At 63.2% G+C, this 86,862-nt stretch carries 53 protein-coding genes, 1 other RNA gene and 1 pseudogene; 20 read left to right on the top strand and 35 right to left on the bottom strand.

The window, feature by feature from the left end; translation table 11 throughout:
- Positions 1–147 precede the first annotated feature (147 nt).
- From RIC11_RS14965 to RIC11_RS14920, 10 genes are all read right to left on the bottom strand, one after another.
- Positions 148–843, bottom strand: a complete 696-nt coding sequence (locus tag RIC11_RS14965; RefSeq protein WP_350212690.1) for a hypothetical protein — start codon at positions 841–843, stop codon at positions 148–150.
- A 37-nt stretch (positions 844–880) separates the two neighbouring features.
- On the bottom strand, positions 881–1,663 hold the full coding sequence (drmC, locus tag RIC11_RS14960; protein ID WP_350212688.1) for a DISARM system phospholipase D-like protein DrmC: 783 nt from the start codon (positions 1,661–1,663) through the stop codon (positions 881–883).
- Complete coding sequence (gene drmB, locus RIC11_RS14955; protein WP_350212686.1) at positions 1,656–3,509, bottom strand: DrmB family protein; 1,854 nt, start codon at positions 3,507–3,509, stop codon at positions 1,656–1,658. Before drmB ends, drmC begins: the two co-directional genes overlap by 8 nt.
- Positions 3,506–7,528 carry a DISARM system helicase DrmA gene (gene drmA, locus RIC11_RS14950; RefSeq protein ID WP_350212684.1) on the bottom strand — a complete coding sequence of 1,341 codons (4,023 nt, stop codon included), beginning with the start codon at positions 7,526–7,528 and terminating at the stop codon, positions 3,506–3,508. The genes drmB and drmA overlap by 4 nt, the downstream gene beginning before the upstream one ends.
- Positions 7,528–9,417 (bottom strand): ATP-binding protein, encoded by a 1,890-nt coding sequence (locus RIC11_RS14945; RefSeq protein ID WP_350212682.1) that lies wholly within the window; start codon positions 9,415–9,417, stop codon positions 7,528–7,530. The genes drmA and RIC11_RS14945 overlap by 1 nt, the downstream gene beginning before the upstream one ends.
- The gene (locus RIC11_RS14940) at positions 9,417–13,436 is read right to left on the bottom strand and encodes an Eco57I restriction-modification methylase domain-containing protein (RefSeq protein WP_350212680.1); all 4,020 of its coding nucleotides are present in this window, start codon (positions 13,434–13,436) and stop codon (positions 9,417–9,419) included. Before RIC11_RS14940 ends, RIC11_RS14945 begins: the two co-directional genes overlap by 1 nt.
- A 2-nt stretch (positions 13,437–13,438) precedes the next feature.
- A complete protein-coding gene (gene drmD, locus RIC11_RS14935; protein ID WP_350212678.1) occupies positions 13,439–16,567 on the bottom strand; it encodes a DISARM system SNF2-like helicase DrmD in 3,129 nt (1,042 codons plus the stop codon).
- A complete protein-coding gene (locus RIC11_RS14930) occupies positions 16,557–17,018 on the bottom strand; it encodes a very short patch repair endonuclease (protein WP_350212676.1) in 462 nt (153 codons plus the stop codon). Before RIC11_RS14930 ends, drmD begins: the two co-directional genes overlap by 11 nt.
- Before the next feature lie 33 nt (positions 17,019–17,051).
- A complete protein-coding gene (locus tag RIC11_RS14925; protein ID WP_350212675.1) occupies positions 17,052–18,140 on the bottom strand; it encodes a DNA cytosine methyltransferase in 1,089 nt (362 codons plus the stop codon).
- Between the two features lie 112 nt (positions 18,141–18,252).
- Entirely contained in the window at positions 18,253–18,468 is a 216-nt protein-coding gene (locus tag RIC11_RS14920; protein WP_350212673.1) for a helix-turn-helix domain-containing protein, read from the bottom strand.
- 379 nt (positions 18,469–18,847) lie between these two features.
- Here RIC11_RS14920 and RIC11_RS14915 point away from each other — a divergent pair, with 379 nt between their 5' ends.
- A complete protein-coding gene (locus RIC11_RS14915) occupies positions 18,848–19,675 on the top strand; it encodes an ArdC-like ssDNA-binding domain-containing protein (protein WP_350212671.1) in 828 nt (275 codons plus the stop codon).
- 83 nt (positions 19,676–19,758) lie between these two features.
- Here RIC11_RS14915 and RIC11_RS14910 read toward each other — a convergent pair whose 3' ends face one another.
- From RIC11_RS14910 to RIC11_RS14900, 3 genes are all read right to left on the bottom strand, one after another.
- Positions 19,759–20,325, bottom strand: a complete 567-nt coding sequence (locus RIC11_RS14910; protein ID WP_350212669.1) for a hypothetical protein — start codon at positions 20,323–20,325, stop codon at positions 19,759–19,761.
- Positions 20,326–20,590: 265 nt separating this feature from the next.
- A complete protein-coding gene (locus tag RIC11_RS14905) occupies positions 20,591–21,577 on the bottom strand; it encodes a hypothetical protein (RefSeq protein ID WP_350212667.1) in 987 nt (328 codons plus the stop codon).
- Between the two features lie 336 nt (positions 21,578–21,913).
- Complete coding sequence (locus RIC11_RS14900; protein ID WP_350212665.1) at positions 21,914–22,588, bottom strand: hypothetical protein; 675 nt, start codon at positions 22,586–22,588, stop codon at positions 21,914–21,916.
- 1,867 nt (positions 22,589–24,455) lie between these two features.
- Here RIC11_RS14900 and RIC11_RS14895 point away from each other — a divergent pair.
- Positions 24,456–24,758 carry a hypothetical protein gene (locus RIC11_RS14895; RefSeq protein ID WP_350212663.1) on the top strand — a complete coding sequence of 101 codons (303 nt, stop codon included), beginning with the start codon at positions 24,456–24,458 and terminating at the stop codon, positions 24,756–24,758.
- Between the two features lie 320 nt (positions 24,759–25,078).
- On the opposite strand, the gene RIC11_RS14890 is transcribed toward RIC11_RS14895, so the two are convergent.
- Positions 25,079–26,509 carry a replication initiator protein A gene (locus tag RIC11_RS14890; RefSeq protein WP_350212662.1) on the bottom strand — a complete coding sequence of 477 codons (1,431 nt, stop codon included), beginning with the start codon at positions 26,507–26,509 and terminating at the stop codon, positions 25,079–25,081.
- A 994-nt stretch (positions 26,510–27,503) separates the two neighbouring features.
- Here RIC11_RS14890 and RIC11_RS14885 point away from each other — a divergent pair.
- From RIC11_RS14885 to RIC11_RS14835, 11 genes and pseudogenes are all read left to right on the top strand, one after another.
- On the top strand, positions 27,504–28,190 hold the full coding sequence (locus tag RIC11_RS14885; RefSeq protein ID WP_350212660.1) for an AAA family ATPase: 687 nt from the start codon (positions 27,504–27,506) through the stop codon (positions 28,188–28,190).
- A gap of 80 nt (positions 28,191–28,270) precedes the next feature.
- The gene (locus RIC11_RS14880) at positions 28,271–28,609 is read left to right on the top strand and encodes a hypothetical protein (protein ID WP_350212658.1); all 339 of its coding nucleotides are present in this window, start codon (positions 28,271–28,273) and stop codon (positions 28,607–28,609) included.
- A gap of 1,710 nt (positions 28,610–30,319) precedes the next feature.
- Positions 30,320–31,162, top strand: a complete 843-nt coding sequence (locus tag RIC11_RS14875; RefSeq protein ID WP_350212656.1) for an FCD domain-containing protein — start codon at positions 30,320–30,322, stop codon at positions 31,160–31,162.
- A 589-nt stretch (positions 31,163–31,751) separates the two neighbouring features.
- A complete protein-coding gene (locus RIC11_RS14870) occupies positions 31,752–32,588 on the top strand; it encodes a vWA domain-containing protein (protein WP_350212655.1) in 837 nt (278 codons plus the stop codon).
- A gap of 3 nt (positions 32,589–32,591) precedes the next feature.
- Entirely contained in the window at positions 32,592–33,617 is a 1,026-nt protein-coding gene (locus RIC11_RS14865; protein ID WP_350212653.1) for a protein phosphatase 2C domain-containing protein, read from the top strand.
- Positions 33,554–34,630 carry a protein kinase family protein gene (locus RIC11_RS14860; RefSeq protein ID WP_350212651.1) on the top strand — a complete coding sequence of 359 codons (1,077 nt, stop codon included), beginning with the start codon at positions 33,554–33,556 and terminating at the stop codon, positions 34,628–34,630. Before RIC11_RS14865 ends, RIC11_RS14860 begins: the two co-directional genes overlap by 64 nt.
- A gap of 664 nt (positions 34,631–35,294) precedes the next feature.
- Positions 35,295–35,993, top strand: coding sequence for a hypothetical protein (locus RIC11_RS14855; protein ID WP_350212649.1), 699 nt, complete (start codon positions 35,295–35,297; stop codon positions 35,991–35,993).
- 12 nt (positions 35,994–36,005) lie between these two features.
- Positions 36,006–38,294, top strand: a complete 2,289-nt coding sequence (locus tag RIC11_RS14850; RefSeq protein ID WP_350212647.1) for a type IV secretory system conjugative DNA transfer family protein — start codon at positions 36,006–36,008, stop codon at positions 38,292–38,294.
- Between the two features lie 233 nt (positions 38,295–38,527).
- Positions 38,528–38,938 (top strand): hypothetical protein, encoded by a 411-nt coding sequence (locus RIC11_RS14845; protein ID WP_350212645.1) that lies wholly within the window; start codon positions 38,528–38,530, stop codon positions 38,936–38,938.
- A 507-nt stretch (positions 38,939–39,445) separates the two neighbouring features.
- The gene (locus RIC11_RS14840; RefSeq protein ID WP_350212643.1) at positions 39,446–39,661 is read left to right on the top strand and encodes a helix-turn-helix transcriptional regulator; all 216 of its coding nucleotides are present in this window, start codon (positions 39,446–39,448) and stop codon (positions 39,659–39,661) included.
- Between the two features lie 13 nt (positions 39,662–39,674).
- Positions 39,675–40,727 (top strand): annotated as a pseudogene (locus RIC11_RS14835) (tyrosine-type recombinase/integrase); the annotation flags it as partial.
- Between the two features lie 264 nt (positions 40,728–40,991).
- Here RIC11_RS14835 and ssrA read toward each other — a convergent pair.
- Positions 40,992–41,374: a transfer-messenger RNA gene (ssrA, locus tag RIC11_RS14830) on the bottom strand.
- Positions 41,375–41,874: 500 nt separating this feature from the next.
- Positions 41,875–42,384: a pyridoxamine 5'-phosphate oxidase family protein gene (locus RIC11_RS14825; RefSeq protein ID WP_350212642.1), complete on the bottom strand. Its 510-nt coding sequence runs from the start codon at positions 42,382–42,384 to the stop codon at positions 41,875–41,877.
- A gap of 437 nt (positions 42,385–42,821) precedes the next feature.
- Between RIC11_RS14825 and RIC11_RS14820 the strand changes: the two genes are divergently transcribed.
- Positions 42,822–43,787 carry a formylglycine-generating enzyme family protein gene (locus tag RIC11_RS14820; RefSeq protein ID WP_350212638.1) on the top strand — a complete coding sequence of 322 codons (966 nt, stop codon included), beginning with the start codon at positions 42,822–42,824 and terminating at the stop codon, positions 43,785–43,787.
- 216 nt (positions 43,788–44,003) lie between these two features.
- Positions 44,004–46,472 carry a bifunctional glycoside hydrolase family 9 protein/polysaccharide deacetylase gene (locus tag RIC11_RS14815; protein WP_350212636.1) on the top strand — a complete coding sequence of 823 codons (2,469 nt, stop codon included), beginning with the start codon at positions 44,004–44,006 and terminating at the stop codon, positions 46,470–46,472.
- Between the two features lie 46 nt (positions 46,473–46,518).
- Here the strand turns inward: RIC11_RS14815 and RIC11_RS14810 are convergent, their stop codons facing one another.
- From RIC11_RS14810 to RIC11_RS14795, 4 genes are all read right to left on the bottom strand, one after another.
- Complete coding sequence (locus tag RIC11_RS14810; RefSeq protein ID WP_350212634.1) at positions 46,519–47,616, bottom strand: type III polyketide synthase; 1,098 nt, start codon at positions 47,614–47,616, stop codon at positions 46,519–46,521.
- A 62-nt stretch (positions 47,617–47,678) separates the two neighbouring features.
- On the bottom strand, positions 47,679–48,836 hold the full coding sequence (locus RIC11_RS14805; RefSeq protein WP_350212632.1) for an NAD(P)/FAD-dependent oxidoreductase: 1,158 nt from the start codon (positions 48,834–48,836) through the stop codon (positions 47,679–47,681).
- The gene (locus RIC11_RS14800) at positions 48,833–49,525 is read right to left on the bottom strand and encodes a methyltransferase domain-containing protein (protein WP_350212630.1); all 693 of its coding nucleotides are present in this window, start codon (positions 49,523–49,525) and stop codon (positions 48,833–48,835) included. The genes RIC11_RS14805 and RIC11_RS14800 overlap by 4 nt, the downstream gene beginning before the upstream one ends.
- 62 nt (positions 49,526–49,587) lie before the next feature.
- Positions 49,588–49,743 carry a hypothetical protein gene (locus RIC11_RS14795; protein ID WP_350212628.1) on the bottom strand — a complete coding sequence of 52 codons (156 nt, stop codon included), beginning with the start codon at positions 49,741–49,743 and terminating at the stop codon, positions 49,588–49,590.
- Between the two features lie 328 nt (positions 49,744–50,071).
- Here RIC11_RS14795 and moaA point away from each other — a divergent pair, with 328 nt between their 5' ends.
- The 5 genes from moaA (at position 50,072) to RIC11_RS14770 (ending at position 56,682) form a co-directional block, all read left to right on the top strand.
- Positions 50,072–51,067 (top strand): GTP 3',8-cyclase MoaA, encoded by a 996-nt coding sequence (gene moaA, locus RIC11_RS14790; protein WP_350212626.1) that lies wholly within the window; start codon positions 50,072–50,074, stop codon positions 51,065–51,067.
- 37 nt (positions 51,068–51,104) lie between these two features.
- On the top strand, positions 51,105–51,353 hold the full coding sequence (locus tag RIC11_RS14785) for a MoaD/ThiS family protein (RefSeq protein WP_350212624.1): 249 nt from the start codon (positions 51,105–51,107) through the stop codon (positions 51,351–51,353).
- On the top strand, positions 51,350–51,781 hold the full coding sequence (locus RIC11_RS14780; RefSeq protein WP_350212622.1) for a molybdenum cofactor biosynthesis protein MoaE: 432 nt from the start codon (positions 51,350–51,352) through the stop codon (positions 51,779–51,781). The genes RIC11_RS14785 and RIC11_RS14780 overlap by 4 nt, the downstream gene beginning before the upstream one ends.
- A gap of 313 nt (positions 51,782–52,094) precedes the next feature.
- Positions 52,095–56,126 (top strand): chemotaxis protein CheB, encoded by a 4,032-nt coding sequence (locus tag RIC11_RS14775; RefSeq protein ID WP_350212620.1) that lies wholly within the window; start codon positions 52,095–52,097, stop codon positions 56,124–56,126.
- Positions 56,113–56,682: a hypothetical protein gene (locus RIC11_RS14770; protein WP_350212619.1), complete on the top strand. Its 570-nt coding sequence runs from the start codon at positions 56,113–56,115 to the stop codon at positions 56,680–56,682. Before RIC11_RS14775 ends, RIC11_RS14770 begins: the two co-directional genes overlap by 14 nt.
- Positions 56,683–56,723: 41 nt before the next feature.
- Here the strand turns inward: RIC11_RS14770 and RIC11_RS14765 are convergent, their stop codons facing one another.
- From RIC11_RS14765 to coxB, 15 genes are all read right to left on the bottom strand, one after another.
- Positions 56,724–57,929, bottom strand: coding sequence for a glutamate-cysteine ligase family protein (locus RIC11_RS14765; protein WP_350212617.1), 1,206 nt, complete (start codon positions 57,927–57,929; stop codon positions 56,724–56,726).
- Positions 57,926–58,105, bottom strand: a complete 180-nt coding sequence (locus RIC11_RS14760) for a hypothetical protein (protein WP_350212615.1) — start codon at positions 58,103–58,105, stop codon at positions 57,926–57,928. Before RIC11_RS14760 ends, RIC11_RS14765 begins: the two co-directional genes overlap by 4 nt.
- Positions 58,106–58,182: 77 nt before the next feature.
- Positions 58,183–59,145, bottom strand: a complete 963-nt coding sequence (locus RIC11_RS14755) for an NAD(P)-dependent alcohol dehydrogenase (RefSeq protein WP_350212613.1) — start codon at positions 59,143–59,145, stop codon at positions 58,183–58,185.
- Positions 59,146–59,491: 346 nt separating this feature from the next.
- Positions 59,492–61,171: an L-lactate permease gene (locus RIC11_RS14750; RefSeq protein WP_350212611.1), complete on the bottom strand. Its 1,680-nt coding sequence runs from the start codon at positions 61,169–61,171 to the stop codon at positions 59,492–59,494.
- 57 nt (positions 61,172–61,228) lie between these two features.
- The gene (locus tag RIC11_RS14745; RefSeq protein ID WP_350212609.1) at positions 61,229–62,713 is read right to left on the bottom strand and encodes a BNR-4 repeat-containing protein; all 1,485 of its coding nucleotides are present in this window, start codon (positions 62,711–62,713) and stop codon (positions 61,229–61,231) included.
- Between the two features lie 97 nt (positions 62,714–62,810).
- Positions 62,811–64,130 (bottom strand): Gfo/Idh/MocA family protein, encoded by a 1,320-nt coding sequence (locus tag RIC11_RS14740; RefSeq protein WP_350212608.1) that lies wholly within the window; start codon positions 64,128–64,130, stop codon positions 62,811–62,813.
- Between the two features lie 40 nt (positions 64,131–64,170).
- Positions 64,171–66,579, bottom strand: coding sequence for an alpha-L-rhamnosidase-related protein (locus tag RIC11_RS14735; protein ID WP_350212606.1), 2,409 nt, complete (start codon positions 66,577–66,579; stop codon positions 64,171–64,173).
- A complete protein-coding gene (locus RIC11_RS14730) occupies positions 66,576–69,293 on the bottom strand; it encodes a glycoside hydrolase (protein WP_350212604.1) in 2,718 nt (905 codons plus the stop codon). Before RIC11_RS14730 ends, RIC11_RS14735 begins: the two co-directional genes overlap by 4 nt.
- Positions 69,290–70,147: a phosphoenolpyruvate hydrolase family protein gene (locus tag RIC11_RS14725; RefSeq protein WP_350212602.1), complete on the bottom strand. Its 858-nt coding sequence runs from the start codon at positions 70,145–70,147 to the stop codon at positions 69,290–69,292. Before RIC11_RS14725 ends, RIC11_RS14730 begins: the two co-directional genes overlap by 4 nt.
- A 25-nt stretch (positions 70,148–70,172) precedes the next feature.
- A complete protein-coding gene (locus RIC11_RS14720; RefSeq protein WP_350212601.1) occupies positions 70,173–71,417 on the bottom strand; it encodes a Tm-1-like ATP-binding domain-containing protein in 1,245 nt (414 codons plus the stop codon).
- Entirely contained in the window at positions 71,414–72,049 is a 636-nt protein-coding gene (locus RIC11_RS14715; protein WP_350212599.1) for a hypothetical protein, read from the bottom strand. Before RIC11_RS14715 ends, RIC11_RS14720 begins: the two co-directional genes overlap by 4 nt.
- Positions 72,046–77,616, bottom strand: coding sequence for a CehA/McbA family metallohydrolase (locus RIC11_RS14710; RefSeq protein WP_350212598.1), 5,571 nt, complete (start codon positions 77,614–77,616; stop codon positions 72,046–72,048). The genes RIC11_RS14715 and RIC11_RS14710 overlap by 4 nt, the downstream gene beginning before the upstream one ends.
- A 54-nt stretch (positions 77,617–77,670) precedes the next feature.
- Positions 77,671–79,152 carry a DUF1501 domain-containing protein gene (locus tag RIC11_RS14705; RefSeq protein ID WP_350212596.1) on the bottom strand — a complete coding sequence of 494 codons (1,482 nt, stop codon included), beginning with the start codon at positions 79,150–79,152 and terminating at the stop codon, positions 77,671–77,673.
- Positions 79,149–82,574, bottom strand: coding sequence for a DUF1553 domain-containing protein (locus tag RIC11_RS14700; protein ID WP_350212594.1), 3,426 nt, complete (start codon positions 82,572–82,574; stop codon positions 79,149–79,151). The genes RIC11_RS14705 and RIC11_RS14700 overlap by 4 nt, the downstream gene beginning before the upstream one ends.
- The gene (coxB, locus tag RIC11_RS14695; protein WP_350212592.1) at positions 82,571–86,818 is read right to left on the bottom strand and encodes a cytochrome c oxidase subunit II; all 4,248 of its coding nucleotides are present in this window, start codon (positions 86,816–86,818) and stop codon (positions 82,571–82,573) included. Before coxB ends, RIC11_RS14700 begins: the two co-directional genes overlap by 4 nt.
- Positions 86,819–86,862 lie beyond the last annotated feature (44 nt).

Raw genomic sequence — 86,862 nt, 5'->3', positions numbered from 1 at the left:
GGACGGACTCCCCTGCTTGGAAGCACGCCGCAGCGCGACGGCGTCGGTCTTCCAGCCCCGCCGCACTGCCTTTGGGTCTCATGCACCTTGCTACGGTGCTAGCGACGCCGAGGGTTCGTTCGTCGCGCGAGGGTCAATAGTGCTGAGCTACCACACAATCTCACAGGCGAGATACTCACTCAAGACAATCCGCACTACGATCTCGCCAGGTTGAGCCACGAGGTATCGATAGCGGTCTCGCTGCAGGATACTCCATCCGCTCTCAATATCATATACCTTGTCGCCGCCGACGATGAGATTGATGAACGCCCGGCTGCCGATTTCCGGCCAGCCTGAAGAGTCGGGCGGCGTCTCAAAATGCTCGCGTTGCTCATCCGTAAGAACCTCGAACGGGGCAATGAAGACGTTTGTCGGATCGTCGAGTTGTGGTTCGCTGTACTGGTGCGCAACGTGACCACGAGCAAGTTTGACGACGACGTTTCGCACTCGCTCAGCTTCAGGCTCCCAAATCAATCTGCCCGACTCGTTGGTTTTGCAGCTAGCCGCGATCCGAGCGGCCAGGCCAGACGAATGACGGAGGGAATCAGCGACTTTCTTGCGGCCCACCTTGTCTGGCACGGTTGTTCCGCTGATGACGCAGTCGAGCAGGCAGGCCAGATACTCCTCGTCGATCGCAAATCCGTTGTTGCATTCACTGCATGAAAACACCACCGGCAGATCGTCGGGCAGCGGATCATCGAGGAGCACTTTGGAGGCCGCGTGTTCCCGCGTCGTCGGCGCATCGCCGCAGAACACGCAGAACGCGGCGTGCCGTTGGTCGGCGAAGAGTTGCTTAGGGTCCATCAGTCAACGACACTTGAGAATTGGTCGCGGCGAGTAGTCATTTCTTCCAACGCTCGATCTGTTTCGTCGTAATCAGCGCCATCAAGTGCGAACGCAATCGCTGCGGGGAAGTTCCCCCACGCAACAAGACGCCAAGCTCCATATTGCGCTCGAATGCGGCTGACGTGAGATTCGCGCTGGTGATGAACGCGACTTCCCCGTCTGCGACCGCACACTTGGCGTGGACTGCCGCAGAAAGAGCATCGCCTTGGGGCCGTTTCGTTTCAGAGCCCCAGACATAGATCGTCGCTTCGGGAACCGAGACCGCCATCGTCTGAACGCTGTCGCCTCGAATCGTCCCGCCGTGCTCGGTGGACGACTCCAGGAGCAGGTTCACTTGAACGCCTTTCGCGGTCGCTCTGTTGAGCGCGTCGACGATGGAGGTCGCCTTGTAGAACACATAGCTGACAAGAAAGAGATGCGATTTCGCGATATCGATCACTTCCAGAATGACCTGTTCCGTATTTCGCGTGGGAATGAGACTTGTTTTTGGGCCGGACCAAACCAATTCTACCGAATCGCCCGATGAAACCAACTCCGCCGCCCGAGCCGCTGCATGGAAGGCTGCCGCGATTTCACTTGGCGAAATCTTCGGAAACGCCGACCAGCTTGATCGCAGCGCCTTGATCCGATCTTCATTTGCGTTCGGACCGAAGGCGTGCCGGATGCCCATGAGGTCATCTTGCGAGTCGATATTAGCGATGGCTTCCGCAATCGCATCGACGCGATCCCTATGCAACTCAGCTGCAAGGCCTGCGACGGCCGCCCAAAGGTCATTCATCGCCTGCGGCCTCGTCAGTGAAGAATGCCGCACTAGCGCTATCGAACGTCGGGATCAGCAGCGCTCTATCTAGGTATCTGTTGCCTCGCTCGCATGAGGTTTCTGCCACGAAAGCGCACGCATGACACGAGGCTGCGTGCAGGCTTCGGTCCTGTTCGGGTCTGTGTTCAGAACAAAGTGGGTCAGATGAGCAGATGGTCGCACGATGGAGTGCTTGTTCAATCAACCTGCCAAGATTCTCCGGTTTCCCGAGTTCAATCAACCCGCCGAGCGTTCCGTCAGAATCAGCCGCAGCGGTATAAAGCAATACTCCGGCCATCGGACCGTCGCCATCAAGGTTTGCATAGATTCTTTCGCGGATACTGGCTGCGTTATAACCGCATTCGAGCGATAGTTCGCGGATGAGCAAGTGCGAGAATGTGTGCAACATGGCATAACGAATTCCGGGAAATCCCTTCGACGGGTCAAGTTGTCGTGCATTACGCCAGCCTACGTGCCCCGACCTTAACATGTCGTCTCTCACCACAACTTCAGCTCTCGCTTCCCATTGTGCGACCTCATGTTCAGCAAAGCGCAGAAAAATCCCCTCGCCATGGACTTCAGTCGCAGGAATCCAATCGGGAACTCCTCTACACAGATCCGCCATGGGCGGGCGATCGTCGGGATCATCGGTTTCTTCAGGAGCTTCCACTCGTGTATAGCCAATTAAGGCATTCACTTCACGGAGTCGCTTCAAGAGTAACACTTCAGGGATAAGTGTTTGGTACTTCGACGGTGCGCCCACTCTTTCACTCAGAAAGTGAGGCCAATCCGTTGGTGGATTCGGCTGAGTCAGCACTTTCCACTCGGGTCTTTTGATGTCGTCGGTGCCAACAGCATCGGCCTCGGCTGCACCGGATTTCCGCTTGTCGATCGCGTTCCAAAGGTCTTTCGCACTAAAGCGTTCGATCCCCGGTAATAGGCCGCCATCTTTAAGAGTATCTTTAATGATTTCAACGTGCTCTTCTGACTTCGCCTTCTCGAAGTACTTCCAGCCGTCTCCGACTATTTGGCTCAGTGAGTTTCCAGTATGCGGAATTGCCAATACCGACAAAGTTATCGGAAACCAACTGTTGGTCGCACCAAGGAGGACTGCTCTGGCGGGTTGATCGCAGTTCTCGTTGTACACGTCAAGATGAGGATGCCGTCCGCGACAGGCTGGGATGTTGTCCTTAGCTTTGTCGCCGAATGCATGGACTAGCGATCGTGCAGATCCGCACGTATCGCACTTCACCCACAGATTCTCGGTTTGAAGTGAAGCTCCTCGTTCGAAGAATCGGAGTGTTCCTTTGCAGCTCGACGATCCTGCATGTACGAACCAGTGCCACGGAAAGTCGTCGAGATGGCCATTGCGACATGCAAGCAAGAAGCGGGCGGGAACTGCATCAGAATGAGACCCCTTTTCGCAACTCGTGTGGATGAAATGAGTTTGATCCGGTCGGTAAGGATTCTCTTTGATGGTGAACAATCCCGAATCGAATTCAGCTAATAGGCCGCAGCGCACGCACCGAAGCCATCGTGGAAACGGCCTAACGGGAACACCGATCTTTCCTTCAGGTGTAAACGGACTCGCATTTTCATCTTTGATAATCGGTGGCATACGTAGACGTTCGACCTGCTGGCCAAGGACTCTTCGAACAGCCTCAAGTAGCCTTGCCTCCTCGATGGGAGGACAGCGATCAATCTCCCAGCGATCCAGGCCCATAGTCACTACGGATAGGTTTGGCAAATCGACGAGGGCACCTGGGCCGTATGTCCAAAGGAGTTGGCTCGGTCGAACGTCCCCAACGACAAGTGTGTTACTCAAGCCGCACCTCCCTGACCGTCTTCACCAATTCGTGGACGCCAGGGCGGCCCTTCGGGCAGGCTGTCGACTATCATGATCAGCCGCACACCGGGTTCGACTTCGCGCAAAGACATCGGCACGGTGAAATGATCCCATGCCTGGTGCCCAGGCTTCTTGAGCAGAGCAGCGACATCGTCTTCGCCTATCTTACGCTTCTTGCCAGCCTCGTAGCCGAGTCGACGTCCACCTCGCGTAGCTTCCTTTATCCAATCGTCGCAACGCTCCTCGACCATATCTTCGGTGAGTTGCTGAATCGCCTTCTGGTCCGACACTTGCCAACCACGATTAGAAAGGACTTTCTTTGCTTGCGTTACCTCTGGGCGAGTTGCGCTATCCATGCGTTCCGCACCGAGATTCGGGTTGTAGTCGTCATTGAGTAACCGCAACCAACTCACCATTGTCCCAGTAAGGCCGCGATCCAATGCCCTCGGAGCGAAAGGCGTGACGGACTGTGCTTCTACATGCTTGTAGAACGTAGCGTGGTAGTGCTCAAAAGTCTCGAAGTGGCTCAGGTCGCGTGGTCGGGTCCAAGTCAGTACTGTGCAAACCAGGCCGGGGAACGAGCGACCCACTCGGCTAGTCGCTTGGATATACTCCGCCGTGCTTTTTGGCTGACCATTGACTGCCATCAATCCCAAGCGATTTACATCAACGCCGACCGAAAGCATATTGGTCGCTAGGACAACATCGACGCCTTGGGCCTCTCCCTTTATCCACTTGACAACGTATGCCTTCTTTTCGGAATCCCATTCGCCACTGAATGTGACTTCCAGCTGATCAAGCTTGGCCGGAATGTCCTTGCTGGAAACGCGGGAAGTTAGTTCATCGACGTTCTTTACGCTCCGTTGTGCTAAACCAGGCCGGGCGACCCGACTCATTTGCACACGGTAAGCACGAGTCTGAACATCGTCTTCGGCCAATCGACGCATACCGCCGAGTTCACGCAACGAATTGAAGTATCCCACGGTTGTCATCCACGGATCGGCTGCCGCACCAAATCGCTCGAACAAGGACTGTGCCGCCGTCAGCAAGGCAGTATAGAGTCGAATCAGTACGGCAGGTCGGGCACTGCCTGGAGCACAAATACCCATGTACATTCGCCCCGGCTTTTCTTCGATCGGCCTTTGGCTGGAAAAGAAATTATCTTCGACATCAAGTCCATGAGGTGGAAAAACAGCGACTCGCCTAAGGAAAACGTTGTTAACTTGTTCGGCAGCTTTGCGGACCGTTGCAGTCGATGCAATGACTTTGGGGCGGATAGCCATCCCATCAAGATTCCATGTCGCAAGCTCATCGACTGCTGTTTCATAAAGCCCCACCATTGTTCCCAAAGGCCCGCTAATAAGATGAAACTCGTCCTGGATGATCAAGTCGGGGGGGCGAATCGGGGTGATGTCGATCGGTTTAACTGCTGGCAGCATGCCTCGCTTCTGGTGTTGTCCACTGCATTCCGCCCCTGGCCAGAGCAATCCGTGACGAGGACACTCTTTGGTCGCTCTTCCGAACAGCGTTCGTACCTGCCCCCGCCAAGCCATCATGGCAAATTTATCGACAGTGGCAATCAACATGCTGGGAGGCCGTCGATATAGTTCATCATCAACAACCAGCACCGGAAGACCGTGCTCTTTCGACTTCGCACGACTGAAATCGCAACGTCCCATTTTGTCGCCACAGTAGATCATCGTACGGCCTTCTCCCGAGCCGAATCGCGAAACGTGGATATCGCGTCCCGGAGCTATTTCGGAACCGCACCAGGGACAACTGGTCAGCTGCGCAGGGCTCGAACTCATGGGCCGCTTGCCAGTTCGTTCGGCCTCGATGGAATCATGGCTCTGTTCTGTGTCGTTTGGAGTGACCTTCATGCCGACCCAGAGGCCGAGGCTGAACGGCGTTGTTCCCCATGTCTTCTCGTCCTTCCGTCGAAGCACTTCCATCGCACAAATCAGTGTCGATGCACGTTGGAACTGTTGGAGTGTCAACAATCGAAGTGTATATCGCATGATAACAGCGAGTCCGCGAGTGCCATCAAGACCGCCGAGATTTCCTTGAAGGCGACGCATTGCCATGGTAAACGTCGCAACCCCCAAATAGGCTTCTGTTTTCCCGCCGCCTGTCGGAAACCATAGCAGGTCAGCGAAGGCATCTAGTGGCTTCGTCCGATCTTTGTGTTTGGGATCGACCAAAGCTGGAATCGACAAGAGAATGAAAGCCAACTGGAATGGACGCCATGAACGATTGCGGCGGACATTTAATGATTCGATTTTGACTTCTTCTTTTCTGCGGCGTTGCAGGGCATAGATACTGCGAATGCGTTGAGTCGCCATCGAGCGATTCGCGAAGCGGAACGCCTGCAATGCATTCTGATTCGATTCAATCGCCAATATGCCCTCCCGAAGACGTATCAAAATCTCCCCGCATCGATCCATGGCTTGTGTCGCAGCATCGTCATAACCGACGACATCTGCACCGATTCGTGCACGCTGCTCCGATATCCACGCTTCATAGTCGTTGGTCAAAATCGATAGCGCTTCGACAAGCTTGCCCGGTTCGAGTTCTGCAAGGGTTTCCATGTCGAGGAAACCCTCCTCGACCATGCGTCGCATCGCCGGGCGGTCTTCTGGATTCAGTCCGGGAGTCTCAGTGACGGCCACCTCATATTGCGGCAGAAAGACAGTTCGGATCTCGGTGGCCCTTTCGACATCGGCCACCGAGGGGAGCGCTCGCACAGAGACGCTGTGACCGACAGCGAATTCGACCCGTCTACGGTAAATCATTTCCAGAGATTCCCGCTCTTGGTCGTGTCCATTACTCTCCAGCACCGGACGACGGCGAAAGATAGCTTCGCCCTTGGGAGACCGAACGATTAGTTCAGGCTGGAAAACCCATGCTTGATCTTGATTCGAGTCCGGCATCGGTTGGTTGTTGATCAGAAAGACCGTGACCAAGCGATCCCCTGATGGCAACGGAGGACGAACCGTTCCTTGGATCGCCACTTGCGGACAATTCGCATCCGGGGCAGTTGGCTTAATCAGTCCATCAAACATTGGCAGCGAGATACGACCCCCAGATGGAATGCGTTTCCAGGCTCGCATAGGGTTCCCGTTCTCGTTGAACTGCTCTTCACTTTCCGTGCGTTCGTAACGTCCCCAACGGACTTCGAGTTCGAGCGAATCTACAGCTCCATCGACACAGAAAGTGAATCCGAATGAGGAAGGCACGAACGATTGGTTCTTCGATGCGTCGATCGCTTCGCTATTGTCATCGTCGGGGTCGCTGGCTCCGCCCGTGGTCGGAAACTCTTCTCCTGGCAAGCGGCGTCGTCCGCCTTTACTTCTTCCCTCCCCTACTTCCGCGAATGGTTCCAGGTCCGTCGGCGTACCCTCCGCAGGAGCATCTTGCGAAAGTGGGCCCTTTAAGCCCTCTATGTCGCCATCTTCCCGCGTTTGCGGTGACAGTTTTCCGACAAGATACCGATCGCGTACGCTCATGCCAACGATCTCTTCCTCTGGACCGCAGGCCGGACCGAGCAAATCGTCGATGGTGGCGAGCTGAAGTAATTGGCGGAGGTATGCCTGCTCTTCCGGCATCTTTCCATTGAAGACGGGTAACTCGTCGAATGGGATGCCCGTCGTGCTGCTCAGTATTTGCTCGAACTTAGACCAATCCAAACGGGAAATATTTCGATCAGCAGCCAGTTCGATGCCGAACTCCGTCAACGGCCTTCCCGGTAAAATCGCCGAATGGCCATCGAAGTAAATACAGGTTCCTTCCGCTTCGGCACGGGTGCGATAGACGCGAGCGCTGCCCACGACCTGGAAACCATCGTGGGAAACAAGGCAAACCGCGTCGCCAATCTCGACGCCGCGAAGCAAGCTCGGAGAGCTGTCCAGATATTGCGAAAACAGAGGCCCAGCCTCTACCGACGTTGCTCGAAGCAACCAAGCAGTTGAATTCCTTTGTTCTGGAAGCTTCTGATCCATTACTTCTTCTTCCTAATTGAAACGAGCGTACCTAAACGCTGCTTATTCGCGGCCCTGTTTTTCTTGGCATAACCGAGCTTCTCGCAAATGGCTTCGATCTTTTGACAAAATACATCGGCATTAACCGGCGTCATCCAAAGATCCCCTTTGTCGTCACGATTTGTGCTTTGCCACTGCTTGGAGTCGTCGAGCGGATGTTCCGGCCTGAAAGGATGGAGGTTGAATATCTTGTTGTCGACCTGGGTGATCCATGCCGCTCCGACTTCAGTGATCGCACCCCACGATTGCTTCGTATTTGTACTCGTCAAGAACACCACGAAGATCTTTTGCGTGGAATAGCTGTCTACGAAGAAGTCCCGGAGGTATCCATACACCGGCTCATCCTCGGGTATCCGCGAGAGCTCATCATCGCAGTTCGTGTAGAGAATGTCCTCGGCCGGAACGCCATTGAACAGAAGCATCTGATAGACGATGTCTGCGAACGGCTTGTCGCCATATGTCTGGCTGATCAGAATTCGTTTCTTCAGAGAATCGACTCTCTGTTTTAATCCGATGCTCGGTTGATTTGTGTTGATGACTTCGGATATTACTTGCTGAATCTTCGACTGTGTAGCTCCAGTCAATTTAGCCAGGCGCTTCGCCGTCGTTTCGGCCACTTTACGACGGAACTTATCTGCCTCTGCCCGAAGGGCTGCTTCCATTCGCCGCTGTTCTTCGAGCTTCTTCTTTTTTTTCTGCTCGTTGCCGATGTCGGCGAACAGATCACGCATACGAAGAACATCGTTCAGGAGCGTCTTCCTGACGTAATCCAGAACAGCCTCGTACCTCGGATCATCTGACTTGTAGCCCTGGCGGTTGCTCAAGGCCATATCAGGTAGTTCGGTAAGCTCGAAGAGATCAACGTGAAGTTGCCCGACGACGTAGACTTCGTTTAGTTTATTCTGCCCCACAGACGGCAGGATGTTGAACTCACCCATCTTCTTATTCGCGTAGAGAGAGATGAAGTTGTCGGGGAAGTCGGTTATCTCCGCCTTCCGGCCTCGCGTCGTCTTGTACGCGCCGATCCACCCCTCTATCGTGAGTGAGTATTCGTGCTCCTCATCATGCGTGTCTCTCATCCTGACTGGAATCGTGACAGCTTTTCGTTCTTGTACAAGGTCTTTTCGTCGCTTGGGGTAGTCGCTTTCGACAAGTCCGCTCAGCGACTTGAATTCGTCTCCGAGCGTTATCAGCACGGCAAGCTCCTTCATCACGTTAGCATCGAACGAGTCGATTACAATCTTCTCTTTCTCCCTGAAGACGTGAATCCTGAAATGGCGACCGACCAAAGGGAATATTTTCAGCAGATTTCGTTTGACCGCATCCAGCGATTTATGGAGACGGTATTGCGGCTTCCGCATGACAACTGCCGAGCCGTGCTTCTTGACGTGCTCGAATTTGATCTTCTTGTTCGGAATCGGCTCAAGCAGGTTTCCATGTGGTGGACGGCGGGACAAGACGAACCCGGACAATTCATTGTCCGCTTTCGTCATGATGTCCACGTTCTCGGATACGGAGAGGGCAGCGAGTTTGCCGACCCCTTTTCGGCCCATACGACGGCGCTTGCCAGATCGCGTGAGTGATTCTTGTTCCGTGTCCCGTGTTGCGCCACCGACGTTCAGGTATCTTGCGACATCGCCATCTTCGTAGGACATTCCGTGACCGTCGTCCTCGACCGTGATGTCATCCTTGTTAGAAGTGATATAGACGTTCTTCGCGTCCGCGTCGTACGCATTCGCGATCAGCTCGGCGAGCACGTAATAGATGTTCGTGTATAGGCTCGGCCCAAGCAATTCGAGAATGCGCGGGTCGATCTCCAGCTTGTATTCCTTCGACTTGCCCCGAGCCATCAGGCATCCTCCACTTCGAATAAGTCAGGTTGCTTGCTTCTCTTGCTCGCCTTCTTCTTGCCTGAGGTCTTGCTGTGCAGGCCCTGGCGCACCTCTTCCTCGTATCGCTCGTGATTCAGCCTGAGGAGGCGCTGAAGAACTTCCCGGCGAGCAGGTTCTCCGATGGAGAAGCGGATGCGCTGCTTGGTTTCGTGGAAACCGTGGCCTAGATCAAGGTCGTCCCAACCGTAGGCAGCGGCGACCGCCTGATCCATCTCCACATGCAGTTCCCGGAGCTTCTGGATGTCGACGGATGATTCGTAGCGGTCGTGAAAGCGATTATAGGTTTTCGTCAGCCCTTCCTCGCGAGATAGCATGATCCGACCGCGGTGCTCATAATAGCGCTCTCCGGTAGCTGTCATTGCCTCCGTGGTTGCTGGAAAAGCAAATGTCTCAAAGCAGTCAGTCGGTGTATATCGCACGTCTGTCCGCATGCTGGATGCGTATTCAGTAAGCCATTCCGTGTGAAATGCCGATTGAAGCAAAGCGAACTGTGAGTAGCAGTCCCATGCAAAGACCACAGTGGCATCCGAAAAGACGATTCCGTTTTGAACGAATGCGATCGAGTTGATATTGCTGACTCGCGATCGTACCAAGACCCATTCCATACCAGCAGACGTGGAAGCCAAATCTGGTCGAGAACGCCAGAATTGCCACCATGGAGCTGCTGCTACTTCCCCGCCTTTGGCCGACCTCTCGGATCGCACACGCTCAGAGAGGATCGACAGGCACTCTGGATAGTCTGCGGCTACCGGACCTGTGTAGTTCGGTGGAGCGGTTTGTCGGTTGAGCGGCCAATCAAAAAAGTTGATGACCCATCGATCTGACTGATGAGTTGGAGAAGAATTAAGGTCAGCACCGTTCAGGTACGGTAAAACCACATCTTTGTTGTGCTTGTTTGACAGAAGTGTCCTTGCCTCCTGTTCGTCGAGGAGAAACCCCTTACCAAGAACAACACACCCCTGAAACGCGATTCCCATTGAGTTTTGCAATCGGAACGGCTTGCCAGTAACAGCCCCCGGTTCCGTGAGCATGGAAGTAATGCCACCTACCGATTTGTCATCGAGAATGAAGGTGCCCTTCCAAGGCTTGCGCGTCACCCATACATGCGAGACTTCTACAGTCGCATTTCCGGGCCACTGCCGAGATCGCACCGCTCGTGGAATCGAGGCTCCTGAGGCTAGAAGTGCATCCAACCCTACTTCTCTCGTATCGCCTTGTGCGATTGTATTTGTCGCTAACAGGCCGAATCCACCAAATGGGTTGGAGAGTACGAACGATCTAAGGAAGAAAAAGGCACAAAGATCGGCGTTTGCGCTACAGCCTGAAGACGTGAGCCACAGCAGCACTTGCTCTCCGAGCGTACTACGAATTCTCCGTCCACCAGCAAATGGCGGGTTTCCCACGAACGCGTCGAACCCGCCCCGCTTCACGATTACCTCAGGGAACTCCAACGGCCAGTGGAACATCTTCTGGCCGTGTCGTTCCTGGACGGCGACTTTCTTGAACTCCTCGGTCGGCCCTTTTTCGACGTAGTAGCCAGACTTCACCGCCGCATGGCGGCTTCGTTCTTGCTTGTCTGCATTGCCTTCACCCCAGAATTCGGCGGAAACAAGCAAGTCGGCTGCACATCTTAGCCGGGCGACTTTCTCTTCCGCTTCTTCCAGCAGGCGTTCCTGGGCTTCGACATCGGCGACCGTGTTTGCGGGCGTCCCCTCCAATCGCAATCGCAACGCGATCGCGTCGTCCACGGCGGTATTTAACGGACCTTTGAACAGGACGGGATGCTCTGCATCAGGCTTCAAACTGTAGAAACGCAGTTGTTCCAGGTCATGCAAACCGATGAGAGAATCACCGCAACGCAACGCGTGATCGAGAAAGTTGAAGGGCTTGTTCTTGGCGAGCGTTACCAACCAGATCGAAAGTTTTGCTAACTCGACGGCCAGATGGTTGACATCCACTCCATAAAGGCAAGACTGAGCGACGAGGCGCCGAGCGATGAGCAGTCGATCATCGAGATTCTTCGGTAGCGCCTCGTGCTCATCGGACGAAGTGCGAGCGATGCCATCGATTCCAACAGCTAGCCCCTCCGTTTCTTCGATCGTCCAGGCTTCGACCAGCCTCTGGCTCAAATATCGACACGCTTCGACGAGGAACGCTCCCGATCCGCACGCCATGTCGCAGACATTCAGAGCGAGAATGTCGGCGGAGGATTTCAGCTTCCATTCCTCCTGCGGGTGGCCTTCCGATGGGCCGACGTAAACCAGCGGTTCCAGTGTGTACCGAGCGATCGGCTCGGTAAGTGATCGAGGCGTGTAGTGGGTTCCCGATGAACGGCGATCGGTTCCTTTCACGATGGCAAATGAGGCTTTCTGATAGACCAGCAAACTGCCCCAGCTATCGGAACGAATCAATTCGCCGAACGGGAGCAACCGCCGAGCAAACTGTTCGTCACCATTACAGGATTGAACCAGGGCAACGAACAATGCTGGACTCTCCTCGGCACGGATCGCTTTACGCAATGCGGGCAACGATCGTCCGGTAATCTCCTTCAAGTGATCCAGCAGGAAGGTCTCGTCTTTGGTTGCGAGCGATTCCAATTCGGAAAGAGTGATCTGAGGATTCGGCAGCTTCTTCGTACCGATCAATCCGAGCGTGATTTCAGGAACTCGTGCTGCGGTGAATTCGAGCAATCCCTCGTAAACATGGCCGATCTGTTCGACATCCAAAGCCCGATACGAGAGTAGTAGGGCACCGCCTCGCTGTTCGAGGATTTGCAAGGCGGTCATCAACAGCAGGACTGTCCGATTATCGATTGGAAGTGGAACCGCTGGCTGCTCACGCCACTTCGTTCCTTGTGGACGCCCTTCCAGGAACGGAAATCGGTCCGGGTCGAATAGAGAGCCTCCCAACGCTGGCAGCCGCAAGGCTTCGTGCTCCACACCTCCGTAGATGGCTCGGAAGGTGGCGAGCAGCCGCGACCAGGCATCGTGCCGCCGTTCCAGCACTTCGAGTCCGTACTGGTCCGCATCTTCTCGCAGCTTCGCACGCAGCGTCGAGACCGCATAATGCTGATCGTAAACCGGATCGCCGAGCAAAAGCAGGCCGCGTTCCTCAGCCGACAGGATGAAGACCAGCCGCATCATGACGGTGAGACCCGCTTCGTAAAGTTCGGCAGGTGCGACTTCCTTCAATAATTCCCCGTTCCGATCCTGATCCGCACGACCGAGAGATTGGATGAGCACTTCGACGGCACTACGAACCTGTTCACCGAGTGTGTTGGTGACTTCTTCCTGGAACTCTAGCGAGCGTTCCAGAAGACGCGGCAGCGTGTCTTCCTCCGGGCCGAAACAGCGCCGTACACCCAGGAGCGATTGAAACGCTTTGAGGGTGACCGGTTCTTGCCACCAGAGTCGGGCATACCACGACGCATAGCCCGATGTCTCGCCGATCGGTGCATTGACAAGCATCCATTGCTGGCCGTTGGTGATCAAACCGATACGACATTCGTTGGCACGACAGAGGAGCGTCATCCGTTCGGCGGGAGAAGCGGGCCAACTTTCTTTCGGCAGTGGATTATCCAGATTCGTTCCTGGCGGATGAACGGTAATCAGCAGTCGGAGCGAGCCATCCCCGGAACGAACAGCAAAGTCGGGCGAATACTCGACGCCCTGCTCAGGAGAATGATAAACGACTCGCTCAGGAAGCTGATCTTTGGACGACAGCGATTCGCTTTCATACTCAAGCCCCTCCTGCAAAACCATCCGCACCCATGCGTCGTGGAGTTCATCAAGGTGTGGGTCGTTCTCGTCGATCGCATCCTGCCATTCCTCGTAGGCGGCCCGCAGTCGTTGCCGACGCGGAGTCTCGATCTTGTCCAGTCCCTGTGGGAATGCATCTTCCAGAACTGTTCCCGCCAGAAATGGTCCAGACACATCGACAAGCGAGAGCCATGCAATCGGTTCGGGCGTTCGTGCCATGATCAGCGGCCCTCCATGAAGCTTGCTGGCACGATGAATTCGACCGCGACGGGAAACGTCCGATCGATCGGGTCGGCATATCGACGACGGATGTTCTCGACTTCGCGCTCGCGCTCCTCTGGAATCCGCTGAAGCCTCAAGCGAAGCGATTCAATGTCACGTCGAAGTGCTTCTTGCTGGTCTGTCGGCCAGAGTTCAAGCTGAACGTGTCGATTCGAGTCCTTGAGTTCGCGTTCGATCATCTTCGTCAGGTCATCCAGGACTTGATTCAGATCTGCGACCTCCTGATCCCGACGGCGTTCAATCGCATTGGAAAGGAATTCTCGCCGCTCACGCGAACGCGCCTCGATTGCCTTCATGATCGAAGGCTTCTGGTCGGAAAACCGCTTTTGAAATTCGCTGAACTCATTCGCGGCAGGTTGGGTGGGAGAACTCGCTTCCAATAGTTCTTCCAATCGTCTCAACGTACGAATACGTGAGAAACCACCAAGCTTCAAGTCGCCACCGGCCATAGTCAGTTCTTCGTGCAAGCGATGGTGTCCTCCTCCTGTGATCACCAGACGCGACCAGACGATAACGACGGGATCGTCGATACGGCCTTCAGGCACTACCCGCACGGCGACTCGCTGAAGCTTCTTTCGATCCTCTTGTGCCCAGATCTCCGCACGCAGGAGACGCAATGACATCTGCACGAGTTTGTGCTGGAGATGGGTCAGCACGACATCGTCGCGTCCTTGGGCGAGAGAGTGATCGAAGGTGATCGGGCGGCGCGTTCCGGTATGCGGATGAGCTAGACCATAGGTTGCTTGGTCCCATGATCCAGTTAGGAGTGGCACTCGATAGACGATCTTTCCTTCCTGACCATCAAGGCTGGTAGGTTCGAGAGCGGGCTTGCCAGCGAGCTGCAAGGCTACATCGACAGCACGGACGACCCTATCCGGCGTCAACTGGTAATTCTCGCGTGCTTCCAATAGACGATCATGAAGCTTGGCGATCCGTTCCTGGAGACGTTTTTCGGCAGCTACGAATTTGCGAACGTTAGCTGCCCTGTCCTCGGCTTCTCGGGTATCCATTTCTACGCGGCGTCCAAGCATCGCCTCTTCGATCTGACTGGTAATGACAGCGCCTACGCAGCCGAGATCCTGACGTATCGAGTCGACCTTCTTCACCGCTCGCATCAAGAACTCATGGTCCCCAACCAGATCTCCCGGCTTCACCGCCACAGAAGAGTCGACGGTTCCTGCTCCGACGGGATGCCAGACGAACACCTTCTTCTGCTTCTGGCCATGACGATCGATACGGCCATTGCGTTGCTCCATGACGTTGGGATTCCAAGGAATCTCAATGTGGATCAGATAGTTGCAATAGTTCTGAAGGTCGATCCCCTCGGAAGCCGCATCCGTGGCCAAGAGGATACGAACCGGCGAAATACTGGGATGAGTCTGGAACGCAGCCTTGATCTTCTCACGTTCTTCAGGGTCCGTGCCACCGTGCAGCGCCATCAGCCGTTCCCCGCCCCATCCCGACGTGGCGAGAATCTGCATCAGCCACGAATGCGTCGCACGATACTCCGTGAAGAGAATCACACGCGCATCATTCGGTTGCCCGTCTGTTTTCAAGGATTCATCAAGCCAGGAGAGAATCGCCTCAGCCTTCGAGTCGCTTCGATTCTTCGCTTTATCCGCCCAGGCGGTCATTCTCGCAAGCATGTTGCGTTGGGCATCGGTCAAGGCGGTAGTCAGTTCAGTCGCAGCTTCGATCGCCTCGTCCTGAGCCTCTTCGACCTGTACATCATCGGCGTACTCTTCCTCGCTGCGAAGAATCGCTTTGCGAAGGATGCGTTCTTTCATTTCCGACGGCTTTTGATTTCCTGAACGGTTCGACAGTGATTGTCGATGCTTCGCAAGCGTCGTGGAGAACGCCATCGGCGAAGAGAAAAGTCTCTTCTTGAGCAACTTATGAATGAAGTCGCTACCGAAGGCAGCCTTAGTACCAACAACGGCTTTGGAGCGTTCTGCTGTGTATTCCTTCAGAAGAGCATGAACCTCCCGCTCTTCGTCGGTGTACTCCACAGCCAGCGGCAGCAGTTCCCGCTGCGCGTAAATCGGTTCACCATGCTCATCGACCAAGTCAGTCTTGAGCCTTCGCACCATGACTCGCTGAAGTACTTTCTCCTCAGGCATGACTCCTCGTGCAAATCTCTGGTCGTCGAGGAGTTCCAACAATGAAGTAAACGATTCGGGGTATCCGTTGTGCGGAGTCGCACTGAGGAAAAGGCGATGCTCGAAGTGCGGAGCAATCGTTCGGATCAACTTCGTTCTTTGACTGGGCAGCGCATACCGGCTTGCAGCCGATGGGGCGACATTGTGCGCCTCGTCGATGACAAGAATGTCGAACTTGCGTGGATAGGTCGTATGAAGCGGCACGATGTCCTTGATGAGCCGAAGTCCTTCGCCCGACTTCATCCAGTCCATTGAGGTGATCAGCCGAGGAAAGCTCGACCAAGGATTTGCATGAATACCTCGTTCCCTTCGCAACGCCTTGATGTATTCCGTATCGACGATTCGGAATTCCAGGCCGAATTTCTCGTGCATTTCGTTTCGCCACTTCGTTTGCAGCGATGCGGGACACACGATGAAGACTGTGCGTGCTCGATGTCGTACGATCATCTCCTGGATGACTAGCCCAGCCTCTATGGTCTTTCCGAGGCCGACATCATCGGCGATCAAGAGGTTGACGCGGGCCATATCGATCGCGCGAACCAAAGGATCGAGTTGGAAGTCTTGGATCTCGATACCGCTACGAAAAGGGGACTGAAGCAGTGAGCGGTCGGCATTCGTGGTCGCTCCCCAACGCACTGCATCGAGAAACGCCTCCAGTCGTTCGCAGGGATCAAAGCCGTTGATCTTCGGCAATTCCGCGACATCTAGAATTCGTGCGCCAGGCTCTAACTCCCACACTGCTGCCAGCGACTCGCCCATCGCATCTTCATCGATCGATGCGAGAGTCAATAGATTCTGTCTGGGCGTCTCTTCGCCCAATGCTGGTGACGACGGCTGGATATTCATCACCACCCACTGGCGGCGACGAACCTCGACGAGTTGCCCAAGTTCTGGAAGTTCAGTGAGCATGCTTCGATCCTGCCTTCCGACGACGACTCGTCACAGCCCGTTCCACTCGTCGGACGGTCCCAGGACTTGGAGGTAGACAATCATGTTCCCACGCGCGAATCACCTTCCATCCTGCCGCGCGCAGTTTCTCCGTCTGCCGATGATCTCTCGCCATATTCTCAGCGAGTTTAGGCAACCAATAGGACTGATTGCTCTTCGGATAGGTCGCATGGAGTGGACAACCATGCCAAAAGCATCCGTCGACAAAGACTGCGACTTTCGCCGCGATAAATACAATATCGACTGCTATGCCCTCTATCCTGCGATGCAGGCGAAATCGCAAACCACGCCTGTGAAGCGCAGAACGTAACGCGAGTTCGGCAGGCGTGTCTTTTTGTTTGACACGCTTCATGATTGCGGACCGCGTCAGCGGTGCTTTTGCCTTTACATCATCAGAAATCGCATTCGACAAGTCGCTCTCCAATTGACTGGGTGTACCAACTCATCACCCTGAAACGTGCTCAATGATGGCTTGCCCAAGGGCCTTCGCCAACTTGGGAGGGACGGCGTTGCCGATCATCCGACTAACCGCCCCTCTATTTAACTTCTCGCTTTTCGGCCAGAACTCATACGAACGGGGGAAACTCTGTAACAAAGCTGCTTCTCGCAATGTAATCGCGCGATCCTGTTCAGGATGACCGAAACGGCCATTGCCGATACCTGTGCAGAGAGTAGTCATCGTAGGTGACGGCCTATCCCACCACATTCGACCGTAAATGGAATGGTATCGCCTGCCAGACTGTTTCTTATGGCACTCAAGCACGAGTTTGTCCGGCCAGTCGTGTCTATTGCCACCATCACGACTTGTCGCTTTTATCCGTTTCAGATTCAAGTCGGACAGCAAGGACGCGACGTGCAAGCGGTCATCCGGCCACTCCTCCCCTGAATTCAGCGGAGGAAGTGATCCAATAGTCTTGCGAACAGTCTTCCACTTACTCGTGGAAGTGAGCCTGCCTTCAGGTACTTTCAATTCACCAAGCTTGGAAGCAAGGAGCACTAGCCGCCTTCTGAACTGAGGCACACCATACTCCTCACACTTCACGATCTTCCAGTCGACGTAGTAACCGAGATCCTCCAGTGTTCCGACGAAATTATCGAAAACATCCTGTCCCCTCTCGGCGAGTTCCGGAACATTCTCCATCGTCACCAATTCAGGTTCTATACCGGCCACGAACCTTGCAAAGTTATTAAGTAGGTTCCAACATTGGTGATCGTCGATTGCTTGAGTGAGTTTTGAGAATGGCTGACAAGGAGCACAACCAGCCAACAGGCGGTACTTTCCTTTCGTGAATAGCTTATCGATCGAGGGGTATTTTTTTCTGCCAACATCCCACAAGTAGTACTTTGAGCCGGGATTATTGGAAACAAACGCGTGTGCCGCTTTTTCATCGATATCTATCCCGGCTTCCACTTTGACGCCAGCCTGCATCAGGCCGTGAGTCAATCCTCCGGCGCCGCAAAATAGATCCACCGCGCTGACAGGGCTGAACGCCGTTTTTTTTAAAAGTCTTTGTCGGGTGGAGTAATTAAGCACGTCTAGTCCTCGCCTCAACAGGCAAAATGCCACTGCTTTCGCCAGAAGCAGCACTGCCGATTCTGTACCAATCGTGGATTCCAAGTGTTCTGAGCGCCATCTGCGCAGGTCCTTAGCGAGGCTTCTTGTTCCGCGTGGCACGAACAGACTGATGCACCATTCGGATTAGCTCTTCAAGTTCGTTTCGCTTGTAAAGACGATAGTTGTTTACCGGATGCCGATACTCCGAAATACTTCCAGCTGCTCCCCATGCGCGCACGGTATTGGGAGCGACGTCCAACAGTTTTGCCGCCTGCTTCACCGTCACAAATCCTTCACGTTCAAGCATTGCTCAAATCCCGCATGCGATAGCTAGCTAAACAGCTCAAACCTTACCAAACGGTGCACCTTGCTGCAATCAGCTGGGAATTTGCACGTGAGAAGTTGCGAAGGCTGAGATGAGATTGAGGGCTTTGCCTGCCTGCGGCTTCTTGGATTGTGCCACGGCATCAAGGTCCGTGTGCTTCTGCTCCGCATCCGCCCACTGCTGCTCTGCCGCTCTTCGCTTCGCGAGCCTGTAGCTGAGGCTCCTCCTCAGCTGCGGCCCGATCGGCAGAGGCTCCACCTTGACTTGCCGTGCCTGCGGTCTTTCTGGCCGCCGGCAAGGTCGCTTAGTCCAGTTCATCGCTGCACTGCCGGGTGCAGCGCGAATGTCAAGGAGAAATGCGATGAAGAAAGACGAAGTCAAGAAGTTGATTGAGCAAGGCGTACGCGAATTGAACGACGCTCTCGCCGCGGGCGATAGCCAACAGCTTAAGGAGTTCATGGCCGTGATGGCGAGGTTTCCACGCTATAGCTTCAACAACTGCCTACTGATCGTGATGCAGAAGCCAGACGCTCAGATGGTGCAAGGCTTTCACGCTTGGAAGAAGGCCGGACGCTGGGTCAAGAAGGGCGAGAAAGGCATCGGCATCGTTGCACCAATGGTCTATCGCAACAAGGAGGAGAAAGCGTCGGAGGACGGCGAAGAGCGTATGCTACGTGGCTTCAAGGTCGTGCACGTCTACGACGTAAGCCAGACCGAAGGCAAGGAGATGCCAGAATTCGCCCGCGTGACCGGTGATGCCGGGCACTACATCGATGCGGTCGAACGCGTGATACGGGCCAAGGGCATTGAGCTACTCTACGAGGAGATTGCATCCGGTGCTGACGGAGTATCTCGCAAGGGCAGCATCGTTATCGACCCGAAGCTAGAAGGTGCGGAGCGGTTCGCGGTGCTCACTCATGAGCTTGCTCACGAAATGCTTCACTGGGACAAGGTGAAGCGATTGCTGACGACCAAGACTATCCGCGAGACGGAAGCAGAAGCGGTAGCTCACGTCGTATGTCGTGCCGTAGGGCTAGACTCTACCACGCACAGTGCGGATTACATCCGACTCTACAGCGGCGACTTAGATGTGCTGGCTGGATCACTGGATGGCATCCAGAAGGCTGCTGCACAGATACTGGAGCTGCTGGGTGCAGCGGAAGCCGTAAAGGAAGAAGCTGCGGCGTGACGCTTACGTCAGCGTCGCCTCGGCTAGATGCCGGGGCGATGCTGTTTTTATTTGCAGTCTTCAGCAGATGCTGAGGCTGAAAGCTACAGCCAGTTCTTTGCGTGCAGCGTGTTCCAAGCTGCTTTGACATGAGCGGGTTGCATTAGCTGACGCTTACGGTCATTCCAAGCGTGAACTTGGCCAATGGCAAGCTCAACATCCTCGCGTGCATCGGCACACTCTTTGGTTGCCACCCAATGCACCGTTGCAAGTAGCTCCATGCCGTAGGGAGTCTCAAAGCCTTCGATTAGCGTTGAGACCTCGTCAAAGCGTTCTTGAGCTTGTTCGTCTTTGTGCAGAATAGTCTCTGCCTCATCCGCGGCGTCAGCAAGGAGCTTGATCGGGCTTTCGGGAGAGTTCGTTCCATCTCCATCCCCGTAGCCCTCAATGAAATGGCCATCTATGCGTTCAAGCACTTTTCGTAGATTGTCCGCATAAGGGCCATAGTCATGCTTGGTGAAGTGGAGCCTCAATCCTTGTCCTGCTGCTTGCAGGAAGTAAGCTAGCTTTTGGATCTCAAGCATCGACAAGCGGTACAGGTATCCTGGAACCAAGTAGCGGTTCATCAGGCATAAAAGCGCGGCAGTATCTAGCGTCATTTCGGGACGCATTGTTTGACTGATCCTTGTTTTTGCTGAAGCTCTTTACTCTTTCCGAGCCGTTGCCTCAGGAACCGTCGGTAAGCTCACATCTTCCCGTTTCCGACTAGGGCCGTCAATTTACCCTTTTTCGACAGCTTGAGGCGGCGAATCTGGGCGTTGCCCTTCGGGCCGGGCTCTCTCCGGGCTCCGCTAAACGCTTCGGTCTCATGCGAGACTGCGGTGCACCCTCCACATCCCTAACGCGGGGAAGTTGCAGCCCGCCTACGCGCCGCCTCTAGTCAGCCACGCCTGGCACTAGCGGAATGTCGCCCGGCAGGCCCCATTGTTGCACACACACTTCCTCGCCAGCCGACGTACGGTAGTAGAACTCTCCTGACGACGGGCGCCAAATCGAAAAGTCGAGAATGCCATCGCCGTCGTAATCTGCACGCATCGGGCGGTCACCTGGGAGCCCAAACTGAGTGACTGTGCCCGTATCACAGCTGAACGCGCTTTCAGAGCTGCAAAGATACCAGTTGCCTTCCGCGGGCCGCCAAACGACCAAGTCGCTAACTCCGTCGCCTGTATAATCGCCAGGCATAGGGACATCTCCAGGAAGCCCCCATTGTCGGAAGACTACCTGGCCAGAGAATACCGATGTTCGAATAGCCCACAGGCCGAGAGATGGACGCCAAATGGCTATGTCGTCTCGTCGGTCGCCATCAAAGTCCAATCCAGCGGACTGGGGGTGACGTGACGAGCAATCGTTTTTCGAAATGCCCGCCAACGAACTTGGCTGCTCGATGACTCGTGCTCGATCTAAATAGACGTTCAATGGATCTGAAAAGGCACCGCCGTCCCACAGGAGCACTGCAGCCATGTCCGGCGTGGGCGGAAACGGAACGTTCGTGCGTTCGCTGTCTAAGAATCGCAGTTCAAGGTTGCCACCCAACACTGGACCGTCAGGTGCATTTCTCAGCTCAGAACCATCTGCATAAACAGCAGCCGTCCAGACGTTTTCCTCTGTCTTGAAGAAATACAGTATTAGCAGCCTGACCTGCCGCTGACTGTCTTCGATGCTCAGGTTCACTTTATAGCTGGCGGCGCTGTCGAGCGCATCGAAGCTTTCCGCGAGAAAAGGGAAGCTCGTTGTAGGCGAGGTCGCATCGAGATTGACAGCGACATCGATTCGCTCAGTCCGGCATTGCGCCGTCGCTTCTTGAGCAACAAAGACGAAGAATAGAATGCCGAAGAGGGCAATATTGAATGGACGCGTTTTCATAATCTCCTTCGGTCATAGAATCTAGTTAGTAATGGAAGGGCTCGCTCGCCAAACTTAGAGCGAGGATTGCAAGCGGCCCTCCCTCGAACACAAACCTCCCTTACTATCTTACAGGAATGTCGCTGCTCAGTCCCCAGCTACATAGGTGGGTGAAATCAAGCTTAAGAGAAGCTTGGGCGTTGCCCTTCGGGCCGGGCTTACTCCAGGCTCCGCTAAACGCTTCGGTCTCATGGGAGACTGCAGTGCACCCTCCACATCCCTAACGCGGGGAAGCACGGTCTGTGCTCGGTCAGTATTTCTACCACTACGACAGCAGTTGCCTGCGGGCGTCGCCTGCTACGCGGCTTGCTGCTCCTCATCCGCAGTGACGAACACCCTCCGGACTGGCCGCATTCGCGGCACAATGTCCATCGGTAATGGTCCAACTCCGGCGTGCCTTCGCACGCGGTTCATGGCCTTGATGATCGCCAGGACCTGTCCCCGTACTGGGGCGTAGCCCTGGAACGGGAGCGACTCGACCTCGGCAATGAGCCTTGCCGTGTCGCGGTAGCTAGGCCTTCTCGCCAGGTCCAAGAGGTGCGCCCGGACCGACTGGTAGGTCGGCTTGTCGAGCCTAACGAACACCTTCCACCTCTGGTCCTGGTCGCTGAAGGTATAGCGGATGGAGTATCCCCTCACCTTCAGTGCGGTGCGGCGAATGTCGCAGATGTTTTTCTGGTGGTCCTCGAAGAACTGGTGGCGGCCGTGCGTGGCGATGAGCACGAAGAACTTGCCGTGGCGGAGGTAGTGGATGCCAGCCTGCTCACCCAGTCGCCTGCGGGCACGCTCCCACTTGGGCTTCCCTAGGCCGTATAGCAGGATCAGTTTTCGGTCGACCTCCTCAGGTGACTTTCGTCCCGGCACGTGGCCCGTGACGTAAAAGTAATGCCCGCTTGCGACGTAGCGAACAAGCTGCGCGAGGAAGGCGTCCAGCGACTGGGTTACGCAATTATAGGGTCTGGGTTGCTGCATGGTCGCCTCCGTACTGGCAAGTCGTTCACAGAAAAATGGAGGAGTTTGTTTGCGGCACAATACTCCTCAAAAAGCCGTTCCTATGAGAAACCTCGTAGCGGTGATGCGAAGGCCTCACGCTCCTTGGCTTGCGACTTGCCTGCCAGCGAATGCATCGTGCAATCGTGGCAAGTAAACAATCGTCGCTGCAAGCTGCGCGATATGCCTGCTCCTTCCAGCGGTTGCTTCCAGGAGAATTAGGCAGCTCCTGCTGCCACATTCTTTATTGCAGGTGCACGCGTTGCGTGCTCGACTGCTACGTCCTGGAAACAGCTCAGGAATTCGCTGTTTCGCTTGCTGCAAATTGCACCAAGCGATGTACAAAACCTCTGCCGGTGAACTCCGCCCATACGGGTAGCGTTCACCGTCATCACGTCGCCACAGGCCAGAGGTCTCTCGACCTCTCGCGGGTGGCCACGTCGAAGCTTCTCTCGAAGGCCTCAGCCCCGCCCGGCAATAAGCCGCCAGGCAGGGCTTCAGCACATTGTCGTCGCGAGCTACGTAGCCCGCGTCAGCCCTTTCGTTCTTGGCATGTCGCTTTGGTTACCAGCCAAAGCGCCAAACGGGTCGCGACTGCCTTGCCGCGCAGGTGCCGGGGAGTACTCCCCTCACCTGTCTGGACCTTCGCCCAGAACACCGCCCCGGCTCTCGCCGGGGTCCTACTTAGGCCACACTCCCAGTCCTCAGGTCAGTCAGCATGACTGCTCACTGGCGGGCACCACCCCGCGTTACCTGGGGACCTTCCCCGATTAGTGATAGGTGTCGAATCGACAGTCAGGTCGCTAGACGGTTCTCCCGTCAGGTCGTCAGGGTCTGCCCATGGCTCTCGCCTTGGGCAGCGTTTGCACCAGCTCCGTTGGGAACTGGTGATTTCTCCGGGCCGAACGTGGAAGCACCCGGTTACCCCTCCCTCACGACTTTTCGCAGTTTGGCTTGTGGTCCTCGCAGAATCTGCTTGGACCTCCTCTCTGACGCTTGGCTCCAATATGTGACCAAGCGCCGGGCTTTCCGTTAGCCCGTCGATTCTTACTGGGAAGCCCTTTCGGGCCTTGGAATGGGTTGAGCTATTTCCGCTCCGGCTTTTGGATCACCGGATGCCCGAACGCCGCTTGACGTTCGGTCTGGCACCTTGCGGTGCTCAGAGGTCCCCCACCCAGACACGTTGCACGAAGCTGGTCTCTTGCGAGACCACAGCGAGCGAGTTGTGAACCTCGCTCGCCTAGCTCCTTGCCCCGTGTGCGGGATTTGGCACCATCCATGTGCCTCACCCTAGGGTCAGCTTTGGGGCGCTGACCGACCGTGACCATTTCTGGCCCCGGCTTTCACCTATCACGACTCCTGTGCTGGTTGAGAAACAACATTCAACCGCACCGAAGCGTGTCTCGGTCGCCCCGGTTCTCGGCCATTGCATCGGGTCGAACATTGGGATTGATCTTGAGCATCTTGCCCAAGGATTACTCCAATGAGCCCCCGTCGAGACGGACAAGCAACTCTCGCTGCAATCCGCCTCTACGCGGAAGACGATTTAGGCTACTGGTGAGGCAGCCTCCTCTTAGGCTCGGTTGGTAAGACCGGCTTTACCGAGGTCGTCTCGCACGCGACGACAACGTCATCAACATTTTCCGTCGATCACGATGTATGCGAGCCCTACAAATGCCCGCATGACGAGAACTCTAGCAGCAACTCTTTGGGCTAGTCACGCATTGCGGCGTAAGTGCTTGAAAAATCTCGCTGCCGGATAATACACGACCGAATCGCTAGACAATGCCGGACGCCAAATGCTAAGTACTTGGCTGCTTCATTAACCCCATCGACAGGAGGTATTGTCATGGCTAGCAGCAGCAAGAACGCAGGAAAATCAAACAACTACGTCACCACGATTCGCGAAGGCGCTATCGCAGCGAATATCTTTCGCGGGGTCACGCCCGATGGGCATGCTTATCTCTACTACTCTCTCAGTCGCAGCTGGAAGTCGCCCACTGGGAATCGCGAGGGTTACTCCGATCGCTTCTATGTGCGAAACGGCGATGCGTTGCAGAAAGTCGTGACGAAGGCCTGTCAGTGGATTGAAAAGAATCCGAACGCGGCTGATATGCCCGCGGTTCCCGAACAAGTGCCGACGGCGGCCTAGGTCCCTGTATGGCTCGGTAGAGCCTGCTTGCTTTTTCTTGATGAAAGCAGAAGGGGCGTTCGTCAATTTCCCGTGGAAGGCGAAAGCGGGAATCTGAGGGCGTGTTTTGCTCCATTTGCATAGGCCCATGAGGAACGGAGTGAGGCCTGGGTAGCTCGATGCACAGCCAGTATGGGGCCCCGCGTAGCTTCCTCCCCGCTTTGGAGAACGCTCCGGCAGTAGGCGTGCCTCTCCGCCGCGCCCCGAAGCTTGTGAGGCGCGACGGCAGAGTCACTTCCAAACGGACTGCGTGGTCGGAAGCTACTTGCCCATACTGGCTGCTAACCTGCCTTCGGTGGGCCTGCTCGGTGGAAGTGGTCTTTGAGGATAAGCTGGCGGTACTGCTCGAACACGGGACCGCCAACTTCCTTTAGTCTCTGGTAACCATCTCGCTTCGTCCGGTCCGCCGCAGCAACCGCCTCGGCAAAGTATCGCTCCTGCTGCTGCGAACTGAGATTATCCCAAAAGGCCAAGAACGGAGCTTCTGCCGCCTTGATGTTTTGCAGCTCTCGCTGCTTCACGCGTCGAAGCTCCGCTTCTCGCTTGCGATTAGCGGCCGCGGATGCTTGCCGCTTCTGCTCTAGATCTGCTTTCGATTGAAAGCCTCGGGGCTTCGCGTAGGCCTCGGCACTCTTGATACCCGCCACCAGGAAACCGGCTCCCCTCTCCTCTCCCCGGTCGTTGTGCCAGTCAAAAAGCTCGATTGTGGCCTGAACCCGCTTCGCCGGATGTTCTTTGACAAGCTGCTCCGCAGTGGCCTGGCAAACGCCGCGCCGTGTCAGTTCGGTGCAAAGTGGATCGATGACTTCTTCAGGTCGCTTTGGACTCGGCCGCTTGCGGCTGTCCTTCGTGAACAACACTTCCCATTTTCCGCGAGCTACTTTGGTGAACCGCTTCTCTTCTGGCATCGGACGAAGCTCCCAAAGATGCTCCAGTTCGCGGATGCCCTTCATCAGGGCTCGCTTCGCCTGCGCGGTATTATAGTTGGGGCTTACTCGAACTTTGTTGAATGCCAACTCACCCAGATCCATCACCAGACGATCCGAATGGTAGAATCGCTTGTCTAGGAAGCGGTAAAGCCGTTTCGCCACTGGGTCCTTGAGCCTCAAATAGAAATCCCAGTCGAGCTTTTTGAGATAGCCCGCCTCGAAGCTGCCGAACACGACCTCGTTCCAGACAAGCCATGAATCGGCTTGCGCCGCGGCCTTGTCGACCTCGTCGCGCTCGTAGATGTAGAGGTTGTCGAAAATACCAAAGTCGCGATTGACCCAGCTGCGACGTGCTTTGTCGTAGAACGCCCGGTCGGAGTAGACGGTGAGTCCCTTCCATCGTCGCAACGACGTTGCGAGCCTGCGGTAGTAGCGGGTCTCATCCGGCCAACGCAGCAGCTTGAGCAACTCGTAGCGACTGAAGTGCACCTCACGCTGGTCGAAGTTCTCTAAGCTGGATAGCTGCACGCACGCTAGCAGCACGTCGTCGTCCTTCGACGTGGGCAAACCGAATCGATCAGAGCCGGAGATCGTCAGCTTCCGCGGCAAACGCTTGCGCTTCTCCTCATCCCAGACCGTATCTTCGAACACCACGGTCTTCGTGCCATCCAAGTGCCGGTTGCAGACTGCCGCGAGCGGAAACTCAGCTAGGTTCAGTTCGTCCCGACCTTTCTCGAACGCCTCCAGTCGACGGTGCCGTTTCTGCGAATCGCTTGCTTCCAAAATTCCTCGAATGCCACCCAATCAACAACAACCAGTGTTGTTGTAGTTTGTACTTTATCTACAAGAGTTACCTGAAGCTTTTCCCGAGCATTCCTAGCCAGTTAGGTCGCAAAAAGATGTTTCGTTTCACGGTAAAGTGGCCTGCTTTGGTGTTTCGCTTCACGGTAAACCATGTTTCGTTTCACGGTGCATCGGTGTCTCGATTCACGGTAAAACGTGTTTCATTTCACGGTGCGTCTAGGGTTGCTGACTAACGGTGGTGAAAGCCTCGCCGAAGCGAATGCCTCGCGTGTCTTCAGGGCTGGTGTAGGTTTTGGGCAAAAAGAATTCGTTGACGTAACAAGATGGCGGGGGCTAGAGTCAATGTCACCACAACATTCTCAAGCACCGCGTGATTCGTTTCGCCGGTCTCTGCAAAAAAACCGACTCTGCAAAGTCGGTTTTTTTGTGCCCAAATTTCACCTGCCCTACTTCGCCGCAGACACAAAAAGCCCGCCGCACTTTAAGTGCATTGAACCAAATCCACATTCGCAGTACCGCCCCGATATGACAACTGGGTTTTTGTTCGAGCAAGCAAGCTGGCCAGCAAGCATGCTTGCAAGCAAACAAGCTTACTAGATTGCTGCTGGTCCAGCCTCTCGATCGCAAAGCCTTTTCCTGACCTCCCTTCTCAAGAAGCCCCTACCGCCTGCCAGCCGGTCGGCAAGCAGCGTGGCAATGCGGCAAGCAAGCCCGACGGCATGCAGGCAAGCAAGACATCCTGGTGACAAGCAAGCTTGCCGAACTGTAGCGCTGCTGCGTGGCAGGTAGGCCATGCACGCAGCAAGCCAGCTGGACAGCTTGGCAGCCGCGCAGCTTGTTTGCTGGCCGCACTGTTGCCCGGCAAGGCGGACAGCTTGCTTGCAAGTAAGCATGTTTGCAGGCTGGCAACGCATCTGGCAGGCGTGAAATATTCCTTGCCAGGTTCGATAATCCTCATTTAATCTCGCGGGTAATGATTATCGCACTCGTAAATTCTAAGGGCGGAGTAGGGAAGTCGACGCTTGCTGGGAACTTAGCAGCGTGGCTCTTCGAGCAAGGCCATAGCGTGATCCTTGCGGATTGCGATCCGCAGAAGTCCTCTTCGGAGTGGATCGCCGAAGCAAAGCCAGACGTGCAAACGTTCACTTTCGCCACTTCCGACGAGATTCTCGACAATCTTCCCGTGCTTCGTGAGCAAGCTGACTATGTCGTTTGTGACGGTCCCGGGAGCCAAACCGAGACAAGCCGTGCGCTCCTCATGTGGGCAGACCTGGCGGTCATCCCGTGCAAAGCGAGCATGTTTGAAGCGCGTGCTCTGGCTCTGAACACAGCGTTTGTGCGGCAAGCTCAGGCGATTCGAAGTGGTCAGCCCGATGCCATTGCCGTGCTGACGATGGTCGGGCGGGACTACCGACTTACCAAGGATATGCGGGACGCAGCAGAGGCACTCGACTTGCAGCTAGCGGAAACGCCAATCGCCCTTCGCCAGGCCTACGCCGACGCACCAGGGCAATCGACCGTTGTCTGGAAAATGGGCGCAACGGCACGCGACGCTGCTATTGAGATTGATCAATTGTTTCGTGAACTGCTCCCAGAAGCCTGCACCGAGAACGTTGTTCCGATGCGGCGGGGGAGGGGAAAGAAGCGAGCTAATGGGTAGGGTGTGAGACCATGGCAGAAAGAAGACCTCTAACCGCTGGACTGACGGTAGTCCCTCCTGGTGCAGCAGACGCTGATGCCGTGAAGTCGTTCATTACTCAAGAGCGGAAGGCAGAAGCCAAGCCGGAGCCGAAACCCGAACCTAAGCAAGCGGAAGAAGCAAAGCTGCCGAGTGCTGAGAAGCCTGTCACTTCCTACGCTACAAGCGACGAGTCTCGCTCTTCTAAACGCCGAAAAGGCAAGAGGTCACCAATACCTGTCGGATTGATTCCCGTGACCGTGCGACTAAGACCGGAGATAGCCGCAGCACTCAAGCGGGCATCTTTGGAGCGGCAACTCGCAGGCGAAGAGACCTATACCCAGCAAGACCTCGTCGAGCTTGCGCTAGAGCCGTGGTTGATAGGTGAAGGACATCTTTAGTCGAAAGCGCTACTAGCGGTGACCCACTCAAGTTCATAGCGAGCAGTGCTTACAATGCAGGCTATTCGCTTCTGATTCTGACACCGGAGCGGAGAGCGACTGTCAACATCTACACGCTTTTAGGGCAGTATGTCTTCGTTGTGACAATTGGCCGCATAGCATACCTGTTGGTGGGAGCTTCCAAGTCGGAAGACACCGCTACTAACATCGACGCATAGCATGTAGGAAAGTCGCCAACTCCAGCACGGTAGCTAAGGACTCGCCATCGCTATCACGCCTCAAGGTCCGCTGACGCTCTCCACCTTGACCCGCTTCGCTCAGGCTCGATCGTTAGTCCCGCTCGCGACACTTGGTTCCCGGCAGATGCTAAGCGATTTCTTCGGGAGACCCGCGGCCGCTCGCTCACCGACCTCCCGCCACCGATATCGAAGGTTCTATCGAACCGCTTTTCTTTCTTGCTGCTAAGAGCAGCAATCGCGCTCTCGATATCGACTCACTCGCTTTGCTCCTTCGTTCTGCTATCGGTGACGGCCGGTTGCAAAAAAACGAGGCAGCCTGGCTGCTACCCTCGGTTCTTTTGCAACGTTGCCTCTTGTGCGTTCCTCACCGAAAAGCCGCTTTTCGATCAGGAGACGCACCCCCACATCCGCCCTTTGCTCCGCGTTCCCGGCGGGGAGACGCTCCACCCACCGTCGAAAGCGAGTCTTCCTTAGAGCAGGGAATGCCGCTAGGGCGGCAATCCCTGTTGCTCGCTGGGGCTCGCAACCCTTCGGGCTCAGGCTCTGCCTCGCTAGGGCGAGGCGTTCGCCGGGGCTTCTTGGCGAAGCCCCCCCACTCAGCCGCTGGAGCGGCTGGCGGGTCCCCCCGGGGGGACCGCTGGGGCGGTCCCCACCAAGGGTGCCGGTCTGGCGAAACCCTTGCCCGGTACCCGCGGCCACGATCCGCACCACCTCCGCCGTGGTTTTCTGTAGTCCCGGATGTTCCCGTCGATTGAGGGATCGTTCTGCCCATCGACGAAACGAATGCGTTCCCGTGGAGGCTGATTCTTGTTCGCTCAGCATCAGGCGGGTATAATTAGGGCAAGGCTATGTCGCGGTGCACAACCGTAAGATTGGCCGTGGTCACGTTTATACGAGCTCTTTCGAGCGTTGGTCCAGAGAGAGGCGTCGGGTTTTCGGCTTTGCTTCCCGAGGCGTTTCATGGACCAGCCACAGCCGCTAGAGTTCGAGACTTCGAGACCCGCAACCGACCGCTGGGTAGCATCTTGCATGCAGGTGGTAGTCAGTCCGGTAGCGTAAACCAGTAGCGTAAAAAGCAAACACGCACGGCGATTCAATCGCCAGGATCGACCAGTGGCAGCCGCGAGCTGCCCAAGGGTTCGCAAGCCGCTCTTACAGCAGCGGCACTGACATCGCTTCACCTCAAGTGGTGAAGCCTGGAACGCCAATGCCCACGAAGCAGTGCACTGCTTGGTGGGCAGGCTTTGTACGCACGAGTGCCTCCTTATAGTGTGGCGGCGCTCAACGTCTATCTAGCGGTTTCTTCCGCTCCCGATGTCATTTTATCGCCGCGACGCTTGCAGTCTGCGTTGCTGCGTTTTGCCTCTTCGTGCGCAGCGCGATCTCTATCGGCTACGGCTGACGCATTGCACAGGACCCTGACTGCACCCAATCAATCGATCCGAATGCAATTACGCCGAAAGGGCTCTCTATGTCTAAGACTACTACTCTGTCCGACGATCTCCGGCACTACTACTCACGCTATCGCTCGCTCATGGAGCAGCGTGAGTTCAGCACCTCGATGCGAGACCGCTTTCGCGTTTACCTCTTTGCGTTGGCTGACCCATCTTGCCCATTCTACGAGCACGTCAAGCTCGACTCACCTCCGAGCTTTGGCCGTATCTACGATGTGCTCTCCCCAAGCGGTATCGAGAGCAAGACGGGGTGGAAAGCGGAGATGTTTCGTTGGAATGGCGATCGTGGATTGCTACAGATTCGTGGCTCTCAACTTAAGTGCCGTCTTGCGATTCCAAGCGACGAGAAAGCGGAACAGATAAGACTTCATCGGAGGCAGTTTGAAACCGAGACGTTTATTAGCGTTCATAGGCTAGATGAGCCCCACAAGCGGGCCGCGATAGAGCGAATGCGCGAAGCAAACTTGGCAGTTCGTGGCAAAGCGGTGCTTGCCGAGGAATACGCCGACAAAGCGGAAGTCCTTCGGTCGCGTTTATGGTGCGACCCGCTAGTGGGCGATTGGGCTGAAAAGTTCTGGGCCCGCGACCGAGACTTTCATCTCGCCGCAGCAGAGGCCACAGGACAAACGTTGGTTTGCGACATGCTGAAGTGGTTGCTCGACCTTAGTCGGCTACGAAACGCGGACCGCTTCACGATCATCTCCCGCTTCCACCGCTCCTACGAGGAGCACCAACGGATAATCGAAGCCGTTGAACAACCTGTGCAGGAAGGCTCCGAGCAACAAGTCGCACTCGCCGTCGAAGAGCATCTCGAATGCTCCGAAACCGACTTCCAAAAGGCGAGGGGAGTAATGCACTAGGACGCTCCTAGTGGCAAGAAACTTTCGAAAGTTGGAGATACCACTTTTTCGTAGATTCTAAACACTTTAGAGCCAAGGACTTTGCTCTGTACTTCCAGTTGAAGAGCGTTAAAGTCAAAGCAGTGTCACGTAGTGTGATGCTTTGTTAGTCACAGACAACCAAAGCACCACCGACGCGATCCGCAAAGCAGTGATTCACCTAGCAAGGCGAATTGCATGCACGGCATAGAGCCTAATAGCTGCTGCCGATCGAGTATCGCTCGATAGTCACGCAGTGGGCTCTATCCGGTCGCAACCGACAGAGTTTTCATTTTCATTCACCCCAGGAGCCAGCACTGCGTTCGTCGTCCCCCAAAAAGGCAAAGCCCCGGCCGCTACCAACGGCCAGGGCTTTGCTGAGGTTGGACTCCAAGAAGAGCACACAACGCTCGTCATCACTTGTCGTTGTACTTGGAGCGCTCTTCACGGTCCAGCCTCTTTCGGGATTCTCTGTTCCGATTGCCTACAGCCAATAGCAGACCAATTCTTGGACTGCTTACGGCAGAAGGTACGCAATCACATCAATTCTCACTTCCGAAAAGGTATTCCTATGACCAATACAAACCGAAGTTACAGCCACACGAATGAAGAGCCTTACACCCGCGAACGAGGAGAGAGTCTTGCTCTCAACATTTATCCGCCTCTTATCGCAAGCTCGCTGCGTCGCGGCAGTGGGGGACGAAGGACGGCCAGCTATTATCGCCATCAACTAGTTTGCATCGCTGTGGACACCTCCCGTTCGATGGAAGGGTGGAAAGCAAAAGCCGCTACCGAGGCCGTACAAGAGACAGTTTACGGGTGCAAGATGAAGTCCAATGGTGACTCCATTTTCGACTTCTCGTTGCTGTGGTTTGGTGACTACGTCTTCTCTGACGAGTCTCTGCTGCTAAAGCCGGTGCAGGAGATCGATGAAGACAAGATCGAGTTTCTAGGTGACTCAGGAGGAACGCGGATCAAGCAGGCAGTGAAGTGCGTTGCTAACTTGATTGAAAAGTACGATGAGCACAATCTTGCTCACAATCCAGAAAAAGACCGCGTTCCTCCTCCGCTCATTATCTTCATGAGCGACGGAAAGAACGGGGACGGTGACCCGCTTCCAATCACGAACAAGCTCAAGACCACACCCTTGTCCATTGGTGTCCCGCCGATCGTGATTACCGTCGGTATCGAGTTCGACGGTGGTGAGCCAGATATTGAGCTGCTCACTGCAATGGCTTCGGAGACCGAGCACGGACAGAAGCTGTACTTCGACATCGCTTCAGCCGGGCAACTTGTCGAGTACTTGGCGACCGGTGCAAGTTCGGGTGCTTCGACACCTGACGAATTCTACCGGAGTATCGTGCAGACCGAAGCGTGGCAGAAGCGACTACCCAATCCGGAGAAGTAACTCATGGCGACTTCGCAAAACAGTCGCCTGAGTGAACGCGTCCAAGCCAGCATCCTGCTACTCCAAGAGGAGTTGCAGGGAGCAGGAGCGCTGGAAAGCGCTCCTGCTCAACTGGCCTTGGATGGTCTCACGCTCGCGACGGCAACCGATGTGGGCAGCAAACGCACCAATCAAGACTGTGCCTTGCTCTTTGCCCCGCGACACCCTTCACGACTCCGTTGGATTGCGGCAGTGGCCGACGGAGTGTCTTCGTCCCTTAACTCGGAAGCGGCCAGCAGCCTCGCTTGCCACGCCGCTATGGTAGCAATCAAGCGTTCCTATCGGCTTTCTTCGCATGACCCAAAAAGCACTTGGTCGCGGATCTTCGATTTTCGGGGAACCACGCGCCAGGAGTTCTTTCCCGAGGACAACTCTCTGGCACCCCTAAGCCCCGTGGCCATCGCGTCTCGTGCGATACGCGGCGTTGGTCGATGCGTCCTCTTGCGGCCTGACCACTTTCGACCAGAGTCAGTCACTGAGAGTACGTGGAAACGCGTCCTTCGAGATGGACGCTATCTGCAAACAACATTGATGGTCGCTTGGCAAGTCGATGACCAGCTGCGAATCGAAGGAGTAGGGGATGGTGGCTTCTCCGTCGCGATCTCGGCAGGCCACGATCCACTGGTCTACCAACCATCTTCGGACCGTCCTGTCGAATGTCTCGGTCCACATCGATGTCCTGTCGATCGCGCCTATCGCATGAACTTCGACCGGTGGGAGAGCCTCTCCGTTCATACCGACGGCGTTACTCCTGGCCTTGCCACAAACCCCAACCTCGTTTCCCAATCGCTGCGTCTTTCAGCGGCGCTGCGGTCCGACCGAAGCCGCATAAACCCTGCCCACGCGACACTCACTTGGTTGCTCCACAACAAGCCCGACCTCATCGATGACAACATCACACTACTCTTGGCAGAAAGGACCTCGCAGTGCAGTACTCACCGATATCACCGCGCCAAGCATCTAGCCTCGCGGATCAGACATGGACGATAGGGCAAACAACGTATCAGTTCGCCTCTCAACTGCGGTCGGGGGGAGAAGCCTTCCTCTATCCGCTACTGGATACGAATAAGAAAATCGTCGCCTACCTGCGGTTCCTGCAAAAGCAATTTGCAAGCCCTGGTCGCATTGAACGTACGTGCTGGCTCATTGATCAGAAATGGCCAGCGGTCTCTTCCGTCTTTCTTGGTGCCCCCTACGCCTGGGCGTCTACCGAGCTACACGGCAGGCCACCAGGGTTTGGTCTCGATTTCACTGCAACGCTTCATCAATCGGTTCCCGGTCTCTCGTGGGCCGCAATCAAGACCGCCGCTGACCGCGGAAAGCAACCACTACCCCGCATGGAGACTCGCATCGCCCTGGTCAAAAGTATGGTGGCACAATTCGCCACACTTGAGTCGCTAGGAATCGTGCATGGCGACCCAAGTGATGGCAACTTGCTCTTAGACATTCGCACACGCGAAGCCAAGCTGATTGACTTCGACGCCTTTGTTGTTCGGTCCAACAACCTCAGATTCCCGGCCCTGCCGGTTTCAGAGGGCGGAGTCAAAGGCACCCCTGGCTACATGCCACCGGACCTAGAGGCGACCTCTGGCAGTAGCGTCGCGCCGTATTCGGACCGTTTTGGCCGTGACATGCTGATGCTCGAACTGCTCGGCATGCGACCTGGCGACCCGGCTGACGCCTCTCCGTCGAGCTGGAGCCACCAACAGCTCTTGCTCGATGCAGTTCGGCCAACAGCAGAAAAGCTTGGCTTGATGCACTTGGCCGACCTGAGCGTGTTTACGAGTTCTGAAAAGGACCGTCCCACAAGCAAAGACTTGGCGATCGCGCTCAGCTGTCAAATGCCAGCTGTCACGAAACGCCCCCCTGCTAATCCGGCAAATACAATCAGCCATGTCGCTAACGACCTGTCTGGGCTCCTAGGCCGGTTCCACGCCTGGTGGAGATCTATCAATGAGTTCTGCGACAAGATCGAAACCAAGGTGCGACGTTGGTTCCGCTAATCCTCCGTGACTGAGAAAGGCCCACTACATGAATACTGAGTTGGCAGAATGGGAAGCGAAGTTTCTCTTCGTGGCGTTGCGTTGCGTTACCCAGTTCAGCAGTAGCTTTGCAAGCGAGTTTTGGAGCGTACGGCCATCGGTTGCCACGCGACGGCTCCGTAAGCTTGAGAAGAGAGGTCTGCTAAAGGGCAGGACCGTGCTCGCAAGCGAACTTCCGAGCATGTCGGTGCCGCTCTGCACCTGGAGACCCGGCGAGAACTATCCACATTATGGCCGCATTTCGTATCTCGCTCGTCGTCGCTGGCATTCGCTACCGCTTTTGGTGAAGCGAGTGTACTACGCCACGACCCTCAGTCGCTCGCTTTTCGGCCGTTCGGCCGTCAAGCCACCGAAGGATATTCAGGCTACACACGACGTTGGACTTGCCTCCGTCTACCTGAGCTATCGGCGGAGATGCGACAAGCTCACCGAGCGCTGCTGGCTCAATGAGTCAGAGTACGCCCACCATCGTGGACGCTGCGTCAAAGTCGAAGACGCCATGCTCTGCCGTGATGGGCAAGTGCTGCTGCTAATCGACTTTGCGGGGGCCTACAGGCCGGACCGCGTTGAATCCCTAGTGCGGCATGCAGAACTATACAACGTCCCGATAGCGATCCATTAGGCAATGAACTCTTCCTACCGATACAAGCGTCCCGACCTTGCTCATGAACGGTCGAATGACTCGATCCACTTCGTGCTGCGCAATCAGATAGCAACGAACCAGACACTGCATCAGGCTATTTTCCCCGAAGTGTCGGTAGCCACCTCCCAGAAGATTATCTCCAAGATGATCAAGCGCGGGCTACTCAAACGCTGGTTCTACTACGGCACCAAGAGCTTAGTACGGTTGGGGCCGACTGCGATCGCTCGATGGGGATATCCGCCGGTTCTTGCGCGTCGACCGGGACCGCAGGTGCTGCCGTACTTGTGGGGCTGCCTATCGCTCTGCACCAAGAGCAAGCCGCCGTTGCTACGTCTCCTGCCAGAGGAGCTAGAAGCACGTTTTCCGGGCTTCCCTACCTCAAGAGACTTGCAGCAGTGGGCGTTCTACTGCGATGCCTCCGATGAGACCTCAAAGCTTGGGATGATCCGAGTCGAGTTTCGCACAAGCGGTGCGATCGTCATTGCAAAACTCTGCGAACAGCTCCACCGCTATCGAACGCATGAGGCTATCAACGAGCTATTCCGTTCCAAACGGATCTTCATCCACATTGTTACGGCCACTCCTGAGCAAGAAAGCTCTCTCTGGGAAGAAGCGCAGCGCCAAGGACTCGGTGTTGAACTGCGTACCTGTCACGACCCTAGTCTCACCATGTTCCTGTGAAAGGCCTGTTCTATGAGCAAGCATGAACTGTATCGGAATCCGGCTGACCAAAATCCTTTGGACCTAAGCCAAGTTCCCAACATGCAATTGGAGCACAAGTTTCCAATTGCAACGCAGTACCCGTTTAAGTCTACTTGCCGTCGGTTCGTTTGGGACCTCTATCTCATCGCTGTCGGCTCCGCAGCCATTTCGGCAGGCATGAACTTCGGTTCTGTGTTCATCGCCGTTGGAGCGACTTTCATCATCATGCAGCTCGCACGCCGTGAAGCTAGAGGGCTAGCGCCGACGTTCAGTGTCGGCGTCGTCCTTACTTGGGCATTCGGCTTTGGCTGCTTTCTTGCCTATAGAAGCGGGTTCTCGGAAGGGCTCATCGCTTTGGCCAGTGCGGCGCTCGCCTTGACGCTGATCGTTGCGTACCTCTTTCGCGCGCACTGGATCGCAGTCGCGTGCTGCGGGATGCTCGACAAAGAATCAATCGACAACTTCAAAGCGACCGGTAGGCTTCCACCAGGAATCAAGCCCAAGCCGCTCTTTAAGTCCTACAAGGCAGCCCTCCACAGCTGGATTACCTACGATCCACGGCGATGCAAGTCGCCAGGCACACAGGCTTCGCCAGCGGGGAGTGCCGTCACTCGGGTAACCATGACTTCAGCCGTGGTGGTGCTGTGGGCCGGTTTTGCGGTGACCTTAGTTTCTGGCCTATCCGGGCTCGCGGTGCTCCCGTTCCTCCTGCTCTTAGCGGCTTTTCTCCCACTAGTGGCTATGGCGGTTGCCGCATGCTCGATACTCGGAAAGGCCTATGCCCTCATGGAAGTACAGTTTGAACCGGCAAGCTGGCGCCCCTTTGTTCGTAGGTTGAGTCTGGCACAGAGCGAACATGTCAAAAAAAGCCTTTACCTTGGACGAGTCTTCGGCGACGGCTCCCCCATTCATTACCCTACCGAGCGGCTAATGCATGGTGGTTGGATTCAGGGACCTCCTGGATCTGGCAAAACCGTAATGCTGATGCAGCTCGTGGAGCAGCTCATCTGGCAAGGCTACTCGGTTGTCACGCTGGATCTAAAGGCGAGCAGCAATGAGTTGTATTGGACGGCACGAAGCGTCGCAAAGGAAGTTCTCCTCCGGCAGAGACGCCGTGTACCCACTTACGCCTTCACTCCAACGCATGGCAAAGCTTCGCACCTGTTCGATCTCTACTCGCAATCTTTCTGGAAGTCGCTCTCGCCCGAGGAACAAGCAAGTTGCATGATCGGCATCTTTGGGTTGAATCATCCGTGTGTCTATCCACAGGATTATTTTAGAGACTCAGCTTGGTCAGTGCAGCAACACGTCACGTCGAAGTATCCGAACATCAATAGCTTCCAAGAGGCAGCCGAATACTTCGCACGAGAGCTTCAATTTGCCCAAGAGCCATGGGAACTCTCGCAGCAGAACAAAAAACACGGCGAGCATCCAAGGCTCATTCTTCGAAGACTCGGACTGGCGGACGCGATGAACGCACGACCCACGTACAGCCAGGAGATTCTTGACAGTGCCATCCAACTTGAAAGCCTCTTCCATACACCAAGTGTCCTCCATTGCAGCCTACCGGCGGTTTCCGATCCCGTTGCGAACCCGGAAATCGGCCGCGTTATTCTTAATGCCCTGTTGCATGCCGGGGCTTACTCGAAGAAATCGTCGGTCAAGGTTGTTGTGCTCATCGATGAGTTTCAGCGAATGATATCTCGCTCGATTGACGTGGTCCTTCAGCAGGCGCGGTCTAGCGGCGTCGGTGTCATCCTGACCAATCAGACCTCTGCCGACCTCGTCGCCGTCGATGCGAATATGCCTGGAACGCTAAGCGGTGTCACCGCTCTTCAGGCATGGATCAAAGCGACTGACTTTCTCGGCGTCCAACAAGTGCAGACCTTCGGTGGTCAGTACATTGACCACATGATTTCAACCTCGGTTCGTGACACATCCAACGGTCGCGAGACAACCTACACTCGGTCCGAGCATTTGCTGGACCGTTGCAGCAGCGGGTTGATCGACCGCGTGAACGTCACACCAAACCAGTATTTCCTTCGCCTAAATGATGCAGAAGGTTACGCCGCCTACGGCGGCCAGATGATGGTCGTTCAATCGGGCTATCACCTAACGAAGAAAGAGTACGACGACTTGGTGAGCCGTCCCTGGCTGAAGCCCAGAAAGGGGATGCTAATTAATGGACAGCATCGGCCACCACTAACACCACCTTCGTCCGCTTTGACCGGTCCAAAGCCGCCGAAGATTCCGCGCACCCCCACTCGGCTCACGAACTGAGTTGCTGAAGTGGCCGCCAACGCTCCCGTTGCAGAGATGAGTGCAGCAAACTAACCGGTCGCTTCCGCGACTTCGGTTCAAAAAGTGTTGATTGATTGTTGGATGCGACCTTTCGCTGAGGTCCTTCGGGATTTGAGCGAGGGGGAAGCAGTTGCGTCTGTAGGAGGCCCAACTGCTCTTGAACTTACCACGGCCCGTCCCCCTAGTCGGTCGTGGATAACAAAAGGAATGTTATGGAAAAACACATAGCACATCGCAAAAACGCAATCAAGAAACATGTGGTTAAGCAACCCGAGGTGACTAACCGCGAACTACGCACCTTCGAAATCTGGCAACCGCACTCTGAGAAGCGGCTTGCTGCGGTGAAGGAACGTATTAAGCGGAACGATCCAATGGGGAGCCTGATGCAGTACCTGCTACCGAGAGACTTCCGACTCGTCGCACTGGTGCAAGGAAATTCATTCAATGACGCTCATCGTCGAATGGAACGTCTTTGCGAGAGTGTCGAGAACAACCAAGTTGTTGTCGTTGACTTCGGACTCCGCTCGGCCACGCCAGGTGATGTGATAGCAGCGGCAGAAGGAGATGCGATGTACGTCTCCGACCTGGGTCTGGTGACGCTATCGCAAGCACTGCAAAGGTAAGCAACCATCCCGTCCCGAGTCCCTCATTTGAGGGGCTTGGGACACTTTTTGTGCACCTAACGAATACAGAAAGGGTTGTCATGGCAAAAAGTCCTCCAGTTCATGAGGTCCGCATAGGGCTCATCAAAGCGTCGATATGGCAAAACCGCACGAAGCATGGCGAACGGTTTAGCGTCACCGTTAGCCGTATTTACCGCAATGGTGACCATTGGGTTGAATCGTCACGCTTCGGGGAGAACGCCGACCTACTCGCACTGGCCAAAGTTGTGGACCTAGCTCACACCTGGTTGTGCGACCAGAAAATGAAGGAGCAGTGATGTGGTACCAGTGTTGTACTGCATGCTCAGCGAAGTGGATCTCGTCCCGTCGCGAGCACCGCACATGTCCACGATGCGGATGCGAAGTACTTACTTGCCGAATCCCAAACGCGCCTTGGCGCGATTCGGCCTCAAAGACTCGTAGTGAAGTCCAACAAGACAGTGGATCAACAAGCCGAAAGGATCAACAATGAAAGCGTCCGAACATAAACCGATTGGCGACCCCTCACGCCTAATCTCGGCGGAGGAAGTTGCAGACATGCTCAGCATCTCCACCCGCACGGTCTGGAGGTTGCTGAGCACCGGTCAGATGGTTCAGCCGATTCGAATTGGTGGAAGCGTCCGATGGCGACTCGGTGAAGTCTGCCAGTGGATCGACAATGGTTGTCCAGTCGTAACAAAGTAAGAAAGGTTTTCAAATGGCAAGTATTTACAAGAAGAGCCGCGACAAGGGCAAAAAGAACCGCCCTTGGTACGTCAACTACACCGACCATCTCGGAAAACGTCGCACGGTCAAAGGTTTCACCGATCGACGGGCGACCGAGCAAATGGCCGCCAAGCTAGAGCACGATGTGATGCTCCGCAAGCGAGGCCTAATCGACCCCGCCAAGGAACGGGAGCAAGCAATCCAGGCCAGCGATCTGGAAAAGCACATCCTGGCCTACGAGAAGAGTCTCGGCGATAACACGCCGAAGCACGTAAAGCTCACGATCGGACGAGTGAGAAGAGTCATCAAAGGTTGCAGCTTCCAGACCGTCTCGGACCTCGACCCGGACGCAGTGGTCACTTACCTCCAAGAACTTTGCGAGAAGAAAGACCTCGGTCGCCGAACCTACAACCACTACTTGCAGGCGATCGACGCTTTCTGCAACTGGATGCTTCTTACAAAGCGAATTCCCTTCAATCCCTTACTCGGATTGGAACGGTTGAATGCCGAAGTCGATGTTCGTCACAAGCGACGTGCCCTGACTGCTGAAGAGGTCTCTAAGCTCATTCAATCCGCACGCGAGAGCGGGGAAGACATCCAGTGCTACGACGGTGAGACGCGGGCCAAACTATACCTACTGGCCTACTTCACCGGTCTGCGACGCCTCGAAATCGCTAGCCTCACCCCTGAGAGTTTTCAGCTCGATGCCCCGCAGCCGACGGTAACTGTCGAGGCCGCCTGTTCCAAGCATCGTCGGAAGGATGTCTTGCCACTCCACTCAGAGCTTGTCGCCATGCTCCGGGATTGGCTCCCCAGTCTTGATAGTGGCAAGCCTCTGTTCCCTCGGCTCGGCAAGCGACGCACTTGGCGAATGGTCAAGCTGGACCTGGAGAGGGTAGGGATTGCCTACAAGAACAGCCATGGGGTAGCTGACTTCCACTCTGCGGGGAGGCACACCTACATCACTGAGCTACTGCGAAGCGGTGTCTCGCTGGTGGAGGCTCGCGAGCTGGCCAGGCATAGCGACGTGCGGATGACGATGAAGTACACGCACATCGGCTTGCAGGACCAGGCACGGGCACTGACGAAGCTGAAGGGGCTTTCTTCAGAGCAAATCCAACCCGAGGCCTCGACCGACCCGCAAAGCGAGCCATCAGAAAAGTGTCCACGTTCTGGCCACGCGCCAGTGGTCTCTCCCTGTCAAAATGTGGCAACTGGTGGCACTGGGGAGAGTTCGCCCCCAAACGACGAAACCCCTGTCACTGACAGGGGTTATCGCAAGATTTCGTCGTCTGACAGCGTTTGTCAAAAGTGGAGGCGGCGGGAATCGAACCCGCGTCCCGCGATTGCTCCACGGGAGCTTCTACGTGTGTAGTCCGTTGATTTGGTTTCGCGCGCCGGCCGCCCTTACGGACACGGCTTCCGACGCACTAGCCCGGAACGAATTTAACCGCGGCCGTGCCAGGCGATGAACCGCGGCGGTCCGGAGGGGGTTATACGTTCCAGCGGCAGGCTCCGGCGGCCTACCGTGGTACGTGGCTATCGCCAGAGCTTAGTTAACTAAACTCAGGCAGCCAAAGCGTAGTTACCTTCGGCAATTGAAGGTTTGTAATCGGCTTTTTACGTGGGCCACCGATCAACCACGACACGCCACTCACGCTTCGACAACCCGGTCGAACCCAGTTCGCCCCCGGCGTCTGCGTCTAGCAGGTAAGACGTCGGATCGAGCCAGTCGGTTCGCTCCGATTCCCTACCCTGCACCCCCCAATCCGCGGCCAGGGGGAGTTCCCCATCTTATTCGGCGCCGCCGACGCCGGATAGCCAGCCCATCGCCGGCGCCCGCGGCCCGGCGGTGCTGCGGCAAGCCGCCGCTATTTTGATACAAACGCGACACGCAACGCAAACCGCTCGTTTGTAACGAAACCTGTCACGAAACCCGCCCTAACTCCCGTGCGGGCAGGCGCTTGCGGTTTCGTTACACCGGCTCGCCGCTGACGCGGCGCGCGGCTCTCAATGCTACGCTTCGCCGGGGCCGCTCGTTGCGCCGGCCACCCATTCTAGCAGGGAAAGTGACCCACTCGGCCCGTTCGCTCGCGGCCGGGCCGACGCGTTACACCGCACAGCGGGCGGCGCCGCGCCGGCGCCGCCGGGCGTCAGGACTTCGCTTCAGGACTTGGCGTCAGGACTTGGCTTCAGGATTTCGAGCCGGAGGTCTCTAGGTCGACCTTCGCGTTCATCCCCTCGGGGATGTCGGGCGTGTCGCCGACCCAGTACGCGTGGCCGGCGCGGATCGCGTAGGCCAGGCCCCGGGCGCCGCTGTTGTCCCAGTACTCGCCGTGTGACGCCTCGACGTGCAACAAGCCCAGTTCGGGGTCGTCTTGGCCGCCCGGGAACCAGACCTTCCACGATTCTTGCCACAACGAGCGGATTTTTTCGCGGTCGTCGGTGATCGACGCGGACCCGCTGACCGTCAGGTAGCGGCCGTTGTCTTGGAAGACGACGGCCACCTGCTCGTGCTGGCGGATATCGGCGGTCTTGCCGGAGGGGATCTTGGTCGTGAACCAGAGGTCGGCGTCGGAGTCGACGTGGGCCACGCGCATCGGGCGGCCGCGGAGCGAGTCGGACTCTTCGCGGGTGACCAGCATCCCCTCGGTGAAGCTGCCCAAAATCTGCTGGAATCTTTCGCGCGGGTCTTCGCTCATCGAGGCTCCTTGCGTGCTTGCGTTTTGCTGCGAGTTACAGCGCTGCGAATGGCAGTGCTGCGAATCACAGCGCTGCGAATGGCAGTGCTGCGGGTCGCAGCGCTGTGGGGTTTCGCAGAGCGAAGGAGCAAACCGCGCGCCTGGGCCCGGGGCGTTCGCGTGCGTCGCTGTCCGGCTTTGCCCGGCAGCGGGAAGCTGGCGCACGGCGTCCACTGCGGGAGGAGCCCGACGGGGGCGCGTCAATTTTGGAAGCGCCACCCGCTCGATCCGCCAGATGGGGGGCGGCGGTCGAGCGCCTTGCTTCAACCATGCGTAGAACCTGCGGGCGGCATCGAACATCGCAAAAAGTTGCGTCCGACGGCCTAATTCCTGGCTCCCGCCACCCTGTCGCGGTAGCCTGAGCGGCGCTGGGGCAAACACTGGGAGCAACTACTTCTGTGAACCAATTTCCGTGGGCTTGCATCGCAAGTTCGATTGCCGCCCTTCTCCTCGCGGCGCCCCATGCCGTCGCTGACACCTTCGGCTCAGGCAGTTCGGCATTCGAGCTGGTCTTCGTTGACATTGGGGCGCCTGGCAATCCCGCCGACGCGCCGCAAAGGCTGGGCAGCGTGTCGCGGGCGTTCCAAATCTCGAAGTACGAGATCAGCGAGTCGCAAATCGCTAAAGCAGCGGCCCTCGGCGCCTTCTCAGGAAGGGCAATCGACGACGTGCTCGCGGTTCAACGCGGCCCCGATCGCCCGGCGAGCGGCATCTCGTGGTTTGATGCGGCGCGGTTTGCTAACTGGTTAAACCATCAAGTCGGCGCCCAACCGGCGTACAACTTCGACTCGCTCGGCCGTTTCCAGAATTGGACCCCGGACGATCCTGGATTCGACGTAAACAACCTCTTCAGGAACAGCTTGGCCGTGTATGCCTTGCCCACGACCGACGAGTGGTACAAGGCGGCCTTCTACGACCCGGTTTCTAGATCGTATTCGACCTATGCGACACAGTCCGATGACCCACCCACCCCGGTCACGCAAGGCGTCGATTTCGGAACCGCTGTGTACCAACAAGAAGGCCCTGCCCCCGTTCATCTCGCTGGAGGCCAAAGCTACTTCGGCGCCGTCGGCCAGTCAGGCAATGTGCTCGAATGGCACGAAACGGAGTTCGACTTCGTAAACGACACGCGTACGGGGGCACGAAACGTCCTCGGTGGTGACTGGCGTGTAGCAGGAACAGCTATAGGCCTATCTTCATCCCTCGGCACAGGTGGTGTACCCGACATCCAGCCGCTGAGTACCGGCTTCCGGGTGGCTAAGGTTCCAGAGCCATCCTGCCTGGCCCCCGCACTGTTCGCCGCTGCCTGTTCGATGAGCCGTCGGCGCCGGGCGCGCCACTGTCCGGCCTGCCCGGCGGTGTGAAGCGGCCGCTCGGCGTCCTCTTCTGGAGGAGCCAGAAAGTGGCGCGCGATTTAGCATCGCCACCTGCCGCTCCGACGAATTCCGTTTCGGCTGCCCGGCAGATAAGCTGGTCCGATGGTCCAACGGGTCCCTCCGACGAAGCGCTCTATGCCTCGGCGCCCTCTACGCTCAACCGCACGCCGGCTCGCGGCTCTCTCGAGAGTTGCGGTTGTCGCTATGGGCTGCACGTGCGGCTTCGCCGCTGAACCGGTCTTCATCCGGACGAACCAGCTGGGCTACCTGGCGACCGACCCAAAATCGGCGATCGTGTTCAGCCAAGCAGAACTCCCGACGACGTTCCAAGTCGTGGACCTCGAGAGCGGGGAGGTCCGTTTCGGCGGCGATTCTCGGCCGGCGAGCGAGCCCAATTGGAACGCCTTCGCTTGTCACGCTCGGCTCGACTTCACCGAGCTGAGCACGCCGGGCCGGTACGTTATCCGGCTCCAGCCCGGTGGGGCCCAGTCGCGGCCCTTCCGGATTGGCCCCGACGCGTTTGCGAACCACGTGGAGGACCTGCTCGGTTTCATGCGCCAACAGCGATGCGGTTACAACCCGTTGCTGGACATGGTCTGCCACCAACGCGACGGCCGGACCGCCTACGGCCCGCGGCCAACGGGTACCTTCGTCGACGCCAGCGGCGGGTGGCACGACGCCGGGGATCAACTCAAGTACCTGCTGACCGCCAGCAACGCCACGGCGCGGATGCTCTTGGCCTACGAGCTGGAGCCAACCAAGTTCGCCGACCGTGTCGACCGCATGGGGCACGCCGTTCCGAACGGCTGGCCCGACGTGCTAGACGAAGCGCGCTGGGGCCTCGATTGGATCCACAAGCTGCATCCGAAACCCGGCCAGCTCTACCACCAGGTCGCCGACGACCGCGACCACAAGGGCTGGAAGTCGCCCGACGCGGACACGTCCGACTACGGCTGGGGCCCCAACAGCTACCGGGTCCTCTACTTCGCCGATGGCAAGCCCCAAGGGCTGAAGCAGTACAAGAGCGATTCGGACGGGGTCGCCAATCTGGCCGGGCGGTGCGCCGCCGCGATGGCGATGGGACACCGTGTGTGGAAAGAGAGGGGGGACCCTGTCTTCGCCGAGCGCTGCCTCGCCGCCGCCCGCGACTTGTACGCGATGGGCGCCGCCGCCGAGGGCGTGCAGCAAGGGAACTCGTACGGCGCCCCGTACCGGTACGCCGAGGTCACCTGGGCAGACGACATGGAGTGGGGCGCCGCAGAGCTCTACCGAGAGACCGGCGAGCCGGGCTACTTGGAGCAGGCGAAGCGGTACGCTCGGCTAGCCGGCGACACCGGCTGGATGCACCACGAGCAAACCGGGCACTACGAGTACTACCCGTTCGTGAACGTCGGCCACTTCGCTCTGTGGCCTCACGTGGACGCGAGTTTCCAGGAAGAGCTGGCCGGCTACTACCGCAGCGGGCTGGACGCGACCGTCGCTCGGGCGGAGACCAACGTGTACGGCGTGGGCGTCCCGTTTATCTGGTGCTCGAACAACCTGACGACCGCGCTCATCACGCAGGCGCTGTTGTACGAACGGATGACCGGGGACACACGGTACCGAGAGCACGCCACCAGGCACCGAGACTGGCTGCTGGGCCGCAACCCGTGGGGCACGACGATGTTCACCGGCGTGCCGCGCGACGGCGACTCGCCGCGCGATGTCCACACGGGGATCTGGAAGCTGTTTCGTCGCGACGTTCCGGGGGGGCTGGTTGACGGCCCCGTTTACCGCTCGGTCTTCGACAGCCTGATCGGCATCCGCCTGAACGAGCCCGACGAGTACTCGGAGTTCCAGAACGAGCATGTCGCCTACCACGACGACTTCGGGGACTACTCGACCAACGAGCCGACCATGGACGGCACGGCCGGCGCGATCTACTTCATGGCGCACTACGGGCGGGATGCGCGTCATGCGGAGAAGCCGCGGGGCGATCTAGAGATCAGCCACGGCGCGGTGGTCCGTGGGGGTACGGCCGAGCCGGAGATCGCCCTGGTCTTTACCGGCGGAGAGCACACGGACGGCGCCGAAGAGATCCTCGCCACGCTCGCCGACCGACGGGTGAAGGCCTCGTTCTTCCTGACCGGAGACTTCCTCGCCCAGCCGGGCATGGCCGATTGGACACGCCGGGCCGTCGCCCGGGGCCACTACGTCGGGCCGCACTCGCACTCCCACCCGCTCTACGCCCCCTGGGACGACCGCGAGCGTAGCCTGCTGACGAAAGAAGAATTCTTGCGGGACCTGCGGAAGAACTTGGACGAGTTGCGCACGCTCGGCGGCGCGGCCGGGGACCCGGTTTGGTTCATCCCTCCGTACGAGTGGCACAACGCCCGGCACGCCGAGTGGGCGGCGGCGGCCGGTTGCCGCCTGTTCAATTTCACGCCGGGGAGCGGGTCGCATCGCGACTTTGCGCCCGAGGGGCACAACGCGTTTCGCCCGTCGGCCGAGTTGATCCAGGGCATCCTGGCGCACGAGGAGCAGGCGCCGCACGGCCTAAACGGGCACCTGCTGCTGCTCCACCTGGGAAGCACGCGGCGCGACCGCGTGCCGCCGCTGCTGCCCGGGTTGATCGACGCGCTGCACGAGCGTGGGTACGAACTCGTGACGGTCGACCAACTGCTCGGCCCGTAGCGCAGGCCTGTTGTCGGGCGCGGGCGAGTGGCCGGCACGCCGCAGTTCACCTCAGCAGCAGGGCCTCGATCGCTAGGCCCGGGCCGAAGCCGAGCATCACGCAGGGGGTGAGTGGGCCGGCGCGGCGGAGCCGCTCTAGGACGAAAAGCACCGTGGGCGACGACATGTTGCCGTAGTCGGCCAGCACCGCGCGCGAGGCCACCAGCGCATCGTCCGGCAGCCCCAGCGCGGCCTCGCACGCGGAGAGGATCCGCGGCCCGCCCGGGTGGATCGCCCAGGCGGCGATGTCTCCGGCGGCCAGGCCCGCGTCGGCGAGCCAGCGGCGGACCCGATCGCCGGTCTCGCGCTCGATGAGGCCGGGCACCTCGCGCGAGAGGGTCATGTCGAAGCCGTTGTCGCCGATCCGCCAGGTCATCGCGTCGAGGCTGTCGGGGAGGACCTCGGAGTAGCTCGCGGCGATCGTTGGCGGCCCGGCGGCGCCCCCCGGTTCGCCCGCGCGGAGGACCGCCGCGGCGGCGCCGTCGGCGAACAGCGAGTTGGCGATGATCCGCTCGGGGGTCCAGTCGTATTGGTAGTGGATCGTGCAGAGCTCGACCGCGACCACCAGCACCACCGCGCGCGGGTCGGCACGGCAGTACGCGTCGCCGACACGCAAGCCGTTGAGCGCGCCGTGGCAGCCCATGAAGCCCACGCTCGTGCGGCTGACGGTCGGCGGAAGGCCGAGCGAGGAGATCAACGCGACGTCGACGCCCGGCGCGGCGAAGCCGCTGCACGACACGAGGACCAGGTGCGTCACGTCGGCGCCGGCGAGCGACGCGTCGCGCAGCGCGGCGCGGGCCGCCCGGTCGGCCAGCGGCCCGGCGGCCGCGCGGTACGCGTCCATCCGGTCGCCGGTGGTCGGGCCCAGGCGGGCCGAGTCGTCCGGCGGCGAGAAGAACGATTGGCGGGCCGCCTCGCCGTTGTTCGTCGACTCGAGCAGCACGCTGTGCCGCTTCTCGACGCCCGAGTGCGAGTAGAGGCTGCGCGCGAAGACGCGCCTCTGCGGCGTCGCGACGCACATCCCTTGCACGTACTCGGCGGCGTCGGTTTGGCGGATCGAGTGCTCGGGCGCGGCGGCGCCGAGACCCGCGATGAGGGTCGCCACGGGCGGTTTCCTGGGGTGCTGCTTTCGAATGGGGGGGACGCGCCGCGGGGGCGTGGAGGTCGTTACGGCGTGCAGATGCGGTGGGCAAGGCGGCCGCCAACAGCCGGCCAGGCGGCGGCGGCGGTGATCGCCGCGCGGGTCGCCCAGGGCCGCCGGAGCAGCCAGGCGAGGCGGCGGATGTCGCGTTGGCGGTCGCGGCGGCTGGCGGTGCAATACCCGGTCCAATCGGCGTCGATGGCCGGCTCCCAACCGGTCGCCGCGCGGGCCGCCAGCGGCGCGGCGCGGAGGGCGTCCTCGGCGGCGCAGGCCATCCCTTCGCCGGTGAACGGCTCAACGTACCCGGCCGAGTCGCCCACGACGAGCAGCCGCTCGCCCGCGACGCGCCCGGCCGCCTGGGTCAACCGGCGAACGCCGCGCCATGGGGCCCGGGCGACCGAGTCGGCCGCTGGCACGCCGGCCGCGCGTAGCGTGGCGAGGGCCAACTCGCCGAGCGAGCTCCGAGCGGCGGGTCGCGCGTCGAACGCGGCGGCCGCGTTGACTTTCCCTTGCTCGCACCGCACCACGCCCACGTAACCGGCCGGGCCGACCGCCATCAGCACGCTGCCGCTTTGCAAGTTGGGAATCGACTCGTCGGCGAGCGTCGCGCCGGCCCCGATCCGCGAGGCTTGCTCGGCGCGGGGCCTGAAATCGGGGAGGCCCGACACCGACGGCGCACCCAGGCCATCGGCGGCGATCACCACGGCGGCCGCGACGACCGTCGGTTCGCCCTCGTCGGGCGTAAGCCGCACGGGCCGATAGCCCGAAGCCGTCGTTGGCAAGACCGCCGCACGCACGCCCTGCCGCACGGCGACCCCGCGCCGTTGGGCTTCGGCGAGCAGCGCCGTGTCGAGCGTGCGGCGGGTGAGTGCCAATCCTTCCGGCGTGGGGACGCTCAGCGCGCGGCCGGCCGCACGGAGGTCGAGATGGGTGGTGGGCGCTCCGCCGAGCGTGCTGAGCACGGGCTCCAGACCGGCGTGGGCCAGCGCGGCCAGCGCGCGGCGGTTGAGGCAAGCGCCGCAGACCTTGTCGCGCGGGAAGCGCTTGGCCTCGACGAGCAGCACGCGCAAGCCGGCGGCGGCGAGCAAGCAAGCGACCGTCGCGCCGGCCACGCCCGCGCCGACCACCACGGCCGGCCAGTGCTCGGCGGGCGGCTTCTCTGGGTTGTGGGCGGGTTGGGTCACGGGCGGCGCCATTGCATCAGGAATCGGCAGGGCCAGTGGTGCGAAAAGTGCGCCGAGTCGAGGCCGGCGTCGGCCGCGAGGCGCTTCGCCTCGTCGACGGTGTACGCGCCCTCGACCGACGCGGGGCCATCGAAATGGACCACCGGCGACCGGGACAGCAAGCGGACACCGACCACCGCCAGCGCGTGCCCGACGCGTCCGCGGGCGAGGTCCTCGACGAGCACCGCGTGGCCGGCCGCGTGGCGCGCGTTGCGCAGCAGGCGGACGGCGGCGGCCTCGTCGAGGTGGTGGAGGAACAGCGTTGAGAGGACCACGTCGTACCGCTCCGGCGGCGGCTCGGCGACCGCGTCGGCGACGAAGAAGTCGATCTCCGCGCGGCCGCTCGCGCGGGAGCGCGCGTGCTCGACCGCGCGGGGGCTGATGTCGCAGCCCGACAGGCTCAGGCGGCGGTCGTTGCGGCGCGCGCGCCGCGCCAGGCCGAGGAGCAGGTCGCCCCCGCCGCACGCGACGTCGAGCACGCGGACCGACGTCAGCCCCCGCGCCGACGCGACACGCTCGATCGCGCGGAAGAGCCGCGAGGCCGTGCCGCTGATGGCGTTGATCCGGCGCAAGCCGCGCAGCGCCTGGTGGTGCGCGGCCGCGTCGAGCGCCGGGTCGTCCATGAGTTCCGGTTGAAGTCGCCGCCGCATGGTGGGCACGTGCTTGGGCAGGTAGGCGCGAGCGGACGTGGGGCCCTACTCGGGGCGAGCGGTCAGTCGGATCGGCGCGACAGGTCGACGCAGACCAACCGCTTGTCGTTGCGGGCGTGCATCCGCTGGTTCGCGAATGCCGGCATGCTCCAGACCACCCCGCGGCCGAAGGCGGCGTCGGTCACGTAGTCCGTGAGCGCGGCGGATCGGCGTAGCATTTCGCGGCCATCTCGGGTGGGCGGGGTGGTCCACCGCTAGTGTAGACGCGGGCTCGCCGGTTGACCCATCCGGGGTAGCGGAGCCTTCGGCCCACAGCCGAGGCGCTGCGACGCGCCGGACGCACACGCGGGCTGGACCGAACCGGTCACGGGCGACACCATGAGACAGCCGGCTCGGTCGCTGCGGCCGGGTAGCCGGCGGTGGCTGACTCGTCGCGGCAAGCCATGGCGATTGGCTCCTCGGCCCCGCGCGTGGTCATAATGAGCGGCGGCAATCGGACGCTTTGTAGCGGAGCGTCGGGGGGGCGAGATCCGGAGGGGGGACGCTTTGGAGTCGGGGCAGTTAGTCGACGCGTACGGTCGCCGCCACACGAAGTTGCGTGTGAGCGTCACCGACCGCTGCAACCTGCGGTGCCGCTACTGCATGCCCGCCGAGGGAGTCCCGCTCGCGCCGCGGGAAGAGCTGCTAACGTTCGAGGAGTTTCAGCGCGTGGTGCGGGTGGCGGTCGGCTTGGGGGTGCGGCAGGTCCGGCTGACCGGCGGCGAACCCCTGGTGCGACGCGACCTGCCCGAGCTGGTGCGTCTGCTCGCGGCGATCGACGGGCTCACCGACTTGGCCCTCACGACCAACGGCGTGCTGCTGGCCGAGCAGGCGGACGCGCTGTTCGCGGCGGGGCTGCGGAGGGTGAACGTCAGCCTCGACGCGCTCGACCCGGCCGTGTTCGCGGAGCTCACCCGGCGCGACTCCCACCGGCGGGTGATCGAGGGGATCGCCGCGGCGCGCCGGGCGGGCCTCGCGCCGATCAAGATCAACGTGGTCTCGCTGCGGGGCGTGACCGAGTCGGAGGTCGTCCCGTTCGGGCACTTCGCCCGCGAGACGGGCCTCGAGGTGCGGTTCATCGAGTACATGCCGCTCGACGCGGCGAGCGCTTGGGAACGCTCGAAAGTCCTCTCGGCCGCCGACGTGCGCGCGGCGCTCGAGGCCGCGCTGCTCCCGCTCCGCCCCGTGGCGGCGCCGACCGGCAGCCCGGCGAGCGAGTACGAGTTCGTCGACGGCGTCGGGCGGATCGGCTTCATCCCGACCGTGACGGCCCCCTTCTGCGACACCTGCGACCGATTCCGGCTGACCGCCGATGGCAAGCTCAGGAGTTGCTTGTTCAGCTTGGAGGAGGTCGACGTGCGCGGCCCGCTCCGCGCCGGCGTTAGCGACGAGCAACTGGCCGAGGTGCTCTCCGCGGCGATCGCCGCGAAGGGGCCCGGCCACCGTGTGAACCACCCGGACTTCGTCCAGCCGAGCCGCACGATGTCGGCGATCGGCGGTTAGAGCGGCCGCGGCGGTTCGAGCAACTCCCCAAACGCGTATGAACGTCGAAGTGCTCCTGTTCGGCCCCCAGGCGGCGATGGTCGGCGCGCGTCGGCTCCGGGTCGAGGTCGACAGCGACCACCCAACAGCCGAGCAAGTTTGCCAGGCCCTGTCGCGGCACGCGCCGGCGCTGCGGGCGTCGCTCTCGTCGAGCCGATTGGCGGTGAACCAAAGCTTCGCCGGGCCGGGCCAGCGGGTCGGACCGGACGACGAGGTGGCCCTGATCGGTATGGTGTCGGGCGGATGAGCGTTTCTGTCGAGGTCGCGATGACCGAGGGGGCGCTCGCTCGGCCGGCGCCGCTCGCTTGCCCCGGGGCGGGGGCCGTGGTCGTGTTCGAAGGGGTCGTGCGGCGCCTAGAAGAGGGGCGCGAGATCGACGCGCTCGTCTACGAGGCCTACCAGCCGATGGCCGCCGCGGAGTTGCGTCGGCTCGCGGAACGCACGGCGGCGGAGTTCGGCTTGCTAGCGGTACGCGTCGAGCACAGCACGGGGCGCGTGGCCGTGGGTGAGGTCTCCTTCCGGCTGGCGGTGGCTTCGCCGCACCGAGGGGAAGCCTTGGCCGCGCTGGGGCAGTTTATCGACGAGATGAAACGCTCCGCGCCGATTTGGAAGGCGCCTGCGTTCCGCGTTGGGGAGTCCGACGGTGTCGGGGCGCGCAAGCCGGACGGCGCGTGATGGTGGGGCCCACAGAGCGTTCGCCCTAAAGCTTCGTCCGCCAGCCGCAACTGGCCTGTTGTCGACCCGATTGGCCTGCGAACGATCAATCTGTCGCCCTTTCCCGGAGGCGACGGCGGAATATATTTGAGGCTGCGCCGAAGCGTGGGGACATGGGCCGGAGCCCCGCGTCTGGCTGACGGCTGCCAAACCGCATGGACTCCCCCCTCCCCTTTGGGCCCTCGGCTGCCGCAGCACCCCGGTAGCGCACGAATCGGCACGAGCCTCGGCGCCGGTTTCTACACGATGGCCGCCCCCGCAACTCTCTCATCGGATGGCGGATAAGGAACCAGGATACGTCGTGGGCATCGGCGCGTCGGCCGGTGGTCTGCAGTCGCTCGAGCGGTTCTTCGACCGGCTCGACGAGAAGACCGGCGCCGCGTTCATCGTGATCCAACATCTCTCGCCGAACTACGAGACGATGATGGACAAGCTCCTCGCACGGCGCACGATGATGCCCGTGTCGATCGCCAAGGACGGGCAATCGATGGAGCCGGACCACGTGTACGTGATCCCGCCGCGGCGTGACCTGACCGTCGACGGCGCCGCCCTGCGCCTCAGCGAGCAAGAAGCCGACGAGCTGCCCCACCTGCCGATCGACCGCTTGTTCAAGTCGATCGCCGAGCAGCACGGCGAGCGGTCGATCGGCATCGTGCTCTCGGGGACCGGCAGCGACGGGTCGGAGGGCGTCCGGCAGATACGCAGGAGCGGGGGCCTGGTGCTCTGCGAGTCGGAGGCGACGGCCAAGTTCTCGGGGATGCCGCACAGCGCCCAAGCGACCGGCTGCGTCGACCACGTCTTGCCGTCGGAGAACATGGGGCCGATCATCGCGCGGCGGATCCTCGGCCCGGGCTCGCAGACCGAGCGGGGCGACGAGATGGAGCGCATCTTCACGCTGCTCCGCGACCGCCTGCAGGTCGACTTCTCGCAGTACAAATCGGCGACCGTGAGCCGACGTGTCGATCGCCGCATGGCGCTCGCGCGGGTCGAGTCGTTGGCCGACTACGTGCGCCTTCTCGAGTCGGACCCGTCGCACATCGACCAGCTGTACCTCGACATGCTGATCGGTGTCACGAGGTTCTTCCGTGACCCGCCCTGTTTCCAGTACTTCGAACGGGAGGTCGCGCCGCAGCTGCTCGAGCGGGCGGACCCGGAGACCGGCCTCCGCGTGTGGGTTGCCGGGTGCGCGACCGGCGAGGAGGCGTTCTCGCTGGCGATGGTGCTGCACGAGCAGAACCGCGAGCGCGCCGCGCCGGTCCCGATCAAGGTCTTCGCCAGCGACATCCACCACGATTCGCTCCGCCGGGCGAGCGCCGCCACGTACGACGACGCCACGCTGCAGAACGTGTCGGCCGATCGGCTGGAGCGTCACTTCGAGGCGCGCGACGGCCAGCACCGGTTGCGGAAGCACATCCGCCAGCTCGTGGTGTTCGCGCCGCACAACCTGCTGCACGACCCGCCGTTCACGTCGCTCGACATGGTGTCGTGCCGCAACCTGCTGATCTACTTCGACACCGCCGCGCAGAACCGCGTGCTGACGCTCTTCCACTTCGGCCTGAAGCAGAACGGGGTCCTCTTCTTGGGCCCGAGCGAGACCGTCGGCGAGCTGGACAGGGAGTTCCAGTCGGTGCACGACAAGTTCCGCTTCTACCGCAAGATCCGCGACGCGCGCCTGCCGGACGACGTGACCCTGCCGGTCACGCTGCGGGCCAACGCCGCGCGGCCGGCGGCGATCGCCCCGCCGCCGGGCGCCGTGGCGAGCCCGAAGCACGACCTCTACGACGCGTTGCTCGACGGCGTGCTGCCCCCCACGCTGCTGATCGACAGCGAGCGCCGCGTGGTCGAGATGTACGGCGGCGCGGACCGCTTCCTCAGGCTCCGCGGCCGCAAGGTGAGCACCGACCTGCTCGACCTGTGCCCCGAGCCCTTGCAGGGGGTCCTGTCGGTAGGCGTCCGCCGGGCCATCGCCGGCGGCGGGGAGCACGTGCGCCTGCCCGACACGACGATCCCGACCTCCGCCGGCGGGCAGCAGCGGGTAGCGATCACGCTGACGCCGGTGCGGCCGTCCCGCGGCGGGGGCCAGTACCTGGCCCTGTCGTTCTACCCGGCCGAGGCGACCGACCGCCCCACCGTTTCGGAGGAAGACCGCCGGGGCGCGTTGCTGCAGTTTTCTAGCGAGAGCGGGGAGCTCGGCAGGCGTGTCCGCGAGCTCGAGGACGAGCTGACCGCCGCGCAGGAGGACCTCCAGAGCACGATCGAGGAGCTCGAGGCGAGCAACGAGGAGCTGCAAGCGACGAACGAGGAGCTCGTGTCGAGCAACGAGGGGCTGCAGAGCTCTAACGAGGAGCTCAACTCCGTCAACGAAGAGCTGCACACGGTCAACGTGGAGTTCCAGAGCAAGAACTCGGAGCTCCACGCGCTGAACGTCGACATGAACCACCTGCTGGCGAGCACCGACATCGCCACGATCTTCCTCGACAGGGCGCTGGCGATCCGCCGCTTCACGCCGGGGGCGACCAAGCTCTTCCACTTGGAGCCGCAGGACCTGGGGCGTCCGCTGCTCGCGTTCTCGCACAACCTGTGCATCGAGAGGCTCGACGCCCTGCTCGCCGGCGTGCTCGACACCGGGGAGCCACACCAGAGTGAGGTCACCGACACCGCCGGCACGCATTACTTCCTGCGGGTCCTGCCCTTCGAGATCGACGGCGAGCTGTCCGGCGTGACGGTCACGCTGACCGACATCCAGGCGCTGGTCGAGGCCCGGACGCGCGCCGAGAAGTTTCAGGACCGTTTGCAGCGAGCGATCGACGCGGTGCCGGTGCTGGTTTCGTTCGTGAACCGCAAGCGGTGTTACGCGTACGCGAACCGCGCATACTCGCAGCTGTTCGGCATCCCGACCGACGAGATGATCGGGATGCCGGTGCGGGAAGTGCTCGGCGCCGAAGCCTACGCCAAGAGCGAGCCGCGGATCGATCGCGCGCTGGCGGGCGAGCCGCAACAGTTCGAGTCGTTCATCGGCCCGGCGGGGAGCGAGCTGTCGGTCATCGTCAACTACCGCCCGGAGCGCAACAGCGACGGCGAGGTCATCGGCTTTTACGTGTCGGCTTCGGACATCACCACGCTGAAACAAACCGAGCGTGAGCTGGAGGCGGCCGTCGAAGCGGCGAGGACCGCCAACGAGGCCAAGAGCGACTTCCTGGCGAAGATGAGCCACGAGATCCGCAGCCCGATGGCGGCGATCCTCGGCTTCGCCGACCTGCTCAAGGGGCAGCTCAAGGAGCCCGACAACCAGAACTGCATCGAGATCATCCGCAGCAACGGCGAGCACCTGCTGAGCCTGATCAACGACCTGCTCGACCTCTCGCAGATCGAGCTCCGCCGGGTCGAGATCGCCAAGGAGCCCGTGGACGTCCGCGCGGTCTTGTCGGACAGCTTCAACACGCTCCGGCCCCGCGCGGCGACCAACCGCGTCGAGCTGCAGGCGCGGCTGCGCGACAGCCTGGTGGACGGCATGCTGACCGACAGCCGGCGGCTGAAGCAGATCGTTGTCAACCTGCTCACCAACGCCGTGAAGTTCGGCCAGGGGGGGCGCGCGACGCTCAGCGGCCGCCGCACCGCGCGGCGGCGCGAGCTGGTGGTCACGGTCGCCGACACCGGCCACGGCATCGCCGCCGAGGACCTCGCGCGGCTGTTCGAGCCGTTCAGCCAGATCGACTCCACGTCGAGCCGCGCTCACGAGGGCTCGGGCCTCGGGCTGGCGATCGCCAAGCAGCTGGTCGAGGAGATGGACGGCCGGCTCCGCGTCAGGAGCCGACCCGGCGTCGGCTCGGCGTTCCAGTTCCGGCTCCCCTGGCGCGAGGCGCTCGCGCCCGTGGAGGGGGCCGGGGTCGCGGAGCTGAGGGACGACCTGCCGCGGCTCGACGGGCGCAAGCTGCTGGTGGTCGACGACCGCCGCGACATGCGGTTCATCGCCGAGCACATCCTGGCCGACGTGGGCGCCGAGGTGACCACCGTCGGGAGCGGCGAGGAAGCCCTGGCCGAGGTTGAGCGGTCGCTAGCCGATGGCGCCGGCTATGCGTGCGTGGTGACCGACATCCAGATGCCCGGCATGGACGGCTACGCGGTCGCGCGGGAGCTGCGGCGGCGCCGGTTCGAGTCGCCCATCCTGGCGTTGACCGCCAACGCGATGCCGAGCGATCGCCAGAAGTGCTACGACGCCGGCTGCAGCGGCTACATCTCCAAGCCGATCGACCGAGCCGAGTTTATCCGAGTCGTGGCCGAAGCAACGAGCAATGGAAGTGGTTGATACTACGCCGGGCGACCGGGTCGTCACCTACGTGATCGACAGCGACGATCGGCTGATCGACGTGGGCGAGGCCTGGTCGCAATTCGCGGCCGACAACGAGGGGAGCGACCGGCTCCAGCCCGATTCGGTCGTGGGCGAGTCGCTGTGGCATTTCATTCGCGGCGAGTCGTTGACGGAGCTGTACAAGCTCGTGCTGCGACGCGTACGCGAGTCGGGCCAGCCGCTGGAATTCCCTTACCGCTGCGACTCGCCGGGGTTCCGTCGGCGGATGCGGATGCGAGTCGAGCCGATCGGAAACGGCCGGGTGGGCTTCCGCAGCGAGACCCTGTCGGTCACCCCGCGCGAGGGGGCCTTGGCTGCCCACGCGTGCGACTCCGGCGCGACGGCGCTGAAGCGCTGCAGCATCTGCAACCTGTTCCGGGTCAACAGCGGCGAGTGGACCGACGCGCTCGCCGCCGTCACGGACGGCGCGGTCCTCGACCGGGAGAGCCGTGTGCAGATCGTGTGGACCGTGTGCGAGCGGTGCCGCGCCGATCTGCGCTCGATGCTCGACTAGTCGGCTCGGGCCGCCGCAGGCGCGTGCTCGCCGCCGCGCGGCTAGCGCGGCGTCAGTTGCTCGAGCCGCTCGAGGCACCGGGCCGCTTGGGGGTCGCGCCCCCGGCGAGCCAGCCCCTCGCCGGCCAGGCGCGCCGACAGCAGGAGCAGCCGGCGGAGTTCGCCGCGGACCGCCGGGCCTCGGCGGCACGCCTGGTACAGCCAGCGTTCCCACACCGATCGGTCGCCGCTGGGCGGCAGAGCGTCGGCCCACTCGGCGAGGGCTTTCCGGTCGTAGAGCAGACCGGTCCAGAACCCGGTCATAGCGGGCAGGTCGTCGGCCTGCACGCGGTCCATCGAACGGACCTCCAGCACCTGCTTCGAGCGGACCAGGGGAAACAGCTCGCCCAGGCGGGCGTCGGCCGCGCGCGCCGCGTCGTCCGACCCGTCCCGCGAACCCCGCGGCAGCAGCGGGGGGCGGCTCGCGGCCCAGGCGGCGTACGCGTCGACGCCGAAGCCCGGCCGGAAAGCGGCTCGCGGCAACCGCGTGCGAACGGGATCGAACCGGCGCCACAACCACGGCCGGACGGCGCGCATCGACACGCCGCGCCACACGCCCGGCGAGTTGGCGAACAGCGCGGCGGCGAGCGGCGCGGCCCACAGCATGGCGCGGAATTTCTCCGACCAGTCGCGGTCGTCGGCGTAGTCGAACGACAGGTGAACGCCGGCCGTCTTTTCCATCGCCGGCAGGGTGCGCGCGGCGACCGAGCGGTAATGGCGTCGCATGCCGCGATAACGACGCTTTCCTGGGCGGTGGGTCGCGTTGATGGCGTTCCCAGCATAGGCGCGGAAGTGGGGATGCATGCCGCCTTCCCGCAGGACAGATTCCTGGATGGCGAGCCATCGGCGGACGCCTTCGTGCAGTTCGGTCAGGCTGGCCGCCGGCGGAGAAGACCATTCCATCTGGCCGCCCGGCTCGACCGAGATCCCGCCGCGCCGGCTCGAACCGCCCACGATCTGGCCGTCCTCGTATTGCGGCTCGCCGCCGAGGCGCCGGGTCGCACGGCCGACGGCCGAGGCGACGCGATGGTAGCTCGCTCGACGGCCGCGACGGTCCAGCAGCAGTTCCTCCAGCTCCACACCGATCCGCCACCCGTCCGGTGCGGTCGAGCCGGCGCGCACGTAGGCCGCGATCTCGGCCGCCGTTGGGCCGCGACGCGCCCTGCCGGTTGGGGCCGTGGAGCCCATGTCGTAGCGCGAGGCTGTCATGGCTTCCTCTCGAGCGACGACCGGAGGGCGTCCTGCCGTTGCGCGCCCGCGGTCGGGCAGGCGAGGGGCGAGTCGACGGGCCGCGACAGGGGCGTCCGCTCGTCGATGAGCCGCGCCGCCAGGTTGAGCGCCGGCGCGCCCCCTCCCACGATGACCGCCACGTCGAAACCTGCCATGCGTGGGCCTCTTCCTTTACCGCCTATTGCTCGGCGCCCGCCGTTTTCGTCGCGCGCCGACGCGTAGTCGGACTCGACTAGTGGCCGCCCGATTCGGCATCTGGGTCGACACGCAGGACCAGCTTGCCGCAGAAGCTCTGCTCGTTGAGGAACCGGTGGGCGTCGGCCGCTTGCTCGAGCAAGAAGTCGCTCGCGATGTTCACCCGTAGCTCCCCCTCCGCGGCCCACCTCACCAGCCGCGAGAGGTCCTCGCCCTTGGGCCTGGCGAGCATGGGGGTCGCGCGTTGCGACTTGAAGAGGGTCCGGACCGCGTCGAGCGCCGCTTTGGGCGAGGGTTCGGTGGTGACATACCGCCCGCTGTCGTTGAGCGCGGCCTTGGCTTCTTCGTACGAGCTCTTGCCCGCGGCGTCGAAGATCAGGTCGTAGCGCGCGTCCTCGTCGGCGTAGTGCGTGCGGCGGTAATCGATGAAGTCGTCGGCGCCCAGTTCGCGCACGTAGCCTTCGTAATCGCCACTAGCGACCGCCGTGACCTGCGCGCCGAGCCGCTTGGCGATCGGAACGGCGAACGAGCCGACGCCGCCGCTCGCGCCGATCACCAGCACACGCTGCCCCGACTCCAGCCGGCCGTGCTTCTCGAGCGACTGCAGCGCCGTCGACCCGGCGAGCGGCAACCCGGCCGCCTCGCGCCACGACAGGCCGGTGGGCAGCGGGACGGCGACCGATTCTGCACAGGCCGCTAGTTCCGCGTAGCCGCCGCCGTAGATGTTGTCGAGGTACGCCACGGCTCGGTCGCCGGGCCGGAACTTCCCGTTCGGGTCGCACTGCTCGATGATGCCCGCCACGTCGTAGCCCGGCGTTCGGGGGAATCCGCCGGGCAGCACCCAGCGCATCTCGCCCGATCGCAGCCGGCTGTCGACGGGGTTCACCCCGGCCGCGATCACTCGGATCAGCACCTGGCCGGGAAGGCAACGCGGTTTGGGGCGCTGCTCGCAGCGCAGGACGCTCGGGTCGCCGTACTCGTGGTACTGGATAGCTCGCATAAGTTGCAGTGGAGTCGAGAGGCTAATCGGTCGCGACGCCGAACCCCGCGCCGCCGTAGGAAGGCCGTCGGTCGTCGGCGCCGTCGGAACGCGGCGATCGGTTGGCGACGCCGGGGGCGTTTCATCCTGCGAGCCTTGTGCCAGTTCCGACCTGCACCGCCGGCGCAACTTGGGGCAGGTTCTCTGCCTCACGAGTGAGCGACCGAGCCCGTCCGGCGAAGCGGCGGTGATCGTTCGCCTGCCGATCGGGTCGCCCGGAAACCACTTCGCAGCGGTTCGCGATAGCGTAGTCCGCGTCCGGCGTCGGCGGTGCGGCGGCCCACCCGCTTAACCCGCCACCCCCCGCTTAACCCGCCACCCAGAGCCAAGCCGCCATCAAGCAGCCCGCAGCGACCACGTAGTAGACGAACACGATGGCCGTCATCCGCAAGAGAGAGCCCTCCCGCCCCGTGAGCCCCGCCACCGCGGCTGCCGCGACCGCGTTGTGGATACAGACCGTGTTGCCCGCCGCGCCGCCGACCGCTTGCAGCGCAACGACGGCCGCCGGGTCGTACGCGAGGCGCTCGGCGGTTTCGAACTGGAACAGGGCGAAGGTCATGTTGCTGATCGTGTTGCTCCCGGCGACCGCCGCGCCCAGCCCGCCCAGCCACGGCGCGGCGATCGGCCACGCGCCGCCGATGAGCCCCACGGCCGAGCTGGCAAGGACCATGGGCATCGCGGGCAGGTCGCCCTCGGAGTGAAGAAACACTTGCACGGCCGGAACCATGCAGAACAAGGCGGGGGCCGCCTTGGCCGTCGTGGCCCAGGCCGCGCGGCAGGCGGCGCTCGCGTCGGCCGACACGCAGCGCCCGGCCAGGCGGAAACCCAGCAGCGTGAGCCCCACGACCGTCACGAACACCGCGCCCGGCGAATACAACACCGAGACCGAGCGGCCGATCCCCGCGCCGAAGAAGTCGTCGCTGCCGAAGCGCACGGCGACCAGCGCCTGCTTGACCGGCTCGACCGTGCGCGTCAGCAGCAATCCGGCGGCGACGGCGACATACGGCGCGCAAGCCGCAGCGAGCGGCGCCGCGGGCTTCCGCCGCGTGTCGGCCGGTTCGACGCTATTTCCCCGCCACGACGCCGGCCATTCTTGGACAGGCGGGAAGGACCACTCGGCGCCGCGTCGGGGGACGAGCCAGCCGGCGCGGGCGACCATCAGCGCAACGGCGAAGCCGACGGCGCCCCCGAGGAGCGACGGGAACTCCGGACCGAGCCACCAAGCCGCGGCCGTGTACGGCGCCAGCATCGCCACGGCGCAGAACGCCGCGTACGGCCAGATCGCTAGCCCTTCGCGCCACGAGCGGTTCGCTCCGAACACGCGCGTCATCCCCGCGACCAGCGCGAGCGGCACGGCCCAGCCGACAGCGGCGTGCAGGATCGCGACCCGGGCGCCGATCGACTGGAGCAGCTCGCGGTGATCCAGGCCCTCGGCCGCGCAGTAACCCTCCACAGCCGGCGCGCCGGCGAGGCCCGTGCTCACGCCGACCAGTATCGGCGTGCCCGCCGCGCCGAACGAGACCGGCGTGCATTGGATCGCCAAGCCGGCCGCGGCCGCCGCGAGCGGGGGGAACCCCAAGCCGACCAGCAACGGCACGCAGACCGCCGCCGGCGTGCCGAAGCCGGCGGCGCCCTCGATGAACGACCCGAAGAACCACGCAATCAGCAGCACCTGGACGCGCCGGTCGCCCGACACGTCGGCGAGTCGCCGCCGCACGGTCGCCAACGCGCCGAGCCTCTCCATGGTCTCTAGCAGCAAGATGGCGCCGAACACGATGAAGAGGATCTCGGCCGCGATCACCAACCCCTTGGCGCCCGCCGCGGCGACCGCCACGGGGGGAGTCCGCCACACGGCCAGGGCCACGACCGCCATCGCGACCAAGCCGACCGGCGCCGCCTTCGCAGCGGACCAGCGAGCCACCACGAGCAGCCAGCCGACGCTCACCAGCGGAGCGACGGCCAGCAGCGCCAGCCCGAGCTCACGCAAGAGATCCCCCCACACGCGTGGCGTTCCGACGAGGAAGTTTCATGGGCTCGGCGTGATCTACGACGCGGGCTGCGAGCGTGACGAGTCGGGCGTGGTGGGGCGGCCCACGGACTCGGGCACGACCTCGTCGGCCTCCATCTGCTCGGGCAGGCGGAAGACTTCCCCCGCACGGTTGCAGAAGTAGAGTCTCGACCGCGACGGCTGTCTCGGGTCCCCGTCCGCCCACAGCGCGTAGAAGTCGTCGTGCGCGTGCACCGGGCGACGGACGTAGGTGTGGTTGAATTCGCTGCCGCTGGTCAGCGCCGTGTCGCGGCGCCAGGTGCGGCCCCGGTCGTCGCTCGACCACGACACGATCTCCCCACCGGTCCCGTGCGGCTGTGGGCCGGGGTCGGTGGGGGCGATGATCCGCCAACGCCGCGGCTCGAAATAGAGGGAGCCCATGTCGTAGTTGTGGTCGCTCTGCGTGACGACGCTCCGCCGCCACTCGCCCGACTCCCACCGCAGCAGCTCCCACTGGCGTACGCCGCTGGCCGGGCCGGGAGCGGGGCCGTCGCTCGTGACCACGAGCGCGACGGGCGCGCCCGTCGGATCGAAGCGGAGGTCCTTGAGGTAAACCTTCCGCCCCTCGGTGCGGTAGTCGTGGATCAGCGCGGGGCTGTCCGGCGAGGTCACCGGGACGGCGACCTCTTGCCCGCACGCGGCCTTCCACGTGGCGCCGCCGTCGAGGGTTTCTACGTAGTACAGGTTGGTCCGGTGATTCAGCCCTTCCCCTTCGGGATGGTAATTGAACACGCAGGCCGCGCGATCGCCGTCGACGGCGCTGATCTGGTAGTGCCCCTCGTCGATCGCCGCCAGGCGGCGCCAGCTCGACCAGGCGACGCCGTCGGGGCTGGTTGTGAACATGCTGGTCCGGACGGCCGGGTCGCCGTAGCGAGTGAAGAACGCGACGAACCCGGCGGCTGGCGAGCGGTGCACCTGCATGTAGGAGAAGTTGTCGAAGGGCTCGTGGCCGTCGGGCGTCGCGCGGACGGCCGCGACGCGCTCGAAGCGATCGATGGAATAGGGCTCGACGCTGCGGTGAATGAACGAGGGGCGCGCTCGGCCGTGCGACGTCGAAAACAGCCAGACGCGGCCGTCGGGGTCGACCTGCAGGACCGGGTTGTCGTGGGCGTCGCCGGTCTGTTTGTTGAGCAGCACGCGTGGTCGGCAGACCCGACCGGTGCGGTGATCGAAGTACGCGATCATGTGGAGCAACTCGGTGTCGCTCTCGTCGGTCGTGCCGCCGTAGGTGAAGAAGGTCTTGTCCGCCTCGGGGCAGTAGACCGCGAAAGGGCTGTGCTTGGCGCAGTAGGTCCCCAGGCCGCCGCTGTACTTGTGCCCGTGCGGCTCGACGAAGGCGCCGTTGTGGTACCAGACGCCCTTGTAGCCGCTCGCCGGCGTGGCCTCGACGATCGGCGTCTTCTCGGCGGGCGCATCCGCCTCGACGCCGTAGCCGGGGACACACAGGGCGCAGCCGATTGCTGCGGCTCGCAGGAAAGTCATCCGACGCTTCCCGAGAAGGCGGTTCGACGAGGGGCATTGATCGGCCGGGGCCCACGGGCCCCGGCCGCCCACTTTACCATCGATCTCGGCCGCTTCGCTACGCGTCGATCGCGTAGCCGGGCCGCGGGTCTCGGCTGCGCCATCGAGTGTCGATCGATCGATCGACGAACCGCGAAGTGAGCGCGTCGAACTCGACCGGCTTGTGGAGCCGGATAGCAACGTTCGCCGCGTGGCAGATGTTCAGGTGTCGCACGTGGCTGGCGACGTCAGAGACCGGCGGCTTGCCGTCGTGGCACGCTTGGTAGAAGGCCTCGAGATGCGGCTGGACCGGCCGGCCGTGCCGGAGAGCGGCGGTCGCTTCCTCGGGCAGCGGGTCTCGCTCGAGCTCCTCGACCGCCGCGCCGGTGACCTTGCCGCGGTTGACAAACACCCTGCCCCGCTCTCCCTCGAACATCACCCCGTTGTCGAACCCCAGGTCGGGCGCGTTGTCGCGGATGTCGAGTTCGGCGCCGCTTGGCAAGCGGCACCGGATATGGAACTCGCTGGCCGTGTTGAAGCAGTCGTCGTTCGCCGGCATCCCGTCCACGAGCGGCGGGGTGTGCACAACCGACAAGGGCTCGACCTGCACCGTGCCGTTGAGGGCCTCCTCGCCGAGCGCCCAGAGGCCGATATCAACGTGGTGGGCGCCCCAATCGGTCAGCTTGCCGCCGGCGTATTCGTACCACCACCGGAAGTTGCCGTGGCAACGCTCGGGTCGGTATTCGACCTCCGGGGCCTGGCCGAGCCACCGTTCCCAATCGAGGCCGTCCGGCACGCGCGCGGCGCCGAAGGGTCCGCCGACCGGACCACTGCCGATGGCGCACGTGACTCGCCGGATCGCTCCGATCCGGCCTTCGCGCACCAGAGCGACCGCGGTCTGGAAGTTGGGGTCGCTGCGCTGCTGCGTGCCGACCTGCACGACGCTCCCGGTCGCCTGGACCGAGTCGCGTAGTTGGTCCCCTTCGGCGATCGTCAGCGTGAGCGGCTTCTCGCAGTAGACCGACTTGCCGGCTCGCATCGCGTCGACGGCGACCTTCGCGTGCCAGTGATCGGGCGTGCAAACCAGCACGGCGTCGATGTCTGGTCGTGGGAGCAATTCGCGGTAGTCCGATGAGACAAGCGCGTGCAGGGCGAACTCGGCTTGGAAGGACCGAAGCCGATGGCTGTCGACATCGCAGAGCGCGCGGATCTGGAGGCTCTTGGGCATCCACTCGGCGTGCGCGCGGGCGATCCCTCCGCAGCCGACCACGAGGATCCCGATCCGGTCGTTGGCCCCGGGCGCGGCCGCGAGCGCCGAGGGCGCCGCGGCCGCGCCGGCGAGAGCGGCCGACTGCTTCAAGAATCCGCGCCGCGATAAATCCGTTAGTTGAGCCTTCATTGACAGGTGTTCCGGGGTTGGCGGCGAGCGCTCGCTGGGGCTAGCGCGGGTGGACCGTCCAAATGGACCCGCCGGGGGGGATCGGGAGTCGGAGATTCTCTCCGTCCACGCGAGGCGCCGCCGGCCCGTTGTTGGCGGCTTGTTCGCCGACTTGCCAGACGGTCTCGCCGTCGCGCGTGACGCGGCCGTGCGCCGCGGGCGCGGGCACGACGAGCACGCCGTCGTATTCCGCCGGGGATTCGATGGATACCCGCAGAGCGCCGTCGTCCATTCGCTCGATCGACAGCTCGATCGGACCCCTGGGGGTTGGCGTCGTCGATTGGACGGTGCGGAGCCGGCCGAGCTGCGGACGGACCTCGAACCGGGCGAACGCCGGCGCGGTCGGCGCGACCCCGGCCACGTATTGGCTCAGGATCGTGAGCGGCCCGCCGGACCAGGCGTGGTTGTAGGTGCCGCGTCCCATGTCGCCGAATCCTTCTAGCTCGAACGGGTCGAAGAACTCCCACAACGTGGAGAGCCCGTCGCCGAGCATGTAGTCGTATCGCTCGACCATCCGGTCGAACGCGTCATCGGGTCGGCCGATTTGCAGCAACGCCTCGAGGACGTACTTCTCCATGTAGGGGCTGGCGTGGCGTTGGGTGCGGAGCGTCTCGGCGACGCCGGCGTGGTCTGCCGGCTCGGCCAGCCCGGCGACAACCGCCATCGCCGCGGCGCGGTCGTCGGTCGGCCCCTGGTGACCCGCGGAGCGGTACTCGCCGTTGCGCCAGAACGCGGGGCGGAAGTTGTCGCGGATCGACGCCATGAGGCGCTGGTACTCGGCGATGTCCTCCTCCTCACCGGCGAGCTCGGCCATTTCGCAGGCGGCCTTCAGCGCGAGGTAGACCCACGCGTTCTCGATGACCGGCACGTCGCGGTGCTCACCCCAGTCGGTCCAGTCCCAGCCGCCGGCGCGGTGCTCGACGAGGCCGTCGTCGCCCAGCCGCCAGAGGCTCATGTAGCGGCGGACGGCGGGGTACGCGTCGACGACCGTCTGCCGGTCGCCGGTGTACCAATAGTAAGTCCAGAACCCGTACCATCCGACGCTCGCGAGCATCTGCCGTGGCAGCTCTTGTTCCCAGGAGCCGTCGAGCGGGTAGAGGATGCCGTCGCGCCGCACGCCCGACGGAACGGGCGAGTAGAGCGTGTCGTCGGGGCGTTGCCAGCGGCACAGCTCGTAGATCGCTTTGCGGGTTAGCTGCGGCGCCCGCTGCGGCTCGAACACGTAGAAGGCCTCCCCCAGCTCGTTGACCGCGTCGCCCCACCACTGGGCCCGCTCGCGATCGGGGCAATCCATGTAGGTGTCGCGCATGGTCACGTAGAGCGTGCGTGCGGCCTCGTCCCAGAGCTGGTTCAGCCGGCTGTCGTCGCAGCGGAAGCGGCCGACGACTCGCGTGTCGTAGCCGGTCTCGCGGTAGGCGAGGCGCAGCACCCGCACGCCGGCGGGCACGTCGTAGTGGACCTCGTGCCCGTTGATCCAGGAGGGCAGTTCCCACTGCTGGACGCCGTCGCGGGTCACGTACTCGTGCCGGTGGGTCTCGATCTGCCGGAACGTGCCGTAGCGGTGCAGCACGTCGGTGTGGATGCCGATGACCTTGCCGGCGGGGGCGTCGACCTCCAGGTACGGCGTGACCTGGGCGTTGTAGGGCAAGCGGCAGACGATCTCTTCGCCGGTCGCCTGCAGCGGCGTGGCCGGCGCGGCCTCGTAGTCCCTCAGGCCCGAGTCGGCCCACTGGGGAATCGGTCGCTCGTACAGCTCGTTCCACGGCGCCGTGGGCGGTTTGCCGAAGAGAGTCGGCGGTCCCCAGTCCGAGTCGTCGTACTCGGGCCCGCGCCAGTCGCCGATGTCGTGCCGCGCGTCGAACCGCACGTTCGCCTCGGGTGGCCGTACGTTGTCGAGCGGGGGGTCGGTCGTGCCGAACGCCGGGTGGACCTTCGCCCGCCACGTCGAGTCGCTCAGCAGCGGTTGGCCGTCGACGTCGGCGTCCAGTAGCAGCGCCGCCTTCCCGGAGTTGTTGTGCGAGAATCCGTGCCTGCCGAAGTGTTGCACGAGCACGGCGATCGTGTTCGCGCCGGCCCTCAGGTGGGCCGTGAGGTCGACGCGGTCGAAGTAGGTGTCGGTCGGCGTCGGCCCGCGCTTCAGTTGGCCTTCGAACACGACCGGCTCGCCGTTGATCCACAGCCAGTACTTGCTGTCGCAGGCGATGCGCGCGACGGCGGCCTGGGGCGCGGAGTCGAGCCGCACGTCTTTGCGGAAGCAGAGCCAGGTGTTGGGCTTGCTGCCGCCGATCACGCCGATCCAGTCGGCCCGCCAGTCGCCCTCGGGCGCGGGGAACGCGTTTGCGTGGGGGCCGGTCGCGCAGGCGACGAGGCACAGCGCGACGGCGATCGATCGGAAGTGGAAAGGGTTCATGGCGCGGTCGCGGGGCCGGTTTGGGCGGCTGGTTTGGGGTTGTCGACAGGTTCGAAGCGGTACGCCCATCCCGTGTCGGCGGCGGGCAGCTCGATGGGCTCGCCGACGCGGATGTCCGTGGCGTCGGCCCCCGGATGGACCGCGGCGATGGGCGTCTTGCGGACGGCCTGTCCGGGCGGCCAACCGGCCACACGGCTCAGGTCGATGGCCGCCTGGGCGCCGGGCTCTCCCATCGCCGTCCAAGCGCCCTGGTCGTCGCGGAACATCGTGACGCGTCCGGTGTGTCGCACGCCGAGCGCTTCGCGCTCGCGCGGCGCATCGACGATCAGCAAGCCGTCCGACTCGAGCTCGAGGCAGGCGCCGCCGTCGATCCACAGCCTCTGTTGCCTCAGGCCGGGGGCGCGTACTCGGTAGCCGTCGGGGGCGAGGGTCGTGTCGGGGTCGTCGGGATCGATAGCCGGCGTGTCGCCGAAGTTGACCGTGGCGACGGCGCCGTTGGCGAAGCGCGTCTGCTGCACCGCTCCGTCTTCGCTGAGGAAGCGGTGGCTCGTCATCTGGGAGAAGGCGACGCGCTCGTGCAGCGGCGTCGTGTCGTGGTAAGTGCGGAGCCACCGCCAGCGATTCTCGCGCCAGTCGTACCCGCGTCCCGGATCGGAGAGCCACAACAGCGGCGCGCCGCCGTAGAGGATCGTGATCAGGTCTTTGTGGTCGGCGATCCGCTCGTCGGCGTGGTGGAGCATGCCGGGCGTGTCGCCCCAGTACCAAGTGCTGACCATGCAGTCTTGGAAAACGAGCTGCCAGAGCGGCACGCGGTGGGCGAACCCGGCGCCGAACTTCTTGTAAGCCTCCGAGAGTTGGTCGGCGGTCGGGGGCTGGAGCCGCCCGGCGTCCCAGCTCGACCACCAGAACGGCCCGCTGAGGGCGCCCTCGTGGTGGTCGACGAGGTCGGCGGCCCAGTCGTTTCCGTGTTCGGCGCCGACCTCGACTCCGAACCCGTTGATGTACTGCAGGAGTTCGCGCCGGAGCTCGATGTCGCGTCGGCGGTCGTAATCGTGTCCGGGGGCCCAATTCTCGAAGGCCTTGGCCGCGACGGCCACGTCGATAAACCGCGCGTTGTGGCCGCTGCGGGCGAGCTGCTGCGGCGTGTAGGACATCGCGGCGGCCATCCAGAAAGCCGTCGACCGCCAGGCCATCTGCCGGCCGTCGTCCATCGTCCAGCCGTTGAGCGGATCGGCGCCCGGTCGGGAACGGACCGCGGCGCGGGGGATGTCGTCGCGTTGGAAGCCGGTCGCGCCCTGGAAGATGTCCGAGTAGCTGTCGTAGCGGCCCACGAGGAAGCCGGCCTCTTTGAGCTCCGCCACGTGGCGGCGACGCTGAACGCCGCTGACCACGCCGCGCCGCACGCCGAGCGACCGGGCCGCGTCGAGCTGGTCGATGTACTCGTCGGCGGTCCAGATGATCGCGGCCCCGGGCAGTCGCTGGACCGGCGGGCGCTGCTGTGCCTTCTGGGCGAGCGTCGTGAGCCGCCCGTCGGCTTTAAGTAGTTCTCGGTAGGCTTTCGCGATCGCCACGTAGGCGCCGTCGGGCACGAAGCGGTAGACCACGCTGCGCTCGTAAGCGAAACGGTCGCGGCAAGCGAGCCACCGCGGCTGCGGCCAGCAACGCCCGTCCGCGTCGGGGAGGAGGCTCACTTCGGCGTCGGCGGGGGTCTCGAAGAGGGTCATCACGCCGTCGCCGCGGCGACGGTCGTAGAGGCCGATCCAGGGCATGTCCAAGCAATGGGTGTTGCCCCACACGCGTAGCGGCCAGCCCGAGTAGGCGGTGTCACGCTGGTCGAGCAGCACGCCGCACGATCGGTCGCAGAAGACCAGCTTGCCGTTCTCCAGAGCGGTCGTGAAACGGGGCGCGAGTCGCTCGAGGCCCTCTATCGGGTCGTCCGGCGACGACGGGGCGACCTGGAAGCGGACGGCGCCGTCGGGCGTGACGGTCGCTCGCAGCGTGAGCGGCCGTTCCGAGAAGCGACTGACCAAGTCGAGCGTCAGGCGTCCGTTCTCGTCGGCTTTGCTGTCCTGGATGGCGGCCCAAGGGTCCAAGGGGTCGCTGCGCCACTGGCGGCCGGTGCGTTGATCGTGCACCACGAAGCGACGGTCGTTGGGATCGAACACTAACCGCAGCGGCCCGGCCGTGGCCTCCCGAACGGCTGTGGGAGCGTCGGCCTTGGCGCCGACCGCGGTGACGCGGACTTTCCGGAGTTCGGCGAGCGAGTCGGCGTCGCCCGAGAGGGCGATGCGGATCGCGGCCGTGCGGCCCGCTCCGGCGAGCGGCAGGCGGTAACGGCGCCACTGGCCGTCGACGATGACCGGCACGCGGACGAAGTCCGACCAAGGGCGACCCCCTTCCGCGGTCCAGCTCACGTAGTGCTCGCCGTCGGGAAGGTCGGCCCTCAGGTCGAACTCGATGACGGCGCCCCCGGCGGGCGCGTCGATGGGGCGCTGCAGGACCGCGTGCGGGGTCATCTCAACCAGCCGCATGCCGCCCCCCTCCAGCGGCTCGACACGGCAGCCCAGCGCCTGCCAGGCGCCGGGGTCGTCCATGAGCGAAGCACCGGGCGGGGTGGCCGGGGAGGCCGTGGCGTCGCCCGCAACGTGGAGCACGGCAACGGCCGCGGCCAGACAAAGTAAAGGCTCGAAGGTGTGCACCCGGGACTGCCTCATTGCGTGTCGTGGGATTGCAGCCGCACCGCGCGGAACCGCTGCACTTGCTGCTTGATGGCCGTCTCGACCGGCAGGCGCTCCATCGACGACGCGCCGTAGAAACCGTGGACGTTCTGCGTGCGGGAGAGGATGTATTGGGCGTCGTCGGGCTCGGCGATCGGGCCGCCGTGGCAGAGCACGAGCGCGTCTGGCTTGGCGGCCCTGGCCGCGTCGGCGATCGCCTGCACCGCGTCGACACAGGAGTCGAGCGACTTGGCTGTGTCGGCGCCGATGCTGCCGCTGGTCGTGAGGCCCATGTGCGCGACGACCACGTCGGCGCCTGCTTCGGCCATGGCGGTCGCCTCGTCCGGGGAGAAAGCGTAGGGCGTTGTTAGGAGGCCCTTGCTGCTCGCGAGGCGGATCATCTCGACCTCGCGGTCGTATCCCATCCCGGTCTCTTCGAGGTTCTGCCGGAAGGCGCCGTCGATCAGGCCGACCGTCGGGAAGTTTTGCACGCCGGCGAAGCCGATCGCGGCCAGCTGGTCGAGGAAGCGGCCCATCAGCCGGAACGGGTCGCTCGCGCAAACGCCGGCGAGCACGGGCGTGTCGCGTACGACGGTGAGGACCTCGCCCGCCATCTCGACGACGACGCCATTGGCGTCGCCGTAGGGCATGAGGCCGGCGAGCGACCCCCGCCCGGCCATGCGGTAGCGGCCCGAGTTGTAGATGACGATCAGGTCGATGCCGCCGGCTTCTTCGAACTTGGCGCTGATGCCGGTCCCGGCGCCGCCGCCGATGATCGGCTCGCCGTTGGCGATCCGCGTGCGGAGGCGGTCGAGGATCGCCTCGCGGGTGAGTACGGTGGGTTCTGCCATCGATTCGCTATTCGGTCTGGAAGGGCTAGGGAGTGGCTTTCTCGTGCGACGCGATTGTTTCACGCAGCAGCGCGACGGCGGCTTCGGCGAATTCGGGCGCGTTGATCGCTGCGTCGACCTCGACCAGGCGCACCCGCGGGGCGAGCTCCGCTCGCAACGCGGCCGCGAGCGCCTCCTCGGCCTCGGGGTTGTGGAACGCGCCGCCCGGGGCGCCGAGGATTGAATAGCCGCGCAGCGGCAAGATCACAGCCGTCGGCCCGGCGGCCGCGTTCAGACGCTCGGCGATCATCCGCCCGAGCTGGCTGTTCTCGTCGGGCGTGGTGCGCATCAGGGTCACCGACGGGTTCCACTCGTAGAGCAGCCGGTCGGCCGTCCGATAGCGCTCGGGCACGGTGTCGGGGGGGCCGAAGTTGACCATGTCGACGCAGCCCGGGGCGACCACCTGAGGGATCCCGCGGCGGCCCGCCGCGGTCAGGCGCGCGGGGCCGGCGTCGAACACGCCGCCGCAGAGCGTGTCGGCGAGCTCGGTCGTCGTGAGGTCGAGCGACGCGTCGACCAACCCCTCGTCGATGAGCGACTCCATCGCCTTGCCGCCCGCACCGGTGGCGTGGAACACCAGGACCTCGTAGCCGTCGCGCTCGAGTTCGGCGCGGCAGCGGTCCACGCACTCGGTCGTGTTGCCGAACATGCTGGCCGTGATCACCGGGCGATCTTCCGCCGCGACCGAGGCGGGCCGCTGGGCCATGCCCGCCACCGCGGCTGCGGCGCCCTGGATGCCGCGGCGTGTGATCCGGTTCAGTCCGGCGATGTCGGCGATCGACGGGTAAAGGACGATATCTTTCTGCGCCACGTACGGGGCCGTGTCGCCGCCGGCGACCGTCGACAGGCAGACCTTGGGCACGCCCAGCGGGAGCGCCCTCATCGCCGCGGTGATGACCGACGTGCCGCCCGACCCGCCCATGCCGAAGACCGCGTCGATGCGTCCCTCCTGGAACAGGCGCGCGGCGATCGCCGCGACGCCGCGGCTCATGGCGTGCATGGCGCGGCCCCGATCGCCGGCCGAGCGGAGCTGCTGGAGGTCCTCGCCGGCGGCGGCCGCGACCTCGTCGGCCCCCAGGTCGACCGGAAAGTCGGCCTTCGGCGGGTGCACGCCGAAGTCGACCGACAGCACGCCGACGCCGGCCTCGATTAGTCGGGCGCGGGCGTACGCGTACTCGGCTCCCTTTGTGTCGAATGCTCCCAGGAGCATCACCACCGGAGGCTGGTTCATTGCGAGGCTCCCTGGGGCTTCTCGCAGCGGAAGGTGAGCAGCACGTCGTTGCGGAAGCCGATGTCGGCCGTGCCCTGCCCGACGTCCATCGCCACGACGGCGGCGCGGTCGCCGGTTTGATCGGTCTGGAGCACAACGACGCGGTACTCGATCGGGGCGCCGGTCAGCTCGGGCGGCAGGGAATGGCCGTCGTGCATCCGCATTCGCAGCCACGTGCCGCCGGACGCGGGAGCGCCGGCCCCGACCGCTTGGGGCGAACTGACGCGCAGCGGCGCGGTCACGGCCGCCTGGTTTTCGACCTTCACGAGGAACGCGTTGGGCCCGCCTACCGTCAGACGCGGCGGCGCTCCGCCCGTGTCGACCTTGACCCTCGATTCCGGGTTGATTGCGACCTGGAGCAAGCAGAAGCGATCGAGCGCTCGCTGGAGCTCCCGCCCCGGCGGCCCGCCGTCGTCGCCGAGCGGACCCACGGCGGCGCGGGCGCGCTCCGCTTGATCCGGATCGACCTCCGCGAGCGCCGCGAGCGCCGCGTCGATGCGGCTGCGGAGGTCGGGGGATTGGTCGTCGGGCTGGCCGGCGCTCGGGGCGCAGGTGGCCGCGAGGGTGAGCAGCGATAGGGCGAGGCGCTTCACTCGTCGGCCTCCTGGACGATCCGGCGGTACGCTTGGCGGGCGTGCTCGTACGCGGCTAGCGCGGCGTCTTGCTCGGCGGGCGCGTAGGTGTTCCGCTTCATCTGCCAGCATTGGTCCACGCCCCGCAAGCACCACTCGGCGCTCGCTTTGGACGCGCGGATCGGGCGCCCATCAACGACGACGAAGATCGGATTGGTGTGGGCGTGCGGGAATACCCGCAGGGCGACCCACGCGCTGCTGGGCACGTCGACGTCGAATTCGATCCGCCGGGGCTCGCCGTCGGCGGGCAAGGGTTTCGTCGCGGCCGGGTAGCCGTTGACGATCAGCTCGACCTCGACCTCCGCCGCGTCGGGCGAGCCGAGGGCGTCCGCGTCGAGCAACGCGGCACAGTCGGCGGCGAAACGCACCCGGCCCGACTCCGCCAGCCGCAGCTCGCTCCCCTCCTCGCCCATGCGGACGGTCTGGCCGGAAGCCTCGGCTTGGAAGTCCATCAGGTGCACGAGCGCGTCGCTGACGTAGCTGCGCCCGTCTTGCAGGCCCTGGACCCAGTCGGGGTAGTTGAGCCGCCCGTCGACCTTCACGTAGACGCGGCCGATGCCGACCCGTTCGCCGCTCATGCAGGGGAAGTCGGTCTCGCCGCTGGCGCGGACGCGGTAGCCGCAGTTGAGCACGTGGTACCACATGTTCCACTCGTCGCGCCGCGGCGTGTTCATCGTGGCGATGAAGTCGAGCGCGGGCTTCGGCTGGCCGTCGGCGCCGGGCAGCTCGTGGGTCACGTCGACCACGAACTCGTTCGCGCCGATGCCGTCGTAGGCCGGGATGTTGTAGTGGGGGAGGCCGTGGGGGCCGTCTTCGACACCGAGTCGGTCGATGTAGCGGGTGAGCCCGGCGCCGCTGTGGGCGGTGCCGGTGACGGCGTCCTGTGCCTTTGCCCAGCGCAGCGTCTGCAAGCCGAGGGTTGGCCAGTGGTCCTTCGACTCACCGCCCGGGTAGATCTGCTGCTTGAGGCGAAGGAGGTTGAGGTGGCCCGACGCGTGCGAGCCGAAGCCGCTGACCTCGACGTCGTACCGCAGCACGTACGGGTATCGCATGACGTCGTGGTCGTCGCCGGTGAAGAACCGCTTCTGGTAGTCGAAGCAGGGGCCCCAAGTGAGGCAGCACCCCACGTGCAGGTCCTCGCCCATGATCTGCCGCATCATGTCGGGCGGGTGGACCCCCTGGGTTGGGTTTTGGTAGTGCAGGCAACCGGCCGCGTGGATGTGGTGGTCGCCGGACCACCAGCCGTAGTCGGCGGGGTCGATCCACCGCCGGACCTCGTGCCGGAGCGTGGCGCCCTGCTCACCAACGACCAGGCGGCGGCGTTCCCGGATCGACTCCGGGCCGCGCCACGCCTCGACGTCGTACTCGCCCGGGGGGAGGTCGATCGTCTCGCCGCTGAGGCGGTAGACTTGGGGCTGGAAGAACAGGTCGGGCGCCAGGCGCTTCGACTGCTCCGGGTAGATCCGGCCGAGCTTGTCGCGAACGATGAACGCCGCCGCGGCGGCCTCGGGGTGCTTGTCGACCACCTCGATCGCGACCTGCACGGCCGGCTCGGCGTCGAAGCGCAGCGGCAGGCTGGTCCAGGTCTCGCCGCGGCGGTGCGCGTAGGAGAGATCGATCCAGTCGAAGCGGGTGCGCGACGCCTTCACGTTCGGGTCGATCCGCACGCCGGCGAGGACGCCGTCGACCTTGATGGCCGCCTCGTACTGTTGCGCGGCGCCGGGCATCAGCGGGATGGTGACGGCCTTGTTGGGATCGGGCTCGGGCTGCTCCTCGGTCCAGAAGAAGACCTGGCAGATGCCGTCCTCCTCGGCCTCGGCCCAGAAGCGGAGCAGCAAGTCGCCCGACGCGCCGCCGACTTCGGCGGAGAGGAACGGGTCGCTCCCTTGGCCGGTGGCCCACAGCGATCCGTCGCGCGCTTCGAGCTCGATCTGGTTGGCCTCTTGCCAGCCATCGGTCCCCTCGTCGAACCGCCACTCACGCACCAAGCGGCCGCGGGCGCCGGGCTCGGCGTCGATGCTGAACTCGAGGGTCGCCTCGTTGGGGCCGGCGTCGCGGCTGTAGATCTGCACAACGCGATACTCCAGCGGCAGCCCGCTGAGGCTCGCCTGGAGCGGCCGCCCGTCGTAGGTGGTCAGTCCCAGCCAGCGGCTCGCGACGTCCTCCGCTTTGGAGTGGGGCATCGATCGCGCGTTGGGGCTTTCGACGTGCAGCCGGGTGGTGAGGCGGGCGTCGTTGCAGACCTTCACCAAAAAGCTCCGCCAGCCTTGCTCGACGAGCATGGGTTCGACGGCGCCCTCGGCCGCGGCGATCTTGCCATCGGCGATCCGCACGCCCGCCAAGCAGAGCGGGTCGAGCAGTTCTTGCACGCGACTGGTGACGACCTCGTCGTCGCGTTCGTCGCGCAACGCTCGGAGGGCGTCGCGGGTGGATTGCGGAACGGGGTTGCCGATGTAGTCGAGCGCCTCGACGAGCCGGTCAACCTGCAGCAGCAGGGGCTGCCGCTCGACAACCGGCGCGCTCGGCCACTTCGGTTCGTCGGAAGCCGCCGGCGGCGCGTCGGGCAGCTCGAGCTGGCGGGAAGGGATCGAAACGTCGGCCCCGCCGGCGGGCACTTCGGCGCCGGCCGCCCAGAGCAAGCCGTTGACAACCGCCCTGCGGAACTCGTCGATCGCGAAGTTGTCGTGGAAGTGGGCCAGGGTTGTGCCGAAGCTGCGGCCGCCGCCGGGCCGCTCGTAGGCCCATGCGACGGTTTGCTCGACGCCGTCGACCTCGACCGTAAGCACCGGCTTGGCGGAATCCTTGAACTTGAGGTTGAGGTAGAACTCGTCCCGCAACGGGAAGGGGGACCAGCCGTTGCAAACCGGGTGGTCCGGGGCGGCCTGCTCGAGGGTCTGCCGGTCGACCTTCAGGCCGGAGTGCGCGAAGGAGAACCAGCCGCCGAGCAAGTCGAGGTACTGTGGGCCGAACTGATCGTCGGACGTGCCGGTCGACCAGTGGATCGCGGCGAGGCCCACGCCTGCGTTCATCAACTCGAGGGCCTCGTCACGGTGGGCCGGCGCCAGCAGCAGGTCGCCCGCAGGCCGCGAGTAGAAGGCGATCGCATCGACCCCCTCCAGAACCGACGGATCCTTCGGCCAATCATCGTCGGGCGACACGACGGCCTCCACGCCCGGATTTTGGTTTAGGCACGCGGCGAGCAGCTCGCACCCGCGGCGATACATGTGCGTCGCCCAGGGGTGGTCGAGCGCGGTGGGGATGAGGACGATTTTCTTGGGTTCTTGATCGCCGGTGGCGGTTGGCTTTTCCATCGCCACCGAGTGGAGCGGCGCGCCGGCGGCCGCCGCGGCGATTAACTCCTCGAACTGCCGGATCCCGTCTTCGACGTAGGAGATGGCTTCTTCGCGCTGCGCGGCGTTGGCGAACCGCCCCTTCGAGCGGATGTCCTCGATGTGCCGCGTCATCCGCTCGATCCAGGTGCTGGCCGCGTCCGGCACGAAGCGGGACCGGCCATCGACGTCGACGTAGATCGCGCTGGTGTGAGCGACCTCGGGCGTCTGGATCGCGTTGAACGCGTCGAACCCCTGGCCGGGCGGGCCGCAGCGGGCGACGACCCAGCGGCTCTCGCCGGCCGGGATGGTCACCGACACCTCTCCTTCCCGGGCGTCGAGGTGTTTCGTTGCGAGCACCTCGCCGTTGGATACGATCTGGAGCGTGTCGATCGGCCGCCGGGATTCGGCCCGCGCGGTGATGGTCAGCGGCTCGTCGGCGTCGACACGCAGGGTGTCGCCGATCTCGGCGCCGTTGACCTCGAGGAAGAGCAACGGGCCCGACGTGGTGAACGTGCGGCACTGCCGGACCCCCTCGATCCATTTGTCGTACGTGAACTCGCCGTCGACACGCACGTAAGCCCGGGCGCAGCCGACCACGCGGGCGGGGTGATCGGACCCGTTGGTCAGCGGCAGGCGGAACCCGCAGTCGAGAAAGCGGTAGTACTCGTCGACCGGCATCTGGTCGAGCGAGTCGGTGAGGCCGTGCACGACGTTGACCGGCACGTCTTTGTTGCCGCCGAGGCCGTGCGCCTCGATGCTGATGCCGCCTTGCTCGCGGCAGGATAGGATCGCCGTGCGGTTGGTCGGGTAGTCCAGCGCGTCGGGCCCGGCGATGAGCGAGCCGGTCCCGATAGGCATCACGAGCCAGTCGAGGTTCAGGAAGCAGAGGTGCCCGTAGAGGTCTTCGTTGCGGTATTCCTCGCCCATCTCGACGTGGTACTGCTCGTCGCTGTGGGACTCGACCGGGCCCATGGGCGCTTGATTCGGCGTGATGAAGGCCTTCGAGGAGCCGCGCTGCAGCAGCGTGAGGTTGTTGGCGACGCGCACGTCCTCGGCGCGTTGGACGACCGACAGCAGGTCGAGCGGCAGGTCGACGTCCCACTGGTTGATGACCCAGTGCACGTGGGTGTCGCCGGAGACCCATCCGCGGGACTTCATGTCGCAGAAGCGGCCCGACTCGAGGCGGACGTCGCGTGTCTCGCCGGGGCGGAGCGTCAGCCGCTGCGTGACGGGCTCGTGCTCGAAGCCGCGCTCGATCGTCAGCTCGACCTCGCCGGGTGGGAGCACGACCTCGAAAGACCCGTCGCAATAGAAGAACGGCAGCTGGTAGAACTTGCCGAGTTGCCAGAAGCGGAGCAGCTCCTTGCGGCTGAGGGTCTCGAGGTCTTTGTAGCGTTCGCCGCGGCGGTACTGGTGGTCCGGTCCGAGCGCGTAAACCCGCGCGGGCCATGGCTTCCCGCTGTCGCCGTCGATCGCCACGCCGCGCACCACCGCCGGCTCAACGACTTGGACGGGGATCTTGAGCGTGTAGGCCTGCGCCGCCCCGTCGCGTTGCTGCAGCTCCACCGAGGCCGTCGCGGCCGATGGGTCGTCGACGGTCAACTGCACAAGGAGCCCGGCGGTGTCGCCAGGCAGGATGCTCGTTTCGACGCCGAACGGGTGGCCGGGGCGGTCGGCGCGGGCGGCCAAGCGGATGGCGGCGTCGGGGAGCTGGTTTGTGACCCGGACCAGCAGGCAGCGGGGGAGCGACCGCGCGACTTCGATCGCGTCGGTCGACTCGGATAACCGCGGGCCCTCGGCCGTCCACGAGACGTCGACCGGCTTGATCTCGCTCGCCAGTCGCCGCATCGTCTGCTCGCGGCGCCGCCGGCGCTGGTCCGCGTCGACACCGGCGCCGTTGACAAGCTTGTGGTCGGCCTCCGCTTGGTCGAGGTAGAAGGCTTGGCTCGGGGTCGGGCACCGTAGCGCAACGTCGGTGAGCAACTCGTAGGCGAAGAACGCCCGCTGCCGGTCGGCTTCACTCGACGGCCGCTTGGCGGGTTCCTTCGACGCGGCGGCCGAGTCGGGGGACTCGGCCTTCGCCACCACGCGTGTGTGCGGGCCGAAGTGGCCCGGGTGCGCGACGGCGGCGGCGACACAAGCCAGCGCCGCCGCCAAGGGGGCGACGCGGGTCGCTATCGAACGAAGGTTGGTCATGGTTCTCTTTCTCAGTGAACAGAACGGCGAGCCGCGGGCGGGGCGGCGGCGCGTTCAGGCGAGGAGCTTGTCGATAAGGTGGCCGTGCACGTCGGTCAGGCGGAAGTCGCGGCCTTGGTAGTGGTAGGTCAGCCGGCGGTGGTCGAGGCCGAGCAGGTGGAGGATCGTCGCTTGCACGTCGTGCACGTGGACCGGGTCGTCGGTGACGTGGAAACCGAGCTCGTCGGTCGCGCCGATCGACACGCCGCGTCGAACGCCGCCCCCGGCGAACCACATCGTGAACGCTTGGGGGTGATGGTCTCGCCCGTTCACCCGGTTGTTCGCGGCGCTCGACTCGACCATCGGCGTGCGGCCGAACTCGCCCCCCCAGACGACGAGCGTCTTGTCGAGCAAGCCGCGCTGTTTCAGGTCGGCGATTAGCGCGGCGCTCGCCTGGTCGGTTTGCCCGCACTGGTCGCGGAGCCCAGACTCGACGTCGCTGTGGTGGTCCCAACCCTTGTGGTAAACGTTGACGAACCGCACGCCGCGTTCCACCAGCCGCCGCGCGAGCAAGCAGTTGCGAGCGAAGGAGGGCGCGTCGGGGTCGGCGCCGTAGGCGGCGAGCGTCTCCTCCGACTCGCTACGCAGGTCAGCCAACTCCGGCGCACGGGACTGCATCTTGTAAGCGGTCTCGTACGCGTTGATCCGCGTTTCGATGGCGGGGTCGGCAAGGCGGTCCAAGCGGCGTCGGTTGAGGGCTTGGACGAGGTCGATCGTGTCGCGCTGCGCCCGCTCATCGACGCCCGGCGGGTTCGACGCGAACAAGATCGGGTCGCCCGTCGAGCGGAACGGCGTGCCGGCGTAGGCGCCCGGGAGGAAGCCGTTGGTCCAGTTGGCCGCGCCGCCGCTCGTGCCGCCGCCCGAGGAGAGGACCACGAAACCGGGAAGGTCCTCGGCCTCGCTGCCGAGGCCGTACGTCACCCACGATCCCATCGAGGGCCTCCCCGGCAGAGGGAACCCGCTGTTGAAGAAGATCTGCGCCGGCGCGTGGTTGAACTGATCGGTCTGGATCGACTTGACGATGGCGATATCGTCGACGACCTTCGCCAGGTGGGGCAACGCAGACGACAGCTCGGCGCCGCAATCGCCGTGTTTGGCGAACTCGAAACGCGGCCCGAGGAGGCCCGCGTCGGGCCGGATGAACGCGTACCGCTGGTCGCCGATCACGCTCGGCGGCAGCGGCTTGCCCTCGAGTTCGGCGAGTTTCGGCTTGTAGTCGAATAGGTCCAGCTGGCTGGGCGCGCCGGCCATGAACAGGAAGATGACCGACTCGACCTTCGGCTCGAAGTGCGGCGCCTTCGGCGCGAGGGGGTCGGCGCGGCGCGACGCCGCGCGGGCGGGGTTTCCGGCGAGCAGGCTCGCCAAAGCGATCTTCCCCACGCCGACGCCGCAGTCTTGGAAGAAGTGGCGGCGCGTGACCCCGCGCAGCGCGCCTCGGTCGGTCGGGGTGTCACGTTGCATGGCGCCGGCGTGCTTGTTGGAGAGCGGGGTGGTCACGGGCGGGTGACGACTTCGTCGAGGTTCAACAGTGCGCGGCAAGCGAGCATCCAGGCGGCGAGCTCCACCGGGTCGTCGCCCGCGGTCAGGCTCACCAGTCCGTCGCCGTAGGCCAGTCGCACCGAGTCGAGCTGCGCCGCGCCGGGTCCGGCCCCTAGGTCGAGCCGGAGCGTGCGGAGTGGCCCGTTTGTGGCGAACTCCAGGTGGTAGGCGCCCCAGCGATCCGCCGGGGCCTTCGCGTCGGCGCGGCGCTCGGGCGACTCGGTGGGCTCGTCGAGCGTTGTCCAATAAAGCTCGATCGACCCGGCCTCGGCCAAGCGGGCGTCGAACTCCAGCGTGTAGCGTCCGGCCGGCGCCTCGACGTCGACGCCCACGAAGGGATCGGGGCCGGTCGCGTCGACGACCAGCCGGCCATCGGCGGGCACGAGCCGCGCGTCGTTGCGGGCGGTCCACCCCTGGGCGCCGTTGTCGAACGTCCACTGGATCGAGGGCCCGGCGTTGAGGACTCGCAACGCGTCGAGCTGGCCGCTCTCGAGGCGCTCTCTCTGCTGTTCGACAAAGCGCAAGACGCTCGCCACCTCTTGCGGCTCGGGCGGCCGCGTGACGCACCGCCGGATCGCAGCGACCGCACGCTCACGCGGCGCCGAGTCGTTCTGCACCAGGCCGATCGCCATCGCCCGGGCGGCCTCAACCACGACCTCGTCGTTGAGCATCGCGAGCGACTGCAGCGGCGTGTTGGATCGGTCGCGACGTGGCACGCAGCTCTCCCCGCTGGGGGCGTCGAAGAGCGAGAAGGCGGCGTACGGCGCCGTCCGCTTGTTGAACGTGTAGAGGCCGCGTCGGTAGCGGTCCTCTCCGGTGCTCACGACCCAATCGAGCGGTCCGTAGGCGGCCTCGGTTACGCCGGGCGGCTGGGGGGGGAACACGCTCGGCCCGCCCAGCTTCGGCGACAGCAGTCCCGACGACTCGAGCACCACGTCGCGCACCGATTCGGCGTCGAGGCGGATGCGCGACGCGCGTGCCAGCCAGCGGTTCTCGGGGTCGACGTCGGCGGCGGCCGGATGGGCGGCGCTGCGGCGGTAGGCGTCGCTGGTGACGATCAACTTGTGCAACGCCTTGCGTGACCAGCCGTTGCTGCGAAACTCATCCGCGAGCCAGTCGAGCAGGTCGGGGTGGCTGGGGAACTCTCCTTGCAGCCCGAAGTCTTCGCTGGTCTTCACGAGGCCCCGGCCGAAGAAGGCTTGCCAGTAGCGGTTCACGACCACCCGGGGCGTTAGCGGGTTGGCGTCGTTGACCAGCCAACGAGCCAGGTCGAGCCGGTCCGCGGGCCCGTCGCCGGGCAGCGGGGGCAGCACCGACGGCGTGTCCGGTTCAACCTGCTCCCGCCGTTTGAGGTACTCGCCGCGGTGTCGCCGATGGGTCTCGCGCGGGTGCTCGGTCCTTTCGCGCATGACGAGCGCGGTGGGCCGCTCGATCATCTGGTTCCGCAGCGCGGCCAGCTCGTCGTGTTCCGCCTGGAGCACGGGAGTCCGCTTTAGGAAGGCCGCCCGAACCAGCCCGCGCTGCGTGTCGTCGCGTTCGGTTTCAGGGGTGCGGATGGCTTTGGCGGTCGGCTCGTCGAAGCCGGTCGCTTCGACGGGGAGCTCGGAATCTGTCAGCGACAGGCGGAACCTGCCCAGACCGGCCGGATAGAACGAGTCGTGCCGGAGAGTTAGCTTGAGTTGCTCGCCCGGTGAGAGTTCGACCGGTTTGGCGAATCGGAGCACAAGCGACTGCCGTTCTCGCTGGCGGCCGTGCACCGTCCAGCCGGTGTCGGCGCGGCCATCGATCGCCATCGCGGGCTCGAGGCCCGGGGGGGTGAAAGTCGCCGTCGCGGCGGCGAAGCCGATCGATCGGTCGCCCTCGGGACCGTGAGCAACCGCTTCTACCTCCGTGAGCAAAAAGCCGCCGAGACCCGCGCCGTCGTTCTCGGTGATCGTCCGACGGCCGCTGCCGCCGCCCGGCAAGGACTCGTCTGGGATGGCCTCGATCCGGATCGCCGTGACCGCGGGGGTCGCCGGATCCAGCTTGACGTCGTAGCGGTCGGCGTTGGTGACGTCGCCCGACACGAGGACCGACGCATCCGGCAGCACCTCGGTCGATGGCAGGTTTGTCTCGACCTGCTCCGGCCGGATCGGAGTCCAGTCGGCCAGAAGGCCGCGAATCTCCTCCGCCCATTGGCTGGCGGCGTCCTCCAGGGGCGGCGCCTCGCCGGTGGCGGCCTTCGCCGCGTAGCGCTCGGCGAGCGAGTCGGACAACGCCCGGATCTCGGAGCCGACCGCCGCCTCGCGTCGGTCGGCTTCGGCCGACGGCAGCGCGAGGGTGGGCTCGTCGGAGTTGTTGAGCAACGCGAAGAACGCGTAGTAGTCCTTGTGAGTGATTGGGTCGTACTTGTGCGTGTGGCACTGAGCGCACCCGATCGTCAGTCCGAGCCACGTCGTGCCGGTTGTGTTGACACGATCGACAACCGAGAGGAACCGGAACTCTTGCGGGTCGATGCCCCCTTCCTCGTTGGTCATCGTGTTGCGGTGGAAGCCCGTCGCGACGAGCTGCGCGGTCGAGGGCGCGGGGAGCATGTCGCCGGCGACCTGCTCGACCGTGAACTGGTCGAACGGCATGTCGGCGTTGATCGCGTCGATGACCCAGTCGCGGTAACGCCACATCTCGCGCGGGCGGTCTTTCTCGTAGCCCTTCGTGTCGGAGTACCGCGCCAGGTCCAGCCACTTGCGCGCCCAACGCTCCCCGTAGTGTGGCGAGGCCAGCAAGCGGTCGACGAGTTCTCCGTATGCCTCGTCGGTGGGGTTGGCCGCGAATCGGTCGGCCTCCTCTGGGCTGGGCGGCAGCCCAATTAGGTCGAGATAGACCCGCCGGACCATCGTGTGAGGGTCGGCCGGGGGGGCGGGCTCGAGCCCTTGCTCCGTGAGGCGGCGGCCGATGAACCGGTCGATCGGGTGCGCGGCCGCGCCGTCGGGCGGCCCGGGGCGGCGCACCGGCTCGAACGCCCAGTGCGGGCGGTACTCTCCCCCCTGCTCTATCCACCTGCGCAGGACGTCGATCTCGTCGGGCGAGAGGGACTTTCCCGAGTCGGGCGGCGGCATCTGCATCGAAGGCTCCGTTTCCTCGATCCGCAGCACCACCTCGCTCGCCTGCGGGTCGCCCGGCACGACAGCGGAGTAGCCCCCGCGGTCCTCGTACGCGGCCTGCTCCTCGTCGAGGCGCAGGCCGGCCTCGCGGGTCGCTTCGTCGGGGCCGTGGCAGAAGAAGCACTTCGCCGAGAGGATCGGTCGGACGTGCCGCACGTAGTCGACTGGCTCCTCTCGCGCAACGGCCGAAGCCACCACGGTGGCCGTGGCGACGGCGATGAGACTTTGCACTCTCTTCATGGGTCGGTCACCTCCGCTGGATCGCCCAAGCTCTTGATGAACGCGACAAGAGCATCGACCTCGCTCTCGCTGAGTTGGCCCTGGAAGCTTGGCATAACGGGTCGGTACCCGGCGCGGACTTTCGCCATGGGGTTGAGGATGGATTCGCGGAGGTAATTCTCGTCGACCGCGACTGTCTCGCCCGAAGTCAGCTCCGACTCGGTCCCAAAAGCTCCTCGAAAGCTCGGGCCGCCGCCGGGGCGTCGGGTCCCGTCGGTCGAATGGCATTGCTGGCACCCGCGACGCTCGTAGAGCAGCTTGCCGGCCTCTAGCGGCGGCAGCCGCTTGGTTAGGTCGCCGGCTTCGGCGAGCCACTGATCGAACTCTTCTTGTTCGTGGACCACCACATGGGCCAGCATACCCGAGTGATTCACGCCGCAGTATTCGGCGCAGTAGAGCGGGTGGCTGTGCCCCGGCGGAGTGGGCTCGGGCGCCTCGAACCAAGCGGAAGAGAACCGGCCCGGCACGCAGTCCATCTTCAGGCGGAAGGCCGGTATGTACACGCTGTGGATCACGTCTGCCGAGGTCATCAGCAGACGCACCGGCCGACCCGCGGGAACGTGCAGGTCTGGGTCGATATACCCGTTGGGGTACTCGAAAGACCAGTTCCACTTTTGGGCGCGGACGCGTACTTCGTACGCGCCGACCGGCTCGGTGCGGAAGTCGAGGTAGCCGGTCATCCCGCGGTAGAACACGATCGCAACGACGATGGCCGGCGCGATCGACCAGGCCGCTTCCAAGCCGTTGTGGTGAGTTATCGTGTGGGCGCCGCTGCCCCAGTCCCGCGCCCGGTAAGCCCAAACGAACCCCGCCATGACAGCGACGATCGGGCCGGCGCAAGCGAGGCACACTCCGGTGATGAACCAGAACAGGTCGTCGACCGCTGCCGCGCCGGTCGACGCGGCCGGGGGCAACAGGCCGTCGCCCGGCACGGGCTGGCGGTAGTCTGCTTGGCCCGGTGGCTTGGGCTTGGTCTCCGCGAGGCCGTCGGGTGCGGCGGCGGCGATCGTTGAAGGGTCGAGCCACGTGGCGACGGCTCGCCGTTCGTCACGCCAAGCGGCCCACAGCACGGCGCGGGAGATCGCGTCGCGGAGCGGCTCGGCCGCCATGGCAGACGGGTCCTCGGGCGCGGCGAGATGAACGCGCCGGCCGGCGTCGGCGGGCGCGTCGCTCCAGGCGACTGCTCGCTCGGCGCCTTCGGTGGCGTACACCAGCCACGGCTCGAGCTCCGACTGCAAGCGAGGCCAGCCAACGATCTCGACGGACTTGGCGGGGCCGAAAGTGGGGGATCGCGAGGGATCGGTCCCAGACAAACTCGCGGTTTCGCCCGACGGCGGCTCGTCGGCCGGCGCCACGTGCAGGAACACCACGCCCACCCCCAGACGCCGCATCAGGTCGACGTGTTGCTCTAGCCGTGCGGGGACCTCGTCGATTGGCTTCCCTTCGGCGGCCTGCCGCACGAGCACAACCGCACGGGACTCTGCGATCACTCGCTGGTCGGCGGGCCAATCGGTGTCCGGCGCCACGATGGCCGCGAGCTCGTCCTGCTGGTTGAGCGTGCTCGCCACGAGTTCGGCCCACCGACGCAGCCGATTCGCCTGCGCCGGATCGTCGGACGATTGGGGAGCAACCATCACCTTCGCCAGCCGCTGCTGGTTGGCGCCGAGCGCGAACTCGACCCAGTTCACGGCGACCACCGGCTCGGCGCCCGCGCCGCCTGGTGCGACTAAGTAAACGTCGGTGAGGCCACCCGTCGCCTGCAGCGGTGACTCGACCTCGGCGTACGATCCGGCGGGCAACTGGACGGCGGCGATGACCGGGCCGTCGGGAGAATCGGCGCGGAGCTCGACGCGCTGCGGCTCGGGGCGGAGAGAGATCCCGCGGACACGCACGCTCGGCGCGAGGTCCGGCCGCATGCCCCGAAAACACGCCCAGCCGCCGGGCGCGAAGAAGCCGACCATGCCGCCTTCGCCCTCGAACACATCGACAGACGTCATGCCGGAGGAGCGGTCGGCGAACGCCGGCTTCTTGCGGCGGGAGTGGAGCACCGCGGCGCCCACGCCGGTCGCGGGCGGGATCCCGTCGACGCCGAGGTCGGTGTATTCGGCCTCAAGAACCAGCACGCCGGCGTCGCCCCGGTGGTTGGGTTTCTCCGGCGCCAGGAAAGTAGAGGTCTGTCCCGTAACGACTTGTTGCGTGCGATCGCTCGCCACGCCGAGTACCCACTGGGCCATCGACCGGGCTTCGTCGATCGTGTGGTGGGGGTGGGCAGGCATGGCCTTCGCCCCCCAAACGCCGGCGCCGCCCGAGACGATCTTTTCTGCAAGTCGATCGACCGCCGCTGAGTCGCCCGCGTAGCGTTGGGCCACTTGGAGGTAGGCCGGGCCGCCGCCCGACGCGTTGGTCGCGTGGCAAGAGAAGCAGGTCGACTTCCGCATCGTCGCCAAGGCCGGGTCGATGGCCGCATCGTCCCCCAACTGCCGCCGTTGCCGGTAAGTCGCCCGCACGACGATCGACGCGTCCGGCAGCTCGTGGGACTCGGTCGAGCCGTCTTCCTCGTCGACGACGCTGGCCTTGTACTTGATCGGGTCGCCCCAATCGAAAAAGCCGCCGTCCAGCGGCGCTTGCAGCTCGACGACCGGCGGCGCGTTGCCGACACTGACCTGAACCGCCGCCGCGGCAGAGGCCCCTTTCGTGTCGGTCACCACGACGCCGACCGAGTGTGCCCCCCGCTCCGTCAGGTCGAGCCGGAGCCGGTAGCCCGTTTCGCCCTTGAGTTCGCCGCCATCGAGCGACCAGGCGTAGCTGAGTGTGTCGTCCGGGTCCGGGTCGGTCGAGCCGCTGGCGTCGAGTTCGACGGTGAGCGGCGCCTTACCGACGGTGCTCGAGGCGGTGAGCGATGGCTTGGGCGGTCGATTGCCGCGGCGGTAAACGATGCGGGTAATCTGTGCGTCGCGGTTGTCGAACCACTTGTCGCCGAATTCGAGCACGAGCAAGGAGCCGTCGGGCGCGGGCTTCAACGCGATCGGCTTGCGGAACAACGCGTTGGGCATGAACGGCTCGATACGGGCGGGACGCCCCTGCCCGTCGAGCCACACGGCCTTGATCCAGTTCCGCGACCAGTCGTGGATGAACCAGGCTCCGTCGTAGCGCTCGGGGAGGCGGATCGTCGCGTCCTGCGAGTCGTTCCAACGGTAAACGGGCCCCGCCATGGCCGAACGCCCGCCCGCCCCCAGCTCGGGAAAGAGTTGCGACTCCTCGCTCGGGTACCAGATGATCGCCGGACGGGCCGGGGGGAGCCGCACCGCCCCCGTGTTGTTACGCGAGTCATTGATCGGCGCGGCCGGGTCGAAGGCGTCGCCGAGTTCTCCGGTCGCGAAGTCGTAGTCGCGGTACGCCTCGTTCGGCCCGACAAACAGCGGCCAGCCGAAGTTCCCGGCGGTGCGGGTCGCGTTGAATTCGTCGTAGCCCTCCGGGCCGATGGGCACGTCCATCGCGATGTTGGGGCCGACGTCTCCCCAGAGGAGCGTGCCGGTGGCGTCGTCGTAGCTGATTCGGAAGGGGTTGCGACAGCCCATCGCGTAGATCTCGGGGCGGCCTCCTTTGCCGTCGGCGAACAGGTTGCCGGCCGGGATCGTGTAGCCACCTCGCCCATCGGGACGGATCCGGAGTATGGCCCCGCGGAGGTCGCGCGAGTTGCCGCTCGTGCGGCGGGCGTCCAGGTGCTCGTTGCCCGGGCGCTCGTCGAGTGGCAGTTCGGGGATTGGGATCGTGTTGTCGCCCGTGCCGATGAACAGATCGCCGGCCTCGGACACGGCGAGGCCGCCCCCCATGTGGACGGCGAAGTCCATGTCGATCGGGTACTCGAGCAACGGCTGCTCCGCCGCTAGGTCGAGCCGGTCGTCGCGTAGCGGGACCCGTGAAACGCGGATCACGCTCGGCTTGGTTTGCGGGCAATACATCACGTAAAGCCCGGGCCGTTCGGAGTAGTCGTGCGGCGTCGCGAGGCCCATCAGGCCCACCTCACCGAATAGGCCAACCTCCAGGCGCCCGACTTCGATGGCCGAGTTCGAGTTGGGGGCGATCGACTTGATGACGCCTGCGCGCTCGGCGAAGTAGATCCGGCCTTCGGGGGTAACGTCCATCTGCATCGGGTCCACGGCTGCGGCGTAGACCACCTGCCGCTCGAACCGGCCCCAATCCACCGACGCCGCGGTCTCCTGCGGCCGAGCGGTGTCATCAGCCCAGA

Origin of the sequence: Botrimarina sp. (assembly GCF_040219535.1) — a bacterium.
Taxonomy (GTDB): Bacteria; Planctomycetota; Planctomycetia; order Pirellulales; family Lacipirellulaceae; genus Botrimarina.
Note: the sequence above shows the minus strand (reverse complement) of the source record. Positions and strands in the feature narration are given on the sequence as shown.

What these genes read in the sequence shown, in the direction of transcription:
- RIC11_RS14965 (WP_350212690.1), bottom strand. Translation starts at nt 843, where the DNA reads ATGGACCCTAAGCAACTCTTCGCCGACCAACGGCACGCCGCGTTCTGC.
- drmC (WP_350212688.1), bottom strand. Translation starts at nt 1,663, where the DNA reads ATGAATGACCTTTGGGCGGCCGTCGCAGGCCTTGCAGCTGAGTTGCAT.
- drmA (WP_350212684.1), bottom strand. Translation starts at nt 7,528, where the DNA reads ATGGATCAGAAGCTTCCAGAACAAAGGAATTCAACTGCTTGGTTGCTT.
- RIC11_RS14945 (WP_350212682.1), bottom strand. Translation starts at nt 9,417, where the DNA reads ATGGCTCGGGGCAAGTCGAAGGAATACAAGCTGGAGATCGACCCGCGC.
- RIC11_RS14940 (WP_350212680.1), bottom strand. Translation starts at nt 13,436, where the DNA reads ATGGCACGAACGCCCGAACCGATTGCATGGCTCTCGCTTGTCGATGTG.
- drmD (WP_350212678.1), bottom strand. Translation starts at nt 16,567, where the DNA reads ATGCTCACTGAACTTCCAGAACTTGGGCAACTCGTCGAGGTTCGTCGC.
- RIC11_RS14920 (WP_350212673.1), bottom strand. Translation starts at nt 18,468, where the DNA reads ATGCTTGAACGTGAAGGATTTGTGACGGTGAAGCAGGCGGCAAAACTG.
- RIC11_RS14915 (WP_350212671.1), top strand. Translation starts at nt 18,848, where the DNA reads ATGAAGAAAGACGAAGTCAAGAAGTTGATTGAGCAAGGCGTACGCGAA.
- RIC11_RS14910 (WP_350212669.1), bottom strand. Translation starts at nt 20,325, where the DNA reads ATGCGTCCCGAAATGACGCTAGATACTGCCGCGCTTTTATGCCTGATG.
- RIC11_RS14905 (WP_350212667.1), bottom strand. Translation starts at nt 21,577, where the DNA reads ATGAAAACGCGTCCATTCAATATTGCCCTCTTCGGCATTCTATTCTTC.
- RIC11_RS14900 (WP_350212665.1), bottom strand. Translation starts at nt 22,588, where the DNA reads ATGCAGCAACCCAGACCCTATAATTGCGTAACCCAGTCGCTGGACGCC.
- RIC11_RS14895 (WP_350212663.1), top strand. Translation starts at nt 24,456, where the DNA reads ATGGCTAGCAGCAGCAAGAACGCAGGAAAATCAAACAACTACGTCACC.
- RIC11_RS14885 (WP_350212660.1), top strand. Translation starts at nt 27,504, where the DNA reads ATGATTATCGCACTCGTAAATTCTAAGGGCGGAGTAGGGAAGTCGACG.
- RIC11_RS14875 (WP_350212656.1), top strand. Translation starts at nt 30,320, where the DNA reads ATGTCTAAGACTACTACTCTGTCCGACGATCTCCGGCACTACTACTCA.
- RIC11_RS14870 (WP_350212655.1), top strand. Translation starts at nt 31,752, where the DNA reads ATGACCAATACAAACCGAAGTTACAGCCACACGAATGAAGAGCCTTAC.
- RIC11_RS14865 (WP_350212653.1), top strand. Translation starts at nt 32,592, where the DNA reads ATGGCGACTTCGCAAAACAGTCGCCTGAGTGAACGCGTCCAAGCCAGC.
- RIC11_RS14855 (WP_350212649.1), top strand. Translation starts at nt 35,295, where the DNA reads ATGAACTCTTCCTACCGATACAAGCGTCCCGACCTTGCTCATGAACGG.
- RIC11_RS14850 (WP_350212647.1), top strand. Translation starts at nt 36,006, where the DNA reads ATGAGCAAGCATGAACTGTATCGGAATCCGGCTGACCAAAATCCTTTG.
- RIC11_RS14845 (WP_350212645.1), top strand. Translation starts at nt 38,528, where the DNA reads ATGGAAAAACACATAGCACATCGCAAAAACGCAATCAAGAAACATGTG.
- RIC11_RS14840 (WP_350212643.1), top strand. Translation starts at nt 39,446, where the DNA reads ATGAAAGCGTCCGAACATAAACCGATTGGCGACCCCTCACGCCTAATC.
- RIC11_RS14825 (WP_350212642.1), bottom strand. Translation starts at nt 42,384, where the DNA reads ATGAGCGAAGACCCGCGCGAAAGATTCCAGCAGATTTTGGGCAGCTTC.
- RIC11_RS14815 (WP_350212636.1), top strand. Translation starts at nt 44,004, where the DNA reads ATGGGCTGCACGTGCGGCTTCGCCGCTGAACCGGTCTTCATCCGGACG.
- RIC11_RS14800 (WP_350212630.1), bottom strand. Translation starts at nt 49,525, where the DNA reads ATGCGGCGGCGACTTCAACCGGAACTCATGGACGACCCGGCGCTCGAC.
- RIC11_RS14795 (WP_350212628.1), bottom strand. Translation starts at nt 49,743, where the DNA reads ATGCTACGCCGATCCGCCGCGCTCACGGACTACGTGACCGACGCCGCC.
- RIC11_RS14785 (WP_350212624.1), top strand. Translation starts at nt 51,105, where the DNA reads ATGAACGTCGAAGTGCTCCTGTTCGGCCCCCAGGCGGCGATGGTCGGC.
- RIC11_RS14780 (WP_350212622.1), top strand. Translation starts at nt 51,350, where the DNA reads ATGAGCGTTTCTGTCGAGGTCGCGATGACCGAGGGGGCGCTCGCTCGG.
- RIC11_RS14775 (WP_350212620.1), top strand. Translation starts at nt 52,095, where the DNA reads ATGGCGGATAAGGAACCAGGATACGTCGTGGGCATCGGCGCGTCGGCC.
- RIC11_RS14770 (WP_350212619.1), top strand. Translation starts at nt 56,113, where the DNA reads ATGGAAGTGGTTGATACTACGCCGGGCGACCGGGTCGTCACCTACGTG.
- RIC11_RS14765 (WP_350212617.1), bottom strand. Translation starts at nt 57,929, where the DNA reads ATGACAGCCTCGCGCTACGACATGGGCTCCACGGCCCCAACCGGCAGG.
- RIC11_RS14760 (WP_350212615.1), bottom strand. Translation starts at nt 58,105, where the DNA reads ATGGCAGGTTTCGACGTGGCGGTCATCGTGGGAGGGGGCGCGCCGGCG.
- RIC11_RS14755 (WP_350212613.1), bottom strand. Translation starts at nt 59,145, where the DNA reads ATGCGAGCTATCCAGTACCACGAGTACGGCGACCCGAGCGTCCTGCGC.
- RIC11_RS14745 (WP_350212609.1), bottom strand. Translation starts at nt 62,713, where the DNA reads ATGACTTTCCTGCGAGCCGCAGCAATCGGCTGCGCCCTGTGTGTCCCC.
- RIC11_RS14740 (WP_350212608.1), bottom strand. Translation starts at nt 64,130, where the DNA reads ATGAAGGCTCAACTAACGGATTTATCGCGGCGCGGATTCTTGAAGCAG.
- RIC11_RS14735 (WP_350212606.1), bottom strand. Translation starts at nt 66,579, where the DNA reads ATGAACCCTTTCCACTTCCGATCGATCGCCGTCGCGCTGTGCCTCGTC.
- RIC11_RS14730 (WP_350212604.1), bottom strand. Translation starts at nt 69,293, where the DNA reads ATGAGGCAGTCCCGGGTGCACACCTTCGAGCCTTTACTTTGTCTGGCC.
- RIC11_RS14725 (WP_350212602.1), bottom strand. Translation starts at nt 70,147, where the DNA reads ATGGCAGAACCCACCGTACTCACCCGCGAGGCGATCCTCGACCGCCTC.
- RIC11_RS14720 (WP_350212601.1), bottom strand. Translation starts at nt 71,417, where the DNA reads ATGAACCAGCCTCCGGTGGTGATGCTCCTGGGAGCATTCGACACAAAG.
- RIC11_RS14710 (WP_350212598.1), bottom strand. Translation starts at nt 77,616, where the DNA reads ATGACCAACCTTCGTTCGATAGCGACCCGCGTCGCCCCCTTGGCGGCG.
- RIC11_RS14700 (WP_350212594.1), bottom strand. Translation starts at nt 82,574, where the DNA reads ATGAAGAGAGTGCAAAGTCTCATCGCCGTCGCCACGGCCACCGTGGTG.